General features: G+C 68.2%; 90 protein-coding genes, 1 tRNA gene and 2 pseudogenes. 64 read left to right on the top strand and 29 right to left on the bottom strand.

What is annotated here, in order from left to right; translation table 11 throughout:
• Positions 1-368: pseudogene (locus AC1DZV_RS20035) on the bottom strand (HNH endonuclease); the annotation flags it as partial.
• Between the two features lie 293 nt (positions 369-661).
• Between AC1DZV_RS20035 and AC1DZV_RS20030 the strand changes: the two are divergent.
• Together AC1DZV_RS20030 and AC1DZV_RS20025 are read left to right on the top strand one after the other, a co-directional pair.
• Entirely contained in the window at positions 662-1,846 is a 1,185-nt protein-coding gene (locus AC1DZV_RS20030) for an NAD(P)-dependent alcohol dehydrogenase (protein ID WP_476951916.1), read from the top strand.
• Complete coding sequence (locus AC1DZV_RS20025; RefSeq protein ID WP_476951915.1) at positions 1,843-2,271, top strand: HIT family protein; 429 nt, start codon at positions 1,843-1,845, stop codon at positions 2,269-2,271. The genes AC1DZV_RS20030 and AC1DZV_RS20025 overlap by 4 nt, the downstream gene beginning before the upstream one ends.
• Positions 2,272-2,329: 58 nt before the next feature.
• Here the strand turns inward: AC1DZV_RS20025 and hrpA are convergent, their stop codons facing one another.
• On the bottom strand, positions 2,330-6,361 hold the full coding sequence (gene hrpA, locus AC1DZV_RS20020) for an ATP-dependent RNA helicase HrpA (protein ID WP_476954425.1): 4,032 nt from the start codon (positions 6,359-6,361) through the stop codon (positions 2,330-2,332).
• 180 nt (positions 6,362-6,541) lie between these two features.
• Positions 6,542-6,709 carry a hypothetical protein gene (locus AC1DZV_RS20015; RefSeq protein ID WP_164468553.1) on the bottom strand — a complete coding sequence of 56 codons (168 nt, stop codon included), beginning with the start codon at positions 6,707-6,709 and terminating at the stop codon, positions 6,542-6,544.
• 92 nt (positions 6,710-6,801) lie between these two features.
• Here AC1DZV_RS20015 and AC1DZV_RS20010 point away from each other — a divergent pair, with 92 nt between their 5' ends.
• Positions 6,802-7,767: a GlxA family transcriptional regulator gene (locus tag AC1DZV_RS20010; protein ID WP_028276082.1), complete on the top strand. Its 966-nt coding sequence runs from the start codon at positions 6,802-6,804 to the stop codon at positions 7,765-7,767.
• A 48-nt stretch (positions 7,768-7,815) separates the two neighbouring features.
• On the opposite strand, the gene AC1DZV_RS20005 is transcribed toward AC1DZV_RS20010, so the two are convergent.
• From AC1DZV_RS20005 to AC1DZV_RS19980, 6 genes are all read right to left on the bottom strand, one after another.
• Positions 7,816-8,112, bottom strand: coding sequence for a protealysin inhibitor emfourin (locus AC1DZV_RS20005; protein ID WP_476954424.1), 297 nt, complete (start codon positions 8,110-8,112; stop codon positions 7,816-7,818).
• 41 nt (positions 8,113-8,153) lie between these two features.
• The gene (locus AC1DZV_RS20000) at positions 8,154-9,227 is read right to left on the bottom strand and encodes a M4 family metallopeptidase (protein ID WP_476954423.1); all 1,074 of its coding nucleotides are present in this window, start codon (positions 9,225-9,227) and stop codon (positions 8,154-8,156) included.
• Between the two features lie 171 nt (positions 9,228-9,398).
• Positions 9,399-9,471: transfer RNA gene (locus tag AC1DZV_RS19995), tRNA-Arg, on the bottom strand.
• Between the two features lie 169 nt (positions 9,472-9,640).
• A complete protein-coding gene (locus AC1DZV_RS19990; RefSeq protein ID WP_476954422.1) occupies positions 9,641-11,230 on the bottom strand; it encodes an FAD-dependent oxidoreductase in 1,590 nt (529 codons plus the stop codon).
• Positions 11,227-12,099 (bottom strand): FAD:protein FMN transferase, encoded by an 873-nt coding sequence (locus AC1DZV_RS19985; protein WP_476954421.1) that lies wholly within the window; start codon positions 12,097-12,099, stop codon positions 11,227-11,229. The genes AC1DZV_RS19990 and AC1DZV_RS19985 overlap by 4 nt, the downstream gene beginning before the upstream one ends.
• A 22-nt stretch (positions 12,100-12,121) precedes the next feature.
• The gene (locus AC1DZV_RS19980; RefSeq protein WP_476954420.1) at positions 12,122-12,559 is read right to left on the bottom strand and encodes an FMN-binding protein; all 438 of its coding nucleotides are present in this window, start codon (positions 12,557-12,559) and stop codon (positions 12,122-12,124) included.
• 195 nt (positions 12,560-12,754) lie between these two features.
• Between AC1DZV_RS19980 and argS the strand changes: the two genes are divergently transcribed.
• The 10 genes from argS (at position 12,755) to AC1DZV_RS19930 (ending at position 25,331) form a co-directional block, all read left to right on the top strand.
• Entirely contained in the window at positions 12,755-14,419 is a 1,665-nt protein-coding gene (gene argS, locus AC1DZV_RS19975; RefSeq protein ID WP_476951909.1) for an arginine--tRNA ligase, read from the top strand.
• Between the two features lie 5 nt (positions 14,420-14,424).
• Positions 14,425-15,903 carry a diaminopimelate decarboxylase gene (gene lysA / locus AC1DZV_RS19970; RefSeq protein WP_476954419.1) on the top strand — a complete coding sequence of 493 codons (1,479 nt, stop codon included), beginning with the start codon at positions 14,425-14,427 and terminating at the stop codon, positions 15,901-15,903.
• On the top strand, positions 15,904-17,220 hold the full coding sequence (locus AC1DZV_RS19965) for a homoserine dehydrogenase (RefSeq protein WP_028276076.1): 1,317 nt from the start codon (positions 15,904-15,906) through the stop codon (positions 17,218-17,220).
• Positions 17,221-18,327, top strand: a complete 1,107-nt coding sequence (thrC, locus tag AC1DZV_RS19960) for a threonine synthase (RefSeq protein WP_476951907.1) — start codon at positions 17,221-17,223, stop codon at positions 18,325-18,327.
• A gap of 2 nt (positions 18,328-18,329) precedes the next feature.
• Entirely contained in the window at positions 18,330-19,316 is a 987-nt protein-coding gene (gene thrB / locus AC1DZV_RS19955; protein ID WP_476848841.1) for a homoserine kinase, read from the top strand.
• 319 nt (positions 19,317-19,635) lie between these two features.
• On the top strand, positions 19,636-21,858 hold the full coding sequence (gene rho / locus AC1DZV_RS19950) for a transcription termination factor Rho (RefSeq protein ID WP_476954418.1): 2,223 nt from the start codon (positions 19,636-19,638) through the stop codon (positions 21,856-21,858).
• A 30-nt stretch (positions 21,859-21,888) separates the two neighbouring features.
• Positions 21,889-22,962 carry a peptide chain release factor 1 gene (gene prfA / locus AC1DZV_RS19945; RefSeq protein WP_079554478.1) on the top strand — a complete coding sequence of 358 codons (1,074 nt, stop codon included), beginning with the start codon at positions 21,889-21,891 and terminating at the stop codon, positions 22,960-22,962.
• 16 nt (positions 22,963-22,978) lie between these two features.
• Positions 22,979-23,908: a peptide chain release factor N(5)-glutamine methyltransferase gene (prmC, locus tag AC1DZV_RS19940; RefSeq protein ID WP_476954417.1), complete on the top strand. Its 930-nt coding sequence runs from the start codon at positions 22,979-22,981 to the stop codon at positions 23,906-23,908.
• The gene (locus AC1DZV_RS19935; protein ID WP_476954416.1) at positions 23,905-24,660 is read left to right on the top strand and encodes an L-threonylcarbamoyladenylate synthase; all 756 of its coding nucleotides are present in this window, start codon (positions 23,905-23,907) and stop codon (positions 24,658-24,660) included. Before prmC ends, AC1DZV_RS19935 begins: the two co-directional genes overlap by 4 nt.
• Positions 24,657-25,331: a WecB/TagA/CpsF family glycosyltransferase gene (locus tag AC1DZV_RS19930; RefSeq protein WP_476954415.1), complete on the top strand. Its 675-nt coding sequence runs from the start codon at positions 24,657-24,659 to the stop codon at positions 25,329-25,331. The genes AC1DZV_RS19935 and AC1DZV_RS19930 overlap by 4 nt, the downstream gene beginning before the upstream one ends.
• Positions 25,332-25,363: 32 nt before the next feature.
• On the opposite strand, the gene AC1DZV_RS19925 is transcribed toward AC1DZV_RS19930, so the two are convergent.
• A complete protein-coding gene (locus AC1DZV_RS19925; protein WP_459385198.1) occupies positions 25,364-26,260 on the bottom strand; it encodes a glycosyltransferase in 897 nt (298 codons plus the stop codon).
• A 314-nt stretch (positions 26,261-26,574) separates the two neighbouring features.
• Between AC1DZV_RS19925 and AC1DZV_RS19920 the strand changes: the two genes are divergently transcribed.
• The 14 genes from AC1DZV_RS19920 to AC1DZV_RS19855 all read left to right on the top strand — a co-directional run bounded on the left by AC1DZV_RS19920 (position 26,575) and on the right by AC1DZV_RS19855 (position 40,319).
• A complete protein-coding gene (locus AC1DZV_RS19920; protein WP_476951920.1) occupies positions 26,575-27,699 on the top strand; it encodes an MraY family glycosyltransferase in 1,125 nt (374 codons plus the stop codon).
• 129 nt (positions 27,700-27,828) lie between these two features.
• Complete coding sequence (locus AC1DZV_RS19915; RefSeq protein ID WP_476954414.1) at positions 27,829-28,314, top strand: hypothetical protein; 486 nt, start codon at positions 27,829-27,831, stop codon at positions 28,312-28,314.
• Positions 28,307-28,669: a hypothetical protein gene (locus tag AC1DZV_RS19910; protein WP_476951901.1), complete on the top strand. Its 363-nt coding sequence runs from the start codon at positions 28,307-28,309 to the stop codon at positions 28,667-28,669. Before AC1DZV_RS19915 ends, AC1DZV_RS19910 begins: the two co-directional genes overlap by 8 nt.
• 91 nt (positions 28,670-28,760) lie before the next feature.
• Positions 28,761-29,561, top strand: a complete 801-nt coding sequence (gene atpB / locus AC1DZV_RS19905; RefSeq protein ID WP_028276068.1) for a F0F1 ATP synthase subunit A — start codon at positions 28,761-28,763, stop codon at positions 29,559-29,561.
• Positions 29,562-29,673: 112 nt separating this feature from the next.
• Positions 29,674-29,892: an ATP synthase F0 subunit C gene (gene atpE / locus AC1DZV_RS19900; RefSeq protein WP_028276067.1), complete on the top strand. Its 219-nt coding sequence runs from the start codon at positions 29,674-29,676 to the stop codon at positions 29,890-29,892.
• A 48-nt stretch (positions 29,893-29,940) separates the two neighbouring features.
• Positions 29,941-30,492, top strand: coding sequence for a F0F1 ATP synthase subunit B (locus tag AC1DZV_RS19895; protein ID WP_028276066.1), 552 nt, complete (start codon positions 29,941-29,943; stop codon positions 30,490-30,492).
• Positions 30,492-31,319: a F0F1 ATP synthase subunit delta gene (locus tag AC1DZV_RS19890; protein ID WP_223916019.1), complete on the top strand. Its 828-nt coding sequence runs from the start codon at positions 30,492-30,494 to the stop codon at positions 31,317-31,319. The genes AC1DZV_RS19895 and AC1DZV_RS19890 overlap by 1 nt, the downstream gene beginning before the upstream one ends.
• Before the next feature lie 83 nt (positions 31,320-31,402).
• Positions 31,403-33,040 (top strand): F0F1 ATP synthase subunit alpha, encoded by a 1,638-nt coding sequence (atpA, locus tag AC1DZV_RS19885; protein ID WP_028276064.1) that lies wholly within the window; start codon positions 31,403-31,405, stop codon positions 33,038-33,040.
• A 76-nt stretch (positions 33,041-33,116) separates the two neighbouring features.
• The gene (locus AC1DZV_RS19880) at positions 33,117-34,010 is read left to right on the top strand and encodes a F0F1 ATP synthase subunit gamma (RefSeq protein WP_028276063.1); all 894 of its coding nucleotides are present in this window, start codon (positions 33,117-33,119) and stop codon (positions 34,008-34,010) included.
• A gap of 81 nt (positions 34,011-34,091) precedes the next feature.
• Entirely contained in the window at positions 34,092-35,546 is a 1,455-nt protein-coding gene (gene atpD / locus AC1DZV_RS19875) for a F0F1 ATP synthase subunit beta (RefSeq protein ID WP_018775710.1), read from the top strand.
• Position 35,547: 1 nt separating this feature from the next.
• Positions 35,548-35,832, top strand: coding sequence for a F0F1 ATP synthase subunit epsilon (locus AC1DZV_RS19870; protein ID WP_018775711.1), 285 nt, complete (start codon positions 35,548-35,550; stop codon positions 35,830-35,832).
• A 10-nt stretch (positions 35,833-35,842) separates the two neighbouring features.
• Complete coding sequence (locus AC1DZV_RS19865; protein WP_028276062.1) at positions 35,843-36,274, top strand: DUF2550 domain-containing protein; 432 nt, start codon at positions 35,843-35,845, stop codon at positions 36,272-36,274.
• A 5-nt stretch (positions 36,275-36,279) separates the two neighbouring features.
• On the top strand, positions 36,280-37,689 hold the full coding sequence (locus tag AC1DZV_RS19860) for an alpha/beta hydrolase (protein ID WP_476951899.1): 1,410 nt from the start codon (positions 36,280-36,282) through the stop codon (positions 37,687-37,689).
• Positions 37,686-40,319 carry a bifunctional lysylphosphatidylglycerol flippase/synthetase MprF gene (locus AC1DZV_RS19855; protein WP_476951898.1) on the top strand — a complete coding sequence of 878 codons (2,634 nt, stop codon included), beginning with the start codon at positions 37,686-37,688 and terminating at the stop codon, positions 40,317-40,319. The genes AC1DZV_RS19860 and AC1DZV_RS19855 overlap by 4 nt, the downstream gene beginning before the upstream one ends.
• 179 nt (positions 40,320-40,498) lie before the next feature.
• On the opposite strand, the gene AC1DZV_RS19850 is transcribed toward AC1DZV_RS19855, so the two are convergent.
• Together AC1DZV_RS19850 and nucS are read right to left on the bottom strand one after the other, a co-directional pair.
• Positions 40,499-40,702: a cold-shock protein gene (locus tag AC1DZV_RS19850; RefSeq protein WP_011692441.1), complete on the bottom strand. Its 204-nt coding sequence runs from the start codon at positions 40,700-40,702 to the stop codon at positions 40,499-40,501.
• Positions 40,703-40,990: 288 nt separating this feature from the next.
• On the bottom strand, positions 40,991-41,686 hold the full coding sequence (gene nucS, locus AC1DZV_RS19845) for an endonuclease NucS (RefSeq protein WP_026266819.1): 696 nt from the start codon (positions 41,684-41,686) through the stop codon (positions 40,991-40,993).
• A gap of 81 nt (positions 41,687-41,767) precedes the next feature.
• On the opposite strand from nucS, the gene AC1DZV_RS19840 reads away from it, so the two are divergent.
• Both AC1DZV_RS19840 and AC1DZV_RS19835 read left to right on the top strand, forming a co-directional pair.
• Complete coding sequence (locus AC1DZV_RS19840; protein ID WP_028276058.1) at positions 41,768-42,139, top strand: hypothetical protein; 372 nt, start codon at positions 41,768-41,770, stop codon at positions 42,137-42,139.
• Positions 42,140-42,149: 10 nt separating this feature from the next.
• On the top strand, positions 42,150-42,962 hold the full coding sequence (locus tag AC1DZV_RS19835; protein WP_028276057.1) for an alpha/beta hydrolase: 813 nt from the start codon (positions 42,150-42,152) through the stop codon (positions 42,960-42,962).
• 106 nt (positions 42,963-43,068) lie between these two features.
• Here the strand turns inward: AC1DZV_RS19835 and AC1DZV_RS19830 are convergent, their stop codons facing one another.
• Positions 43,069-44,391 (bottom strand): AI-2E family transporter, encoded by a 1,323-nt coding sequence (locus AC1DZV_RS19830; protein WP_476951897.1) that lies wholly within the window; start codon positions 44,389-44,391, stop codon positions 43,069-43,071.
• Positions 44,392-44,584: 193 nt separating this feature from the next.
• Here AC1DZV_RS19830 and AC1DZV_RS19825 point away from each other — a divergent pair, with 193 nt between their 5' ends.
• The 8 genes from AC1DZV_RS19825 to AC1DZV_RS19790 all read left to right on the top strand — a co-directional run bounded on the left by AC1DZV_RS19825 (position 44,585) and on the right by AC1DZV_RS19790 (position 54,400).
• On the top strand, positions 44,585-46,498 hold the full coding sequence (locus AC1DZV_RS19825; protein WP_476951896.1) for a hypothetical protein: 1,914 nt from the start codon (positions 44,585-44,587) through the stop codon (positions 46,496-46,498).
• 56 nt (positions 46,499-46,554) lie between these two features.
• Positions 46,555-47,592 (top strand): co-chaperone YbbN, encoded by a 1,038-nt coding sequence (locus AC1DZV_RS19820; protein ID WP_476951895.1) that lies wholly within the window; start codon positions 46,555-46,557, stop codon positions 47,590-47,592.
• Positions 47,592-48,692: an NADH:flavin oxidoreductase/NADH oxidase gene (locus AC1DZV_RS19815; RefSeq protein WP_476954413.1), complete on the top strand. Its 1,101-nt coding sequence runs from the start codon at positions 47,592-47,594 to the stop codon at positions 48,690-48,692. Before AC1DZV_RS19820 ends, AC1DZV_RS19815 begins: the two co-directional genes overlap by 1 nt.
• 119 nt (positions 48,693-48,811) lie before the next feature.
• On the top strand, positions 48,812-49,627 hold the full coding sequence (locus AC1DZV_RS19810) for an ABC transporter ATP-binding protein (protein WP_476951893.1): 816 nt from the start codon (positions 48,812-48,814) through the stop codon (positions 49,625-49,627).
• A complete protein-coding gene (locus tag AC1DZV_RS19805; RefSeq protein ID WP_476954412.1) occupies positions 49,609-51,180 on the top strand; it encodes a transporter in 1,572 nt (523 codons plus the stop codon). Before AC1DZV_RS19810 ends, AC1DZV_RS19805 begins: the two co-directional genes overlap by 19 nt.
• A gap of 58 nt (positions 51,181-51,238) precedes the next feature.
• Entirely contained in the window at positions 51,239-52,021 is a 783-nt protein-coding gene (nagB, locus tag AC1DZV_RS19800; protein ID WP_028276050.1) for a glucosamine-6-phosphate deaminase, read from the top strand.
• A 60-nt stretch (positions 52,022-52,081) separates the two neighbouring features.
• Positions 52,082-52,399 (top strand): DUF3039 domain-containing protein, encoded by a 318-nt coding sequence (locus AC1DZV_RS19795; RefSeq protein ID WP_370122952.1) that lies wholly within the window; start codon positions 52,082-52,084, stop codon positions 52,397-52,399.
• Between the two features lie 213 nt (positions 52,400-52,612).
• Positions 52,613-54,400, top strand: a complete 1,788-nt coding sequence (locus AC1DZV_RS19790; protein WP_079554437.1) for a DEAD/DEAH box helicase — start codon at positions 52,613-52,615, stop codon at positions 54,398-54,400.
• 140 nt (positions 54,401-54,540) lie between these two features.
• Here AC1DZV_RS19790 and AC1DZV_RS19785 read toward each other — a convergent pair whose 3' ends face one another.
• From AC1DZV_RS19785 to AC1DZV_RS19775, 3 genes are all read right to left on the bottom strand, one after another.
• Entirely contained in the window at positions 54,541-54,888 is a 348-nt protein-coding gene (locus AC1DZV_RS19785) for a hypothetical protein (protein ID WP_476951891.1), read from the bottom strand.
• A gap of 75 nt (positions 54,889-54,963) precedes the next feature.
• The gene (locus tag AC1DZV_RS19780) at positions 54,964-55,662 is read right to left on the bottom strand and encodes an isochorismatase family protein (RefSeq protein WP_476951890.1); all 699 of its coding nucleotides are present in this window, start codon (positions 55,660-55,662) and stop codon (positions 54,964-54,966) included.
• Positions 55,663-56,991 (bottom strand): nicotinate phosphoribosyltransferase, encoded by a 1,329-nt coding sequence (locus tag AC1DZV_RS19775; RefSeq protein WP_476951889.1) that lies wholly within the window; start codon positions 56,989-56,991, stop codon positions 55,663-55,665.
• Between the two features lie 37 nt (positions 56,992-57,028).
• On the opposite strand from AC1DZV_RS19775, the gene clpS reads away from it, so the two are divergent.
• The 6 genes from clpS to AC1DZV_RS19745 all read left to right on the top strand — a co-directional run bounded on the left by clpS (position 57,029) and on the right by AC1DZV_RS19745 (position 61,314).
• On the top strand, positions 57,029-57,394 hold the full coding sequence (gene clpS / locus AC1DZV_RS19770; protein WP_018775730.1) for an ATP-dependent Clp protease adapter ClpS: 366 nt from the start codon (positions 57,029-57,031) through the stop codon (positions 57,392-57,394).
• Positions 57,387-57,953 (top strand): DUF2017 domain-containing protein, encoded by a 567-nt coding sequence (locus tag AC1DZV_RS19765; protein WP_476951888.1) that lies wholly within the window; start codon positions 57,387-57,389, stop codon positions 57,951-57,953. Before clpS ends, AC1DZV_RS19765 begins: the two co-directional genes overlap by 8 nt.
• An 85-nt stretch (positions 57,954-58,038) precedes the next feature.
• Entirely contained in the window at positions 58,039-59,067 is a 1,029-nt protein-coding gene (murI, locus tag AC1DZV_RS19760) for a glutamate racemase (RefSeq protein WP_476951887.1), read from the top strand.
• Positions 59,064-59,861 (top strand): MBL fold metallo-hydrolase, encoded by a 798-nt coding sequence (locus AC1DZV_RS19755; protein WP_028276044.1) that lies wholly within the window; start codon positions 59,064-59,066, stop codon positions 59,859-59,861. The genes murI and AC1DZV_RS19755 overlap by 4 nt, the downstream gene beginning before the upstream one ends.
• 53 nt (positions 59,862-59,914) lie before the next feature.
• Positions 59,915-60,673 (top strand): ribonuclease PH, encoded by a 759-nt coding sequence (rph, locus tag AC1DZV_RS19750; RefSeq protein WP_028276043.1) that lies wholly within the window; start codon positions 59,915-59,917, stop codon positions 60,671-60,673.
• A gap of 5 nt (positions 60,674-60,678) precedes the next feature.
• On the top strand, positions 60,679-61,314 hold the full coding sequence (locus tag AC1DZV_RS19745) for a non-canonical purine NTP pyrophosphatase (RefSeq protein WP_476954428.1): 636 nt from the start codon (positions 60,679-60,681) through the stop codon (positions 61,312-61,314).
• 64 nt (positions 61,315-61,378) lie between these two features.
• Here AC1DZV_RS19745 and AC1DZV_RS19740 read toward each other — a convergent pair whose 3' ends face one another.
• The gene (locus AC1DZV_RS19740) at positions 61,379-62,146 is read right to left on the bottom strand and encodes a VTT domain-containing protein (protein WP_476954427.1); all 768 of its coding nucleotides are present in this window, start codon (positions 62,144-62,146) and stop codon (positions 61,379-61,381) included.
• Positions 62,147-62,261: 115 nt separating this feature from the next.
• On the opposite strand from AC1DZV_RS19740, the gene AC1DZV_RS19735 reads away from it, so the two are divergent.
• Both AC1DZV_RS19735 and AC1DZV_RS19730 read left to right on the top strand, forming a co-directional pair.
• Positions 62,262-63,278: a 3'-5' exonuclease gene (locus AC1DZV_RS19735; protein WP_476951886.1), complete on the top strand. Its 1,017-nt coding sequence runs from the start codon at positions 62,262-62,264 to the stop codon at positions 63,276-63,278.
• 242 nt (positions 63,279-63,520) lie between these two features.
• Complete coding sequence (locus tag AC1DZV_RS19730; protein ID WP_028276039.1) at positions 63,521-63,991, top strand: DUF4395 domain-containing protein; 471 nt, start codon at positions 63,521-63,523, stop codon at positions 63,989-63,991.
• 526 nt (positions 63,992-64,517) lie between these two features.
• On the opposite strand, the gene AC1DZV_RS19725 is transcribed toward AC1DZV_RS19730, so the two are convergent.
• Positions 64,518-65,702 carry an ADP-ribosylglycohydrolase family protein gene (locus AC1DZV_RS19725; protein WP_476954411.1) on the bottom strand — a complete coding sequence of 395 codons (1,185 nt, stop codon included), beginning with the start codon at positions 65,700-65,702 and terminating at the stop codon, positions 64,518-64,520.
• A gap of 184 nt (positions 65,703-65,886) precedes the next feature.
• On the opposite strand from AC1DZV_RS19725, the gene AC1DZV_RS19720 reads away from it, so the two are divergent.
• The 6 genes from AC1DZV_RS19720 (at position 65,887) to AC1DZV_RS19695 (ending at position 73,730) form a co-directional block, all read left to right on the top strand.
• On the top strand, positions 65,887-66,243 hold the full coding sequence (locus AC1DZV_RS19720; RefSeq protein WP_028277508.1) for a YidH family protein: 357 nt from the start codon (positions 65,887-65,889) through the stop codon (positions 66,241-66,243).
• Complete coding sequence (locus AC1DZV_RS19715; RefSeq protein WP_476951884.1) at positions 66,240-66,581, top strand: DUF202 domain-containing protein; 342 nt, start codon at positions 66,240-66,242, stop codon at positions 66,579-66,581. The genes AC1DZV_RS19720 and AC1DZV_RS19715 overlap by 4 nt, the downstream gene beginning before the upstream one ends.
• Positions 66,582-66,759: 178 nt before the next feature.
• A complete protein-coding gene (locus AC1DZV_RS19710; protein ID WP_476954410.1) occupies positions 66,760-67,740 on the top strand; it encodes an MIP/aquaporin family protein in 981 nt (326 codons plus the stop codon).
• A gap of 82 nt (positions 67,741-67,822) precedes the next feature.
• Positions 67,823-69,004: an exonuclease SbcCD subunit D gene (locus AC1DZV_RS19705; protein ID WP_476951882.1), complete on the top strand. Its 1,182-nt coding sequence runs from the start codon at positions 67,823-67,825 to the stop codon at positions 69,002-69,004.
• Positions 69,001-72,099 carry an AAA family ATPase gene (locus AC1DZV_RS19700; RefSeq protein WP_476954409.1) on the top strand — a complete coding sequence of 1,033 codons (3,099 nt, stop codon included), beginning with the start codon at positions 69,001-69,003 and terminating at the stop codon, positions 72,097-72,099. Before AC1DZV_RS19705 ends, AC1DZV_RS19700 begins: the two co-directional genes overlap by 4 nt.
• Before the next feature lie 206 nt (positions 72,100-72,305).
• Positions 72,306-73,730, top strand: a complete 1,425-nt coding sequence (locus tag AC1DZV_RS19695; protein ID WP_476951918.1) for an MFS transporter — start codon at positions 72,306-72,308, stop codon at positions 73,728-73,730.
• Between the two features lie 39 nt (positions 73,731-73,769).
• Here AC1DZV_RS19695 and AC1DZV_RS19690 read toward each other — a convergent pair whose 3' ends face one another.
• Complete coding sequence (locus tag AC1DZV_RS19690; RefSeq protein WP_476951880.1) at positions 73,770-74,486, bottom strand: IclR family transcriptional regulator; 717 nt, start codon at positions 74,484-74,486, stop codon at positions 73,770-73,772.
• A 197-nt stretch (positions 74,487-74,683) separates the two neighbouring features.
• On the opposite strand from AC1DZV_RS19690, the gene AC1DZV_RS19685 reads away from it, so the two are divergent.
• The 3 genes from AC1DZV_RS19685 (at position 74,684) to AC1DZV_RS19675 (ending at position 78,243) form a co-directional block, all read left to right on the top strand.
• Complete coding sequence (locus tag AC1DZV_RS19685) at positions 74,684-75,220, top strand: flavin reductase family protein (protein ID WP_476951879.1); 537 nt, start codon at positions 74,684-74,686, stop codon at positions 75,218-75,220.
• A gap of 51 nt (positions 75,221-75,271) precedes the next feature.
• Positions 75,272-76,726 (top strand): 4-hydroxyphenylacetate 3-monooxygenase, oxygenase component, encoded by a 1,455-nt coding sequence (hpaB, locus tag AC1DZV_RS19680; protein ID WP_476951878.1) that lies wholly within the window; start codon positions 75,272-75,274, stop codon positions 76,724-76,726.
• A gap of 161 nt (positions 76,727-76,887) precedes the next feature.
• Positions 76,888-78,243: an MFS transporter gene (locus AC1DZV_RS19675; protein ID WP_476945347.1), complete on the top strand. Its 1,356-nt coding sequence runs from the start codon at positions 76,888-76,890 to the stop codon at positions 78,241-78,243.
• A gap of 139 nt (positions 78,244-78,382) precedes the next feature.
• On the opposite strand, the gene AC1DZV_RS19670 is transcribed toward AC1DZV_RS19675, so the two are convergent.
• The 5 genes from AC1DZV_RS19670 to AC1DZV_RS19650 all read right to left on the bottom strand — a co-directional run bounded on the left by AC1DZV_RS19670 (position 78,383) and on the right by AC1DZV_RS19650 (position 83,195).
• Positions 78,383-79,210 carry an alpha/beta fold hydrolase gene (locus AC1DZV_RS19670; RefSeq protein WP_476954408.1) on the bottom strand — a complete coding sequence of 276 codons (828 nt, stop codon included), beginning with the start codon at positions 79,208-79,210 and terminating at the stop codon, positions 78,383-78,385.
• Positions 79,211-79,214: 4 nt separating this feature from the next.
• The gene (locus tag AC1DZV_RS19665; RefSeq protein ID WP_018775751.1) at positions 79,215-79,544 is read right to left on the bottom strand and encodes a biotin/lipoyl-containing protein; all 330 of its coding nucleotides are present in this window, start codon (positions 79,542-79,544) and stop codon (positions 79,215-79,217) included.
• Positions 79,537-80,631 (bottom strand): alpha-ketoacid dehydrogenase subunit beta, encoded by a 1,095-nt coding sequence (locus AC1DZV_RS19660; RefSeq protein ID WP_476954407.1) that lies wholly within the window; start codon positions 80,629-80,631, stop codon positions 79,537-79,539. Before AC1DZV_RS19660 ends, AC1DZV_RS19665 begins: the two co-directional genes overlap by 8 nt.
• Positions 80,624-81,661: a thiamine pyrophosphate-dependent enzyme gene (locus AC1DZV_RS19655; RefSeq protein ID WP_476954406.1), complete on the bottom strand. Its 1,038-nt coding sequence runs from the start codon at positions 81,659-81,661 to the stop codon at positions 80,624-80,626. The genes AC1DZV_RS19660 and AC1DZV_RS19655 overlap by 8 nt, the downstream gene beginning before the upstream one ends.
• A 106-nt stretch (positions 81,662-81,767) precedes the next feature.
• Positions 81,768-83,195, bottom strand: a complete 1,428-nt coding sequence (locus AC1DZV_RS19650; RefSeq protein ID WP_476943380.1) for an amino acid permease — start codon at positions 83,193-83,195, stop codon at positions 81,768-81,770.
• Between the two features lie 183 nt (positions 83,196-83,378).
• On the opposite strand from AC1DZV_RS19650, the gene AC1DZV_RS19645 reads away from it, so the two are divergent.
• On the top strand, positions 83,379-83,855 hold the full coding sequence (locus tag AC1DZV_RS19645) for an Lrp/AsnC family transcriptional regulator (protein WP_028277521.1): 477 nt from the start codon (positions 83,379-83,381) through the stop codon (positions 83,853-83,855).
• Here the strand turns inward: AC1DZV_RS19645 and AC1DZV_RS19640 are convergent.
• Complete coding sequence (locus AC1DZV_RS19640) at positions 83,852-84,541, bottom strand: maleylpyruvate isomerase N-terminal domain-containing protein (RefSeq protein WP_476954405.1); 690 nt, start codon at positions 84,539-84,541, stop codon at positions 83,852-83,854. The genes AC1DZV_RS19645 and AC1DZV_RS19640 overlap by 4 nt on opposite strands.
• Before the next feature lie 372 nt (positions 84,542-84,913).
• On the opposite strand from AC1DZV_RS19640, the gene AC1DZV_RS19635 reads away from it, so the two are divergent.
• The 5 genes from AC1DZV_RS19635 to AC1DZV_RS19615 are packed head-to-tail and all read left to right on the top strand — an operon-like array spanning position 84,914 to position 90,804.
• Entirely contained in the window at positions 84,914-85,498 is a 585-nt protein-coding gene (locus AC1DZV_RS19635; RefSeq protein WP_476951875.1) for an NUDIX hydrolase, read from the top strand.
• Positions 85,495-86,802 carry a quinolinate synthase NadA gene (gene nadA, locus AC1DZV_RS19630; protein ID WP_476954404.1) on the top strand — a complete coding sequence of 436 codons (1,308 nt, stop codon included), beginning with the start codon at positions 85,495-85,497 and terminating at the stop codon, positions 86,800-86,802. Before AC1DZV_RS19635 ends, nadA begins: the two co-directional genes overlap by 4 nt.
• Complete coding sequence (locus tag AC1DZV_RS19625) at positions 86,799-88,679, top strand: L-aspartate oxidase (RefSeq protein ID WP_476954403.1); 1,881 nt, start codon at positions 86,799-86,801, stop codon at positions 88,677-88,679. The genes nadA and AC1DZV_RS19625 overlap by 4 nt, the downstream gene beginning before the upstream one ends.
• A gap of 35 nt (positions 88,680-88,714) precedes the next feature.
• The gene (gene nadC, locus AC1DZV_RS19620; RefSeq protein ID WP_476954426.1) at positions 88,715-89,641 is read left to right on the top strand and encodes a carboxylating nicotinate-nucleotide diphosphorylase; all 927 of its coding nucleotides are present in this window, start codon (positions 88,715-88,717) and stop codon (positions 89,639-89,641) included.
• A gap of 8 nt (positions 89,642-89,649) precedes the next feature.
• Positions 89,650-90,804 carry a cysteine desulfurase family protein gene (locus AC1DZV_RS19615; protein WP_476954402.1) on the top strand — a complete coding sequence of 385 codons (1,155 nt, stop codon included), beginning with the start codon at positions 89,650-89,652 and terminating at the stop codon, positions 90,802-90,804.
• Positions 90,805-90,887: 83 nt separating this feature from the next.
• On the opposite strand, the gene AC1DZV_RS19610 is transcribed toward AC1DZV_RS19615, so the two are convergent.
• Both AC1DZV_RS19610 and AC1DZV_RS19605 read right to left on the bottom strand, forming a co-directional pair.
• Complete coding sequence (locus tag AC1DZV_RS19610) at positions 90,888-91,373, bottom strand: GtrA family protein (RefSeq protein WP_028277527.1); 486 nt, start codon at positions 91,371-91,373, stop codon at positions 90,888-90,890.
• A 4-nt stretch (positions 91,374-91,377) separates the two neighbouring features.
• A complete protein-coding gene (locus AC1DZV_RS19605; protein ID WP_079554377.1) occupies positions 91,378-92,052 on the bottom strand; it encodes a DUF1684 domain-containing protein in 675 nt (224 codons plus the stop codon).
• A 125-nt stretch (positions 92,053-92,177) separates the two neighbouring features.
• Here AC1DZV_RS19605 and AC1DZV_RS19600 point away from each other — a divergent pair.
• The 3 genes and pseudogenes from AC1DZV_RS19600 (at position 92,178) to AC1DZV_RS19590 (ending at position 95,369) form a co-directional block, all read left to right on the top strand.
• Positions 92,178-93,619 (top strand): annotated as a pseudogene (locus AC1DZV_RS19600) (M20/M25/M40 family metallo-hydrolase).
• Positions 93,620-93,649: 30 nt separating this feature from the next.
• Positions 93,650-94,480: a hypothetical protein gene (locus AC1DZV_RS19595; protein ID WP_476954401.1), complete on the top strand. Its 831-nt coding sequence runs from the start codon at positions 93,650-93,652 to the stop codon at positions 94,478-94,480.
• 85 nt (positions 94,481-94,565) lie between these two features.
• Positions 94,566-95,369 (top strand): transglutaminase-like domain-containing protein, encoded by an 804-nt coding sequence (locus AC1DZV_RS19590; RefSeq protein WP_476951868.1) that lies wholly within the window; start codon positions 94,566-94,568, stop codon positions 95,367-95,369.
• Positions 95,370-95,411: 42 nt separating this feature from the next.
• On the opposite strand, the gene AC1DZV_RS19585 is transcribed toward AC1DZV_RS19590, so the two are convergent.
• Positions 95,412-95,873 (bottom strand): MarR family winged helix-turn-helix transcriptional regulator, encoded by a 462-nt coding sequence (locus AC1DZV_RS19585; RefSeq protein WP_476954400.1) that lies wholly within the window; start codon positions 95,871-95,873, stop codon positions 95,412-95,414.
• A complete protein-coding gene (locus tag AC1DZV_RS19580; protein WP_476951867.1) occupies positions 95,873-96,997 on the bottom strand; it encodes an LLM class flavin-dependent oxidoreductase in 1,125 nt (374 codons plus the stop codon). Before AC1DZV_RS19580 ends, AC1DZV_RS19585 begins: the two co-directional genes overlap by 1 nt.
• Before the next feature lie 230 nt (positions 96,998-97,227).
• On the opposite strand from AC1DZV_RS19580, the gene AC1DZV_RS19575 reads away from it, so the two are divergent.
• On the top strand, positions 97,228-97,712 hold a 485-nt coding region (locus tag AC1DZV_RS19575), incomplete at its 3' end, for a M28 family peptidase (RefSeq protein ID WP_476954399.1).

Raw genomic sequence — 97,712 nt, 5'->3', positions numbered from 1 at the left:
GTGTGCGGCATCTCGGTGATCAGGGCGTTGGCCAGGCCGAGGAGCCGGCCGCCCCTGGCCGGGGATTCGCGCCGGGCCAGGGCGATCTGCGCGCCGATCCCGGCGCCGAGCTTCTCGGCCGGGACCCCGAGCCGGGCTTGTTCGCGGCGCTGGAGCAGGTCGAAGGCCACGGCGAGCCGGGCCTGTTCCGCCGACGCGGCGGACTTCCAGTCCTCCAGTTCCCGGATCCGGTCAATGATTTGGGCACTGCCGGTCGCTGAGCGGACGGCAGAACTTAGTCCCGCTGCGGCGGCGAAGGATCGGGCGCGACTCAGGCCGCCGTCGCCGTATCCTGCTTGAACCACTTCGGGCCCCTGATTGCCGTCCATGAATCCAGTGTTTCAGGGACCCCCGACAATAATGGCCGCAGGGGTCCGCTCCGGGTGCCAACTGCCCGGCGGCGGCCAATTCGTTGGCGAATGATGGCGGCTGTCGGTGCGGAAGTCTTGAATGCAGTTGAGTATCCGGCCTTACGGCCAGTTGCTCGGACGGCGTCCCCGGGTGCCCCCCGGCTCGTTGACGCACGACAAGTTGGGCAACGTGCCCGACCTGAACGACGAGGGGGTGTCAGCGAGCCACCCCAAAGTGGAATACATCCCGGGACCGGGGGTAGCGTCAACGTATGACACCTGGACGTCCCGTACCCCCGCCCCTTGCCAAGCCGCTGCCGGATTTGGGCATCACAGACACCAAATCCGCCACCGCGGACAGCACCGCGCCGACCGCCGGCCCCACACTCGCTGCTGCGTACGGTGCCACCTCACCGGACAGCGGGCTTGTTCCCTTGACAGTGTCCCGACGGGCGCCGAAGGCGGACGACGTCGAGATCGCCGTTGAGTTCTGCGGACTGTGCCACTCGGACGTGCACGCCACCCGGGGCGAATGGGGCGGCGACACCTACCCGTTGATCCCGGGCCACGAGATCGTCGGCCGGGTCACCCGGCTCGGTTCCGCCGTCGACGACTTCACGGTGGGTGAGCGCGTAGGCGTGGGCTGCATCGTGGACTCCTGCCGCGAGTGCGAGAGCTGCCTGGACGGCCTCGAGCAGTACTGCGAAAACGCCGCGGTGGGAACCTACGGGGCGAAGGATGCCCGCAACGACGGCGCCATCACCCAGGGCGGGTACGCGACGTCGATCGTGGTGGACCGTCACTATGTCCTGCGGGTGCCGGAAGCACTGGACCCCGCCGCCGCGGCGCCCCTGCTGTGCGCCGGCATCACCACATATTCGCCCCTGAACCACTTCGAGGTCGAGGAAGGCGACGTCGTCGGCGTCGTCGGACTGGGCGGCCTCGGCCATATGGCCGTCAAGATCGCCAAGGCCATGGGCGCCGAGGTCAAGGTCTTCACGACGTCGGAGAACAAGTTCGCCGCAGCGCGCGAGCTGGGCGCCGACGACGTCATCCTCTCCACCGACCCGGCCGCGATGGAAGCCGCGAACCGCAGTATCGACGTCATCATCGACACCGTCGCCGCACCGCACGACCTCAACCCCTACTTCCGCACCCTGGGCCTGGACGGCGTGCTGTTCCAGCTGGGCCTGCCCGCCGAAGCGATGCCGCCCGTCAACCCCGGGGTGCTGATCCGGCGCAGGATCGCCTATGCGGGTTCGCTGATCGGCGGCATCGCCGAGACGCAGGAGATGCTGGACTTCTGCGCCGAGCACGGCGTGGTGTCCAACGTTGAGGTGGTCGGCGCAGACCAGCTCAACGAAGCCTACGACCGCATGGTGGCAGGCGACGTCAAGTACCGTTTTGTCCTGGACGTCAGTACCCTGGGGTCCCCGGCAGAAAAGGCGGACGCATGAGCACTCTCTTCACCAAAATCATCAACGGCGAGATCCCGGGCCGCTTCGTCTGGCGCGAGCACGACGTCGTGGCGTTCCTGACCATGGGCCCGCTGGCCGACGGCCACACCCTCGTGGTGCCCACCGAAGAAGTGGACCGCTGGACGGATGCCTCGCCGGATGTCCTCGGCCGGGTCATGGAGGTTGCCCGCAAGATCGGCGCCGTCCAGGTGGAGGTGTTCGACGCCGCCAGGGCCGGGCTGATCGTGGCCGGCTACGAAATCAACCACATGCACGTCCACGTGTGGCCATCGAACTCAATGGCGGACTTTGATTTCGGTTCCGTGGACCAGCACCCGGATCCGGCCAGGCTGGACGCCAACGCGGAGAAGCTCCGCGAAGGCCTGCGCACGGCCGGCCACGCGGAGCACGTCCCGGCCGCCTAGGTCCCGCCCGGACATTCCCGGCCGCCAGTGCTGGCGCCGGCGCAGCACCCTCAGGGGTCTACGCCGGCGCCAGCACCTTGTTAAGCGCGGCCCGGATACGCTTTTCAGACACCGAATAGGCGGTCCCGAGTTCGACGGCGAAGAGGCTCACCCGCAGTTCCTCGATCATCCAGCGCACGTGGGTTAACTCCGCGCCCGCCCGCCGGCCGGGCAGCAGCGCGGACACGGCGTCGTCGTAGTCGTCCTCCAGGGCCTGGACCGCGGCCATGTGCTGGGCGTCCCGCTGGACGTTGCCCGGCAGCTTCTCGAGGCGCTTTTCGATCGCCGCGAGGTAGCGGGGCAGCTGGCTGAGCTGGGCGTAGCCCGTGCGTGCCACGAAACCCGGATACACCAGCTGCTCGAGCTGGCTCTTGACGTCGTTGAGCGCGCTGATCAGGGCCAGGCTCGTGGTGCCCTTGAGCTGCTTTTCGATCCGGCGGGTGCTGGCCAGGATGCGTTCGACGACGGCGGTGACAGTAAAGACGGTGTCGATCAGCTCCGCCCGGACGCTCTCGTAGAGCGCCTTGAACGATCCCTCGTCCCACGGCAGCGGGGCCGGCGTGAGCTTGTCGATGGCGGCCAGGGCGCAGTCAGCGATCAGCGCCGCCACGGAACCGTGCGGGTTCTGGCTGAAGGTCAGTTTCTCGGTATTGTTCAGGTGCTCCAGGACATAGCGGTCCGGCGGCGGGACCTTCAGGGCCAGGAGCCGGATGACCCCACCGCGCATGGCTTCCTGCTGTTCCGACGGCGTCTGGAACAGCCGCAGCGCCACGGACGTTCCCTCGTCCACCAGGGCCGGATAGCCGGTGACGGTGTGCCCGCCAACGGTTCCCTGGACCTGGCGCTGGACGGTTCCAAACGTCCAGTCCTTGAGCCCGGACATTTCGGTGAACCCGCCCGGCGCCGCGGCAGCGGCCAGGGCGGCCGACGGGGACGTGCCGGCCTGTGATGAACGCGCGCCATCCTTGCCGTTCGCGCCGGCTTTCGCCTTTGCTGTGGCATTTCCCTTGGATTGGGGTGCCGTGGTGCCCGGGGTGGCACCGAGGGATTCCGCGATGGCCCGGCGGGTGGCTGGGGCCAGCCGCTCCTGCAGCGCGCTCAGGTCCTTGCCCTCATCCAGCAACTTGCCGCGGAAATCCACCACGCGGAAGCTGACCCGCAAATGCGACGGCACGGCGTCCCAGTTCCAGGAGCCCGGCGGAATGACCTGTCCGCGGATCCGGCGCAGCACCAGTTCCAGCGACGGTTCAAGCTCGTCTGTGGCGGGATCGAAGTCCGCCTCCAACGCCGCGACGGCCTGGCGGGCCACGTCCGGGGCAGGAACGAAGTTCTTGCGGATCTGCTTGGGCAGCGACTTGATGAGCGCCGTGACGAGTTCCACGCGCTGCCCGGGGATCAGCCAGCGGAACGCGGCGTCGTCGAGCTGGTTCAGGAACAGCACCGGCACCTCGGCGGTGACGCCGTCGGATGGATTTGGCGGCGAACCGGGCGCCACTGGATGGAACTCGTAGCTCAGCGGCAGCTCGAAGCCCTTGTGCAACAAAGTCTTGGGATAGGCCGAATCGTCCAGGGCCGCGGCGTCCTCGCTGATCAGCAGGGACTGGTCGAAGTCGAGCAGGGCGGGATCCTGCTGCCGTGCGTCCTTCCACCACTTGTCGAAGTGCCGCTCCGAGACGACCTCCGCGCCGATCCTGGCGTCGTAGAACTCGAACAGTGTCTCGTCGTCCACCAGGATGTCGCGGCGCCGCATCCGGGCCTCGAGCTCCTCGACTTCGTGCAGCAGCGCGCGGTTCCGGTGGAAGAACTTGTGGTGGGTCTGCCAGTCGCCTTCAACCAGGGCATGGCGAATGAAGAGCTCGCGGCAGAGCTCCGGATCCACCTTGCCGTAGTTGATCCGCCGGCTTGGGATGATGGGCACGCCGTACAGCGTGACCTTTTCGTGGGCCATCACCGCGCCCATCTTCTTGGACCAGTGCGGCTCGCTGTAGCTGCGCTTGACCAGGTCGGGGGCCACCTGTTCGGCCCAGAGCGGATCGAACTTCGCCGCGACGCGGGCCCAGAGCCGGCTCGTCTCCACGAGTTCGGCGGCCATCACGAACGTGGGTGACTTCTTGAACAGTGCCGAACCCGGGAAGATCGCGAAGCGGCTGCCGCGGGCGCCGGCGTACTCGCGCTTGCGCTCGTCGAGGATGCCGACGTGGCTCAGCAGCCCCGAGAGCAGGCTGATGTGGATGCCGTCGTGGTTGCCCACCGGATCGGCAAGGCGCTTGTTGTCCAGGCTGATGCCCAGCGGCCGGGCCAGCTGGCGGAGCTGGGCGAACAGGTCCTGCCACTCCCTGACCCGCAGGTAGTTGATGAATTCGTTGCGGCAAAGCCGGCGGAACGCCGTGGAGGACAGTTCCTGCTGCTTCTCCTGCAGGTAGTTCCACAGGTTCAGGTAGCCGGTGAAATCCGAGTTCTCGTCCCGGAATCGGGCGTGCTTCTCTGCGGCGAGCTGCTGCTTGTCTGTTGGACGCTCGCGCGGGTCCTGGATGGTGAGCGCTGCGGCCAGGATCATGACCTCGCGGACGCAGCCCCGCTTTCCGGACTCCACGATCATCCGGCCGAGCCGTGGGTCCACCGGCAGCTGGGCCAGCTGCTGCCCGACGGCGGTGAGCCCGCTTCCGGGACGGCCGGAACCGCGGCGCTGCCCGCCGTCGTCCGATGGCTCCTGCCGCGCGGCGGTCAGGGCGCCGAGCTCGCGCAGGAGGCTGACGCCGTCGTTGATGGCGCGCGAATCCGGCGGCTCGACGAACGGGAAGTTCTCCACGTCCTTCGGTCCGCGGGCCACGCCCATGGCGGTCATCTGCAGGATGACGGCCGCGAGGTTGGTGCGCAGGATCTCCGGATCCGTGAACAGCGGCCGCGACTCGAAGTCCTCCTCGGAGTACAGCCGGATCGCGATACCGTCGGAAACGCGGCCGCAGCGGCCCGAGCGCTGGTTGGCCGAAGCCTGGGAGACGCGCTCAATCGGCAGGCGCTGGACCTTGGTCCGGTGCGAGTAGCGCGAGATCCGGGCCGTGCCGGTGTCGATCACGTACTTGATGCCGGGAACCGTCAGCGAGGTTTCGGCGACGTTGGTCGCAAGTACGATCCGCCGCTTGCTGCCGGGATGGAAGACCTTGTGCTGCTCCTGCAGGCTCAACCGGGCGAAGAGGGGAAGGACCTCGGTGCCCGCGAGGCGCCGGTTGGACTGGATGCGGGCGTTGAGGGCCTCCGCCGCGTCGCGGATTTCGCGCTCGCCGGAGAAGAAGATCAGGATATCGCCGTGGGCTTCCAGGGCGAGTTCGTCGACGGCGTCGCACACCGCGTCGAGCGGGTCGCGGTCCTCCTCGAGTTCGTCGTCCGCGGCGGCACCTTCTCCTGCTCCATCTTCGGCGCTGGCGCCGGTGCCGCCGGCCGGCTGGGAAAGCGGCCGGTAGCGGATTTCCACCGGGAAGGTCCGGCCCGATACCTCGATGATGGGGGAGGGGTCCTCGTCGCTGCCGAAGTGCTTGGCGAAGCGCTCCGGATCGATGGTGGCCGAGGTGATGATGATCTTCAGGTCCGGGCGCTGCGGCAGGATGCGCTTGAGGTAGCCGAGGATGAAGTCGATGTTGAGGCTGCGCTCGTGCGCCTCGTCAATGATGATGGCGTTGTACTTGCGCAGCAGCCTGTCGCGCTGGATTTCCGCCAGCAGGATRCCGTCGGTCATGAGCTTGACCTTGGTGGACCGGCTGACCTCGCCGGTGAAGCGGACCTGGAAACCGACTTCCTGGCCGATTTCGACGCCGAGTTCCTCCGCGATGCGCTCGGCCACGGTGCGGGCCGCGAGCCGGCGGGGCTGGGTGTGGCCGATCAGCCCGTTCTCGCCCAGGCCGAGCTCAAGGCACATCTTGGGGATCTGGGTGGTCTTACCCGAGCCAGTCTCGCCGGCGATGATGGTCACCTGGTTGGCCGCGATGGCGGCCATCAGATCTTCGCGGCGCTCGGAGACCGGCAGCTCGGCGGGGTAGGAAATATGCAATGTCATGGCTGGAGACAGTCTACTGGGGTGGACTGTCCGCTGGGTGGCGACGGCGGCTGTGCAGTGCTGCTATCGGGTCCGGCTGCTGCAGCCGGGCTGTTCCGTTGCTGCTTCAGCCTCGGCGCATGTTGAGGGCCCGGCTGGATGACCGGGCCCGATGGGCGTGTGGACTAAGCGTGCGCGGACTTAGATGTTCCGCATCGTGTAGTTGATGCTCGGCAGGTCCCGGGCCATCCAGTATTCTTCCGAGCGGACGGGCGGAGTGTGGCCGAGGCCATCCTTGCGGAGGGCGGAGATCGTGGCGGTGACGCCGGCAAGAACCAGGATGATGAGGGCTATTCCGAGGAGTTCCATACCTCTATGGTTCTCCGGTTCGGGCCCTTAAAAAAGTGGCAGAAATGCCCAAAAAGCTATAATTTCTGCCACTGTTCTGTCAGGATGGAATCATGATCAAATCAGTGGCAATGATCGTGGTTCCCAACTTCTCGATCTTCGAGTTCGCGACGGCTTTCGAGGTCTTCGGCATCGACCGCTCGGACCGCGGAAACGGCGTGCCCGCGTTCGATTTCCGCGTCTGCGCGCCCGAGCCGGGCGACGTCCCGCTCAAGTCCGGCCTATCCATGCACGTCGGTCTCGGGCTGGAAGCAACTGCGGACGCCGACCTGGTGGTGATGGCGCCGTACGGCCGGGACGAGGACGTTCCCGACTCCGTCCTGGAGGCGCTGCGGGCCGCCCACGCGCGCGGTGCGTGGGTGATGTCCATTTGTTCCGGTGCGTTTGCCCTGGCTCGGGCGGGCCTGCTCGATGGCCGCCGCTGCACCACGCACTGGCATTACTCCCAGGAACTGGCCACCCGGTACCCCGCTGTCCTGGTGGATGAAAACGTCCTCTACGTCGAAGACGGCCGGATCATTACCAGTGCCGGCACGGCCGCAGGGATCGATGCCTGCCTGCACCTGGTCCGCGTGGAGTTCGGCGCCAAGGTGGCCGCCGCCATCGCCCGGGACATGGTGGTCCCTCCGCACCGGGACGGCGGCCAGGCCCAATACATCGACCGGCCCATTCCGACGTGCGGCTCGGAGCCCATGGAGCAGCTGCTGCAGTGGATGGTCCGGCACCTGGACGAGGAACACGCGGTCAACGAACTGGCGGCCCGGGTCCATATGTCGCCGCGGACGTTTGCGCGGCGCTTCCGCGCGGAAACGGGAGCCACCCCCGCGGCCTGGCTTAATTCCCAGCGGGTGCTGCGCGCCCAGGAGCTGCTGGAGAGCACGGAGCTCAATATCGACGAAATCGCAAGGGAGTCCGGGTTCGGGCATTCGGTCCTGTTGCGGCACCACTTTGCCAAGGCGCTGGACACCAGCCCGCAGTCCTACCGGCGCACGTTCCGCGGGCACCTGGCCACGGCATAGCGGGCCTCGGCCCGGCAGCAGCGGCGAGCCAAAGCCCGGCAGCAACAGCTAGCCAAAGCCCGGCGGCGCCGACCCCTCAGCGGCGGCCCGGGCGCATTCGACGAGGTCGCGCCACGGCCCCGTCAGCGCACGCTCCGGCAGGACCGCCCGGCGCTGATCGGCCCGGATGCTGTACATGAACCGGTCCGGCTGGCCGGTTGTCCCATTGATTCCGGCGACGTCGTCCCACGGGCAGGCCTCGATCAGCGGCTGCCACCGGTCGGTGTCTTCCGGCGGCTCGGGCCGGACGGTCCACGTCCTCTTCATTCCGGCCACGCCGCCACTGCGCTGGACAGTTATCTTCATCGGACTCGGATCTCAATTGGACTCGATTTGCGGGGCTTGGCTTATCGCCGGGCCCCCGGGAACTTTACTTTCACAGTTTCCCACGCGGAGCGCACGGCGTCATGTTCCTTGGAATCGTCCCCGAACAGCTCCTTGGCAGAGGCGGTGGTGGCCTTGGCGAAGGCGCCGAACGTGGCGGTGGGGGACAGCGTGCCGCCCGTCAGCGTCTCGTACCAGATCTGTGCCGGCGCGTCCCAGGCATTGCCGCCCAGGGCAGTGGCCACCAGACAGAACGCACGGTTGGGGATACCGGAGTTGATGTGCACGCCACCGTTGTCCGCGCTGGTGCGCACGTAGCCGTCCATCGAGTCCGGCTGCGGGTCCTTGCCGAGCACGTCGTCGTCGTATGCCGTTCCCGGAGCCTTCATGGAACGCAAGGCGGCCCCCTGCACCTGGTCGGTGAAGAGGCCTTCGCCGATCAGCCAGCTGGCCTCCGCCGTCGACTGCTTCCGCACATACTGCTCAACGAGGGCCCCGAAGACGTCGGACATCGATTCGTTCAGGGCGCCGGCCTGGTTGCGGTAGACCAGCCCGGCCGAGTACTGGGTCACGCCGTGGGTGAGCTCGTGCCCGATGACGCTCAAGGATTTCGTGAACCGCTCGAAGACCTGGCCGTCACCGTCGCCGAAGACCATTTGCTGGCCGTCCCAGAAAGCGTTGTCGTACAGGCGGCCATAGTGGACCGTGGCATCAAGGTGCAGGCCTTTGCCGTCGATCGAATTGCGTCCGAAGGCTTCGGCGTAGAGGCGGTGGGTATGCCCCAGCCCGTCATAGGCCTCATCGGCGGCGGGGTCGCCGGTGGGCGGTTCGCCTTCTTTGCGGACCACGCTGCCGGGCAGCTTCTCGGCGGACTTGGCGTCGTAGACCGTCCGTTCCGGCGGGGACGGCTTGAGCTCCCGCAGGCCCGGACGGCTGCCGGGCCCTGGCACTGTGCGGGAGGCCTGGAAGCCCGGGACGTGTTGCAGGGCCTGCTTTGCCCCGTGGGCGGCCCTGGAGAGCTCCGGCTTTTGCTGTGCGGCCAGTCTGCGGAGCAAATAGGGCGGAACGATAGAACAGGACGGAGTTGGATAGAACATGTGAGACCCCCTTCACGCTTCGGAGCGGGCAGGGTAGCCCGCCACCGATGAAAACAGCCTACGAGGGAGCACCGACAATCGGCAGGGGCAATGCCGCTGGATTTCCGCGGTCTTTTGGCGGGATTCAGGGCACAAAAAACCCCGCCGTTTCAAACGGCGGGGTTTTGTTCGTGCCCTCGATTGGAATCGAACCAACGACCTTCTGCTCCGGAGGCAGACGCTCTATCCCCTGAGCTACGAGGGCATCCAAGGGTCCTGCCGTTACCGGCGGGACGTCCTAGAGCTTAGCAGGAAGTTGGCCTCCAACGGAAAACCATGGAAAACAGTCGTTCATTTATAGAGTCAAGCGGCAGTCAAACGTGTCCTAGGTGCGTGGCAAGTCCCGCGAATTGGCCGGCGGCTCCGTACGCGGTTCAGTAGCCGGTGAACGTATCCACATGGACCCGCCGGGCGCCCGCGCCACGTGCCGCGGCCCGCAGCGATCGCACACTGGCGGGCGAGCCGGAGACGAAGACCACCCGGCCGCTGATGTCGGGGACCAGCTCCTTGAGGGCCGCCGCATCGATCCTTCTTGAACCTGCGTCCTGCATGAACGCCGGCGGCGCCGAACCGTCCGCAATCCGCGCCAGGACGCGCGCCCCGGAGCGCTGCAGCTCCTCGGCGTAGCCCAGCTCGGCGGCATTCTTTGCCAGGTACAGGAGGACAACGTCGCGGTCCCCGGACGGGGTTCCGGCTGACGCCGCGGCCAGTTGGGCCATGTAGGGGGTGATGCCGATTCCGGCCGCGATGAGCAGCACGGGGGTGGCCGGGTTCCGCGGCAGGAGGAAGTCGCCGTTCACCGTGGTTGCGGTGAGCCCGTCGCCCGCTTCAAGGGCCAGCAGCGAGCGCTTGGCTGACGACACCGGCTCCGCCGTCCCCACCCCGATCGTCAGCAGGGAGGCGTCCGGCGCGCTGGTCAGGCTGAACACGCGCCGGATTCCCTTCCCGTCACCCTTGCCGTCACCCTTCCCGCCGGTCGTGTCCGGGGGCAGGTGCAGCTCCAGGGCCTGTCCGGGAGCGAAGCGCACCGGACGTTCCGGGCGGAAGCTGAATTCCGTCGTCGTCGGCGTCAGCGGACGGCTCGCGACGAACGCCAACCGGACCCCGCCCCGCTGTCCGACGGCGAAGGCAAGCGCGTTGCCTGCGAGCAGCGCCAGCTCGGGGGAGTTGGCCACAAACCCCAGGTTGTAGGGGACGGCAAAAAGGGCCCCGACGACGGCGGCCAGCGCCAGTTGCTGCCAGCGCCGCGGGGGCACGGTGAGCGGCTCGGTGAGCATGAACCCGACGAAGAACAGCACCGGCCGCTGCGCGAGCGTCTGCCACAGGGCCTCGGGGAGATCCATCCCGGCCTGGAGCAGATCCGCGGCCACGATGGACACGGCAACCACGGTGAAGACGGCGGCCACGGCGAACTTCCGGGTCCGGTAGAGCACCAGCAGCACCCCTGGCAGCACCAGCCAGAGCATGGCCGGCGTCGCGGCCCACCAGGTGGCAATGTTGAGCCCGGTCAGCCCGGCCAGAAACGCGCCGGCCGCGGCCGGATTGAAGATGTGCCGGCCGCGCCAGGCCAGCGCATACTTCGAGGCCGAGGCCAGGATGCAGGCGAGGGCGACGCCGGCGATCTCTGCCAGCTGGAGGCCCTGGGCCGGCTGGCTGGGCCAGAAAAGCTCGCTGGGCCAGAAAAGGAAGTACAGCAGCAGGCCGGTGATGAGTGAGGATTCCGTGTGCGGCCGCACATGGAACAGTGCGGCCAGCCCCTGGCTGGAGGCGTACGTCAGGCCAAGGCACAGGGCAAGGTGGGCCAGCATTTCCGGCAGCCCGAACGTCAGCCAGCCCAGCACATTGAGCAGCAGGCTGTAGCCGGCCAGGACGGCCAGGACCCACAGCACCAGCCGGTACATCGTGAGCCGGCCCAAGGCGGTGTCCAGCCTCGAGCCAAGGGCGGTGGTGGCGATGGCAGTCATGAGAACAGGGCCCCTTCGAAGTCGGCTGAATATTCCGCGTGCCCGTCCGCATACACCGTGAGCCAGGCGCAATCGAACTCCTGCTCCAGCCGCGGACCGTCGACAAAGAACAATGCGGTGGCCAGCGCATCGGCCACCATCGCGGTCCCGGCCATGGCCCAGCTGGCGACAACGGTACGCACCGGAGCTCCCGTGGTGCCGTCCAGGACATGATGGAACCCGTCGCCCCAGGCGCGCCGGTTGGCGGCGGAAGCGCACAGGGCGCCTGCCCCCAGCTGGACGGTGCCGATTGCCCGGGTGGGATCGTAGGGGTGCTCGAGGGCAACCACCGCCGGATCCGGCCCCGGATTCAGCAGGTCCCCGCTGGCATCGATGAAATGCCCGCCGCAGCCGCCGTCCCGGAGCTGGGCGGAGAGCAGATCGGCCAGCTGGCCCTTTCCGGCCGCGCCGACGTCGATCACCACCGGAACCGTGGTGGTCAGCGCGGTGCCCTGCCAGTCCAGCGCATCCTCCCACCGGGGCGCGGGAAGCGGCGCACCGCCCGGGCGCAGGGTGTAGGTGGCGTCGTAGCCCAGGCGCTCCAGGCTCCCGCCGATGAGCGGGGTCATCGCACCCTCGGTCAGCCGGTACAGGGTGCCGTACAGCTCGCCCAGGGCGGCCCCTTCGGCGGGCAGCTCAATGCGGCCAGGCGTCCGGGCTGCGTCGGCAATGAGAGAATCGGGGCGGAACCGGGACCACGCGGCGTCGTACTCCTCCACTGTGGCGAGCAGGCCCCGGCGGAGCTCGCCGGAGAGCCGGGACGGGGTGGAAATCTCCCAGCGGGTCCCGATCCCGTCAAAGCTGAAGTGTGTCCAGCCCGGATGCGCCACGATTCCTCTGTCCCTTGCTGCGCTATTGGGCCTGTGACTTGATCTTCGCCACGGCCTGGTTGAAGCCGCCGCTGGTCAGCGAGGATCCGGCCACTTTGGAAACCTTGATCTCGTCGAGCTTTTTGCCAACAACCTGGGACTGGATGCCGCCGGCGAACTCGCCCTGGAACTTTCGGGTGTTCGGATTCGAGGGGTGCTGCGTGATCTTCACGTCGGACACGGCACCGCCGGCCAGCGTCAGCTCCACGCCCACGGTCTCAGTGCCGTTGGGGGAGGTGTAGTTCCCGTCGGCGCTGTACGTGCCGTCCTTGTAAGAGCCGGTACCGGCAGCGGACTCGGATGCCGGGGGCGCGCCCTGTGCGGCCGGGGCCTGGGCAGACGCGGCGCAGCCAGCCGCTGTTCCGGCCACGGAGAGGCCGGCAATGCCGACGAGGACGCTTTTGCGGAAGGCGGTATTCATGCGGGACTCGATTCTTTGCGGGGATCGGACAGCGAACAGTGTGGAGCCATGACAGGGTTGCAGACGTTGAATTCAGGGTAACGGTTCACCCTGGGCGCGAGGCCTTGATGACCTTGGGTATTCCCGTAACCGGCCCCGCCGTCATGCCGGGCGCAAGATTCCGCCGCACTCCGGGCCCACCGGTAGGCTAGAAGTGTGACCCCAGAAGAACTCTCCCTCGCCATATCCGCCTGCCTGAAGGACGCCGTCGCCGCCGGTGACATAGCCCTCTCCGCGGCCGACATCCCGGATGAGGTGCGCGTGGAGCGCCCCAAGAACAGGGACCACGGGGACTGGGCCACCAACGTCGCCCTCCAGCTGGCCAAAACGGCGGGCACCAACCCGCGGGAGTTCGCGTCCGTCCTGAGCGCCCGGCTCAAAACGATCGACGGCGTGTCCGCGGTGGACATCGCCGGCCCCGGCTTCCTGAACATCACCGTGGACGCCGCTGCCGCCGGTGCCCTCGCCAAGGCGATCGTCGAGGCCGGTGCGGCCTACGGCACCAACACCGCGCTCGCCGGGCACACCGTCAACATGGAATTCGTCTCGGCCAACCCCACCGGCCCGCTGCACATCGGCCACACCCGCTGGGCCGCCCTCGGCGACGCGATCGCCCGCGTCCTCCGGGCCTCCGGTGCCGACGTCACTGCCGAGTACTACATCAACGACGCCGGTTCCCAGATGAACGTGTTCGCGAACTCAGTGTTCGCGAGGCTGCACGGCCGGGACGTGCCCCAGGGCGGCTACCCGGGCCAGTACATCGCGGACCTCGGCCACGAGGTGCTCACCGAACACCCGGACATCCGCGAACTCACCGAAGTGGCGGCCCTCCCGGTGATCCGGGGCGCCGCCTACAAGGCGCAGATGCATGACATCAAGCAGACGCTGGCCGAGTTTGGCGTCGACTTCGATGTCTACTTCTCCGAGCAGGAGCTCCACGACGCCGGCGCGATCGAGGACGCCGTCGCCCGCCTGCGCGAACAGGGCCACGTGTTCGACGACGGCGGCGCGGTCTGGCTGCGCACCACCGACTTCGGCGATGACAAGGACCGCGTGATGGTCCGCGCAAACGGTGAACCCACGTACTTCGCCGCCGACGCCGCCTACTATCTGTCCAAGAAGGACCGCGGCTACACCGAGAAGATCTACCTCCTCGGCGCCGACCACCACGGCTACATCAACCGGCTCAAGGCCATCGCGGCAGCCGCCGGGGACGACCCCGAGGTCAACATCGAGGTCCTGATCGGCCAGCTGGTCTCCGTCAACGGCGCCAAACTGTCCAAGCGAGCCGGCAACATCATCGAGCTCAAGGACCTCATCTCCTGGCTCGGCAAGGACGCCGTCCGGTACTCGCTGGCCCGGTTCCCCGCCGATTCGCCGCTGACGCTGGACCCGGAGCTGCTGAAGAAGCACAGCAACGAAAACCCGGTGTTCTACGTCCAGTACGCCCACGCCCGCTCCCGCGGCGCCGCCCGCAACGCAGTGGCCGCCGGCGTGGAGCGCCGTGTGGACGGCATAGACAGCTTCAACGCCGCCCTGCTGGACCACCCCACCGAAAACGAGCTGCTCTCGCACCTGGGCAGCTATCCCTCGATCGTGGCCAAGGCCGCCGAGCTGCGCGAGCCGCACCGCGTGGCCCGCCACCTCGAAGTGATCGCCGGCGCCTACCACCGCTGGTATGACGCCTGCCGCGTGGCGCCCCAGGGCGAGGAACCCATCACCGACACCAACCGCACCAGGCTGTGGCTCAACGACGCCACCAGCCAGGTGCTGGCCAACGGACTGGAACTGCTGGGCGTCTCGGCGCCGGAACGGATGTAACCGCCATGACCGCGAATTCAGGACAGTCCCCGCTCGCCCCGGACTGGCTCGAGGTCCCCGCCGACCTCAATGCCCTCCACGAACCGCTGTGGGCGGGCGGTGTTGCACGCAACGACGACGGCGAGCTCACCATCGAGGGGCTGACGGTCAGTGAGCTGCAGCGCCAGTACGGCACGCCGCTGTTCGTGCTGAGCGAGACCGACTTCCGGGCCCGGGCCCGGGCGTTCAGCGACGCCTTCAACGACGCCTTCGCCGATATTTGCGGGGGAGTGGACGTCTACTACGCCGGCAAGTCCTTCCTGTGCACCTCCGTGGTCCGCTGGGTCGAGGAAGAGGGGCTGCGCCTGGACACGGCGTCAGGCGGCGAACTCGCCGTGGCCTTCCGCGCCGGTATCCCCGGCGCCGACGTCGCCCTGCACGGGAACAACAAGTCCGACGGCGAAATCCACCGGGCGCTGGACATGCAGCTGGGACGGATCGTGGTGGACAGCCTCGACGAGCTCGAACGCGTCGCGGCGATCGCCGCCAACCGGGGCGACACGGCCAGGGTGATGCTGCGGCTGACCCCCGGAGTGCACGCCCACACCCACGAATTCATCGCCACGGCCCACGAGGACCAGAAATTCGGCCTGTCCATGGCCGGGGACTCCACGGACCAGGCCGGACTGTCCGCCGCAGAGGAAGCCGTGGCCGCGGCCACCGGGCACGCCAGCATCGAACTTCTGGGCCTGCACTGCCACATCGGCTCGCAGATCTTCGAACCGGACGGCTTCGCCCTCGCCGCCGAGAGGCTGCTGGACTTCCTGGCGGCGATGCAGTCGAAATACTCCATCGTGCTGCCCGAGCTTGACCTCGGCGGCGGCTACGGCATCGCCTACACGCCCGTGGACACCCCGCGCCCGGCCGCCGAAATCGCGCAGGCGATGGCCGCCGTCGTCCGTTCCAAATGCGCTGCCCTCGGCATAACCGCCCCCCGGATTTCGATCGAACCGGGCCGCGCGATCGTCGGAAGCACCACCTTTACGCTGTATGAGGTCGGCACGCTCAAGACCGTCCGGGTGGACTCCCCGGCCTCTGCTGGTGCCGCGGCCGGCCACGACGGAGCCGGGGACGTTACGCACCCCCGCCGCTATGTGTCGGTGGACGGCGGGATGAGCGACAACCCCCGGCCGGTGCTGTACGACGCGGATTATTCGGCGATTCTCGCCTCGCGGAGCTCCGACGCGGGGCCGCAGCTGTCCCGAGTGGTGGGCAAACATTGCGAGAGCGGCGACATAGTTGTTAGAGATGTATATCTGCCCGAGGACGTGGCAGCCGGTGATCTGCTTGCTGTACCGGGGACCGGCGCCTACTGCTGGGCCCTGTCAAGCAACTACAACTATCTGGCCCGGCCGGGCGTTATCGCTGTCAGCGACGGATCTGCCCGGCTCATTGTCCGCGGGGAAACCGAAGAAGATTTGCTCAACCGCGACATGGGAGTCTGAATGTCTGAATTGCGAACCCTGAAAGTGGCCCTGCTGGGCTGTGGCAACGTTGGGGCCCAGGTTGCGCGGATTCTCATTGACGACGCCGACGCCCTCGCCGCGCGCACCGGCGCCCGGCTGGAACTGCAGGGCATCGCGGTGCGCAACCTCGATGCCAAGCGCGACGTCGAGCTGCCGCAGGAGCTGTTCACCACTGACGCCGAAGTCCTCGTCAAGGACGCCGACGTCGTCATTGAACTCATGGGCGGCATTGAGCCGGCCCGGACCCTGATCCTGACCGCCATGCGGCACGGTGCCTGTGTTGTCAGCGGCAACAAGGCGCTCCTGGCCCAGGACGGGCCCACCCTGTACGAGGAAGCGGACAAGGCCGGGGTGCAGCTGTCCTACGAGGCCGCCGTGGCCGGCGCCATCCCCATCCTGCGGCCCATCCGCGACAGCCTGTCCGGCGACCGGATCACCCGGGTGCTCGGGATTGTCAACGGCACCACCAACTTCATCCTCGACCAGATGGACTCGACCGGCGCGCAGTTCGCCGACGCGCTGGCCGAGGCCCAGCGCCTGGGCTACGCGGAAGCCGACCCCACGGCCGACATCGAAGGCTACGACGCCGCCGCCAAGGCCGCGATCCTCGCTTCACTGTCCTTCCACACGCGGTTCGCCCTGGAAGACGTCTCCTGCGAGGGCATCACGTCGGTCACCGCGGCGGACATCGCCGCCGCCAAGGAAGCCGGCTTTGTGATCAAGCTGCTGGCCATTGCCGAGAAACTGGTTGACGAGGACGGCAAAACCGGTGTCTCGGTCCGTGTCCACCCCACGCTCCTGCCCCGCGAGCACCCGCTCGCCGCTGTCCGCGGTGCATTCAACGCCGTCTTCATCGAAGCCGAGAACGCCGGCGAGCTCATGTTCTACGGCCAGGGTGCCGGCGGCACCCCGACGGCGTCCGCCGTGCTGGGCGACCTCGTCTCCGCGGCCCGCCGCATTGTCCTGGGCGGCCCCGGCCGCACCGAAACCACCACGGGACACGTGCCATCGCTGCCCATCGACGCGGCCGTCACCAGCTACTACATCGGACTCGACGTCGCGGACCAGCCCGGCGTCCTGGCCAGGATCGCGCAGCTCTTCGCCGAGCACGGCGTGTCCATCGAAATCATGCGGCAGACCATTCACCGCGACGCCGACTCCAACGTGGAATCGGCCGAGCTGCGGATCGTCACACACCGTGCACGCGAAGCCGCACTTGCAGCAACCGTCGAGGCCGTCAGGCGCCTGGACGTCATCAATTCCGTCACATCCGTACTCCGGGTAGAAGGAGTCTAAGTGGCTCACCAATGGCGCGGTGTCATCCGCGAATACGCCGACCGTCTTCCTGTCACGGAAGCGACCAAGGTCATCAGCCTGGGCGAGGGCGGCACCCCGCTCGTGCATGCCCGCCACCTCTCTGAGCTGACCGGCAGCACCGTCTACCTCAAGGTCGAAGGCATGAACCCGACCGGTTCCTTCAAGGACCGCGGCATGACCATGGCCATGACGGCAGCGGTGGCCGCCGGCGCCAAGGCCGTGGTCTGCGCCTCCACCGGCAACACCTCCGCCTCCGCCGCGGCCTACGCGACGGCGGCCGGGCTGCAGTGCGCGGTGCTGGTCCCGGAGGGCAAGATCTCCATGGGCAAGCTCAGCCAGGCAGTCGCGCACGGAGCCACGCTGCTGCAGGTGGACGGCAACTTCGACGACTGCCTCGACATCGCCCGCAAGCTCGGCGAGTCCTACCCGGTGTTCCTGGTCAACTCCGTCAACCCGGCCCGGATCGAAGGCCAGAAGACCGGAGCCTTCGAAGTGGTGGATTCGCTCGGCGACGCCCCCGACTTCCACGTGCTCCCGGTGGGCAACGCCGGCAACATCAGCGCGTACTGGAAGGGCTACAAGGAATACGCTGCGGCGTTCGAGTCGCCCACCGCCGGGTCGCTGCCCGCAGTGTCCACGAAGACACCCGTCATGTGGGGCTTCCAGGCCGCAGGGGCGGCGCCCTTCGTGGCCGGCCACCCCATCACCGAGCCCGACACCATTGCCACCGCCATCCGGATCGGCAACCCGGCCTCCTGGGACACCGCCGTGGCGGCCCGGGATGAATCCGGCGGCGTGATCGAGGCAGTCACGGACGAGGAAATCCTGTCCGCGCACCGGTGGCTCTCCGCCCGGGAAGGCGTTTTCGTGGAGCCCGGCTCCGCTGCCGGCGTCGCCGGGCTGATCAAGAAGCACGCGGCCGGGGAAGTGCCGGCAGGCAAGACGATCGTAATCACGGTGACCGGTCACGGCCTCAAGGACCCGCAGTGGGCCCTGCGCACCGAGGACGGCAGCGACGTGCAGCCAGTCAAGGTCTCCAACGACGTCGTCACCGTCGCCGCAGCACTGGGACTGGAAGAAAGATAACGTTGGAAACAACCCTCACCGTCCCGGCCGAATCAGCTGCCGGCTCCCCGGCCGTTCCGGCGGGCCAGCTGGTCACCGTGCGTGTCCCGGCCACGAGCGCCAACCTGGGCCCCGGGTACGACAGCCTCGGCCTGGCCCTCTCGCTGCATGACACGCTGACCGTGGAAACCCTGGCCAGCGGTGAACTTGAATTCGAGCTCAGCGGCGAGGGTGCCGAGTCCCTGCCCCGCGATGCGACGCACCTCGTGGTCAAGGCCTTGACCGAGGCACTGCACCGCCTGGGGTTCCGGCACGAAGGCCTGCGGATCACGGCGGACAACGTCAACCCGCACGGACGGGGCCTGGGCTCCTCGGCCTCGGCCGTGGTGGCGGCCGTCAGCGCCGCCAATGCCCTGGTTCCGGAGGCCTCCCGGCGTGGCCGCGACTGGATCCTGCAGCTCACAAGCGAAATGGAAGGCCACCCGGACAACGTTGCACCCGCCATTTTCGGCGGACTGGCGCTGTCATGGCAGGACAGTGACCAGTACAGCAGCACGTGCGCGTCCGTGGCCGCCTCTGTGATCCCCGTGGTCGCCGTGCCCGACTACGAGCTCTCCACTGAGGCCGCCCGGGCCCTCTTGCCGGCCTCGGTGGGCCACCATGCCGCGGCCATGAACTCCGGCCGCGCCGCCCTGCTGATCCATGCCCTGACCACGAACCCGGAATTCCTGCTGCCCGGCACCGAGGACTACCTGCACCAGAGCTACCGCGCCGAGGCCATGCGGCCCAGCGCGGAACTGATCGGCGCGCTGCGCCGGGCAGGGCACGCCGCCGTCGTATCCGGCGCCGGACCCACCGTGCTGGTCCTGGCCAACGGCGAAGCGGAAGCCCGTGAAGTTGTGGACTTCATCGGCGCCCACACCGCGGGCAACACGCCGGAAGTGGGCTGGCGCGTGATGAAGCTGGCCGTGGACGTTGAAGGTGCTAAAGTGGAAGTGCACCGGCGGTAAATACGCAGGCGGTAAATTTATAACCGTTGTAAGACCGCGATGTTGGCCACGTAGCCTCTCTCATCTTTCACTGCGCAATATTTTCCGGTGCCACCTGCTTTCGGTCTGACGCAGGAATCAGCAGAATTGATCTGCCCCCTGAAACTCAGCCCGCCGTTCCTCATTTCTCGGATCGTGCATGGTGAAGCTATATCCGGCCCTGCTGGCCGATATCCATCCGGCAAGGCCGAAATCCCGGCTGCAGATCTGAACTGCAGCCCAGATCAAATCACCGCGTCCAGCTCTTAGCCTGGACGCCGTCGAGGGGGAAGGATCCTTCGTGACCGAAACCACTGAGCTGTCTCCGGCTGTGGATACATCTTCTGCTGCCGAATCAACGACAGCACCCGCCAAGAGCAGCGGCCTTGCAGGCCTTAAGCTCGCCCAGCTCCAGGCCCTCGCCAGCCAGCTGGGCATTTCCGGCGGTTCCCGCATGCGCAAGGGTGATCTGGTCACGGCCATTTCCGCCCACCGCGCAGGCACCCCGGTAAGCAAGGCTCCGGCCCGCGCTGCCGAAAAGGCGAGCGACAACGGCACTGTGTCCCACGCAGCGGCCCCGGCAGCTGCGCCCGCAACGGCGCCCGCCGCCGAGGACGAGTCCCTGGCAAGGGAAAACACCGCCCAGGAAAGCCCCCGCGCCCGCCGTGGCCGCAGCCGCCGTGCAGGCAGCGACGGAGTCGTCACGGCTCCCGCCGTTGAGGCACCCGCCGCCGCCCCGGCTGAAGCCCCCGCGGTTTCCACCGAGTCCGGCGCCCGGGAATCCGCCACTGCAGAATCCGGCGCCGCCGTTTCCGGAACGGAATCCGGCGACCGCACGAGGCAGCCGCGCACCCGCAACCGCCGCCGCGGCGAAGCCGCAGCCCAGACTACGGATGCCGGCCAGAACGCCGTCGAGGCCCCGGCCGAACAGCCCGCCGCTGAACAGCGCACCGAGCAGCGTGAACAGCGCGATCAGCGCACCGAACAGCGTGAACAGCGCACCGAACAGCGCGAGCCCGGCAGCGAAGACGGCCAGCGCCGTGACACCCGCACCCGTGGCGGCCGCGACGACTCGGCCGGCACCCGCGAAAACACCCGCGACAGCGATGATTCTGACGGCGGAAGCCGCCGGAACCGCCGCAACCGTCGTGACCGCAACGACCGCGGTGACCGCCAGGGCCAGCAGGACAGCCGCGACAACTCCTCGCGCAACGATCGCTTCCGCGACCGCAACGACCGCCGCCGCGGACGTCAGCAGGGACCCGACGTCGACGACGTCGAGGTCACCGAGGACGATGTCCTGCTGCCGGTCGCCGGTATCCTCGACGTGCTCGAGAACTACGCGTTCATCCGCACGTCCGGTTACCTGCCGGGCCCGAACGACGTCTACGTCTCGCTCGCCCAGGTCAAAAAGTACAACCTGCGCAAGGGCGACGCCGTCGTCGGCGCCATCCGTGCACCGCGCGAAGGCGAAGCCCAGCAGGGGAGCCAGCAGCAGTCCGCCCGCCAGAAGTTCAACGCCCTGGTCCGCGTCACCTCGGTGAACGGCAAGACGCCGGAAGAGCTCAAGGACCGCGTCGAATTCGCGAAGCTCGTCCCGCTGTACCCCTCCGAGCGCCTGCGCCTCGAGACGGACCCGAAGAAGATCGGCCCGCGCGTCATCGACCTCGTGGCCCCGATCGGCAAGGGCCAGCGCGGTCTGATCGTTTCGCCGCCGAAGGCCGGCAAGACGCTCATCCTGCAGTCCATCGCCAACGCCATCACCACCAACAATCCTGAGGTCCACCTCATGATGGTGCTCGTTGACGAACGTCCCGAAGAAGTCACGGACATGCAGCGCACCGTCAAGGGTGAGGTCATTGCCTCCACCTTCGACCGTCCCGCCGACGACCACACCACCGTGGCCGAGCTTTCCATCGAGCGTGCCAAGCGCCTCGTGGAAATGGGCATGGACGTTGTGGTGCTTCTGGACTCCATGACCCGCCTGGGCCGCGCCTACAACCTGGCAGCACCGGCCTCCGGCCGCATCCTGTCCGGTGGTGTGGACTCCGCCGCGCTGTACCCGCCGAAGCGCTTCTTCGGTGCAGCCCGCAACATCGAAAACGGCGGCTCGCTGACCATCCTGGCCACCGCGCTCGTCGAGACCGGTTCCAAGATGGACGAGGTCATCTTCGAAGAGTTCAAGGGCACCGGCAACATGGAACTGCGCCTGTCCCGCCAGCTCGCGGACAAGCGCATCTTCCCGGCCGTGGACGTCAACGCGTCCGGTACCCGCCGCGAGGAAAACCTGCTTTCCCCCGAGGAAGTCAAGATCATGTGGAAGCTGCGCCGCGTCCTGTCCGGACTCGAAACGCAGCAGAGCCTTGAGCTGCTGACCAACAAGATCCGGGAGACGGTGGCTTACGATCTACGATCGCAAGCCACCCGGCGTCGGCAGGCCCGAAGCCACTCCCGGGGCGGAAAAATCCGTGCGGCTTCGTCGTTAAGTCGCCAGCCGCGGTCCAGTTTTTGTTGTCGTAACTAGACTTGGTTTCAAGTCGAAAGAGGTTTGAAAATGTTTGAGTCCGTACAGGGCCTGTTGGATGAGCATGACTCTATCCAGGCTCAGCTGGGGGATCCTGCTGTCTACGCTGACCAGCGCCTGGCCCGGAAGCTGGGGCGGCGTTCCGCCCAGTTGAACGGCATTGTGGAGGCCTACCACCGCTGGGAAGGCATCCGCGATGACCTGGCCGCTGCCAAGGAAATGGCGGACGAGGACCCCGAGTTTGCGGCCGAGGTGCCCGAGCTGGAGGCCGCACTGGAGCTGGCGGCGGCCAAGCTGCGCCGGCTGCTGATCCCGCGCGACCCGGACGACTCCCGCAACGTGATCCTCGAGGTCAAGGGCGGCGAAGGCGGCGACGAGGCAGCCCTGTTCGCCGCGGACCTGCTGCGGATGTACAGCCGTTACGCGGAATCCCGCGGCTGGAAGACCGAGATCATCTCTGCCACCGAATCGGACCTCGGCGGGTACAAGGACGTCCAGATGGCCGTCAAGGGCAGCTCGAACGATCCGGCCGAAGGCGTGTACGCCCGGCTCAAGTTCGAAGGCGGCGTGCACCGGGTCCAGCGTGTCCCCGTCACCGAATCCCAGGGCCGCATCCACACTTCGGCCGCCGGCGTGCTGGTGCTGCCCGAAGTGGACGAGCCCGAGGAGCTCGAGATCAACCAGAACGATCTCAAGATCGACGTCTACCGCTCCTCCGGTCCCGGCGGGCAGTCGGTCAACACCACCGACTCCGCGGTGCGCATCACGCACCTTCCCACCGGAATCGTCGTCGCCATGCAGAACGAGAAGTCGCAGTTGCAGAACCGTGAGGCCGGCATGCGCGTGCTGCGTGCCCGCATCCTGGCGCACCAGCAGGAGCTGATCGACGCCGAAAACTCGGCGCAGCGCAAGTCGCAGATCCGCACCATGGACCGCTCCGAGCGCATCCGTACCTATAACTACCCGGAAAACCGGATTGCGGACCACCGCACCGGTTACAAGGCCTACAACCTGGACCAGGTCATGAACGGCGACCTGGAACCGGTGATCCAGTCGGCCATTGAATTGGACGAGCAGTCCCGGCTCGACGCCATCGGCGAATAGGCGCGGGTCACTGGTGATGACTGCAGGTGATGGTCCGAGCCTCGCGGAGGCCGTCAGCGAGGCGACGGCGGTCCTCGCGGAGGCCGGCGTGCCCAGCCCGCGCGTGGACGCCGAGCTCCTGGCCGGGCACCTGCTCGGCGTCGGACTGGGCCGGTTGCGCGCGCTGATGCTCGGGGACTCGCCGGCGCCGGAAGGCTACGCCGACCTCGTCGCCGAACGGGCGCAGCGGATCCCGCTGCAGCACATCACGGGCGTAGCGCACTTCCGCTACCTCGAACTCGCCGTCGGTCCCGGTGTGTTCATCCCGCGGCCGGAGACCGAATCCGTGGTGCAGCTGGTCCTGGACTGGCTCAGCGATAGGAAACGGCTGCACGGCCTGGCGCGCCCCAAGGTCGTTGACCTGGGCACCGGGTCCGGTGCCATTGCAGGCTCGATCGCCCATGAGGTTCCCGGCGCGGAAGTCCACGCGGTCGAGTTCAGCGAATTCGCGCACGCGTGGGCGGCGAAAAACTTGGCTCCCCTGGGCGTCCACCTCCTCCGTGGCGACCTGCGCGACGCGCTGGCCGAACACAACGGCACGTTCGACGTCGTCGTCTCCAACCCGCCCTACATCCCCGCCGAAGCGATCCCGAACGAACCCGAAGTGGCGCTGCACGACCCGCCCGAGGCGCTCTACGGCGGGGGAGCGGACGGGATGGAACTTCCGACGGCGGCGGCCGCCTCGGCTGCCCGCCTGCTGGTCCCCGGCGGCTACTTCGTGATGGAGCACGCCGAGGTCCAGTCGAAATGGATCGCCGCGATGCTCAACCGCGCCGGGGTGTTCGCCGAGGTGACAACGCACCGTGACCTCAATGGCAAGGACCGCGCCACCAGCGCCGTCCTGGCACCGTCAGGGCCGGCGCCTGCGAATAATCGTGTGACAAGTGATGAAAGAATAGGCCAGTGACGACTAGCTACGATTGCACGGCGGCCGGGCAGCGCGCTGCGGGACTTGAGCACGCCCAGCGGGCCATCCGGGAGAACAAGTGCGTGGTCTTTCCCACGGACACGGTCTACGGGATTGCCGCCGACGCCTTTTCACCCCTTGCCGTGACCCTGCTGCTCGCCTCCAAGGGCCGGAGCCGGAAGATGCCGCCGCCCGTGCTGATCCCGAGGCTGAACGCCCTCGATGGCCTGGCCACGGACGTTCCGGCCGAGGCGCGGCGGCTGGCCGAGGCGTTCTGGCCCGGCGGCCTGACCCTGATCCTGCATGCCCAGCCGTCGTTGGACTGGGATCTCGGCGAGACCAAGGGCACGGTCGCCCTGCGGATCCCGGCCGACGAGATCGCCCAGGACCTGCTGACGCTTACCGGACCCCTCGCGGTGTCCTCCGCGAACCGCACCGGGCACGCCGCGGCGCAGACCGCCGCGGACGCCGAAGCCCAGCTGGCGGAATCCGTGGAGGTCTACCTGGAGGGCGGACCCCGGCCCGCCGACGGCGCCGACGCCCTCGCCTCGACCATCGTCGACGCGACGGCGCTGCCCTTGCGCGTCGTCCGGCAGGGAGCCATCAGCCTCGACCGCCTGCGCGGCGTGGTGCCCGGCGTCCTGGACATCGACGGCAACGCCGCCGGTGCTCCGGAGCCCGCTGCGGAGCCCGCCGCTGCAGAGTCCGCCGCTGCGGCGGGCGACGCTGCGCCGGAGCCCGGTTCCGCATGACGCTGGAGCGTCAGCGCGTCCCTTTCCTCGACGTCGAAGCGACTCCCGTGACGGTGTCCGAGCTGACTGCGGTCCTCAGCGCCTTCATGGCAGAGGGCCGTACCCGGATCGTGGTGGGGCACAACCTGCACAGCGTGACGCTGCTGCACTCCGATCCTGCCTTCCGCTCGTTCTACGAGCGCAGCGACGTGGTCCTGATCGACGGCGCACCGGTGCTCTGGCTCTGGGCGAAGACCAGCGAAGAGGCCGACGGCAGGGAACCGGTGATGGATTACCGGCTGGGGTCGACCGACTGGATTCCCGCGCTCGGCAATGTCGCGGGACTGGAGCGCATTGCGGTCATCGGTGCAGGCGCCGTGGCCAACGCCGGCGCCGTGGCCAAGCTGCGGGAGATCGTCCCCGCGGCGCGGGTCGACGGCATGCCCGGCGAAGGCTGGAACAAGGAAGTTGAGGAAGCCGCGGTCGAATGGCTGAACCGGCTGCGCCCGCAACTTGTGCTGCTGGGCCTCGGGATGCCGCTGCAGGAGCAGGTCATGGCCCGCCGGCTTGCCGCGCTTCCGCCTGCGGTCTATTGCGCCGTCGGCGGCGCCATCGAACAGATTGCCGGTGTGCAGAAACTGGCGCCGCGCTGGATCGGCCGGCTCGGACTCGAATGGGCCTGGCGGCCCTAGGCTGCCGGCGGGACTGCCAGCGGGGGAGCACGTCAGAACTTCTGGTCCTCCAGCGGGCCGAAGCCCTTGCCGCGGAGACCGGCCGAAAAAGCGCGGAACCAGTCAGCGAGCCCGCGGAAGTCGCCGCTGCGCAGGAAGTAGCCGAGGTAGCCGCCCACATCCGCGATGAAGGACTTGACCCGGAAGTGGCGGCGGATCATGTACCCGCGGTTCCGGTAGTAGAAGTAGCGCTTGAAGGCGGAATCCGGAACGATCACGTGCCACCGCGCACCGAAGACGTGCTTGGTTTCAGCGAAGGCATGCGGGTGCGTGATGGCCGCGGTGGTCACCGTGCCGAAGCGGATGCCGGCCTTCCTGAGCCTGAGCGTGAAGTCCACCTCGTCGCCACGGATGAAAAGGCGCATGTCCGGCAGGCCGACTTTGAAGAAGACATCGGAACGGATCAGGGCGCCGTTGAAGAAGTGTCCGTCGTCGGGCAGGAATCCGACCTTTTCCACCTCAGCGCGCTCATGCGTGACCTTGCCGCCCAGCCGGAAGAAAAAGGACAGCTGGTCCGGGTGGCCGGGGGCCACCACGAGGGGCACGACGGCGTCCAGATCACGTTCCTGGGCCTCACGGAGCAACGTGGCAAGGCAGCCGGGATCTGCCGGTTCGGCGTCGTCGTCCATCATCCAGATCCAGTCAGCCCCGCTGGCCACGGCCTTGAGGATGGCCAACGAGAATCCGCCGGCGCCGCCAAGGTTCGCCTCGGACCGGACATAGTCCACGTTGGCGTGCTGGCCGGCAACGTCCGTCGACGGCACGGTGCCACTGTCGACGAGGCAAATGGACTGCACTGGAGCGGTCTGGTTGTTGATGGCGTCCATCAGGACCGCCAGCTCCCTGGGACGGTCAAACGTCACGGCAGCGACTGCAACCGAGGGGGTCATCGCGGGGTCCTTTCAGCACGACCGTCAGTGGTTTTCCCGCCGGCAGAGGGCCGTGTGACGCGAAGACAGGTGGCCGTTGGCATTAGTATCTTGACTAGAGTCCACTGTAATACAGCCCTGTCAGGCACTACGCACTGCCTGCCCTGCGCACGGCGACGGAGAAGTTTCATTTTTCGAAAGACAGTTCCACCGCAATCGAATCCACCCCATTTCCGCAGCTCACCGGCGCGTCCGGTGCTGCGGGACGTGCCGGCGTGCGGTGCCTGTGCTGACCGTGCTGACGGCACTAACGGCGTATGGCTGGTGGTCGTCCCGTGATCATGTACCTGCTCATGATGCTGACGGCAGCGATCGTGACCTACGCGGCGACATGGGGCGCCCGGCTCGCGGGCAACAAGCTGGAGCTGTATTCCCCGATCCGCAGCCGCGACATGCATTCCACCCCGATCTCCCGGCTCGGCGGCCTCGGCATCTTCGCGGGCGTGCTGGTTGCCCTGGTCACGGCGAGCAATTCGTTCTTCGTCAAGGACATCTTCCGGAACAACACGGCGCCATGGGGAATCCTGGCCGGGGCCGCCGTGATCGTCGTTGTCGGCGTGGCGGATGACCTGCTGGATCTGCGGTGGTGGGTCAAGCTGATCGGCCAAAGCGCCGCGGCACTGGTCGTGGCCACGTGGGGGGTCCGGATGACAATCATCCCGTTCATCCCCGAACCGATCGTGATCCAGAACGAGGCCGTGAGCATTGTGCTGACGGCCGGGCTGATCGTCACCACCATGAATGCGTTCAATTTCATCGACGGACTGGACGGGCTCGCCGCGGGCGTGGCGATCATCGGCGGAGCGGCGTTCTTCCTCACGGCCTACTGGGTCCACCGCACGGCCGTCCTGCTGGACCGTTCGGACCTAGCCACCCTGCTGACCGCCGTCGTGGTCGGCAGCTGCGTCGGCTTCCTGCCGCACAACTGGTTCCCCTCCAAAATCTTCATGGGCGATTCCGGGGCCATGCTGATTGGCCTGCTGATGGCCTCGGCCGGCGTCGTCTCGACCGGCCAGATCAGCTCGGGCCTCTACGACCGGGCCAACGGCATCCCCACGATCATCCCGATCCTGTTGCCGTTCGCGGTGCTGTTCCTGCCGCTGCTGGACCTGTGCCTGGCGGTGGTGCGGCGGACAGCGCTGGGCCGGTCGCCGTGGTCGGCGGACCGCGGACACCTGCACCACAAACTCCTGGACATCGGCTACTCGCACCGCGGCGCCGTGGTGCTGATGTACTTGTGGACCTGCATCCTTGCCTTCGGCGGCCTCGCTTTCGCGATCTTCCCCTGGCACATAGTCCTCGCCATCGATCTGGCCGCCGCGGCAATCATGGCCGTGGCGACTGCCTGGCCGTACCTGCGCCAGCGCGGGCCGCGGCAGATGGCCCGCGCTCCCGAATAGCCTGACCGGCATGCCCTGGGAACCGGCTCCGACGCGCTTTTCCGAATAATTTCTATCTAATGTAGAATTCAGGGGCGGTACTTCGCCGCCTGCCTTGACCAGCAATACGCCAGCGACGATTGGGATCTGATGACCTCCAACGCCGAACCGGAACCCGCTTCCGGCAACGGACCCGTTGGCGTCTCCGGCCCCACAAAATCCCTGTGGCTCAGGCTGCTGGCAATCAGTTCCGCGGCTTCGGCCGCAGCACTGGTCTTGACCGGCACAGCCGCCTTCATCTTTAACGGCGCCGTGGGGTTCTGGTCCGCCCTGTTCGGGGGCGCGCTGGTGATGGCCTTCTTTGCCATCAGCCTCGCGGTGGGCCACTTTGTCGGCCGCAACAACCCCTCCGGAGCGATCGGAGTGTTCGTCGCGACGTACTTCGTCAAGGTTGTCGGCTTCGCCGTGGTCCTCTTCGTCATCGGCGCCCCGGCCTGGCTGCACGACCGCTGGTTCCTGATCGGCGCCGTCGTCACCGTCGTGTTCTGGCAGGCAGCCGAAATTTACGGTTTCAGCAAGGCCAGGCTTCAGATTTACAACGATCCCGAAACGCGAAAAGGCGGCACCGATGTTTAGCCGCAAATCCGGCCGCAGGCCAGTTGGCGGACCACGTACCGGACCAGAAAACCAGCCAGCCAAATCACCCAAAACCACGCCCGGTGCCCCCGGTGTATCGACCGACGGAAGCGACGGCGGATACAACGCCGGAATCGCCGTCTTCAGCTACATTGTTGGCGGAATCATCGTCTGGAGTTTGATAGGGTGGGGACTGGATAATCTGTGGGGAACCCGCTGGATTGTGCTCGCAGGCGCTCTGCTTGGAGCTGCGGGAGGGTTCTATCTTTCTCATATGCACGGCCTCACCAGTAACAGAACTTCTGCTGGTGACGGCGATGCTGCACGTGGCCCGTCCCAGGACGAGGAACAGTAATGCCAAATAATTTTACAGGGGGAGAGGCGGGCACCAATGTCGCCGGTCCCCGCCCAACGCCCAATGATGGACACTGCAGAGAGGAAACGCGTTGATCGCGCTTGCGCTCCCGGCCCAAGATTCAGGAACCTTCACGCCTCCTGGAATTGAAGAACTTCACCTGCCGGCTATCATCCCCTGGGGTGCGGCCGAAGGATTTTCCAAGCAGATGCTGCTGGTAATCCTGTCGGTTGTCATTATCGCTACATTTTTTGTGATCGCTGCGCGGAAGCAGCAGCTGGTTCCCGGCAAGCTGCAGTTCGCAGGCGAGGCTGCCTACAGCTTCGTCCGCAACGGCATCGCCAAGGACATTATCGGCGGCCGGGACTTCATGAAGTATGTCCCGCTGCTGTTCAGCCTGTTCTTCTTCATCCTCGTGAACAACATCTACGGTGCAATCCCGCTGATCCAGCTTCCGACCTTCTCCCATGTCGGCGGAGCCTACGTGATGGCGGCGATCGTGTATGTCACCTGGATCGCCATCGGCATCAAGAGGAACGGCCTGAAGTACTTCAAGCTGGCAACAGTTCCTTCCGGTGTCCCGTTCTACATCCTCCCGATCGTCGTCCCGATCGAGATCATCTCCAACTTCCTGGTCCGCCCGGTCACGCACAGCCTCCGTCTGTTCGCCACCATGCTGGCCGGCCACTTGATCGTGATGATCTCCGGTGCGGGCATTGAATTCCTCGTGATGCAGGAAAACGTCCTGCTCAAGGGCGCGTCCGTACTCGTCCTTGGCGGTGCGATCGCCATGTACATGCTCGAAGCGCTGATCATGGTGCTGCAGGCCTACGTTTTCACGCTGCTGACCGCGATCTACATCGAAGGCGCGCTCCACGCCGACAGCCACTAGGCCCAGCGCCAGACGGCAGAAGGCCAGACGGCACAACATAGTCTTCCCCTCTAGGGGATGAAGCAAACCAAACAACCTGCCACATGGGTGGCATCTTGAAAGGAACAAAAAAATGGAAGGCTCCATCAACGGCTCCCTCAACCTCGTCGGCTACGGCCTCTCCGCCATCGGCGGTGGTATCGGTGTGGGTCTCGTGTTCGCTGCCTACATCAACGGCGTGGCACGTCAGCCGGAAGCCCAGCGCGTCCTGCAGCCGATCGCATTCCTCGGCCTCGCGCTGACTGAAGCCCTCGCCATCCTCGGCCTGGTCTTCGCGTTCGTTCTCAAGTAAACAGAACAACCGAACATCCAGAACCGAGTAGATAAGGACGGGTGAAATATGAATCAAGCGATCATCTCAGCCGCCACCGAAGGCGGTACTAACCCCCTCGTTCCCAATCCTTGGGAAATGCTTGTCGTCTTCGCCGGCTTTGCGCTCCTCATGTTCATCGTGGTCAAGTACGTTGTCCCGATGTTCGAGAAGACCTTCGCAGAGCGGGCCGAAGCCATCGAGGGTGGCATCGCCAAGGCCGAAAAGGCCCAGGCCGAGGCCTCCGCAGCACTCGAAGAGTACAAGCAGCAGCTCACGGAAGCCCGCACCGAAGCCAACCGCATCCGCGAGGAAGCACGCGCCGAAGGTGCCCAGATCCTTGCAGAGCTGAAGGAGAAGGCGGCTGCCGAGTCTGCCCGCATCACAGCGCAGGCCCACACGCAGATCGAATCCGAGCGCCAGGCGGCCGTTGTGTCGCTCCGCGCGGAGGTCGGCACGCTGGCCACGACTCTGGCGAGCCGCATCGTCGGCGAGGCACTGAGCGACGATGCACGGTCGGCCCGAGTGGTGGACCGCTTCCTGGCAGATCTGGAGAACCAGAACGCGGGTGTAGCTAAGTAATGGCAGGTGTATCGAGCGAATCGCTGGCCGCTGCGCTGGCGGCACTGGAGGCCAAGCTTCCCACCGCGTCGCTGCAGTTGGCAAAGGAACTCTTCGGAATCCTGGGAACCGTGGACAGCTCAGCCGGCTTGCGCCGTGCTTTGACTGACCCGTCCCGCAGCGGTGACGAAAAGTCGGCGCTGGTCAAGCAGCTCTTCGGCGGGAAAGTATCCGCTGACGCTGTTGAAATCGCAGCCGGACTGGCCAGCTCCCGCTGGGCATCGGCACGGGATATCGGCGATGCACTCGAGACTCTTGCCGCTTCGGTGGTCATCGCTGTTGCCGAGAACAAGTCGGCCGTCTCTGCCTCCGGGCTCAGCGGACTGGAATCGCTGGAGAACGATCTGTTCTCCTTCAACCAGGCCGTCGAGTCCAGCCACGAGGTCCAGCGTGCTCTGTCCGAGCCGCAGGCCAGCCCGGCCGCCAAGGTGTCCCTCGCCGACAAGCTCGTACCCGGTGCGAGCGAGGAAGCGAAAGTCCTGATCGGGCAGGCCGTCACGGCTCCGCGCGGGCTTAAGGTCACCAGGCTGGTCCGCCGTTTCGCCGAGCTTGCCGCCAAGCGCCAGCAGCGCTGGATTGCAACGGTCGACGTCACCCGTCCGCTGACGGAGACGCAGATCAGCCGCCTGCAGGCGGGGCTGAACGCCCTTTACGGGCGCGAGCTCAAGATCAACATGAACGTTGACCCGGCACTGATCGGTGGCATCCGGATCCAGGTAGGTGACGAAGTGGTTGACGCTTCGGTCGCCGGCCGCCTGGGCCAGCTCCAGCGTCAGCTTGCCGGCTAGCCGGACAAGCACAACCTAACGACAAGAAACCCCGGTCATCGTGAGCAACGATGATCACGAAAACAGGAGAGCAGGGACTGCAGATGGCCGAATTGACCATCAACGCCGACGACGTCCGTAATGCGTTGAACGAGTTCGCGGCGTCCTACGAACCCGGAAACGCAGAGCGCGTAGAGGTCGGCCGTGTAACAACCGCAGGTGACGGCATCGCCCGTGTTGAGGGCCTTCCCTCGGTCATGGCGAACGAGCTGCTTCGCTTCGAAGACGGCACGCTGGGCCTGGCCCAGAACCTCGACGTCCGCGAGATCGGCGTCATCATCCTCGGTGACTTCACCGGAATCGAAGAAGGCCAGGAAGTCCACCGCACCGGGCAGGTTCTGTCCGTGCCGGTTGGCGACGCCTTCCTCGGCCGCGTGGTTGACCCGCTGGGCCAGCCCATCGATGACCTCGGCGAGATCAAGGCCGAGACCACCCGTGCCCTGGAACTCCAGGCACCCGGCGTGACCCAGCGTAAGTCGGTCCACGAGCCGATGCAGACCGGGCTCAAGGCTATCGACGCCATGATCCCGATCGGCCGCGGCCAGCGCCAGCTGATCATCGGTGACCGCCAGACCGGCAAGTCCGCCATTGCCATCGACACGATCATCAACCAGAAGGCCAACTGGGCTTCCGGCGACGTGACGAAGCAGGTGCGCTGCATCTACGTGGCGATCGGCCAGAAGGCATCCACGATCGCAGCCGTCCGCCAGACCCTCGAGGACAACGGCGCCCTGGAATACACCACGATCGTGGCTTCCCCGGCGTCCGACCCCGCAGGCTTCAAGTACCTGGCACCGTACGCCGGCTCGGCCATCGGCCAGCACTGGATGTACGGCGGCAAGCACGTCCTCATCGTGTTCGATGACCTGTCGAAGCAGGCCGAGGCCTACCGTGCAGTGTCGCTGCTGCTCCGCCGCCCGCCGGGACGCGAAGCCTACCCGGGCGACGTCTTCTACTTGCACTCCCGACTGCTGGAGCGTTGTGCCAAGCTCTCCGACGAGCTCGGTGCAGGCTCGATGACCGGTCTGCCGCTGATCGAGACCAAGGCGAACGACGTTTCCGCCTACATCCCGACCAACGTGATCTCCATCACCGATGGCCAGATCTTCCTGCAGTCGGACCTCTTCAACGCCAACCAGCGCCCCGCTGTCGACGTCGGTGTGTCCGTCTCCCGTGTTGGTGGCGCCGCCCAGGTCAAGTCCATGAAGAAGGTCTCCGGTACCTTGAAGCTGGAACTGGCCCAGTACCGCGACATGCAGGCCTTCGCCATGTTTGCCTCGGACCTGGACGCCGCATCGCGCCAGCAGCTGACCCGCGGTGCACGCCTGATGGAACTGCTCAAGCAGGGCCAGTACTCGCCGTTCCCGGTCGAGAACCAGGTCGTCTCCATCTGGGCCGGCACCAACGGCCACCTGGACGAGGTTCCGGTTGAAGACATCAACCGCTTCGAGACCGAGTTCCTGGAGCACCTCAAGCACAAGTCCTCCATCCTGACGACGCTGGCCCAGACCAACGTCATGGACGATGACACCGCTGAAGCACTGAAGACCGCAATCGTGGACTTCAAGAAGGGCTTCTTCGGCGAGGGAGACAACCTCCTGGTCGGTGCGGGGCACGAGGAGCACGCCCCCATCGGCGAGGATCAGGTCGACCAGGAAAAAATCGTCAAGCAGAAGCGCTAGTTTCGCTGGCAGGGACTGCCGGGACCCGCACGGGTTCCGGCAGTCCCGGCCATCGGGATCTTAGGAAAGGATAAGTATGGGAGCCCAGATCCGGGTCTACCGCCAGAAGATCAGCTCGACGACGTCGATGCGCAAGATCTTCAAGGCGATGGAACTGATCGCTACCTCGCGCATCGGCAAGGCCCGCGCACGCGTAGCAGCTTCACTGCCTTACGCGAACGCGATCACGCGTGCCGTTTCTGCTGTCGCAAGCCAGAGCGAAATCGACCACCCCCTGGTCACCGAGCCGGCGCAGATCCGCCGGGCCGCCGTCCTGGTCATCACCTCGGACCGTGGCCTCGCGGGATCTTACTCGGCGAGTGTCCTCAAGCAGGCCGAAGGCCTCAACGAGCTGCTCCACGGGGAAGGCAAGGAAGTCAAGACGTTCCTGGTCGGCCGCAAGGCGCAGGCGTACTTCGACTTCCGGAACCGTGAATACGCCCGCGTATGGACCGGCAACACGGATGCACCGGAGTTTGCGACCGCGCGCGAAGTCAGTGAAGCACTGCTGGCCGAATTCGCCAACGCCTACGAAGAGGGCGGCGTCGACGAAATCCACGTCGTCTACACCCGCTTCAAGTCGATGGTGACCCAGGAGCCGACGGTTGTCCGTCTGCTGCCGCTCGAGGTTGTCGAAGAGAAAGCCGCGTCCGAATCGGACCTGCTGCCCCTCTACGAATTCGAGCCGGAAACGGAGCAGGTTCTCGATGCCCTGCTGCCGCGCTACATCGAATCACGTATCTTCGCCGCCATGTTGCAGGCAGCAGCTTCCGAGCTCGCAGCCCGCCAGCGTGCGATGAAGTCCGCCGGCGACAACGCGACGGATCTCATCAAGAAGTACACGCGTCTGCGCAACACTGCCCGTCAGGCTGAAATTACGCAGGAGCTTTCCGAAATCGTTGCCGGTGCCGACGCGTTGTCCGCGTCCTAGCCGGCACGAGCCCGGATCCAGCTGTACCTGCACCAAAAGATAAACTTAACCCCACGCCATCTACTGAGTGAAGTGAGAGAGATGACTGCCACTGCTACCGATCACGTAGCCGCAACGTCCGGTGCTACCGGTCGTATTGCACGTGTTATTGGCCCGGTTGTCGACGTCGAATTCCCGGCTGACGCAATCCCCTCGATTTACAACGCACTCACCACCGAGATCACTCTCAACGGTGAGACCCGAACCATCACGTTCGAGGTTGCCCTGCACCTGGGTGACAACCTGATCCGTGCCATCTCCCTCCAGGCCACCGACGGACTTGTCCGCGGTACCAACGTGGTGGACACCGGTGCCCCGATCTCCGTGCCCGTGGGCGACGGCGTCAAGGGCCACATCTTCAACGTGCTGGGCCAGCCCCTCGACGTTGCCGAGTCCGAACTCCAGATCAGCGAACGCTGGCCTATCCACCGCAAGGCTCCGGCCTTCGCGACACTGGAAGGCTCCACCGAAATGCTGGAAACCGGCATCAAGGTGATCGACCTCCTCACCCCGTACATCAAGGGTGGCAAGATCGGCCTGTTCGGTGGTGCCGGCGTCGGCAAGACCGTGCTGATCCAGGAAATGATCACCCGTGTTGCCCGCAACTTCGGCGGCACCTCGGTGTTCGCCGGTGTCGGCGAGCGTACCCGTGAAGGTAACGACCTCTGGGTCGAAATGGAAGAGGCCGGCGTCCTCAAGGACACCGCCCTTGTGTTCGGCCAGATGGACGAGCCGCCGGGAACGCGTCTGCGCGTTGCACTGTCCGCACTGACCATGGCGGAGTACTTCCGCGATGTGCAGAACCAGGACGTGCTGCTCTTCATCGACAACATCTTCCGCTTCACCCAGGCAGGCTCCGAGGTTTCCACCCTCCTCGGCCGCATGCCGTCGGCCGTGGGCTACCAGCCCAACCTGGCTGACGAGATGGGCCTCCTCCAGGAGCGCATCACGTCCACCAAGGGCCACTCCATCACCTCGATGCAGGCCATCTACGTTCCCGCAGATGACTACACCGACCCGGCTCCGGCCACGACCTTCGCACACCTCGACGCGACCACGGAACTTTCCCGTGAAATCGCTTCCCGTGGTCTGTACCCGGCCGTTGACCCGCTGACGTCGACCTCCCGCATTCTGGATCCGCAGTACATCGGCCACGACCACTACAACACGGCCGTCCGCGTCAAGCAGATCCTGCAGAAGAACAAGGAACTTCAGGACATCATCGCCATCCTGGGCGTTGACGAACTCTCTGAAGAAGACAAGATCGTCGTGTCGCGTGCACGCCGCATCCAGCAGTTCCTCTCGCAGAACACCTACACCGCCAAGCAGTTCACCGGCGTCGAGGGCTCTACCGTGTCCATCAAGGACACTGTTGAAGGCTTCACCGCTATCTGCGACGGCGACCTTGACCACGTTGCAGAGCAGGCGTTCTTCAACGTCGGCGGCCTGGACGACGTCGAGCGCCAGTGGGCCAAGATCCAGGAACAGACCAAGTAATATGGCTGAGCTTGAGGTTGAGATTGTCGCAGCGGACCACTTTGTGTGGTCCGGAGCGGCCAAGATGGTCAAGGCCCGCACCAGCGATGGTGAAATCGGAATCCTGCCCGGCCACTCGCCCCTGCTGGCGATTCTGGCCGAAGGTGAGCTGGCAATCGAGCCGGTATCCGGTGACCGCATCGCTGTAGTCGTTGACGGGGGATTCTTCTCTGTCGACAACAACAGGGTGGTCATTGTTGCTGACAACGCCCAAATGGGCGAAGCGGCTACTGCGGGGATCCGCTAGCACGACCTTGATGAACGATATTGGTTTGCCGTTCATCGTCCTGGCAACTGCGTTTGCGTTGCTGGTATTTGCACTGTGCCTTTCGGGGGTGCGCCGCTTCAATCTGCGGCGCGCCCTGGGTACGGTGGACGCCTCCATTTGCACGGCTGGAAACAGCTGGCAGATGGGGGTTTGTCGTTATCAGGACAACGACCTCGAATGGTTCCGCCTGGTCTCACTCAGCGTCCGCCCCAAGCACACCTTCCGGCGCAGCTCACTGGAGCTGCTTGGCCGGCGCAAGCCGACCGAATCCGAGCTCCTCAAGGTCCAGCCCGACGCCGTTATCGTGGAACTCCGCTACGAGGGCCAGCAGGTCCTCCTGGCCATGCGCTTCGATGCCTACACAGGGTTGTCATCCTGGCTTGAGGCCGGACCCGTCATCGGCGTCGGCACCTGGCGCTAGCCCCGGTGGACTACCTCGATGGCCTGAGCCTGGTCGACGGCCCGGTGGTGTGGCTCGTGTGGGCAGCCGCCGCGGCGGGCCTGGCCTACCTCCTGACCCACGTTGCCCTCCGGCACACGGGTTTTGCGCGCACGGGATTTGGGCGCACCGGCCGCCGCGAGCCCGGCGCGGCCGTGGCCGTCGCGGCTGCCATGACCCTGCTCGCCGCGGCGCTCGTCGCTGCCGTGCACTGGTTCCTGCTCTACGCCGTCACCGTCTTCCCTGCCGAACTGCCGGGAGAGACCCTCGCCTGGTCCGTTTCCGGCGTCCTCGCCCTGCTGCTGTGGCTCATGCGCCTGCTTGGGCTCTGGGGCCGCGGACGGACCGGCACCAATCCGACCGGCACTAATCCGAGCCGTAGCCGTCGCGGGCGTTCAAGCGCAGCAGCCACGGCGGCTTTCCTGGCCGTCGTCGCGCTGTCCGCCGTCCAGATCAACATCTACTTCGGCCTGAACCACACTGTCGGCGACCTCACCGGAGCGGCCGCAGCCCGGATCCAGCCGCTCGAGGCCGGCCTGACGCGCGCCGCCGGCGCCCCTGCCGCCACCGGGCTCGCCCACTGGCAGGCGCCCGCCCACCTTCCCCACGGCGTCATCCGCAAGGCGGTCATCCCGGGCACCGTCTCCGGCTTCCAGAGCCGGGACGCTTACGTCTATCTCCCTCCGGCCTACCTGGGGTCCCCCCGGCCTGCGCTGCCGGTGCTGGTCCTGTTTTCCGGCCAGCCGGGCGGTCCTGCCGACTGGCTGACCGGCGGCGCACTCCGGAGCCGGCTCGACCGGTTCGCCGCGGAGCACGCCGGTGTGGCGCCCGTAACGGTGGTGGTCGATCCCAACGGCTCGGCGTCGGGAAACACGCTGTGCATGGACAGCCGGATTGCCCAGGCGGACACCTTCCTGGCGCGGGACGTGCCGGACTGGATCAAACGCACGCTCGACGTCGACCCGGATCCCCGCCAGTGGGCCGCAGGCGGCTTCTCCTTCGGCGGCACGTGCGCCATGCAAATGGTCACGAGGCATCCCGACGTCTACAGCGCCGCGCTGGCCTTCTCCAGCGAGGAGGAGCCGGCCCTCGCGAAGGTGCGGGCCAAGACCATTGAGGCCTCCTTCGGCGCCGACGCCGCGGCCTTCGACCAGCTGACCCCGCTGCGCGTCATGGCAGAACACCGCTTCGACGGCCACGGCGTGTATTTCGCCGCCGGAGACCGCGACCCGCAGTTCACCGGCCACATGGACGCGCTCTCCGAGGCGGCACGCCGGGCCGGGTTCAGCGTCGAAACACACCGGATCGCCAACGCGGGGCACTCCTGGGACGTGGCATCCGGTGGCCTTCCCGGCGGCCTGGACTTCCTGGCCCGACGCTGGGGGATCACGCCATGAGCCAGTCCAAGACCGGCAGTAACCGGACTGCGGCGGGTCCGGGGCCGGAGATCCCGCCGCTGCAGGGTGTCTGGCGCCAGGGCCTGCGCCGGACGCTGGCGCACTTCCGTGCCGTGCCCTTCACGCTGGCGGTCCTCGCAGCCTTCCTCGGTGTCGGGGCCGTGACGGGCAGCTTCCTGTCGGGCCCGCCCGACGCCCTGTTGCCCGTAGCGTCCGTCAACGCTTCGGGGCTGAAGGCGGGGCATTGGTGGTCCTTGTTCACCTCGCTGTTCTTCGCCACCAACCTGCTGGCCTACCTGACCGCATCACTGATGATCCTCCTGCTGCTGGGACTCGCTGAACGGCATCTGGGGACCCGGCGGACGGCCGTATTCTTCTTTGTAGGCCAGTTCGCTGCGGTGACGGTGTTCCTGCTGGTCACCCAGCTGGCCCGGTACATCGGCGACGGCTGGCTGGGGCTCATGGTCAACGCCCGGCTGATCGGCCCCTACGCCGCCGTCCTGGCCGTGGCCCTGGCCGCCAGCGGCCTGCTTCCCACGCTGTGGCAACGCAGGCTGCGGACCGCCGGCCTGTCCGCGTCCCTGCTGCTGGTGCTCTACGTCGGGCATCCGGAGACAGTGGTTGGGCTCGCCGGTGCCCTTGCCGGCCTGGCCGCGGGCTGGTGGATCCAGGGCGACCGGGGGACCCTGCACCGGCACCGTTCAACCGGACGCGAGACACGCAACCTGCTGGCGCTCACGGTCGCGATCTTCGCGGTGGGGCCGATCCTCACTGCCGCCGTCAGCAGCCCCACCGGGCCCCTGGCCCTGTTGCGCGACGTCGTGCTGAACCCGCTGCCCACACTGGGCCAGCTGGAGGAAAACTGCGGCGGCACGGTGGACGTCAGCTGCCTGGAGGCCGGCCGCGCCGGACTCGCCGGTCCGCTGGGCCTCGCGCTGGCGGTCGTCCCGGTGGTCCTGCTGCTGATCTGTGCGGACGGCATGCGGCAGGGCCGCCGCCTGGCCCTGCGGATCGCGATCATCGTCCAGCTCGGCGTGACAGCCCTGGCCGCCGTGTACCTGGCCCTGTTCGCCCGGATTCCGCATTACGCCAGCCAGCCGCACACGGCCGTGATGGGCTCCGGCTTCGTCCGCGTCCTGCCGCTCGTGGCCGTTCCGTTGCTGCTCGTTGTGCTGCTCTGGCTTAACCGCCGGCAGTTCAGGGTGGAGACTGCTCCGCGGGCCAGGCGGATCCTGGGCATCGTAGTCGGGGGCACGTGGCTGGTGCTCGCCGGGGCCTATTCGGTGGCCTGGCTCGCCGCCGGCGGAATGGACCGCGACGGGGGAGTGCTGGGCCTCGGGGCGGAACTCGCCCGGCAGTACCTGCCGCTGCCCATTCCGGGCGCCTACAGCCGGTTGTTCCAGAACCGCAACGCCGTCGAGTCATTTCTGTTCGCCTATGCCGGCATCATATTCTGGGGCGTGGCCCTGGCGGCGGTCTGGCTGGTGCTGCGGCGGCGGCTGCACGGTACCGGACACAGTACCGACGTCGGCTTCGGGGACCGGGACACGGCCCGAGACCTGATCCGCCAAGGCGGGGACTCACTGTCCTGGATGGCGCTCTGGGAACCGAACAAATACTGGTTTACGCCGGACCGGCGCGGCGGCGTGGCCTATCAGCAGCACGGCAACGTGGCCCTGACGCTGGCGGGCCCGTTCGGATCCGCTGCCCTCCGCGAGGAGACCGCAGCGGGTTTCATGCGCTACTGCGCCGAACACGCCCTGATCCCGTGTTTCTACTCCTGCACCGCCGAACTCTGGCCGATGCTCCGGGCCCGCGGATTCCGCCGCGTGGCCGTGGCCCAGGAAACCAGGCTCGCCGTGCGCGAACTCGAGTTCAAGGGCAAGGAATGGCAAAACGTCCGCACCGCCCTGAACCGTGCGGCGAAGACCGGTGTCCAGGCCGTATGGGGGCGCTACAGCGAATTCCCTGCCCCGCTGCGGACCCAGCTCAGCGAGGTCTCCGAAGAATGGGCGGCGCAAAAGCACGTGCCGGAGATGGGCTTCACGCTCGGCAGCATCGACGAGCTCGACGACGACGGGGTGCTGTGCTGCCTGGCGGTGGACGCCTCCGGACGCGTGCAGGGCGTTACGAGCTGGCTGCCGGTGTACGAGCACGGACAGCTCGTGAGCTGGACCCTGGACTTCATGCGCCGGCGCGGCGACGCGTTCCCTGGTGTCATGGAGTTCCTCATTGCGTCCGCCGTGCTGGAACTCAAGCGCACGGTTGAGGTGATCTCCTTGTCCGGATCGCCGCTGGCGAAGGACCGTGACGGAGACATTGCCGGCGCCAGCGACTCGGGCAGCGACTCCGGGAACAGCGACGCCGGCAGCGATTCCGGCGGCAGCGACGCCGGGCCGGAGGGGCTGGCCGGGATCCTGGACGTGGTGGGCAGGGCCCTGGAACCCGTCTACGGCTTCCGCTCGCTGGCAACCTTCAAGTCGCGTTTCAAGCCGGACTACCGCACGCTGTACCTCTACTACCAGGATCCGTTGCAATTGCCGGCGATGGGCCGGGCCCTGAGCCGCGCGTACCTTCCCGGGTTGTCCGTCCGGCAAAGTGCCCGGCTGCTGCGCACTTTGGTGCGTTAGGCAGGGCCCTGCGGGTTAGTGCCCGGCGTTAGTGCGGAATTCGGCTGAAGAATGCACCGGGCCACTGCGGACGACCTGAAACACCGCGCCCAAGAATGCACAAAAAAATGATCCCCGGCACTAATGCCGGGGATCATTCCTGGTGCCGGAAATGCCCTAAAGCACTTCCCGGCGGCAGACTAGACCAGCGTTACGCCGGTGGCCTGGGGGCCCTTGGCGCCCTGGCCGATCTCGAACTGAACACGCTGGTTCTCGTCGAGGGTCTTGAAGCCACCGGTCTGGATCTCGGAGTAGTGAACGAAGACATCGCCATCGGAGTCATCCGGGGTGATGAAGCCGAAGCCCTTTTCTGCGTTGAACCACTTGACGGTTCCCTGAGCCATTTGTTTCTCCTCATTGTGGATCTTGAATAAATCCGGCGCACTTCGCACCGGACTTGGTCACTCTGCGAGAAGAACCTATGGCAACGGAACCGGATTCACGGACCGTGGCGGCAGGAGCTTCACGCTCGCAACATGTCTTGCGAGCATGAAAAACACCTACACAAAGACTCGTATAAGAATTTCATGACACTTGCGTCAGGTCAACGGGCGAACGGAAGAATTGCATAAAAATTGTGCAAAGAACGTCTTAACGCGAATCGCCGCCACGGAAAGCCTGCCGCAGGGTGCTTAAAAGAGCCGGGATTCGCTGTCGTCAACGCCGCGCATGGCGTCGTAGTCCAGGGTCACGCAGTCGATTCCGCGGTCCTTGGCGAGGACCTTGGCCTGCGGTTTGATCTGCTGGGCTGCGAAGATTCCCCGGACCGGGGCCAGCAGCGGGTCCCGGTTCAGCAGTTCCAGGTACCGGGTGAGCTGCTCGACGCCGTCGATGTCCCCCCGGCGCTTGAGCTCAATGGCCACGGTGGCGCCATCCGCGTCCCGGGCAAGGATGTCCACGGGGCCGATCGCGGTGAAGTACTCCCGGCGGATCAGCGAGAACCCGGTGCCCAGCAGTTCGATCTGGGCGGCCAGGAGCCGCTGCAGGTCCGCTTCGACGCCGTCCTTGATCAGGCCGGGGTCCTGGCCCAGTTCGTGGGAGGTATCGTGAAGCTGCTCGTGGATGTTGATGATGAGCCGGTCATCGGTCTTGGCCGACTGGACCGTCCACTGTTCGACGACGCCGACTTCGACGTCGACCTCATCGGGTGTGGAGACCCGCAGGGACGCAGGAGGGCTCATCCAGTTCAGCGGCTTGTAGGACCCGCCGTCGGAATGGACCAGGACCGAACCGTCGGCCTTGACCAGCAGCAGCCTGGTGGCCAGCGGCAGGTGGGCTTTGAGGCGGCCGACGTAATCAACGGAGCAGCGGGCTATGACTAAACGCACCCGGTCAACTCTACCGCCTGCGCGGGCGGCGGCTTGGCGGGGCGACAACGGGCGGCAGCCGGACTGGGGCAGAATGGAGGCATGCCCCGTTCCAACCGACCCCGCCGCGCCGGTTCTGCGAAGACAGGCTCCGGCAAGGGCACAGCGCCCGGAAAGAGCAAAGCCGCCGGAGCCAAGCACGGACCGGCACCGGAACTTGATCTGGAGCGCGCCCGCTCGGGTTTCGCCCGCCGGGAGAGCGCACCGGACGGCGAATGGATGGTCCGCCCCATCACCGCGGGCCGCGCCGAGAAGACCTACATCTGCCCGGGCTGCTCCACCGCCGTGCTGCCGGGAATCGCCCACCTGGTGGTCTGGTCCGAGGACCACCTCTTTGGCGCTGCCGCGGGTCTCGCCGAGCGGCGCCACTGGCACAGCAACTGCTGGACTTCGCGGAGCTACCGGTATCGCTAAGCTGGTCAGCATGAGCTTTGATCCCGCGTCGTACGTCTTCACCCAGCCCTCTGCTCCCACTGCCATCCGCGCCTCCACGGTCCTGCCGGCCCGCCGCGAGAACGTCGAACTCCGCACGTCGGACGGGCACCGGCTGGTGGGCGAGCTCGCCGTCCCGGAAACCGGCGGAATCAAGGCAACACTCATCACGCTGCACCCGCTGCCGACGCACGGCGGCTTCATGGATTCGCACGTCTACCGAAAGGCCTCCTACCGGCTGCCCGCCCTCGCGGGAATCGCCGTCCTGCGCTTCAACACACGCGGCACCTCATCGCCGCGGGGAACCAGCGGGGGAGCCTTCGAGGAAGGCGTCGGCGAGCGTCTCGACGTCGAGGCCGCGGTGCAGTTCGCCGTGGACCGCGGCCTGCCAAACCGGTGGCTGGTCGGCTGGTCCTTCGGCACCGAGCTGGCCCTGATGTACGGCGCCACCGAGCCCGTCGCCTCGGAAATCGAGGGGGCTGTGCTGCTCTCGCCCCCGCTGCACCGGGCCACGGACGTGCACCTGAAGGAATGGGCCGAAGCCGGCAAGCCGCTGAAGGTCCTGGTCCCCGAGCACGACGACTACCTGCAGCCGGCGGCTGCGGCCGCGAGGTTCGCGCTGGTGCCGCAGGCGCAGGTGCTGGGGGTCGACGGCGCCAAGCACCTGTGGGTGGGGGAGAAGTACGCCGGGCGGGTTCTCAACGAAATCGTGGACGAGGTCATCCCCGGCAGTGCCGGATCTGGCAGCGCCGGAACTGTGCTTCCGCAGGAATGGGACGGGCCGGTCGCCACGGCACACGCCTGAGCCGCCAAAGGCGCAAAAGAATAAACCGCACTGAAACAGGACAGCCGCACCGTGGACCACGGTGCGGCTGTCCTGTTTCAGTGCGAAAATCCGCCAGGGGGAACTGTCAGCGGCTGTCCTGGCGCGCGATGAGGATTTCCTTGACCAGCAGCATGATGGCCGCCGCGGTGGGAATGGCGATCAGGGCTCCGAGAACGCCCAGCAGACTGCCGCCGGCGATGACCGAGATGACGGCGACGGCGCCCGGCACCGCCACGGCTTTCTGCATGATGCGCGGTGAGATGAAGTACGCCTCGAACTGGAGGTAGGCGAAATAGCAGATGGCGAAGACAAGCGCGGTCTGCCAGCCGGCGGTCAGGGCAACGAGCGTTACCAGGAACCCGGCAATCATGCCGCCCACCAGCGGGATGAACGCCAGCAGGGCCACCACGAATGCCAGCAGCGTGGCGAACGGTACGCCGATGATCGACATCACAATGAACGCGAAAGTGGCGTTCAGCAGTGCGACGGCGGCCTGGCCGATCACGTAGTTGCCCACCGAACCGGTGATTTCCTCGGACAGGGCTTCAACCCGGGCCCGGCGCGAGCGCGGCGCGAGCCGGTAGCCCCACTTCTTCATGGCGGGCAGGGCACCGAGGAAGTACAGGCTCAGGACCAGCACGATCAGTGCGCCGAACAGTCCGTTTGCGACGGTGGAGCCGAAGCCCACAACACCGCCGAAGATGCCGCCCATGGCGTCCGGGTTGTTCACGAACTTCTCCAGCTCCTGGCTGATCCGGTCCCGGATGCCGAACTGGCTGTCGACGCTCCGGAAGAATTCCGAGTCAATGAACTCCTGGACCCACTTGGGCGCCTGCTGCACGATCTGCGTCACCTGCTGCACGATCGTGGGGATCAGGGTGGCAAAAAATGCGGCCACTCCTAGTGCCAGGGTGGATACGGACAGGAGGATGCCGGCGGCCCGGGGGACATTCCGGCGTTCGAGCCAGCGCACCACCGGGTCCAGCCCCAGGGTGATGAAGAGCGCCGTGATGATCCACAAGAGCAACTGCGTCGTATTTGACCCGATCCAATAGACCAGGAGGGCGAAGCCGACGCCGACCGTGCCCATGAAGCCCATATACAGGGGGTGCTGGGCCGACATGCGCGGACCGGGACTGCCGAAGCGGGCATCGGTCGCGGACGTCTCCTCGTCCCCGGCCCCGGCCTCATGCTCCGGGGGCATTTCGAAGCGGATTCTCGGCTGGGCTCCGGGCAGGGGCTGGCGCAGGCGCCGGGCCGCGGACAGAAGGACATTGGCCGCGGCAATCCGGGGGCGGGAGGTTGTGGGCCGGGGACTGGAAACGGGTTGTTCGGGGCCGGGTTCCTGGCTGTCGGATTCCTGCACTTCTTCTGGTCCGGCGGAGGACGAATCCGTATGTTCAGTCACTGCGTTAAATGCCCTTAGTTCCTTGCTGCGCCACACTGGCGGCACTGGTGTGATGATCACCGCAAACWCTATCAGCAGGCTTGTCACCTCAGCGGAAAAACGCCCCCGAAGGCACCTCTCCAAGGGGCCGTTCGGGTCCCCGATCTGACTCGCGGGTAACAAAATGGTTACTATTGAAGCTAACTGTCCGCTGATGATAGGTAGTATTTTGCGTTTCAAGACTGCAGTCGCCCTGGTGCTGCTCGGCCTCCTGACACTCCTGGCCGGAATTGGCCAGAAGACGTTCTGGGCTCCCCCGGAGACGATTACGGCCACCGCTCCGACCGGCACCGCCGCGCCGCTGACCGTCTTCGACGAGAAGCTGAAGACTCTGCACCCCGGGACCGTGAAGATCCAGGTCAAGGGTGAAGGGGCCTTCCTGCTGGCCGCGGGACGGCCGGACGACGTCGACGCCTGGGTGGGTAAAACGGCACACAACACCGTCTCCGGCGTCTCCGAGGACGGCAAAGCGCTGCAGCTGACGCATACCGACGGCGAAGCTACCGCGCCGTCCCCCGCCGGATCGGATCTGTGGGTCAGCACCGAGAACGCCACCGGCGAAATGGACTACTCGTGGGACGCGCCGGCCGACGGCGACTGGTCGCTGCTCCTCGCGGCGGACGGCACCAAGCCTGCCCCGGGCTCCATCACGATGACTTTCCCGAACGACACGTCCACGCCCTGGGCCATTCCGCTCATGGTGCTCGGTGGCCTGATGATCATCGCCGGCGGGGCGCTGCTGGTCCTCAAGCCGAAGTCAGGCAACCGCACCGGCGGCGGCAGCACGTTCGCCCGCCGCGCGCAGGCCAAGGCCGCGGCACGCCGCGGGGACAACGGCTCGACGGCAAGCACCCAGGATCCTGCCGCATCCGGCACCTCCGCATCCGGCGCCGGAGCACCCGAGACTGCACCGCAGCCGGCCACCCCGGAGAAAACAGGCCCCGAAAAGACCGCGCCGGAGAAAGCAGCGGCCGGCCAGAAGAAGGGTTCCGGCACGGCGCGACGTTCCGGCATCGTCGTGGCAGTGCTGGCCGCCGCCGCCGTCGCCGTCGCCGGAACGTCAGTGGCAGCCCAGGCCAGCCAGACGCCCGCGCCGTCGCCCAGCGCCGCGGCCTCCAGTGCTCCCGCCTCCGGTGCCCCGGCCTCCGACGCCGCGACCCCTGGCAGTGAGGGCCAAGCCGGCGATGCGCCGGTGCTGCTGGACGCGCAGTTCCGCCGCGTCCTGGAGCAGGTTGCCGGTGCCGTCGATGCAGGAGACGCTGCCAAGGACGCCGCGAAGCTGGCGCCGCGGGTGGCCAAGTCCGAACTCGAGGTGCGCACACAGAACTACAAGATCCGTTCGCGGGTCGGTTCCTACGAGGCCCGCATGCCTGTCCGCTCGACCAAGCTGCTGACCACGGTGGTCACCAACAAGCGTAGCTGGCCGCGCTCGGTCATGGCCGTGACGCAGGGCGAGGGTAACGTCGTCCCGCAGCTGCTGACCCTGACCCAGGCCTCCCCGCGGGAGAACTACAAGCTGGTCAGCAGCACCCCGCTGCAGCCGGGTGCCACCTTCCCGGGGATCGGGCGTGCCGGCACGGAGACGCTGGCGCCCGCGGACAAGACCGGACTCGCGTACAGCGGCGACGAAGCCCTCGCCGGGCTCGGTGACCGCCTGACCAAGGCCGACTCCACCTTCAAGGACAAGCTCGTCGAGGGCCAGTCCTCCCCATACATCGCGGACACCCTCGCCTACCAGGCTGACGTCGTCAAATCAGGCGTCAACGGCACCTTCGCCTTCAAGCACACGGCGGCCGCGGACAACACTGTCGTGTTCCGTACCGCTGACGGCGGGGCCTTGGTCCTGGGACGCCTGAACTTCTCGTTCGACGGCACTCCGAAGGCCGACGGGGACAAGCTCACCATCGGCGACGACGCGGCCGCCCTGGCCGGCGGCAAGGAGACCAGCACCGGCATGGTGCTGGACTTCGCAGAGTCCGTGGCTGTCTACGTTCCGCCGGCCGGCTCCAAGGATCCGATGAAGCTTGTGGCCGCCACCCGCGGCCTGGTCGGGGCTTCTATCAAGTAGCCTTCGCCGGCGGGCATGGTGGCGCCGGGCGGGACTTCAATGGCTAGAGTGGAGCTATGACTACGCCAGCTTCCCGCCCGGTCCCGCCAGTTGCCGCCAGCCCGCTGAACCTGCGCGGCGCCGTCGATCTCTCCGCCCTGAAACAGCGGCCGGCACCGGGTTCTCCGGGACCTGCCGGAACCAGCGCCGCAACCCCCGGCCCGGCGGGCTCCGCCGGTTCTGCCGGTGCCCCGGCGGCCCCGGCATCCGGCCCGGCCGACCACGCAGGCCGGCCGTTGCGCGTGGATGTGACCGAGGGCAACTTCCAGGAGCTCGTGGACCTCTCGGCCCAGGTGCCTGTGGTGATCGCCCTCTGGGCCTCCTATTCGCCAGGCTCCGGCCAGCTGGTGGACGTCCTTGAAGGCATCGTCGAGAGCTACGACGGCAGGCTGGTCCTCGGGGCCGCGGACATCGACGTGTTCCCGGAACTTGCCCAGGCGTTCCAGGTGCAGGCCGTGCCGACCGCCGTCGCGGTGGTCAAGGGCCAGCCCGTGCCGCTCTTCCAGGGCGGCGCGGACGAACAGCAGGTACGCAGCCTGTTCGATGAACTTCTCAAGGTCGCGGCCGCCAACGGCGTGACCGGACGGATCGGCGCCGGCGGCCCGGGTGGCGCGGAACCGGAGGCGCCGCCACTGCCGCCGCTGCACCAGGCGGCGTTCGATGCGATCGAGGCCGGCGACTACGCGGCCGCGGCCGCCGCCTACCGGCAGGCCCTGAACGAGATGCCCGCCGATGCGGAGGCCAAGGCCGGCCTGGCGCAGGTGGAACTGATGGATCGCCTGCAGGCCCTCTCCGGGCCCGAGGCAGATGCCCTGCGCCGGCTCGCGGCCGATGAGCCGGACAACCTCGAGGCCCAGCTCGGGGTTGCGGACCTGGATATCGCCGGCGGCCACATCGAGGACGGCCTTGGCCGGATCGTGACGTTCATTGGCCGCAACTTCGGCCCGGAACGGGAGAGCGCCCGGGTCCGGCTGCTTGAACTCTTCGACGTCGTCGGGACCGGCGACGAGCGCGTCGCCAAGGCCCGCCAGGGGCTGGCCCGGGTGCTGTTCTAGTGGGATCGGCACTCTTCGCGCCGCTGGATCTGAGGTCCCTGCGGCTGCAGCACCGTGGCTGGGTGTCCCCGATGTGCCAGTACAGCTGCGACCCCGAAACGGGCGAGGGCGTGCCCACAGACTGGCACCTGATGCATCTGGGCTCCTTTGCCACCGGGGGAGCGGCCCTGGTCCTCACCGAGGCCAACGCCGTGAACGCCGCGGGCAGGATCAGCCCCCGCGACGCCGGACTCTACAACGACGACCAGGCCGCGGCCTGGGAACGCATCACCGCCTTCGTGCACCGCCACGGCACCGCGGAGACCAAGATCGGCACCCAGTTGGCGCACGCCGGCCGGAAAGCGTCCTCCTACTGGCCGTTCTCCGGCAAGTTGGGCAGCGTGCCGGCGTCCGAGGGCGGCTGGGACACCGTGGGTCCTGGCACCGGCGCATTCGACGGCTACGCGCCGCCGTCGGCCATGACGGAAGCGCAGATCGACGGCGTGATCGCCGATTTCGCCGCGTCCGCCGTGCGGGCCGTCGACGCAGGGTTCGACACGATCGAAATCCATGGCGCGCACGGCTACCTGCTGCACCAGTTCCAAAGCCCGCTGGTCAACGACCGCACGGACCGCTGGGGCGGGGACGAGGCGGGCCGGAACCGATTGACGCTTGCCGTGGTGGACGCCGTCCGCGCGGTCATCCCGGACTCCATGCCCCTGCTTCTGCGGATCTCGGCCTCGGACTGGGCGCCGGGCGGGATCGAGGCCGAGGCCTCGGTCCGGATGGCCGCGGCCGCCGCCGAGCGCGGAGTGGACCTGGTGGACGTTTCCAGCGGCGGGGCCGTGGCGCACCAGCAGATTCCCGTGGGCCCCGGCTACCAGACCGGGTTCTCCGCCCGGATCCGGCGCGAAACCGGGGTCAGGACCGGCACGGTGGGACTCCTGACGTCCCCCGGGCAGGCCGAGCACGCGGTGGCCACCGGCCAGGCGGACGGCGTGTTCATCGCCCGTGCCGCCCTGCGGGATCCGCACTGGTGGCTGCGGGCCGCGTTTGAGCTCGGCCATGACCTCGCGTGGCCGCCGCAGTACGAACGTGCCCTGCCCCGGCATTCGTTCTAGAACCGGCATCCATTCCAGAACCGCATTCATTCCAGAAACAGCTGTGCCGGTTCCCGCGAGTGAAAACGTACGCCTTGCGGACTATCCTTTTAGCGCCGTCCGGCGGTTAGTCTGGCGTCATGACATTCCAGCCCCCTGGCCAGCAGGGAAAGCCAGCCCCGCCCGGCCCGTCGTCGCCGCCGGTTCCTGCCCTGTCCCTGCTTGGCCTCGCCAAGCGCTTCGGCGACAAAATCGCCGTCGATGGCATCAGCCTGGACGTTCCGGCCGGGTCCTTCTACGGGGTGGTCGGGCCCAACGGCGCCGGTAAGACCACCACCTTGTCCATGGCGACCGGCCTACTGCGCCCGGACTTCGGCACCGCGCTGGTCCACGGCGTCGACGTCTGGCAGCATCCGATGGAGGCCAAGAAGCTGATGGGGATCCTGCCCGACGGCGTCCGGCTGTTCGACCGCCTCAGCGGCGAGCAGCTGGTCACCTATGCCGGCCTGCTGCGCGGGATGGACCGGGAGATGGTGGCGTCGCGGGTGGCGGAACTGCTCGCTGCCCTGGACCTGGCCAATGACGCCGGCACGCTGGTGGTGGACTACTCCGCCGGCATGACCAAGAAGATCGCGCTGGCCTCGGCGCTGATCCACGCCCCGCGGCTGCTGGTCCTCGACGAGCCGTTCGAATCGGTGGACCCGATCTCCGCGGCGAACATCCGCGACATCCTGGACCGCTACGTTTCCTCGGGCGGAACGGTCATCGTCTCCAGCCACGTCATGGACCTGGTCCAGCGCATGTGCGACCACGTCGCAGTCGTCGCGGGCGGCAGGGTCCTCGCCGCCGGGACTGTGGAGGAAGTCCGCGCCGGCGCCAGCCTCGAGGACCGCTTCGTGCAGCTCGTAGGCGGCCGGAACCACACGGAAGGGCTGGAATGGTTGCGCACCTTCTGAGGCTCAAGCTGACCCTGCTGCGCAACAGCGTCCGGCGCAGCCCGTGGCAGCTGGTGGGCCTCGGGATCGGCGCCCTGTATGCCCTGGGAATCGTGGCTGTTTGCGTGGCCGGGCTGTTCGTCCTGCGTGGGGTGGAGATTGAACTCGCCCAGACCGTGGTGGTCCTGGGCGGTGCCACGGCGCTGCTGGGCTGGGCCGTCATTCCCGTCGCTGTCTCCGCCGCGGACATGACGCTGGACCCTGCCCGGTTCACCACCTTTGCCGTCCCCACGCCGCAGCTGCTGGCCGGGCTGGCGCTCGGCGGCCTGATCGGCATACCGGGTCTCGCCACCTCACTCGTTGCGCTCGCCACGGTGGGCACCTGGTCCCACAGCCTGCCGGCCGCAGCCGGCGCCCTCGTCGGTGCCGTGCTGGGCGTGCTGAGCTGCATCGTTCTCTCCAAGGTCGTGACCACGGCTACGGCCGGATTGGCAAGCTCCCGACGCTTCAAGGACATCAGCTCCGTCGCCTTCCTCATCCCGCTCGTGCTCACGGGGCCCATCGTGGCAGGCATCGCCAGGGGAATCGCCGGTTCCGGCGATTTCCTGACCGGCCTGGCCCGGGCCCTGTCCTGGACGCCGGCCGGGGCGGCGTTCTCGCTCGGCGGCGAGCTGGCTGCCGGCAGCTACGCGGCCGCGGCGGTGAAATTCCTCATCGCCGCGGCCACCCTGGCGGCCCTGGCCCTGGCGTGGAAGCTCCTGCTGCAGCGCGCTTTGGTGACCCCGCCCTACGCCGGGACATCCAAGCGGCGGACCGGCGGCACAGGCCTGTTCGGGCTGCTCCCGGCGACACCGGCCGCCGCCGTCGCCGCGAGGTCCCTGTACTACTGGCTGCGCGATCCCCGCTACGCCGGCGCGCTCGTGGTCGTTCCGCTCCTGCCGGTGCTGTTCCTCTTCCAGGGCAGCCAGAGCGGGTTCTACGGCCCGTTCCAGTTCGTCGGGCCGCTGACGGCCTTCCTCCTGGCGTGGTCGATCTCCACGGACGTCTCCTATGACAGCACCGCCTTCGCCCTGCACGTGGCAACGGGGGTGCGCGGCGCCGACGACCGGCTCGGCCGGGCGCTGGCATGCCTGAGCTTCGCGCTGCCGGTGGCGGTCCTCTTCAGCGTCGGGCCGTTCTTCTTCACCGGCGACTGGGAGAAGCTGCCCGCGGTACTGGGCCTCTGCCTCGGCGTCCTCTTCACCGGCTTGGGCCTGGCCTCGGTGATCTCGGCGCGCTACACCGTGAGCGTCCCGCTCCCGGGGGACAGCCCGTTCAAGAAGCCGCCGGGCAACGTGGCCCAGACCCTCGCCGTGCAGTTCGGCGGCATGGCCGTGCTTCTGGTCCTCGTGGCTCCCGAGGCGGCGCTCGTGGCCGCGCAGTTCATCACTGGGAGCTCCGTGCCGGGCTGGATCGCGCTGGCCCTCGGACCCGTGCTTGGTCTCACACTCTTCGCCGTCGGTGTCCGGACCGGCGGAGCGTGGCTGGACCGGCGGGCGCCGGAGCTGCTGGCACAACTGGCCGTCAACCGCTGACGGGTGCATGCTGGGAGTGCGCAGACTCGGACACCAGGTAGGCCAGTAAGGCAGGATCATGGAAGTTGTCATCCTTCCCGGCAGCAAACAGATCGCGTCGCTTGCCGCCGATGCGGTGGAGGCCCTTCTCCGCCGCAAGCCCGACGCCGTCCTGGGCCTGGCGACCGGTTCCACGCCCCTGCCGGTGTATGTCGAACTGGCGGCGCGGCACGAGCGCGCCGGCCTGGATTTCAGCCGGGTCCGCGCCTTCGCCCTGGACGAGTACGTGGGGCTGCCGGCCGGCCACCCGGAGTCCTACCGCGAGGTGATCGCCCGCGAATTCACCGCACGGGTGAACATCAGTCCGGCCAACGTCCACGTGCCCGACGGCGCGGCGGCGGACATCCCCGCAGCCTGCCGGGCCTACGAAGATGCCATCCGCGATGCCGGGGGAGTGGACCTTCAGCTCCTCGGCGTCGGAACGGACGGCCACATCGGGTTCAACGAACCGGGATCGTCGCTGGCGTCCCGGACGCGGATCAAGACCCTGATCGAGCAGACACGCCGGGACAACGCACGGTTTTTCGGCAGCCTGGCCGACGTGCCGCACCACGTCCTGACCCAAGGCCTGGGCACCATCCTGGATGCCCGCCACGTGATCCTGATCGCCACCGGTGCGCAAAAAGCCCAGGCCGTCCGGGACCTCGCGGAGGGCCCCGTCGCCGCCATCTGCGCGGCCTCCGTGCTGCAGTTGCACCCGCACGCCACCATCCTGCTGGACGAGGCGGCGGCGTCGTCGCTGCGGCTGGCGGATTACTACCGCCACAGCTACGACCACAAACCCGCCTGGCAGGGCCTCTAGGCCCCGCCGCCGGCACCCCGCAGGTCCGGCAGCGCCCTTCCAACGGCTAAGATGGGTGTCATGACTAGCATGACCGATCCTCTCGAAAACGATCCGATGCGCGAGCTCTCCGGAGCCGGGACGTCAACGGCCACGATCGAGCGCGAGGAACTGCGCCAGGAAGTTGAGCCCGGTGACCGGGAGCGCTTCTCGCACTACGTGCGCAAGGAAAAGATCATGGAATCCGCGCTGACCGGTGAACCGGTGATCGCGCTCTGCGGCAAGGTCTGGACTCCGGGCCGGGATCCGCAGAAGTTCCCCGTCTGCCCCGAATGCAAGGAAGTCTACGAGGGCCTGCGCCCCGGAAACGACGGCGGCAAGGGCTCCGGCGACAAGTAAGGGCAATCAACGGAACCAACAGGTTCCGTTAGCCGTCTTCGGCCGGCGCTTCCCTATGGCGGCGCGCCGTCGCGCCCCTGATTTTCTGCTTTCCTGATTGCCGGTCCATGCTGTCCGGGTACTGCCTTACGGTCCATCCAAAAAGATTGGTGTTTTTGTGCTTAATTGGGTTTCTCCGTCGGCTGCAGCCATGCGCGGATGGAGGGCGCCTTAATGACGGAGACACTTTTCGGCGGACCCACGCTTCCCCCCGCCTATCCCGAGCGGGCCGCCTGGGGCACCGCCCCCAAGCTGCGCGCCTGGCAGCAGGAGGCGCTGGACAGCTACTTCAGCACCCATCCCAAGGATTTCCTTGCGGTCGCAACCCCCGGCGCGGGTAAGACCACCTTCGCCCTGCGCGTGGCGTCCATGCTCATCGATTCCGGGGTGGTCAACCGCGTGACCATCGTGGCACCCACCGACCACCTCAAGCGCCAGTGGGCCGACGCCGCTGCCCGGGTGGGCATCGCGATCGACCCGAACTTCAAGAATGCCGACGGCCAGCACGGCCGCGGGTTCATCGGCGTCGCCGTGACCTACGCCCAGGTGGCCAGCAAGCCCATGCTGCACCGGGCCAAGACCGAAGCCGCCCGCACGCTGGTGATCCTGGACGAAATCCACCACGGCGGCGAGGCCCTGTCCTGGGGTGACGGCCTCCGTGAGGCGTTCGACCCGGCGGCCCGGCGGCTCTCCCTGACGGGCACCCCGTTCCGCTCGGACACCTCGCCCATCCCGTTCGTGGAGTACGCCGAGGACCGGGACGGGATCCGGCGCTCCAAGGCCGACTACACCTACGGCTACGGCAAGGCCCTGCGCGACCACGTGGTCCGCCCGGTGATGTTCATGGCCTACTCCGGCCAAATGCGCTGGCGCACCAGCGCGGGGGACGAGATGGCCGCCTCGCTCGGGGAGTCGGCCGTCACGAAGGACATCACGTCCCAGGCCTGGCGCACCGCGCTGAACCCGGCCGGCGAATGGATCCCCGCCGTCCTGGCCGGCGCGGATAAACGTCTCAGCGAGGTCCGGCGCAGCGTCCCGGATGCCGGCGGTCTGGTCATTGCCACCGACCACGAGGACGCCCGCGCGTATGCCGGCCAGCTGAAGAAGATCACCGGCGAATCGCCCACCGTCATCCTCTCCGACGACGCCAAGGCCTCCAGCAAGATCGAGGAATTCACCGCCAGCGAGAAGCGCTGGATGGTGGCCGTCCGGATGGTCTCCGAAGGCGTCGACGTTCCGCGGCTGTCCGTCGGCGTCTACGCCACCTCGACCTCCACCCCGCTGTTCTTCGCCCAGGCCGTGGGGCGCTTCGTGCGTGCCCGCAAGCGCGGCGAGACGGCGTCGGTCTTCCTGCCCTCGGTGCCGCAGCTGATGGCCCTGGCCAACTCGATGGAGGCCGAGCGCGACCACGCCCTGGACCGCCCGGAGAAGGAAGACAGCGACGGCCTCTTCAATCCCGAGGATTCGCTCATGGACGAGGCGAACCGCGAGGAGAAGGCCTCCGATTCCCTGATGAAGGGCAAGTTCGAGGCCCTCGACTCCCAGGCGTCCTTTGACCGGGTGCTCTTCGACGGCGGCGAATTCGGCACCGGCGGCGAGGTGGGCTCGGAGGACGAGCTCGACTTCCTCGGGATCCCGGGACTGCTGGACGCTGAACAGGTCGGCACGCTGTTGCGCCAGCGCCAGCACGAGCAGCTGAACCGGAAGAACAGGCGCTCCCCGCAGACTGAGGCAGCCGCGGCTGCGGCCCCGGCCGTGCCGGACCACCGGATGCTCATGGACCTGCGCACCGAGCTGGCCAAAAACGTCGCCGCCTGGTCGGCCCGCACCGGGACCCCGCACGGCGTCATCCACACCAAGCTCCGGACCGTCTGCGGCGGCCCGGCCGTCGCCCAGGCCAACGAGGAACAGCTGCAGACCCGCCTGCGCAAGCTCCAGGACTGGTTCATCGGCCGGAAGTAGCCCCGCGCAGGCGGTTATGGGCCGGGGTTAAGGGCACAGGGTTATGGGCTCAGGCCAATAGGCGCCGGGCAACAGCAGAGGGACCAGTTCACTGTGAACTGGTCCCTCTGCTGTTTACGCTGCCGTGAACTTTGCTTCGGCTACTGGCCGGCGCCGCAGACCTGGCCATAGGTCTGGCCTGCCGCGGTGTAGTCGGCCTTCATGTCCTCGAGCTTGGCGGTGTCCGGGGAGGGCTTGGCCGACTCGTCGAAGTATTCGATGATGGTCTGCAGCGGGGCCCGAAGGTCCTCGGACGACGCCGCCTTGATGGGCCGCAGCTGGTTGGCGACCCGGGTCATTCCGGTCTTGTCCGATGTGGCCGACTGGGCGGAGACCACGGTCTTGACCCGGGCGCAGGTTTCCTCGTTGGTCAGCTGCGGCGTGGCAGAACAGCCGGCCGCGCCGAGCAGCGCTCCGGCGGCAATCAGGACGGTCAGGGTCTTCTTCATGGTGTACTCCGGGGTTCTACGGGTCTGTCAATATGGCAAGACTGGCGATGGGGCAAGGATTTCGAGTCTACTGGCTCAGAGGACATCGACGCCGCCGAGCTCCATCTCGGCCACGGCATCGTCCAGGTCTTCGGCAATGCCGACCGTCAGGCCGCGCAGCACCGTGACGGAGTAGCCGGCCTGGACGGCATCCAGGGCGGTCGCTTTGACGCAGTAGTCCGTGGCGATGCCCACCACCACGATGTCCTCGACGTCGTGGCTCTGCAGCCAGTCGTCCAGCCCGATCGCGTCCTCGCCAGCGGCGAAATCACTGCCGGCGAAGGGACTCACTGTGTTGTCGGAGTCTTCGGAGCCTGCGGAGTTTTCGGGGCCTCCGGCGCCGGTAACGGGCATGGCGCCGGGCTGGCGGTCACCGGTGGGGACGTCGTCCTCGGGGGCCAGCAGCCCTTCGAAGCCGGAGTACGCCGCAGCGAACTGGCCCTTGCGGAAGTACGCCTGGATGTGTTCGGGATCAAGATCGGGATGCAGTTCGGCCCCGCGGGTGCCCGCCACGCAGTGCCGCGGCCAGCTGTCCACGAGATCGGGTTCCTCCGAGAAGTGCTCACCCGGATCGATGTGCCAGTCCTGGGTGGCCACGACGTGGTCAAACTGGCCGTGGTGGGCGTCAACGTACTCGCTGATTTCCCCGGCCAGGCCTGCCCCGCCGGGGACGGCCAGGGCACCTCCCTCACAGAAATCGTTTTGGACGTCAACGATGATCAGGGCGCGGGACATTCAGTCCTCCTCGTAGATGGTGGGGATGGCCGCCTCGCCGCGCTGGAGCCGGTTGACCACCGCGGGAAGCTCCCGCATGGTTTCCGCGTGGCGCCGGCGCGCGCGCTCGACCCCCTCCGGACCCGTCCACCCGGGGAGGAGCTCGCCGTTCTTGACGAACTGCTGCAGCAGCGGACGGTCGTTGCCGTCGTCCTCCGGGTGATGGCCGACGCCGACGATTTCGGCCGTGGCGGTCCCGCGCTCGTTGAGCTTGCGCAGCGCGTACTTCCGGCCGCCCTTGCTGGCCTTGTTTTTGGCGGCCTTGGCGACGGAGATGAAATCGCCGGCGTCGTCGGTGCGGCTGACGAGCTTGTAGACCATGCTCGCCGTCGGGGCCCCGGACCCGGTCACGAGCGAGGTGCCCACGCCGTAGGAGTCCACCGGCGCGGACGCCAGCGCCGCGATGGCGAATTCGTCGAGGTCTGAGGTCACCACGATCTTGGTCCGGTCGTTGCCGAGCTCGTCGAGCAGCCGGCGCACCCACTGGGCCTGGGCCACGAGGTCGCCCGAGTCCAGCCGGACAGCGCCCAGCTTGTCCCCGGCGAGATCGACGGCGGTGCGGACGGCCGTTTCGACGTCGTACGTGTCCACCAGCAGAGAGGTGTCCGGCCCAAAGGCGGCAATCTGCGCCTCGAAGGCCTCCCGCTCGGTGTCATGGAGGAGGGTGAAGGAATGGGCGGCCGTGCCCACCGTCTTCAGCCCGTAGCGCAATCCGGCCTCCAGGTTCGAGGTGCTGTCGAACCCGGCAATGACCGCGGCCCGGGCGGCGGCGGCCGCTGATTCCTCGTGCGTCCGGCGCGATCCCATCTCGATGCACGGGCGGGTTCCGGCCGCGGAGATCATCCGGGAGGCGGCGGAGGCAATGGCGCAGTCGTGGTTGAGCACGGAGAGCAGGTAGGTCTCCAGGATGCAGGCCTCGGCGAACGTGGACTCAACGATCAGCACGGGGGAGTTCGGGAAGTACGCCTCACCCTCCGGATAGCCCCAGATGTCGCCGGAAAAGCTGTAGCCGGCCAGGTAATCCAGTGTCTGGTCGTTGACCACCTTGGTCCGGCGCAGGTAGTCCAGTTCCGGCTCGCCGAAGCGGAAGTTCGCGATCCCTTCCAGGAGGCGGCCGGTGCCTGCCACGATGCCGTAGCGGCGCCCGTCCGGGAGCCGCCGGGCGAAGGCCTCGAAGACCGATTTGCGGTGCGCCGCGCCGGACTGCAGGGCACCCTGCAGCATGGTCAGCTCGTAGTGGTCTGTGTACAGGGACGTGCGGGGACGGTCCCAGCCAGCGGAGGTACTCACAAATTCACTCTAGTGTGCATCCCCATAGAATGGACAGATGACCCTCAGCGTTGCGCTCGGCCCCGACACACGGGAGAGTACCCAGACCGGAACAGTGACGTCCGGCGACGTCCTGACCGCCCCGGACGTCCCCTGGAACCTCGTGATCTGGAACGATCCCGTGAACCTGATGAGCTATGTGAGCTATGTGTTCCGCAGCTATTTCGGCTACTCGGAGGCCAAGGCGAACAAGCTGATGATGGAGGTCCACAAGAAGGGCCGCTCGATCGTGGCGCACGGCAGCAAGGAACAGGTGGAGCAGCACGCCGTCGCGATGCATGGCTACGGCCTCTGGGCGACGGTGGAAAAGGCCACCGGCGGCAACGCGGGCGGTTCCGGCAAAGGCAAGGGAAAACGTGGCTAAGGCATTCAAGTACGGGCTCAAGGGCATCAAGGGCCATCTGGAGCCGGCCGAGCGGGAGCTGCTGCGCAGCCTTTTCGATGACGTCATCTCCATGCTGGAGCCGGAGCAGCGCGCCAACGAGGACCCGCTGGCGGCCCTGGTGGGCCTGGACACCGAAGCCCGCGAACCCTCGGACCGCGCCATGCGGCGGCTGTTGCCGAACGTGATGAAGAACGACGACGACGCCTCCCTGGAGTTCCGCCGTTACACCGAGCGGTCGCTGCGCGAAAGCAAGATTGGCGCGCTGAAGGCGGCCGCACTGAGCCTGGACCGGGACAACCTCGTCCTGACCCCGGACGACGCCCGGCACTGGGCCACCGCGCTCAACGATGTCCGTCTGGTGCTGGCCGAACGCCTCGACATCCGTGACGATGCCGACGCCGACAACATCCACCTCATGCAGGACTGGGCCCAGGCCGAGGACGTCGAAAGCTACCTGGCCCTGGTGTACAACTTCACCACGTGGCTGCAGGAGTCGCTGGTCCAGGCCATGGTGCACTCGCTCGATGCCCGGCGCTGAGCGCGGGCGTGTGACCCATGAGACACGAGTTGCACACCACAATGTCATGGCCGCCCCGCAGGCGGTGTCCTATCCTCGAATAATCATGACTTCAGCATCGAATACGGATCCGGCAGCGGCTGCTGCGGACTCCCCAGCGAGCAGCACCCCCACGGGACCCGCACCGGCATCGGAGCTGGCCTCCCGCCCCATCGGCGTCTTCGACTCCGGCGTCGGCGGCCTCACGGTGGCCCGCTCGATCATTGACCAGCTGCCCAACGAATCCATCCTGTATGTCGGTGACACTGCGCACGGCCCCTACGGCCCCCTTCCCATCGCCGAAGTCCGGGCCAACGCCCTCGGCGTCATGGACGAGCTCGTGGATTCCGGCGTGAAGCTGCTGACCATCGCCTGCAACTCCGCGTCCGCCGCCGTGCTGCGTGACGCCCGCGAACGGTACACGGCCCGGTACGGGATCCCCGTGATCGAAGTGATCCAGCCGGCTGTGCGGCGTGCCGTCGCGGCGACCCGGACGGGCCGGGTGGGTGTTATCGGGACCTCGGCCACGGTGGGCTCGCGCGCCTACGAGGACACCTTCGCCGCTGCCCCGGACCTGGAGATCACGTCCGTGGCCTGCCCGGCGTTCGTGCCGTACGTGGAGGCCGGGATTACCACCGGACCGGAACTGCTCGCCGTCGCCCGCGACTACCTGGCACCGCTCATTGCCGCCGGGGTGGACACCGTGGTGCTCGGCTGCACCCACTACCCGCTGCTCACCGGCGTGATCTCCTTCGTTATGGGCGAGGACGTCACGCTGGTTTCCAGCGCCGAGGAAACCGCCAAGGACGTCTACCGGGCTTTGGCCTCCCGGGGCCTGGAGCGCACGGACACCGCGGCGCCGGAGCACAATTTCATCGCCACCGGCGACGCCGCCCAGTTTGAGCACCTCGCCCGGCGCTTCCTGGGCCCCGAGGTCCTCAGTGTCCGCCACGTGGACCACGTCGCGGCGCAGTACCCCACCGGCAGCCTCGCCCGGATCACCCCGGAGATGATCGCCGCCGCCCGGGCCGGCGCGGGCCGGCCCCGGATCTCCAACTTCGTGGGCGGATCCGCGGGCGGGGGACCACTGCTGTGAAGCTGACCATCGTGGGCTGTACCGGCTCCTTCCCGGGGCCGGGCTCGCCGGCGTCGTGCTATTTGCTGACCGCCAACGACGGCGAGCGGAACTGGAAGATCGTCCTGGACCTCGGCAGCGGGGCGCTCGGCGCCATCCAGCGCTACACGGACCTGGAGGACATTGACGCGATCTTCCTCACCCACCTGCACCCGGACCATTGCATGGACCTGTGCGGGCTCCATGTTGCCGTGCGCTGGAAGCCGGGCGGCTGGGGACGGGGCAGGATTCCGGTGTGGGGGCCCGCCGCGACGGCCGACCGGATGGCCACGGCCTACGGGCTGGACCTGGATCCGGGCATGCACGAGGAATTCGATTTCAGCACCTGGTCCGAGCGCAAGCCGGTCAGCGTCGGCCCGTTCACGGTGACGCCCTACGCGGTGAACCATCCGGTCGAGGAGGCCTACGCCCTCCGAGTGGAGGTCACCGAGCCCGCCAAGGACGGCACGCCCGTGACCCGCGTCCTGAGCTACTCCGGGGACACGGATTCCTGCGCGGGCCTGGAGGACGCCGCGCGCGACGCCGACCTTTTCCTGTGCGAGGCGGCGTTCGAGGAAGGCCGCGACGACGCGATCAAGGACGTGCACCTGACGGGCAAGCGGGCGGGGGAGGCCGCCGTCGCCGCCGGCGCGCGCCGGCTGCTGCTGACGCACATTCCCGTCTGGACGTCGCCGACCACCGTCATGGCAGAGGCCAAGGAGATCTTCGGCAAGGACGTGGCGGTCGCCGTCGCGGGCGTGCACTACACCGTCTAGCGCGCGCAGGCGGCCCGCGCGGTCGGGACCGGGTGAGTCGATAAGCTAAAGGCATGACTTCCCAAGCTCCCAGTGTCCCCGTCATCCGCGCCGACGGCCGTACCCCCGACCAGCTGCGCCCCATCAGCATCACGCGCGGCTGGTCCAAGCAGGCCGAGGGTTCGGCCCTGATCGAGTTCGGCAACACCCGGGTCCTGTGCACGGCGTCCCTGACCGAGGGCGTGCCCCGCTGGCTCAAGGGCGAGGGCCGCGGCTGGGTCACGGCCGAGTACGCCATGCTGCCCAGGGCCACGAACACCCGGTCCGACCGCGAGTCGGTCAAGGGCAAAATTGGCGGCCGCACCCACGAGATCTCCCGGCTGATCGGCCGCTCGCTGCGCTCCATCATCGACACCAAGGCCCTCGGCGAGATCACGATCGTGCTGGACTGCGATGTCCTGCAGGCCGATGGCGGCACGCGCACCGCGGCGATCACCGGCGCCTACGTGGCACTGGCCGACGCCATCCGGTTCGCCCGCGAGAAGAAGATGATCGCCCGCAACGCCCAGCCCCTGATCGACACCATCGCCGCGGTGTCCGTCGGCATCATCGACGGCGTCCCGATGCTCGACCTGCCCTACGTCGAAGACGTGCGCGCCGAGACCGACATGAACGTCGTGGTGACAGGCTCCGGCAAGTTCGTCGAAGTCCAGGGCACCGCCGAGGGCGCACCGTTCGACCGCGACGAGCTGAACAAGCTGCTGGACCTGGCGCTGCTGGGCACGGAGCAGCTCGCCGCGATCCAGCGCGACACCCTGGCGGAGGCCCCGTGACGGAGATGCCCCTCGCGGACCGGCCGGAAGCCGACGGCCCGGGCCCTCGGCTAGTCCTCGCCACCCACAACAAAGGCAAGCTCCGGGAACTCCGTGAGCTGCTCCGCGGTCAGGTTCCCGGGCTCAACGTCGACACGCAGGTGGTGGACGCCGGCGCCGTCGGTGCCCCTGACGTCGCCGAGACCGGGGTAACCTTCGCCGAAAACTCGCTGCTCAAGGCCCGGGCGGTGGCCGAGGCCACGGGGCTCGTGGCGATCGCCGACGACTCCGGACTGGCCGTGGACGTCCTCGGCGGCGCGCCCGGGATATTCTCGGCGCGCTGGTCCGGCCGGCACGGCGACGACGCCGCGAACCTGCAGCTGCTGCTCGCCCAGCTGGCCGACGTGCCGGACGAGTACCGCGGGGCCGCGTTCGTCTGCGCGGCAGCGCTGGCGGTGCCCGGGTCCTCGCCCGACGGCAGCCGGGAAGTCGTGGAATACGGGCAGCTGGAAGGGACACTCCTGCGGGAGCCGCGCGGGGAGGGCGGCTTCGGCTATGACCCCGTCCTGCAGCCGAACGGGCTGGACCGCAGCTGCGCCGAGCTCAGTTCCGAGGAGAAGAACGGTAGGGCGCCCCACACGGKGGGGCGCCTTCCTTGTTAACTGCTGAGTCTACTGCGGCAGTGCGCTTATTGAGGCACTGCGCTACATTTACTGCGGCGCTGCGCTACGGGGTCCGGCGCTCTTCTTCCGGCTCGTGCTCTTCGATGAATTCGTCCACGACGTCGGTGCCGTACTTCTCGGCCTGGCGCCTGGCGATGGCGCCACGGATGACCTCGATGGCGATCGGAATCACGGAGACCAGCACGATGGCGATGAAGATGATGTCCAGGTTGTCCTTGACCCACGGCACTTTGTCCCCGAGCAGGTAACCCAGGAGCGTGACGCCGCCGCCCCACAGCACCGCGCCGATCACGTTGTAGGTGAAGAATCTGCGTTTGCTCATCTGCGCAACGCCCACGATCACCGGGACGAAGGTGCGGATGATCGGTACGAACCGGGCCAGGATAAGGGCCTTGCCGCCGTGCTTTTCGAAGAACGCATGGGCACTATCCACGTTTTCACGCTTGAACAGCTTGGAGTTGGGCCTGTTGAATAGGGCAGGTCCCGCCTTGGACCCAATCAGGTAGCCCACCTGGTTGCCGATGATCGCGGCGACGATGATCAGCGCGGTCAGGACCCAGATGTTGACCTGGATGGTGCCGGTGGCTACGAGCAGCCCGGCAGTGAACAGCATGGAGTCCCCAGGCAGGAAGAATCCGATCAACAGCCCGGTCTCGGCAAAGATGATGCCGCAGACCAGCAGGACCACCCACGGCGCGAAGGCCGGATTCGCCAGGAAAACCTGGGGGTTGAGCCAGTCCGGCAGGAAGGAGGCCAGGTGCGGCTGGACGGGGCCGGCGCCGCCAAGGGCGGACACGGCGAGGTCGCTCATTGCTAGTACGTTCACCTGTTAAGGGTACTTGACGGCAGGCGGCAGGCCCGGGGGCCCAGCCCCGGGGACCGTTCCCGGTGCGGGAGGATCCGTCCGCGGGCGGTAAAGTTGGGCCGTGACTTTGGACTTTACGGCGATCGACTTTGAGACCGCGAACGGCTTCCGCGGTTCACCGTGCGCTGTTGGCCTGAGCAAGGTCCGCGGCGGCGTCGTCGTCGAGGAAGCCTCCTGGCTCATGCGGCCACCGGAAAACCATGACACCTTCGACCACCACAACGTCCGGATCCACGGCATCCGGCCGGACCAGGTGGCGGGACTGCCGCGGTTCGGGGAGCTGTTCCCGGAGATCGGCGCGTTCATCGGCGGCGACGTGCTGGCGGCCCACAATGCAGGGTTCGATCTCGGTGTGATCCGCTCCGGCCTGGAGGTTTCCGGGATGGCCGGACCCGCCTACGACTACGTCTGCACGGTGATATTGTCCCGGCGCTGCTACTCCCTGGTGTCCAATTCGCTGCCCTACGCCGCCGAGGAGGCCGGGGTCCCGCTGATCAACCACCACGATGCCGCCGAGGACGCCCGGGCCTGTGCCGGCATCCTGATCGACATCGCCGCCCGCAACGGGGCAGCAAGCATCGCGGAACTCTACCTGTCCCTCGGCCTGACGGTGTCCCACCAGCCGGCGTTCGACCCCCGGCGCGACCCGCTGTCCAAGGCCACCCTGGCCGCAATGGAGGCGCTCGCGGGGGGAACCACCGGCTCGCCCCCGGGCCGGCGCTTCGTGGCCGGGTGGCCGGAGGAAGGCCCCAACCCGGCCCCCAACGCCGCCGCCAGCCCCGACCACCCGCTGTTCGGCCAGACCGTCGTGTTCACCGGCGAACTGGCGATTCCCCGCCCCGAAGCCAAGGTCCGTTCCGCAGAGCTTGGCGCCAGGCCTGAAAGCCGGGTGACAGCCCGTACTACCGTTCTGGTGGTGGGCGACGGCTTTGTGGCCGCGGACCTGCGCTCCGGCCGGTTGACCGGCAAGGCGCGCCGCGTCCTGGAACTGCACGAACGCGGGCAACGGATCGAGGTCCTGTCCGAGGGCGAATTCCTCCAGATGGTCGGCGGACATCTGGCTGCCGCACCTGCCTGACCCGGTCCTGCCTGACCCGGTCCTGGCTGCCGGGTCCTACCTGACCCGGCAGTCACACGGCGCAACAATCATTCCTCCCACGGCGCGCCCGCTCGTAGCCTTGGCGGATGAGCAAACCCACGGATGCACAGGTCCCCGCAGCGCCGGCCAAGTCAGCGCCGCCGGCGTCAATGCCGGCGGACTCGGCGACGTCGGCGCACGCGAAGTCAGCACCGGCGACGCGCGGAATTGACTGGCATCGGGTGTTCGCGTTTCCGAACCCGGTGAATGAGTACGCCGCCCGCATCACCGCAGCCCTGGTGGTGGCGCTGTCCGCCGTGACCCTGCTGACCGGTTTCGGGTGGGGGCTCGCCGTCATCGCCGCCGGGTTCTGGCTGCGCGTGCTGTTCGGCCCCCGGATCTCGCCCCTGGCCCAGCTCTCGGTCAAGGTCCTGACGCCCTGGCTCGGGCGGACCCGTCTTGTTCCCGGTCCGCCCAAGCGGTTCGCCCAGGGCATCGGCGCTGCCGTGTCGACGGCGTCGGCGGTGCTGCTGGCCGCCGGCCTCGCGCCGGCGGCGTGGGTGCTGCTCGCCGTGCTGATCGCCGCCGCGTCCCTTGAGGCGTTCGCCGGGTTCTGCCTCGGCTGCACCATTTTCGGCTTCCTGCAGCGCCGCGGGCTCATCCCCGAGGACGTCTGCGAAGCCTGCAACAACATCTCGCTCCGCGGCGCCTAGGATCCGGGGCGCTTAGGTCCGGAGCGCCAGGGTTCCGCCGAAGCGGCCGCCAGGGACGGGCACGTCCTTGGGTGCGCTGCTAGGGAGGCACGAACATGTCCTCCGGTGCGCGGCCGCCAGGGACGGACACGTCCTCCGGAGGCTCTGACGGGTGGACATAGTGGCAATATGCCCAGTAATAGCCGCCGGCAATGGGCATGTCCTGAGGATGCCGCGGCCAGGGATGGACATGTCCTTCGCAGCGGCGGGGGACCGGACATGTCCTCGATACGCGGCTATGGCGCATGGACATGTCCATCGCAGCGGGGCCCGACTGGGCGTGCCCGGGGGATGCCGCCGCCGGAGATGGGCATGTCCTGAGGATGCCGCAGCCGGGGATGGACATGTCCATCGCGGCGGGGCGGTACAGGGCATGTCCCGCGGGCAAGCCGGGCCGCGGCTTCCGGTTGCAGCCGGCTGCGTTGCGCAAATGCCGGAGACTCGACACCTGGCGCGCACTGGCCCGGCCGAGTGTTGGCCGCCGAAGCTATGAGCCAGTGACGGCGGTCAGCTTCGAGGCCATGCCCCGGATGACCTCCGGCGCCTGCAGCGCCGCCAGCCAGTCTGCCGGCAGGCACCGCTCGCCGTAGAACGCGCCCAGGATGTTCCCGGCGATCGACGCCGTCGAATCGCTGTCCCCGCTGTGGTTCACCGCCACCGCGATCGCGGCACGGAAATGCGTCTGGGCGGGGTCGGCCTCGGCGGCGTCCGCAGTCCCGGTGTCCGCCGTCCCTGTTGCTGTCCCGGTTCCCGGGGCTGTGGCCAGCACGGCGTACAGCGCGACGGCGAGGGCTTCCTCGGCCACCCACCCCTCGCCGAGTTCGCCGACCAGGTCCTCGGGGCTGAGCACGTCTCGGCCGCCGGGCAGGTCTCCGGCCAGCCGCAGGGCCGCCTCCAGCCGCGCCACCACCTCCGGATCCGGATTTTCGCCCTTGCGCAGGATGCCGCCGAGCAGCTGCCCGAGGGCCGATTCCGCCGCTTCGCGCAGCCCGTGGCCGGAGGACAGGGCATGGATGAGAAGGCTGAAAACTCCGGCGCTCTGCCGTGCCGCGGGGTGGCCGTGCGTCAGGGACGCGGCATCGGCGCTGAGCTTATAGACAGTTTCCGCTTCGAGGTGGGGGATCAGGCCGAAGGGCGCCGACCGCATCACGGTGCCGCAGTCCTTCGAATCCGGATTGACAGGCCGCTTCACGGTACCCATCTCGCCCGTGGCCAGTCCGGTCAGGCACGCGTTGCCGGGTGAGCGCCGGCTCTTCAGGACATCCTGGGCATCGATCCAGCGCGGCGGCTGGAAGGGGGCCGACGCCGGCACGGCGACGCCCTGGGTGCCCAGCCAGCGCAGGTACGCGAGCCACAGGCACGCGTTGATGTCCGCCGCCACGCCGTCGTTGGCCCATTCCAGCGCCTCGAGGAGGCCATCGGCGGTGTACAGCGTCATTTGCGTGTCGTCCGAAAACGGGCTGCCGGCGTCGAGCGCGGAAAAATCCTGCAGGCCCGCGGGGCCGAACCGGGCGCGGATGGCGGAAATGCTGTCGAACTCGACGGCGTAGCCCAGCGAATCTCCGAGCGCGCCGCCCAGCAGGCAGCCGTGGATGCGCGAGCCGTGGGCAGGCGAGTGCGGCTGGCCGGGTGTTGGGGCGGGTGCGGGGCTGGTCCCGGGCTCGGTGCTCATGCCCTCAAATTTACCCGGCGCTGCACCGCACCCCGCAATGCCGCCGGCGGCCGGGGACTTAGCGCCGCCGCCTGGGGGCCGGGCGGCGGCGGATGCGGAAGGCCGGTAGGGTGCTGGTAGGACCCGTCCAGCGGTCAGACGAGGCAACCGCCGGCGCCGTACCGCCGGGCAGCGGAGGAAACGAATGCGCGAACCAGCGTGGCGGAAGACCGGGACCACCCCCGACTACAGGTTCTCCCTGGCCAACGAGCGGACGTTCCTGGCCTGGATCCGCACGTCCCTGGCCCTGATTGCCGGAGCCCTGGCGATCGACCAGCTGGCCCCGGAGATCGCGCCCGGCCCCGTGCGGATCGTGTTGTGCGTCATCCTCGCGTTCCTGGGCGCGGGCCTGGCCGCCCTGTCCTATCACCGGTGGGGTCTCATGGAGGCTGCCATGCGGAACAACAGGGAGTTGCCGTTCTCCGCAGTGATGCTGGTGATGACCATCGGCGTCGCGGCTGCGGCCCTGGTGTTCGCGGTCCTGATCCTGGTGGCGAGATGAAACCGGCTGCGGCCAGGGACCCCGGGCTGCAGCCCGAGCGGACCTCCCTGGCCTGGCGCCGGACGTTGCTGGCCCTCATCGTGGCGGACCTGCTGGTCTGGCGCAGCTGGGCGCTCGCAGGATCCCGGGGCGGCGCCGTGGGTCCTGTTGATTTCCTTGGCCTCTGCGCGCTGGCCGCTATGGCCGCGACGCTGGTCCTGGGTGTGTGCGTGCTGGTCCGCGGGCGCGAGCTCCGGCGGTCCAACGCTGCGCCGCCGGCGCCGTTGCTGCGCTGGGCCGCCGCCGCCGTCGTGGTCCTGGCCGCCAGCGCCGTGGCCGCCGTGGCCCTGGGGCACTGAGCGGCGGGCCGGAACGGGCACCCAGCCGGAATCCAGCCAACATCCAGATTGCGCTGGCAGACTGCTGGCGGACCCATTCTCCAGGCGGCCGAGGCCGCCCCGGACCACGAACCCGGCGGCGGTCCAGCGACGCCGCAACTGCAGCCCTGGGCGCGCCGCCAGCAAAGGAATCCTGACCATGACCCTGCTTGTGCCAGCCCCCGACTCCGTTGACGTCCAGCCACCGGCCGCCAGCGACGTCCCGGCCCGGCCCGGGCTCGTCGCCCGGCTCTCCGCCGAGGCCCTGGGGACCCTGATCGTCGTGGTTGCGGGCCTGGGTGTGCCGCTCTTCACCATTCCGCAGTCGAGCCCGCTGCCCGCCGCCCTGGCCGCCGGCCTGGCCCTGACGGCGGCGATGCTCGCCGTCGGCTACGTCTCCGGCGGCCACTTTAACCCCGCCGTCACCGTGGGCAACGCCATCGCCGGCCGGATCCGGTTGGCCGACGCCGCCGCCTACATCGGCGCGCAGCTGGTGGGCGCCGTGCTCGGGGCCGTCGCCCTGTACGGCGTGCTGCGCACCGTGCCGACCATCAACGACTCCCAGGGCGCATTCGCCACCGTGGCCGCCGGATTCGGCGAGCACTCGATCATCCAGGTGCCCATGGCAGGCGTCCTGCTCGTGGAGGTCCTCGGCACGGCACTGCTCGTGGCCATCTTCCTTGCCACGACCGCCCGCCGGAATCCGTCCAGGGCGGCTGCGCCCTTCGCAGTCGGCCTGACGACGGCGATGCTCCTGCAGTTGGGCCAGGCCCTCGGCAATGTGCCGTTCAACCCGGCCCGGGCAACGGCTTCGGCCATCTTCAGCGGCCCGGACGCGCTCGGGCAGCTGTGGCTCTTCTGGGTGGCACCGGTGGTCGGTGCGGCCATCGCCGGGCTGGTATTCCGCGGCTTCGTCCAGTCGGCCCGGACCAGTGACCCGGCCACCGCCGCGGTCACCGACCAGCCCACCGCCCAGTCCGACGGAAAGCCCGCCCGAAAGCTTACGGAAGCCGATGTGGATGGCGCCGGCTTCGATGACGCTGGGCTGGCCGGCGTCACCGCCACCACCGCTTCTGCCTCGGCCGCCCCCGCCGGCAACGACGAGGCGCGCAGCTTCTTCGACCGCAAGGGCGGGAAGTAGCCACAGCTGACCACTTTTAACCTCCGTCACACCTCCGGGGTGGTGGCGCAAGAGTGTCGGTGGCAGCCGATACCGTAGGAATATGCGGTTATTGCACACCTCCGACTGGCACTTGGGCCGGTCCTTCCACGGCATCGGCATGCTGGATGCCCAGCGCGCCTTCATCGACCAGCTTGTGGCCTTTGTCCGGGATGAGAGCGTCGACGTCGTCCTCATCGCCGGGGACGTCTATGACCGCGCACTGCCGGGCGTCGACGTCGTCGGCCTGCTGGATGACGCCCTGGTGCGTCTCACCGGGGCCGGCGCCGAAGTTGTGTTGACCAGCGGCAACCACGACTCCGCTATCAGGCTGGGGTTCGCGTCGCGGCTGCTCGAGCGCGGGGGAGTGCATTTGCGCACACGGCTGAATGAACTGGACGTTCCCGTTCTCTTTCCGCTCGGGGACGATGCCGGGAATGAGGCAGCGCCGGTGCTCGCCATCTACGGGATCCCCTGGCTGGAGCCCCGGCTGGTCGCCGAGCAGCTGGGCGTCGAGACCGCGAGCCACTTCGAGGTCACCCGCGCCGCCACCGAACGGATCCGTGCCGACGTGCGGCAGCGGAGTCAGACCCGGACCGTCCATTCGGTGGTGCTGGCGCACACCTTCGCCAGCGGCGGCATCAGCTCCGACAGCGAACGGGATCTGAGCATCGGCGGCGTCGGCGCGGTCCCGCTGGATCTCTTCGACGGCTTTGGCTACACCGCACTGGGCCACCTGCACGGCAGGCAGGAGCTCTCGCCGGCAGTGCGCTACTCCGGCTCGCCGCTCGCGTATTCGTTCTCGGAGGCGAAGCACAGGAAGGGCAGCTGGCTCGTGGAGGTCGACGCCGAGGGGATCGGCGGCGTGCGCGAGGTGCTGTGGGACGCGCCCCGGACCCTCGCCGTGCTCCGCGGGAAGCTGGATGAGCTCCTGGAGTCGGAGGACTTCGCGTGGGCCGAGACTGCGTATTGCCAGATCACGCTGACTGACGAGGCCCGCCCGGCCCAGGCGATGGACCGCCTGCGGGCACGGTTCCCCGACACCCTCGTGCTCGGCTTCGATCCCGATGGTCCCGGCGCGGCGCCCAAAGCCAGCTACAGCAGCCGGCTGGCTGAAGCCGAGGACGACCTCTCCGTCTGCTGCGGATTCCTCGAGCACGTCCGGGGCAGGCCGGCTTCCGACGCCGAAGCCGCAGTCCTCGCCGAGGCGCTCGACGCCGTGCGCCTGGAAGGAGCGTCCCTGTGAGGATCCACCGCCTGGAGATTTCCGCGTTCGGCCCGTTTGCGGGCACGGAGCGGATCGACTTCGACCGCCTGAGCGCACACGGGCTCTTCCTGCTGAACGGCGCCACCGGCGCGGGCAAGACCAGCGTCCTGGACGCCATCTGCTTCGCCCTCTACGGATCGGTTCCCGGGGCCCGCCAGGACGGAAAGCGGCTGCGCAGCGACCACGCGGAGGCCGCCGCCGAGCCGCGCGTCACCTGCGAATTCTCGGCCAAGGGCCGGCACTTCGAAGTCTCCCGCTCGCCCGCGTGGGACAAGCCGAGCGCCCGGGGCCGGAACGGCTTCACGGTCCAGCAGGCCAACACGCTGCTGCGCGAACGCATCGACGGTGCGTGGGTGGAGAAATCGGGCCGGAATGATGAGGCCGGCGCCGAGATCACTGACGTCCTGGGCATGAACCGGGACCAGTTCACGCGCGTGGTCATGTTGCCGCAGGGGGACTTCGCGGCGTTCCTGCGCTCCAAGGCGTCCGACCGTCTGGAGTTGCTGCAGAGCCTGTTCGGCACCCAGCGCTTTGAAGCCGTGGAACAGGAACTGTCCCGGCAGGCGCAGACCGCCAAGGCCGAGGTCGCCAACCTCAACGCGAAGCTGGACCTGCTGCTGGCACAGGCGGAGTCCGAAACAGCGGCGCTCGAACTCGACCCCGACGGCGCCCCCGGCCGGGACGAGCCCGATGCCCTGTTGGCCTGGCTCGACGCCGCCGCGGCAGCCGCCGCGGAGGGCCGGCGCAGCGCTGCCGCGGGAGCTGAGAAGCAGGCCGACGATCAGGCGTCCCTGTTGGAGGCGGCGAACGCGCGGGCCAACCGCCACGCCAAACTCGCCGCCGCGGAACAGCGGCGGATCGACGCCGACGCCGCCGCCCCCGTCCTGGCGGGCAAGGCCGTCACACTGGGCCTGCACCGCCAGGCCGAAATGCTCGGCGGCCAGTTGCAGGCGGTCGAAAGCGCCGCGGCAGCCGAGGACCGGGCAGGAACGGCCCTGCTGGAGGCGGCTCGGCAGCTCCGGTCCGCGGCCGCCACAGACCCGGAGCTCGCCGGGCAGGACGTCCTCGACGCCGGCGTCCCCACCGCCGACGACGACGATGCCGCCCCCGTCCGGGCGGGTAAATCCGTCATGTTGGACAGCGCGGCCGTCCGCGGAACCCTCGCCCGGCTGCGGTCCCTGCACGCCGTGCTCACCGAACGCCTGCCCGACGAAGCCCGGTTCCTCGGGCTGACCCAGCGCGGCAGCCGGCTGCGCCTGCAACTGCAGGAGCTGGAAAATGGACGGCTGGCCGGTGCCGCCGCACTGGACACCCTGCGCACTGAGTCGGCGGCCTTGTCCGCCGGCATCCGCCCCCTCGAGGAGCTGGCCGCGGAAGTCCAGTTGCGCACCAAGGAGGCCACGGCAGCGGACGAACTCGTGACCATCGTTGGCCGCTTCCTCGCCGCCGAGGCCGGGTGCGCGGCAACCGCCGGACAGCACGCCGCTGCCCTCAGCACGTACCAGGACCGGAGGCAGCACTGGCTGGACCTCCGTGAGCAACGGCTCACCAACGCCGCCGCCGAGCTCGCCACCCAGCTCCTGGCCGGCGTCCCATGTCCTGTCTGCGGCAGCCCTGAACACCCGGCACCTGCCCCCGCGGCAGCCTCCGCCCTGGCCGTCGCCGAGGCCGAGAAAGCCGCGCAACTGGCCAGCGACACGGCAGAAGGAGCCGTCGCCGCCCTAGTCCGTGAGCTCGCCGAGGCCCAACAGAACGTCGCCGTCCTGGCCGCCCAGGGCGGCAACACACCTGCCGGGGAAGCCCGTGAGGAGGCAGCCTTGGCCCGGGAACGGGCTGATGACGCGGTCCGCGCTGCCACGGACCTTGCTGCCAGCCGGGCCCGGATGGCAGAATTCGAAGCGGAGATCGCCGACGCAGAGCGGGCGCAGGCCGACGCCGCCTCCGGCATCGCGCAGACGCAATCGACGATCGCCGAAATCGACGAACAGGCACAGGCCCTCGAAGCCACCCTGGACAAGCTGCGTGCCGGCCACGCGACCCTCGAACAGCGGATCGCCGCCCTGACGGCAACCACGGCGGTCCTGGAGCACGCCGACGCCGCACACTCGGCCCACGAACAGGCCGCCGCCCGCACCGCGGAGGCGCGCCGGAACCTTGAAGAGGCCCTTCCCGGAGCCGGTTTCAGCACCGAAGCCGCGGCGCGGGAAGCGCTGTTGCCAGCGCCGGTGGCGACAAGCCTCGAAACGGCCATCCGGGCCGGACAGGACGAGGCCGCCAGGATCCAGGAACTGTTCGCCGGAGAGGACCTGGCCCTGGCGGCAGCCGAGCGGGCCGCCGGGGACATCGTCAGCGACGCCGCCCTCGAGGAGCTCAGGACGGAAGCGGCGGCGGCTGAACGCAAAGCCCGGGAAGCTGTGCTTGCGGCCGGGCTGGCGGAAAACTCGCTCCGGATACTCGGGCGCATTGCCGGTGACTATGCGGACCTCGCTGCCGCCGGCAGGGAACCGCGGGACCGGGCCGCAATGCTCACCGCGGTCGCCGACGCGGCCAAGGGCGGCGGAGACAACACCTACCGCATGAGCCTGAACAGCTACGTCCTCGCCGCCCGGCTCGAACAGGTGGCCGTCGCTGCCTCCGAACGCCTGATCGGTATGAGCGATGGCCGCTACACGCTGCAGCACACCGACGCCAAGGCAGCACGCGGCGCGAAGTCCGGCCTTGGCCTGGAGGTCGTGGACGAGTGGACCGGCCAGCGCCGGGACACCGCCACCCTCTCCGGCGGCGAGTCCTTCATGGCCTCACTGGCGCTGGCCCTTGGGCTGGCGGACGTCGTGCAGCATGAGTCCGGCGGCGTGGACATCGAGACCCTTTTCGTGGACGAGGGCTTCGGCAGCCTCGACGAACAGGCGCTGGAACAAGTCATGGACGCCCTCGAAAGCCTCCGCGACGGCGGCCGGGTGGTGGGGCTCGTGAGCCACGTCGCCGAAATGAAGCAGCGCATCGGCACCCAGCTGCAGGTGGTCAAGGGCCGCAGCGGCTCCACCCTGCACATCAGCGACGACACCTGGGCCTGAGCCGACACCCGGGCCTGAGCCGGTCCCCGGGCCGCCTCTGGGACCGGTCCCGGGGCCCACTCCGGGTCCCGTCCCGGGCACTGGTCCCAGGGCCGGCGCCCCGGGATCGGGTATCATTGGTCTGTTACCGGGTCGCGCGCATCGGGAGGAGGGACGATGCGCAGTATTTAGCGAACCCGGAAACCATGAACCCTTCACCGACGTCTTTGGTGTCTACTCTTGACGCCCCACTGCCGCCGACCTACGCGCAGCCGGCCCCCGCAATTTCGACCGACGCTCTGCCTGCCCCGGCGCCCGCAAAGGGCGGCCGCTACGCGCAGCTGCCGTTGCTCGCCGGCCGCAGCTTCATCCCCCTCGGGCTCTTCGCCCGCCTGCCGCTTGCCATGCTGACAGTCGGCGCCCTGACACTCGTCACCGCCGTCACAGGCTCGTACGCCGTGGGCGGCGCCGCGGCCGGCGCCGTCGGCATCGGTTCCGCACTCGGTGCCCCCGTCCTCGGCGTCCTCGCTGACCGGCTCGGCCAGCGCGGCGTCCTGCTCGTATCCGCCATCGCCAACACCGTGGCCATCGTTGCCCTGATCCTCACGGCCTACCTCATCCCCGGGGTCCACGACCTTGCCGCGGCGGTGCCCGTGCTGGCCGCGGCCTTCGTGGCCGGGGTGAGCTGCCCGCAGGTCGGTCCGCTGGCCCGCGTCCGCTGGATGGCGCTGACGTCCCGGGCGTCCGGCTCCGGAACCCGTGCGGCCGGAAACTCCGCCGACCTGGACACCGCCCTTTCCTATGAGAGCACCGCGGACGAGCTCACCTTCGTGCTCGGCCCCGCACTCGTCGGAATCCTCGCCAGCCTGCTCGCGCCGTGGCTGCCGCTGGCCCTCGCCGCGGCACTGACCGTGGTCCTCGTACCCGCCTTCGCCGTCCACCCCACGCACCTTGCGGTGGTCCGCACAACGAAGCGCCGGCCCGCCGGTCCGGCCGCAGGACACGCGGCCGGCCCGGCGCCCACAACGGCGGGGGACAACCACAGGGAAACCCGCACGGCAGCCCAGCGCGTCAAAACCTTCGCCGCCGTCGCCCTCCCCGTGCTGGCGATGGTGTGCATGGGCACGTTCTTCGGCTCCACCCAGACAGCGCTGAGCTCTTTCTCCGCCAGCTTCGCCACCTCCGAACTCGCGGGCCTGCTCTACGCCGTCATGGGACTGAGCTCCGCCGCGGCCGCCCTCTCGGTCGCGTACTGGCCCCGGCGCTTCACGGTGAACAGCCGCTGGATTGCCTGCGCGGCCCTCATGGCCGGCTTCGCATCACTGCTGTTGCTGCCCTCGACGGCGCTGCCCATGGTCCTTGTGCTGCTGGTCCTGGGCCTGCCCGTTGGTCCGCTCATGGTCACTGTCTTCGCGATCGGCGGCCTCGTGGCCCCGGCCGGAAAGCTCGGCACGGTCATGACGGCCCTGGCCAGTGGCATTGTGGCCGGCACCGCGCTCGGATCCTCCATCGCCGGACAGCTGGCGCAGAACTTGGGGTATTCGACGGCCTTCCTGGTTCCGGTGTGCGCCGCCACGGCGCTGTTCCTGCTCGGAACAGCGGCCGCCGTCGTACTGCGGCAGCGCGGGAAGATGACGGCCGCGGCCGCATAGACCCCGATGGGACAGCGCCGCTGCGGGGCGGGGACGGGCTCAGCCCAGCTGTGCCTCGATGCGACCCGCCGCCTCGGTCAGGGCCGCGGCGACCTCGTCCGGATCCTGCGCGGCGCGGATATAGACGACGGCGAGGGCGGCCGGACGCCCGCCCGGCACACGCAGCGGCACCGCAATCGAGGACACACCGGGGATCACTTCGTCATGGCTGGCGGCATAGCCGCGGTGCCGGGCCTCGGCCGCCTCGGACCGGTACGGGATGCCCGGGACCAGGGCCCGCCACTCCTGCTCCGGGAAGGCTGACTGGATCGCAATGCCCGGCGCTCCTGCGCTGATGGGGTGCCGCGACCCCGGGTGCTGCACCACCGCGGCGCCGCTGTGCCGCGGATCCACGGTCACCAGCGTCACGCACTCCTCGCGGTCCCAGACCGCCACGAAGGCGCTCATGGTCAGGGTGTTGGCCAGCAGGGTCAGTTCCGGCAGCGCCGCCGACTGCAGGTTCCGGGAGACCCCGCGGGCCAGGACCGCGAGGCCCGGACCGGGCTGGACCCGGCCGCCGTCGTCCCGCACCAGCAGCGAGTGGTCCTCGAGCGTGCGCAGGATCCGGTAGGCCACGGAGCGGTGGACGCCCAAGGCGTCGGCGAGTTCGGCAATGGTCAGCGGCTGCTGGGCCTCGGCGAGGATCTCCAGGGCCCTGATACCGCGGGACAGCGTCTGGGACGGGGAAGCCTGGGCGGTGCCGGCATTCGGGGTCATGGGGTCCATCCTAGGTGCGGGGTTACTGGACGCCGGGCTCGCCGGGCTACCCTTGTGTTCCGGCTCATGGTCAGCTAGCGTTCTATATGGGAACTGTTTGTTCGATTATAGAACACAATACAGAACCCGACTAGAGAACACGGCTGATCCAACGCACCCACACCACGGTCGGGAAACGCAACGAACGCAAGGGATCAATGATGATTGCCACGCCGCGCGGCCACGCCGGGGGCCCCCAGGGCCCCCTGTCGGCACCGCGGGCCAACCACTTCCGGGGCAGCCTCGGCAGGTTTGCCACCGGCGTCGCGATCGTGACCTTCGACGGGGCCACGAAACGCCACGGCATCACCGTGAACTCCTTCACCTCGGTCTCGATGGACCCTCCGCTGGTGCTGGTGAGCATCGCCCGCACGGCCAGGGCCCACGACGAGCTCGCCGGCCGGCCCTTCACCGTGAACATCCTTGGCGCCGAGCAGCGGTACCTGGCCATGCACTTCGCCGGCAGGCCCGGCCCCGAGCCGCTGTGGGTGGAGGGGAAGACCGCGCCGCGGCTGTCCAATGTCCTCGCCTATTTCGAATGCAAGCCCTGGGCGGCGTACGACGGCGGCGACCACACCCTGTACATCGGCGAGGTAGTGGACTTCAACTACCGCAACGGCGATGCGCTGGCGTTCGCCAACAGCACCTTCACCACCATCCCGGAAAGCCAGCTGGGCATGGAGGATTTGCTCTAGCGCCACATTCCTTCCCGGCCATTCAGCTCAACGACGACTGGAGGACGACCAATGGGTATCCGCACCGGACGGCAGTACCTGGACAAGCTCAATGCCATGACCCCGCATGTGGTGATCGACGGCGAGGTGGTCAGCGAGAAGATCGCCGAGCACCCGGCCTTCCGCAATGTGGCCCGCTCCTACGGCAGGCTCTTCGACATGCAGCACGATCCGCAGTACCAGGAGGCGCTCACTTACGCCTCACCCAGCACCGGGGACCTGGTCAGTGCCTCCTTCCTGGTGCCGAAGACCGTCGAGGACCTCCAGCGGCGGCGCCGCGCCATCTCCACCTGGGCCGAGTCCTCCAACGGCTTCCTTGGCCGCTCCGGGGACTACATGAACTCCGCGCTGACCGCGCTGGGCACGGCGGGGAAGTGGTTCGCGCAGGCGGATCCGAAGTTCGGCGAGAACATCCGCAACTACTACGAGTGGGCCCGGGAAAACGACGTGCTCGCCACCCACACCCTCATCCCGCCGCAGGTCAACCGGTCCGTTTCCGGTTCGGAGCAGCTCGGCGGCCAGCTCTCGGCCCGGATCGTGGAGGAGCGCGGGGACGGGATCGTCATCCAGGGCGCGCGCATGCTCGCCACCATCGCCCCGATCGCCGACGAACTGCTCGTGTTTCCGTCCACGGTCCTGCGGGGCACCCCGGAGGACGCCCCCTACTCGTACGCGTTCGCCATCCCCAACGACGCCCCTGGCCTGCGCTACCTCTGCCGCACCTCGCTGTACAACGGCGGCAGCACCCACGACGAGCCGCTGGCCTCCCGCTATGAGGAAATGGACGCCGTCGCGGTTTTTGACCACGTCTTCGTGCCCAACGAGCGCATCTTCATGCTGGGCCACCCGCAGCTGTGCAACAGTTTCTACACCGAGACCGGGGCCGGCGCGCTCATGACCCACCAGGTGGTCACCCGCACGATCGCCAAGAGCGAGTTCTACCTGGGCCTGGCATCGGAACTGGCCGAATCGATCGGCATCGACGGATTCCAGCACATCCAGGAGGACATCGCAGAGCTGATTATCGACGTCGAAATCGGCAAGGCTCTGGTCCGCGCGTCCGAGGCCGACGCCGGACTCAACGACGCCGGCGTCATGCTGCCGAAGTGGTCCACCTTGAACGCCGCCCGCAACTGGTACCCGAAGATCGCCCAGCGCTTCCCGCAGATCATCCGGAAGTTCTCGGCGTCGGGCCTCATGGCCCTGCCGGGGGAGGCGGACGTCAACAGCGAGGCCCGGGAGGACATCGAGCTGTACCTGCAGGGCAAGACCCTGACCGGCCCGGAGCGGGTCCGGCTGTTCAAACTGGCCTTCGATGCCTCGATCTCCGGGTTCTCCGGACGGCAGTCGCTCTACGAGTACTTCTTCTTCGGAGACCCCGTCCGCATGGCTGGCGCCCTGGTCAACACCTACGACCGCGGGCCGGTCCGGGCCAGGGTCCGCGAGCTGCTCAACCGCACCGACTGACCCGCGGAAGACACTTTCCGGGAATGTGTGTGCCTTATCACATCTTTCATAGTAGTATTCAGGATACTAACTGACCGTTCGATCAGTAATTAACGAGGCATCAGTTATCCACTTCGGCACCCACCCCGGGCAGTACCTCTGCCCCCAGCAACGGAGTTCCAATGACCGTAACTTCATCCGTAGATTCTGAGGCGGGTCCCAGCAGCAAACATGAGGAACGCAAGGTCCTCGCCGGGACCCTGGTCGGCACCACCATCGAGTGGTACGACTTCTTCATTTTTGCCCAGCTGACAGCAACGCTGCTCTCGCCGTTGTTCCTCGCCCCGCTGAACGACTCCAACCCGGGCCTGGCGCAGATCCTGTCCTTCGCCCTGATCGGCATCAGCTTCCTCTTCCGCCCGCTCGGCGCGATCGTCGCCGGCCACCTGGGCGACCGCCTCGGCCGCAAGGCCATGCTGGTCTTCACCCTGATCATGATGGGCGCCGCCACGGCCCTGATCGGCATGCTGCCCACCTACGCGCAGATCGGCGTCTGGGCCCCGATCCTCCTGATCCTGCTCCGCGTCATCCAGGGCTTCTCCGCCGGTGGTGAATGGGGCGGCGCTGCCCTGATGGCCGTGGAGCACGCTCCGAAGAGCAAGCGCGGCCTGTTCGGCGCCTACCCGCAGATCGGCGTCCCGGTCGGCATGATCCTCGCGACCGGCCTGCTGTACTTCCTCAACACCTCCATGTCCAAGGAAGACTTCGCGTCCTGGGGCTGGCGTGTGCCGTTCCTGCTCTCCATCGTGCTGATCATCGTCGGCTACCTGATCCGCCGGGCTGTCGCCGAGAGCCCCGTCTTCAAGGAGATGCAGGACCGCAAGGAAGAAAGCAAGGCGCCCCTGGGCGAGCTGCTCCGCAAGCACAAGAAGGCCGTCCTCTACTCGACGATGATCTTCATCGGCAACAACGCCGCCGGCTACCTGCTGATTGCCTTCTTCATCTCCTACGCCACCAAGACGCTGAAGATGCCCACCCCGCAGATCCTGCTCGCCACGACGCTGGCCTCCTTCGGCTGGCTGATCTTCACCCTGGTCGGCGGCTGGCTCTCGGACAAGATCGGCCGCGTCAAGACCTTCCTGATCGGCTACGGCATTGTCTTTGCCTGGATGATCCCGATGTTCGCCCTGATCGACACCAAGAACATCCTGCTCTACGGCGTCGCGCTGTTCGTCCTCACGGTCGGCCTGGGCCTGTCCTACGGCCCCATGTCCGCCATGTACGCCGAGATGTTCCCGCCGGAGGTGCGCTACTCGGGCATCTCGATCGGCTACGCCTTCGGTGCGATCCTCGGCGGCGCGTTCGCGGCCACCATCGCGGAAGTCCTCCTGCAGGGCACCCACTGGACCGGCTCCATCGGCATCTACATCATGATCCTCTGCGTCATCTCCGCCGTCGGCGTCCTGCTGACCGGTGAAACGAAGGGCCGCCCGCTCGGCGTCGCGCACCACGCGCCGGCCGAAGCCGCAAAGCACTAGCAACCAGGCAAGCACGAGGGGCGCGGACCGCAAGGTCCGTGCCCCTCTGGGTTAAAGAGCAACGCGGGTTCACTGCGCGCCCATCCAGATCATTCGGATGGGCCGTAAGTGACCCCGCGTTGCTTTTTGTACGGTGGGTTTAGACGCCCAGGAAGCTGATGGCGCCCTGCTTGAAGGCGCGGCTGGTGATGGCATTGGTGTGGTTGCGGCCCGGCAGCACGAGCTGTTCGACCAGGCCGCCGGCCTTGGCGCCCAGGGCGGCGAGCTCCGGCATGGTGGCGGCCCGGTCGTCGTTTTCCCCCGCCACGAGGAGCATCGGCATGTGGGGGACCGCTTCGGCGGGGTTGTACGGCTCGGTCTTGATTGCCTCGACCAGGGACAGCAGCGCGAAGATGTTGTTGCTGGGCAGCAGCATGGCCATCTTCAGCAGCCCGGCGGTCGACTCGTCCGCGATCGGCGTGCCGTCGGCCAGGTACCGCTGCGCGGCGATCAGGTCGAAGTCCGCCAGGGGGTCGGCGACGTTCGGGCCGCCCAGGACCAGCCGGTGCACCAGCTCGTGCTGTGTGGCCCCGAACTCCCAGGCGAGGCGGGACCCCAGCGAATAGCCGATCACGTCGAGCCCGCTGGACGGGTCCCCGTCGCGCAGCGGCCGCGCGCCGGCGTCGAACACTATCTGCAGCAGGTCCGCGCGGATCCGGCTGGGGGAGTAGGAGTCCATGTCCTCCGGGGCGCCGCTGCGGCCGTGGCCGGGCAGGTCCACGGTGATGACGCGCCGGCCGGCTTCCAGGAGCGCAGTGAGCCAGCCGCTGTCTTCCCAGTTGAGCTTGGAGGAGGAGGAGAAGCCGTGCAGCAGCAGGACGGGACGGAGCCCGGCGTCGTTCTGGGGCTCATGCACCTGCACGTACAGCTGGGGGTCGGTGCCCTCAACGGTGTGCGAATGCTGCTCGCCGGTGTGTCTGCCGCTCATGCTCTCAGTCCTCATCAAGTACGGCGCTCAGGCGGACCCGGCGCTTCGGTGCCTCTTCCTTCGGGACCGTGCCCACGATGCCGGCGGTGTTGTCCGGCACCTCAAACACAATCAGGGGCTCGCCGACATTGATCTTGTCGCCGGGCCCGCCGTAGATACGCACTACCTTACCTGCCTGCGGGCTGGGCAATTCAACGGCCGACTTGGTGGTTTCGACCTCCACGAGCGGCTGGTTGCGTTCCACCTGCTCGCCCGGGGAAACCAGCCATTCCAGCACGGTGGCCTCGATCAGGCCCTCGCCGAGATCCGGGAGCGGGAAGGAAATTTCAGCCACGTTTGTACTCCAATACTCGCTGGATGCCGAAGAGGATCCGGTCAATGTTCGGGATGTATTCATCTTCCAGGTCGCCCGAGGGGTACGGGACGTCGAAGCCGGTAATGCGCTCCACCGGCGCCCTGAGGGTGTCGAAGCAGCTTTGCGTGATCAGCTGCGCCACTTCGGCGCCGAGGCCGGAGGTCAGCGGCGCCTCGTGGACGACGACGGCGCGGCGCGTCTTGCGCACGGAGGCGGCGAGGGCCTCGGCGTCGATCGGCTTGAGCCAGCGCAGGTCCAGGACCTCGATGTCGATCCCGTCCTCGGCCGCGAGCTCCGCCACCTGCAGGCAGCGGGCCACCATGGCGCCCCAGGCGACCAGGGTGAGGTGGCGGCCTTCGCGCATCACCTTGGCGCCGGTGGGGGAGCCGCCATCTGCGTCGTGCCTGGCGGTGTCCACCTCACCCTTCTGCCAGTACCGCGACTTCGGCTCCATGAAGATCACCGGGTCCGGCCGCGTGGCGGCGTACTTGAGCAGGTGGTAGGCCTCATGCGGGTTCGACGGCGAGACCACCTTCAGGCCCGGTACGTGGGCGAAGAGCGCCTCCAGGCTTTCGCCGTGGTGTTCGGGGGCGCGGATGCCGCCGAAGCTGGGCACCCGCAGGGTGATGGGCATCGGCATGGTGCCCCGGCTGCGGTAGTTCATCCGGGCGATCTGGCAGACGATCTGGTTGATGGCCGGATACGCGAAGCCGTCGAACTGGACCTCGGGAATGGGGTGGAACCCGGCCATCGCGAGGCCCACGGACATGCCCAGGATGCCGGATTCCGCCAGCGGGGTGTCAAAGACGCGCTGCGCGCCGTGCCTGGCCTGCAGCCCGTCGGTGATGCGGAAGACGCCGCCGAGCCGGCCGCAGTCCTCGCCGAAGACGACGGCTTTGGGGTTCTCCGCGAGGACCTCGTCGAGGGCGCGGTTGAGTGCCTGCTGCATCGACATCACCGTGGTGGCGGGCTCGCTTACGGCCGGGTTGGTGACAGTGTCGTCGCCGGTGTTGTCGGCAGTGCTCTCGCCGCTGGCGCTTTCGCTTTCGAGTATCGAGTTAGACATGTTCGGACTCCTCGCGCCAGTTGGCGGCCTGGGCCTGCAGGGCAGGGGTGGTTTCCTGGAAGACCAGGTCAAACATTTCGGTGCCGGGCCGGGAGCCCAGGGCCTGGATGCCGGTACGGATCTGCTCCTCTTCGGCCTTGGCCGCGGCCAGCGCCTCGGCGAAGAACGCCTCGTCGGCGATTCCATCGGCCAGCAGCCTTTGCCGGAGCCGCTCGAGCGGGTCGGTGCCTGCGCCGTCGCGTTCCTCGTCGAGGGAGCGGTAGCGGCCCGGATCATCGGACGTGGAGTGCGGGCCGCGGCGGTAGGTCATGGCCTCGATGAGCACCGGGCCGTTGCCGGAACGGGCATGCGCGAAGGCGCGGCGGGTCGCTTCGAGGACCGCGACGACGTCGTCGCCGTCGATCTTCAGCGCCGGCATGCCGTAACCCGCGGCGCGGGCCGCGACGGAGCCGCCGGCCACCTGCCGTTCGGTGGGGACCGAGATGGCCCAGCCGTTGTTCTGGACGAAGAACACCACGGGCGCCTTCATCACGGCGGCGAAGTTCATCGCCTCGTGCACGTCGCCCTGCGATGAGGCGCCGTCGCCGAAGTAGGTCAGGGCGACGCCGTCCTTTTTGTCCAGCGTCTGGCCGTGGGCCCAGCCGACGGCGTGCAGGACGGAGCCGGCGACGACCGCCTGGATCGGGGCCAGCCGGGATTCCATCGGGTTGTACAGGCCGCCGTGCCACGTGGCCTTGTGGGTGGACATGTAGGCCACCATGTCCAGGCCCATGGTCCGGGCAACGCCCATTTCGCGGTAGGTGGGGAAGACGAAGTCCCGGGTGGTGTCCACGGCGTAGCCACTGCCCACCTGGGCCGCTTCCTGGCCGAGTTCGGGGGCGTAGCCGGGGATGATGCCCTGCCGCTGCCAGGCGATGGCCGAGGTGTCGAGGTGCCGGACGGCCACCATGAGCGAATAGAGCTCGCGGAGTTCATCGGCTGTGAGCGGCCCGGCAGCGCKGCCGGAAGCCACGGGGAGAAGTGTGTCCATGCCTGTGACCCTAGTCACCGGCGGCGGGGTGGGCAATCAGCCTAGGCTGGGGTGCCCAGACTGCACACTTATGCCGCCCCGAGCGCCGGTGAGCTTGGCAATTTGTCTAGCGGCTGGGCTGTTCCGCCTGGTCGGCTTTCGCGCCGGCGGCGGCGTTGCGGTTCCGGGTGATCCGGGCGCCGGTCCAGCACGCCACCGCGATGCCGGCCACCAGTACCAGGGTGCTGACCAGCTGCTTGCTGCTCTCCGGGCTGCTGAAGCCGACGGCGAAGATCAGAGCCAGGAGCACGAGCCCGAAGATCGTCAGCCCCGGGAAGCCCTTCATCCGCAGCGGCAGCGCAGTGCCGTCGCGGTCAGCCCGGCGGCGCAGGATCAGCTGGGACACCAGGGCCGAGCCCCACACCACGAGGCAGGTGGAACCGACCAGCTGGAACAGCGCCGGCAGGATCTGGTCCGGGAAGAGCAGTTCGAGAACGGCGGCCAGGAAGCCGAAGGCCACGGAGACGCTCACCGCCACGACCGGGACCCGGGCCGTGTTGAGCTTGGAGAGGAACTTGGGGGCTTCGCCGCGCTCAGAGAGCGAGTACACCATGCGGGACGCGCCGTAGAGGTTGGCGTTCAGGGCGGAGAGCAGCGCGATGACGGCGACCAGGGTGATCGCGGCGCCGGCGCCGGGGATCCGGGCGACGTCGAGGACGCCGGCGAAGGGGGACTTCAGGGCCGCGGAGGTCGAGGGAAGGACGGCCGCGATGACGAATACCGAGCCGATGTAGAACACGAGGATCCGCCAGACGACGGTGCGGATCGCCTGGGCGACGCTGCGCTCCGGGTTTTCCGTCTCGGCCGCGGCCACGCTGACAATCTCGGTGCCGCCGAAGGCGAAGATGACGACGAAGAGTGCGGTTGCGATGCCGCCCAGGCCGGCCGGGGCGAAGCCGGACGTGAAGTTGCTGAGGCCAGGGGACGGGACGTCCGGCAGCAAGCCCAGCAGCAGGGCCCCGCCGATGGCCAGGAATATCACGATGGCAGCCACCTTGAGGATGGCGAACCAGAATTCGAACTCGCCGAAATTCTTCACGCCCGCCAGGTTGATGGCGGTGAACAGGGCCATGAAGATCAGGGAGAGTGCCCAGACGGGGATCACCGGCCACACCGTGAACAGGAGCCCGGCCGCACCGAGGGCCTCGGCCGCGATGACCACCACGAGCTGGAGCCACCAGAGCCAGCCGACGGTGGCGCCCGCGGTCTTGCCCATGGCCTTTTGCGTGTACACGGAGAAGGCGCCGCTGTTGGGATTGGCCGCGGCCATCTCCCCGAGCGCCCACATCACCAGGATGATCAGGGTTCCTGCGACGAGGTAGGAGATCAGCACGGCCGGTCCCGCCGCCTGGATTCCTGCCCCCGAGCCGAGGAACAGGCCGGCGCCGATCGCGCTGCCCAGTCCCATCATTGTCAGCTGGCGTGGTTTCATGCTGTGCCCCAGGCTCGGGGCGGGAACCGCGGTGGGTAGCGTCGCGGTGGACTTCATCGTCATGGCGAACCTTCGTGTGGTTTGGATCTTTTCGTCCTTATGGGACCTATTGAATTTACCGGATTTGGGACCTGCCCCCGGCCGCCGGGGCGCCTCCGCCGTGAGAGCATGGTGGCAGTTTGCTAACTGAATTGGGGCATCGGTGGCTGTTTGTCCGGCCCGGTCCCGCTTGGGAAGGAAGAATCAGTGGACGTTGATCCGCTTGATGCAAAGATTGTCCGATTTTTCACGGATTCCCCCCGGGCCTCGGTCCTGGAGGCCTCCCGTGTACTGAAGGTTGCCCGCGCCACGGTGCAGTCGCGCCTGGACCGGATGCAGGACGCCGGCGTGATTGGCTCATGGGTGCCCCAGCCCGATCCGGCGCACTTCGGCTACCCCGTCGTGGCTTTCTGCTCCCTCACGATCAACCAGGACCTCGGGCACGACGCCGTCGTGGAGGCCCTGGCGCGGATCCCCGAGCTGATCGAGATCCATACCGTCTCCGGGAGCTCGGACCTCATGGCCCGGATAGCCGCCCGCTCCAATTCGGACCTCCAGCGCGTCCTCGATGCCATGATCGCCACCAGATCGGTCCTGCGCTCGTCCTCCGTGATCGTGCTCAATACGCACTTCCAGGGCCGCACCCTGCCGCTGCTGGAAGCCGCGGCCGCCGGCACGGGCTAGAGGACACTCAGGTTTTCGGGCAGGCCGGTCCGGCCGGTGAGCAAGAGCAGCAAATCACCGGCGGACGGCAGCCGGGAGCCGATGGCTCCGGCGAGCTCCAGGGAGGCCGCGACCGCCGGGGCCAAGGCGGCGGGCGGCGGCAGGCCCAGGGCGCGCGCCAGATCCAGGGTGTGCACGGCCAGCTCGAAGGTCCGGGTCGGCAGGTAGTCGATGAGCGTCATTACTCCGGCAGGGGTGGCCACCAGGGCATCGTCCGGCGTGTTCCTGACGAGGGCCGTGACGCGTTGGACAAGCTCCCGCACGGCAGCTGCAGGGTCCTCGCCCAGCGCCTCCCCGGTTTCCCTGCCTCGCTGCGCAATCGCGGCGGGCGAGGTGGCGCCCCGGACGGCCAGGAAGTATTCCACTGGACCCGGCACCCGCGCCCCGGCGGCCGGGGTGGCGAGGTAGGTTTCCACGGTTGTCAGGGCGCGGCTCGTGTGGCCGGTCAGCGCCCGGACATCCCATTCGCCCAGTGCCGGCCGCGCCCACGCCTGGTGCGGTACCTGCCCGGCGAGCTCCATGAATGCCTGGGCCGCTCCCGCGTATCGGGCCCTGACCGCCTCTGAGTCCCTACCCTTTGAGTCCCTACCCTCCGGGTCCATAACTTCTCCGTCCATAGCCTCCGGGCCCATGTCTTCTCCGTCCATAGCCCCGATTGTTACCGTTGCCGGCTCCCGCGGACAAGCCCGGACCGAACCCCGGCAGCGCCGGCGCCGCGGCCGTTTCCGCAAATGTGCCCGCCCATGTGACCTGAAACATTTTGCGCCCTGCCGTCTCGGCCGTATCATTAGTTCTAGTCAATTTGACTATAACTAATCCGGCGGTCGGGCCGGATCCGGCCGGGCAGTCCACCGCTGGACCCGCCCGGGACCTCAGAGGGCGGGTGAACCACCGTTTACACCACAGCAGCCAACGTCTCGGAGCGCCAGACCGCGCCGCCGTCGCTGGCCATCTCCACGGTGATCTTTGCGCTGCGCCCCAGCGAGAGGTCCGGACGGCCCACACTGTGGATTCCGCTGGTGCGCCGGATCCGCGAGCCGTTCAAGGGCCTGTGGGCCCTGCCGGGCGGCCCGCTCACGCACTCCGAGTCACTCCAGGACGCCGCCTCGCGGAACCTGCGCGAGACCACCGGCCTGGCCCCGAACTACCTCGAACAGCTCTACGCCTTTGGCGGGCTGCACCGCTCGCCCACCCAGCGCGTCGTCTCGATCGTGTACTGGGCACTCGTCCAGCCCACGGAGGCCGCGCTGGCCGACGAATCGGAGAACGTGCGCTGGTTCCGCGCCGACAGGCTGGACGAGCTGGCCTTCGACCACAACTCGATCGTCGACTACGCGCTGTGGCGTCTGCGCAACAAGATGGCCTACGGATCCATCGCCTACCACCTGCTGGGCGAGTACTTCACCCTCGCCCAGGTCCGGGAGGTCTACGAGGCCGTCCTGGACCGCGAACTCGATCCCGCCAACTTCCGCCGGCAGGTCAAGGCCACACCGGAAATCGAAGAAACCGACCATTATCTGCAGGGCGGCAAGCACCGCCCGCCCCGCCTCTACCGCTTCACCGGCCGCCCAGGCCTCGACCCAGACAACAGGAGCACACCATGAGCAGCGTCAACACGGCAATCCAGCTGATCACGCGCGAGCAGGCCACCACCATGGCACAGGGCGCGGCCGCCTCCACCTGCAGCCCCGCGCTGGCCCGCGGGCCCTGGGACTACGACCTCGCCGAGGCCCTCGCCGGAGTGCCCGCCTACGGGCCGGGAGCCTCCTCCGCCGACGTCGCACCGGCCTCCACTCCCCGGCAGGGCCAGCTCCCGGAAGAATACAAGCTCGCTTCCGACGCCGAACTCGACGCCCGGATCCGCGCCGCCAAAGCGGCACTGGGGGACCGCGCCGTCGTGCTGGGGCACTTCTACCAGCGCGACGAAGTGATCGAATACGCCGACTTCGTGGGCGATTCGTTCCAGCTCGCCAACGCCGCCCTTACCCGGCCCGACGCGGAGGCCATCGTCTTCTGCGGCGTGCACTTCATGGCCGAGACGGCGGACATCCTGTCCCGCCCCGACCAGGCCGTGATCCTGCCCAACCTGGCCGCGGGCTGCTCCATGGCCGACATGGCGGACATCGACTCGGTCACCGAGTGCTGGGAACAGCTTGAGGAGGTCTTCGGCACCGAGCCCGACGCCGAGGGCCGGGTCCCGGTCATTCCCGTCACCTACATGAACTCCTCCGCCGCCCTCAAGGGCTTCTGCGGCGAGCGCGGCGGGATCGTCTGCACCTCCTCGAACGCCGCGACGGTGCTGGAATGGGCCTTCGAACGCGGCCAGCGCGTGCTGTTCTTCCCCGACCAGCACCTGGGCCGCAACACCGCCAAGGCCATGGGGGTGCCGCTGGAGCAGATGCCGATGTGGAACCCGCGCAGGGACCTCGGCGGCAACGACGAACAGGCCCTGCTCGATTCCCGGGTAATCCTCTGGCACGGCTTCTGCTCGGTCCACAAGCGCTTCAACGTGGGCCAGATCGAAAAGGCCCGCGCCGAGTTCCCCGGCGTGCAGGTGATCGTGCACCCGGAATGCCCCATGGAGGTGGTGGATGCCGCCGATTCCGCCGGGTCAACCGACTTCATCAAGAAGGCCATCGCCGCGGCCACGGAACCCACCACGTTCGCGATCGGCACCGAAATCAACATGGTGAACCGGCTCGCCGCGGAATACCCGCAGCACACCATCTTCTGCCTGGACCCGGTGATCTGCCCCTGCTCCACGATGTACCGCATCCACCCCGGCTACCTCGCCTGGGTCCTGGAAGCGCTGGTCCGCGGCGAGGTGCTGAACCGCATCACCGTGGACGAAGACGTGGCCGCCCCGGCCAAGGTGGCCCTGGAGCGCATGCTGGCGGCGCGGCCGTGACCAGGCGGCTCGTGATCGTCGGCAGCGGGATTGCGGGGCTCTACGCCGCGCTGCTCGCCACCGACGACGCCGCCACCGGCGGCCGTGACATCGAGGTGGTCCTCCTGAGCAAGGGGACGCTGGAGCAAAGCAACACGTTCTACGCCCAGGGCGGCATCTCGGCCGTGCTGGCCCCGGAGGATGCCGCCCCCGGGGACTCCGTGGCAGCGCACATCGCGGACACGCTCGCCGCCGGTGCCGGGCTCAACGACCCCGAGGCAGTCCGGGTCCTGTGTACAGAGGCCGTCCGGGACATCGCTGGCCTGGGCCGCTACGGCGTGCATTTCGACGCAGCTCCCGGCGGCGGACCGGCCCTGGGCCTGGAAGCGGCACACTCGGCGCCGCGCATCCTGCACGCCGGCGGGGACGCGACGGGCGCCTGCATCGCCCGCGGGCTCGTCGCCGCCGTCCTCGAACGCGCCGTCCTGGACCGCGCCGGCCACGGCCGGCTCCGGGTGGAGACCAGCGCGTTCGTTACCGGGCTCCTGACCGGACCGGACGACCTGGCTGAAGCGCTGCCGGACGAACTGTCACAGCCCGGCAGCACGCCCCCGACGCCGGCCCGGGTCACCGGAGTGGCCTACCTGGCCGCCGGACGGCCCCAGTCGCTGGCCGCCGACGCCGTCCTGCTCACCACCGGCGGGGCGGGTCGGCTCTTTGCCCGCACCAGCAACCCCGCCGTCGCCACCGCCGACGGCCTGGCCCTGGCCTGGCGTGCCGGCGCCGCGGTGCGGGACCTCGAGTTCTTCCAGTTCCACCCCACCACCCTTGCCGCCGAGGAGATTCCAGGCGGGCCGCCGGCCCTGCTCATCTCCGAAGCGGTCCGTGGCGAGGGCGCGGTGCTGCTGGACTCCGCGGGATACCGCTTCATGCCCGACTACCACCCCGACGCCGAACTGGCCCCCCGCGACGTCGTCTCCCGCAGCATCGCCCTGCACCTGGCCGCCACCGGGGCCGCGCCGGACAGCCCGGTCTACCTGGACGCCCGCGGCATCGAGGCAGAGCGGGGCGCGGGCTTCCTGGCCCGGCGGTTCCCAACCATCACGGCGGCCACCCTCGCCGCCGGCTACGACTGGACCACAGAAACGGTCCCCGTCTCCCCGGCAGCGCACTACTGGATGGGCGGCGTGTGCACCGACCTGCGGGGCCGCACGTCCGTTCCCGGCCTGTACGCCGCCGGCGAGGTCGCCCGCACCGGGGCGCAGGGGGCAAACCGGCTGGCGAGCAACTCGCTGCTGGAGGGCCTCGTGTTTGGCCGCCGTGCGGTCGAGGACTTCCTGCACGCACCCGTACCGGACACGGCCTGGCTCTCGCCGGCACGCGAGGATGTCCATCCCGGCAGCCATGTCCGGCCCGCGGCAGCCGTTACCCCAAAGACAGGCGCCACCGGTGCCGCCGAAGGTCCATTCAGCCGCGCCGCCCTGGGAAAGCTCATGACAGCGGCTGCGGGAGTCACCCGCACGGGCGCCGACCTCGACGCCGCAGCGACCCAGCTGGCGCAGTGGTCCGCCGACTTTGAAGCCGTCGATCTTGAAGCGGCTGACGTCGAAGCCGGCGACTTTGAATCAGGAGTCCGCGCCGGGCACAGTGTCTGGCACAGTGTCTGGCGCAGCCAGAGTGCCCACGAGGACCGGAACCTGCTGCTGGCTGCGGAACTCCTCGTGGCCGCGGCAAGGAAGCGTACCCACTCGGTCGGCGCCCACTACCGGGCAGACAGCACGGCCGGCGCCGTGCACTCCGCGGTGCTGGTTGGCCCCGCACGCTCCACATCGACGGCCGGTATGTCCGGCCCCCGGCATGCCTCCGCATCTCGTCCCAAGCAAAGGATTTCCTCGTGACCACCACTGCCCACGCAACCGCCGCCCCGGAAACCCTGCCCTCCCGCGCCGCGGCGCTCGCCGGGAGCCTGCCCGGGGCCGCCGTCCTGGCAGTCCTTCGCACGGCGCTGCAGGAGGACGCCCCGTCCGGGGACATCACCTCGCAGGTGCTCATCCCCGCGCAGGCGCGGGCGACGGCGGTGCTCAATGCGCGCGTTCCCGGCGTGCTGAGCGGAGGGGAGGTCTTCGCTGCGGCGATGAAGCTGACCGACCCGGGCGCCGTCGTCGAACTGCTGGTCAACGACGGCGAGGCCTTCGCCGCCGGAACCGCCCTGGCCCGCGTGACCGGGAACGCCCGCGCCGTGCTGCTGGCCGAACGCGTCGCCCTGAACCTGGTCCAGCGGATGTGCGCCATCGCCACCAAAACGGCCGAGTTCGTGGCGCTCGTGGCCGGCACCGGGGCCCGGATCACCGATACCCGCAAGACGACGCCGGGGCTGCGGGTGCTCGAACGCTACGCCGTGCGGTGCGGCGGCGGCGCCAACCACCGCTTCAGCCTCTCCGACGCAGTCCTGGCCAAGGACAACCACTTGGCCGTTCTCACCGGCGGCGATCCGGCGAAGCTGACCGCAGTGTTGCGCGGCGCCAAGGCCCAGCTCGGCCACACGACACACTTCGAGGTGGAGGTGGACACCATGGAGCAGATCGAGCCCGTCCTTGCCGCCGGGGTGGACACCATCATGCTGGACAACTTCTCCCTGGCCGAGCTCGCGGCCGGCGTCGGGCTGGTGGGCGGCCGGGCCCGCGTCGAGGCCAGCGGCAACGTCAACCTCGCCACCGTGGCGGACATCGCGGCCACCGGGGTGGACGTCATCTCGATCGGCGCCCTGACACACAGTGTCACGGCCCTGGACCTCGGCCTGGACATCGAGCTTGACGTCGAGCCGGCCGTCGACTCCGGCGACGGTCCGGCGGCCGGCTGAGGCGCACCATGATCTTCCTCGACGCCGCAGCCACCACCCCGGTCCGCCGCGAGGTGCTGGAGGCCATGTGGCCGTACCTCACGGGCGAATTCGGCAACCCGTCAAGCCATCACTCCCTGGGTGAGGCGGCTGCCGCGGCGCTCGCGGGGGCCCGCGCCGCAACCGCCAAGGCCCTCGGCTGCCGCCCCGGGGAAGTCGTCTTCACCTCCGGCGGCACGGAAGCGGACAACCTCGCCGTCAAGGGCATCGCCCTTGCCCGGCGCGCCGCCGATCCGCGGCTGGACCGGGTGGCGATCAGCGCCGTCGAGCATCCTGCGGTGGAAGAATCCGCCCGGTACCTCGAACGGGTCCACGGCTTCGCCGTCGACGTGATCCCCGTGGACCGCTTCGGGCAGGTGAGCGAAGAGGCCCTCGCCGCCGTGCTGCAGCCCGGCACGGCCCTGGTCAGCATCATGTACGCCAACAACGAGGTCGGCACGGTCCAGCCCATCGCCCGGCTCGCGGCGCTGGCCCGGGCGCACGGAGTCCCGTTCCACACCGACGCCGTCCAGGCCGCCGGCTGGCTGCCGCTGGACACCGGCGCACTGGGCGTGGACGCGCTGAGTATTTCCGGCCACAAGCTGGGCGCGCCCAAGGGCAGCGGTGCGCTGTTTGTGCGCGGCCGGGTCCGGCTTGAACCGCTGGTCCACGGCGGCGGGCAGGAGCGGGGCCGCCGGTCGGGCACGGAAAACGTCGCCGGCGCCGTGGCGCTGGCGACGGCCCTGGCACTGCCGCGGGAACCGGCCGGGCGCGTCGCTGCCCTCCGCGACGGGTTCATTGACGCCGTGCTGGCCGGTGTTCCCGGCGCGCTGCTCACCGGCCACCCCACCGAGCGGCTGCCCTCGGTGGCCTCCTTCTGCTTCCCGGGCACGAGCGGCGAGTCCGTGCTGCTGGAGCTCGAACGCCAGGGCATCATCTGCTCCAGCGGTTCCGCGTGTGCCGCCGGCTCGGATGCGCCCTCAACCGTGCTGCTGGCCCTGGGCATCGGGCCCGAGATCGCCCAGACGGCGGTGCGGTTCAGCTTCGACTCGACCGTGACGGCAGCGCAGTTGCAGGAGGCGGCGGCCGCGGTCCGCACCGCCGTCGCCGGCGTCCGCTCCCTCGGCACCCCCTCCACCGGTTGAGCTGTGACTACATGTCCCTATCGGGCCGCCTCCATGGCGGCTTGAACTGCTAGCTCAACCCGGGGTGGGGGCCGTGGGCGACGTCAGCGGTGGCGGGCGCGGCGGAAGATCCAGTGCCGCAGCATCGTGAACCGCACGGCGGTGGCGGCGAAACCGGAGAGGGTGGTGGTCCACAGCTCCTCGGCCACGGTGGCGTCCGGGTTGACCCAGTGCAGGACGGCGAGGCTGCCGCCGGTGATCAGCAGCGCGACGAGGATTACGATCAGGCCGTTGAGGTGGTCGCGCTTCATCCGGCGGCGTTCGGTGATCTTGAACGTCAGGCGCCGGTTGAGGGCGGTATTCATGAACGACGTCAGGATCAGGGCCGCCGCGTTGGCCGGCTGTGCCCCAAGCCAGGGCCGGGAGAGGGCGTACAGGGCCAGGGAGGTCAGGGTGCAGACAATGCCGACGCCGGTGAACCGGATGAGCTGCCGGACCACGGGGTAACGGAGGACTCCACGGTACCGGCGGGTCTTCGGCCCGAGGACGACGGCGGGGGCAGGGTCAAGCTGTTCGAGCTGGGACTCCATCCGCTCAGTACAGCTCGCCCACGGGGATGTCCACGGCCAGCCGGTTTGCCGGGCCAGCCAGCGGACATGCCCACGCCTCGTTGTAGGCGCACGAGGGGTTGTAGGCGAAATTGAAGTCCAGGATGAATTCGGCGTCGGGCCCGGAGCCCCGCACGCCGTGGAAAGCTCCCTTGATGGTGTCCAGGAGGTAGCGTCCGGCGCCGTAGCTGCCGCCGGGCTGGCCGGCGGTGGCGTCACGGAACGGCACGAAGATGCCCCCGCCGTAGCCCCTGAGCTTCCAGACCGCGAGCTGTCCCATCTCGGGCAGGTCGAAGGTGCCCAGCCGCACAAACCGGACCAGGCCGTCGGTCCCGGTCTCTACGTTCATCTCCCGCCCGGCGCCCTCGGGGGTCAGCGGGACGTGGAAACGATAGATCGGATCGTAGTCTGCCGTCTTCAGGCCGCCGAAGGTGGCCTTGGCCTCGGCCGTCAGCGCGGACGCCGGGTGGGTGCCGAACATGCGGTCCCGCTCCTGGCGCCAGTAGGAATGCGCCTCGGCCGGGCTGTCCGCGGCAATCTTCCGCGTGGTGGCGTAAAGGGCAAAGGTCCGCAGCCGCCAGTCCGCGATATCGAGGGCCGACATGCCTGCCACGTCGCCCAGATCCCCAAAGTGCGTTCCGTCAATGCTCTGTTCGGCCATGCCCCCAGCGTATCCGCTTTCCCGAGGCCGAAATTTGTGCGTCGAATTGTGCCCCGGATTCCGGGGCCGGACCCGCGCGCCGAATAGCCCGTTCCGGCGGACTCTCCGGCCGTAGACTTTCGCGCATGCGCAACCCCCTGCAGAACGCTGCCGCCGGCAATACCCTCAAGAGCCCCGGCGGAACACCGGGCGGCCCCGGACACCCGCCGGGCGCCGGGCGCGCGGCGGCGTCGCTGGCGGAGCTCGTGACGTACCGGACCGTGTCCAGCCGGGCCGAGGGGTCCTCCGCGGCCGGGGCCGGGGTGGAAACAGCCGAGTTCGAGGCCTTCATCGCGGCGCTGCCCCGGTTGTATCCGGCGGTCCATGCTGCCCTGGAACTGGAGCGGGTCAACGGCCACGCCCTCCTGTACCGCTGGCCCGGCGCCGCACCAGCGGAGGACCCGGCGGCCGCGCACCGGGCATCGGTGCTGATGGCACACTACGACGTCGTCCCGGCAGACGACCCGGGGGAGTGGACACACCCGCCGTTCTCCGGCCACAACGACGGCACGTTCCTCTGGGGCCGCGGGACGCTCGATGACAAGGGCCAGCTCGTGGCCATCCTGGAAGCGGCCGAGAGCCTGCTGCTGGCGGGTATGCGCCCGCGCACGACCTCTACTTCTCGTTCGGCAACAACGAGGAGACGGCCGGCAACAGCGCGGCGGCCGCCGCCGACCTGCTGGCCGGCCGCGGCGTGGCGCCCTGGCTCGTCCTGGACGAGGGCGGTGCCGTCGCGGGCGGCGCCTTCCCGGGGGTGAGCCGGCCGGCCGCCGTCGTCGGCGTGGCCGAAAAGGGAATCCTGGATGTGGAGCTGCTGACCCGGGACCCGGGCGGACACGCCTCCACGCCGCCGCGGATGGGGGCGACAGCGCGGCTGGCCCGCGCCATCACCCGGATCGAGCGCAGCCCGTTCCCGCAGTCGCTGCCGGAGGTGACCGCCGAGATGCTGCGCCGCTTCGGCCCGCACACCCCGCCACCGCTGCGGGCCGTGTTCGCGAACGTGGCACTGCTCCGGCCGCCGATCACCTGGCTCTTCGGCCGGCTCGGCAGCGAGACCAACGCCATGACCCGAACCACCGTCGCCATCACCACGCTCGAAGGCAGCTCCGGGGCCAACGTCCTCGCCGCCAGGGCGAAGGCCAACGCCAACATCAGGGTGGCGGTGGGGGAGAGGGTCGATGGCACCATGGCACTGCTGCGGAAAATCATCCGCGACCCGAAAGTCGGGCTGCGCGTCGTGGAGGGCAACGACCCGTCTCCGGTGTCGCCGTCCTCGGGGGCCCAGTGGGACCTGCTGGCGGACTGCATCGGGCAGGTCTTCCCCGAGGCGATCATCACCCCCTACATCATGATGGGCGGCACCGACTCGCGCCGTTTCACCGGGATCTGCGGTGCCGTGTACCGCTTCGCGCCCTTCTTCATGGACGTCCGGGCCCGCGGCTCGATCCACGCCGTTGACGAAAAGGTCGGGCTGGAGACGCTGGAGCAGGGGGTCCGGTTCTACGAAACACTGATGCGGGAGCTCTGAGTCATGCGGCGCCCCGGCTACGCTGGCACCATGACTGGGACGGCCCCTTCTTCAGCAGGCACCGCAGGAATCCGGGGCGCTGTGCTGCGCACCGGCGCGGCGCTCGCGGTCGCGGTGGCAGCCCTTTCGGGCTGCAGCAGCGACGGCAAGGGGACGCCGGTCTGGACCGCGGGCAGCAGCGCGGCGGACAGTGCGAGTGCCGGTGCGAGTGAGAGTGCGACGCCGTCAGCCACCACTAGTGCCGCCGCCTCGGCCAGCGCTTCCCCCACCCCGGGCTCGAGCGCAGCGGCCTGGAAGGTCTTTACCGACCCGGCAAAGTCCGTCAGTTTTGAGGTGCCGCAGGACTGGATTGTCCAGTCCGTAGCTCCCGACGCCGGTGCTCTGCCCGGGGCGCTGAAGATCACCGTCAAGGACGCCGGCGGCGCCTACCTGGCCACCTTGCAGACCGGCCTGCCCCCGCAGCCGGCCGCTGCCTGCCCGGACGACGCCGCCCGCAACTACGTCGTGGTCAGCAGCGTGCCGGTTGACCTGCCGCACGCCGGCGGCGGGGGAACCATTGACCCGCACGTGGTGTTCCGGGTGATCCAGGGCTACAAGTACTTCGGCTCCTACGGCATCACCAACGTGGTGGGCGGCGCCGGCGGCAAGAGCTGCGCGTTGCAGAACCTGGTCCGTGGCCCGGCCGGCAAGGGGGACTATTCGTTTGGGGACCTGACAGTGCTCAAGGCGTTGGCGCCGGACCAGAAGGTTGCCCCCGCCAAGGCGTTCGACACTCTCGACCAGGCGGCCAAGTACGTCAACGAGGGGTCCGAATTCGCGAACGTCCAGCGGATGCTAATGTCTCTGAAGATCAAAAACTAGTCCCGCCCGCCCCGCACATCCCCGGGCCGTTGACGGCGGCTTCTCCTGCACCCACCTCAATCCCACATCCCGGAGACAGAGATACATGGAACGCGCCGTAGCCGCCCGCCTGGCCTTCAAGACCGTTGCCGAAACCAAGGTGGCTCTCGCCGTGGCCGTGGCCCGGAACGCCGGCTACGACTCGATTGACGAATCGCTCAGGGTGACCGCGGGAGGCGGGGACGTGCCGCTGACCGAGCTCTCGGACCATCACGGCGGCCGCTTCCACTACATGGAATTCGCCGAACCCACCGACGTCCTGGTTGAGTATTCGGCCACCGTCACCGGCTTCGCGCTGCCCGAGGAACCCGGGCTCATGGAACTGATCCGCTATGTCCGGCCCAGCCGCTACGCGGAATCGGACCGGCTGTTGCCCACCGCCTACGCCGAATTCGGCGGGCTCCAGGGCGAGGAGCTGCTCCACGCCGTCCGGGACTGGGTTTTCAACGAGCTGCGCTACGTCAGCGGATCCTCGCGGGGGACCGACGGCGCGGTCGAAACACTGCTGCACCGCCGCGGCGTCTGCCGGGACTTTGCCCACCTCGCCATTGCCCTGCTGCGTTCCAAGAACGTCCCGGCCCGGCTGGCCGCCGTCTACGCCCCGGGACTGACCCCGATGGACTTCCACGCCGTGGCCGAGGCGCACATCAACGGCGCCTGGCACGTCATCGACCCCACGGGGCTGGCGCCACGGGAGAGCATGCTGCGGATCACGGCAGGACGCGATTCCTCGGACACCGCCTTCCTGTCCACCGTGGGCGGCAGCCTGTCCCTGAAGGAACTCAGCGTCACCGCCGTCGTCGATAACCTGCCGCAGGAAGACCCGGCGCAGCTCGTCTTGATCCACTAGGCAGCGCACGGCCGGGCGGCCTCAGGTCACGGCCGCACGGTCTTAGCGCACGGTGACAGCGGCGCGGAGCTTCTCGGTCAGCCGCAGCAGCTCCTGCTGTTCGGCGGCGGAGAGGGCCGGGCCCACGAGGGCGGCGATGTCGCGCACGTGTTCCCGGCCGATCTGCTTCTGCAGGTCCCGTCCGGCATCGGTGAGCCGGATGAGGATCCCGCGGCCGTCCTCCGGGGCCGGAGTCCGTTCAACGAGCCCACGCTTTTCGAGCCGCTCCACCAGTCGGCTCAGGCTGGACTGGCTCAGCAGCACGTTGTCGTTGAGCTCGTTCAGGCGCAGCCACCCGGAGGGGCAGCGGGAGAGCGTAAACAGGACGTCGTACTCATTGAGCGCCAGGGCTTTGAATGCCGGCGCCGCCTGCAGCTTGCGCATCACCGCCACCTGGGCCCGGAACAGGGATTCCCAGGTTTCCGCGGCCAGGCGTACCGGCGATTCGGTAGTCTTGGCGGGCATCAGGAGCCCTGAATGGTGGTCTCCGCCGCGGCGGCGTCGACGGTGCCCGCTGCCAGCGCGGCGGCAACCCGGCCGGCGTGCGTCGGCGGTTCGGGAACGTGTGCCGGCTTGAGCGCGGCATATTCCTTGCGCAGCACCGGCAGTACCTCCTCGCCGAACAGGTCCAGCTGTTCCAGGACGGTCTTCAGCGGCAGGCCGGCGTGGTCGATCAGGAAGAGCTGGCGCTGGTAGTCGCCGAAGTACTCCCTGAACGTCAGGGTCTTTTCGATCACTTCCTGCGGGCTGCCGACGGTCAACGGGGTCTGGGACGTGAAGTCTTCCAGCGAGGGGCCGTGGCCGTAGACCGGGGCGTTGTCGAAGTAGGGACGGAACTCCTTGACGGCGTCCTGGGAGTTCTTCCGCATGAAGAACTGGCCGCCGAGGCCCACGATCGCCTGGTCTGCCTTGCCGTGGCCGTAGTGCTCGTAGCGTTCGCGGTAGAGGCCGATCAGCTGCTGGTAGTGCTCCTTGGGCCAGAAGATGTTGTTGGCGAAGAAGCCGTCACCGTAGTACGCCGCCACTTCGGCGATCTGTGGCGTGCGGATCGAGCCGTGCCACACGAAGGGGGCGACGCCGTCCAGCGGGCGGGGGGTGGAGGTGAAGTTCTGCAACGGGGTGCGGTGCTTGCCGGACCAGTTGACGGTGTCCTCGTCCCAGAGGCGGCGCAGCAGGGAGTAGTTCTCGATCGCGAGTTCGATCCCGTCCTGGATGTTCTTGCCGAACCAGGGGTAGACCGGGGCGGTGTTGCCGCGGCCCAGGACCAGGTCCACGCGTCCGTCCGCGAGGTGCTGGAGCATGGCGAAATCCTCGGCGATCTTCACCGGGTCATTCGTGGTGATCAGCGTGGTGGCCGTGGACAGGATGATGCGCTCCGTCTGGGCGGCGATGTAGGCCAGGGTGGTGGTGGGGGAGGAGGAGAAGAAGGGCCGGTTGTGGTGCTCGCCGATGGCGTAGACATCCATACCGATTTCCTCTACCTTTTTGGCGATCGCCACGGACGCCTTGATGCGTTCGTGCTCCGTCGGGGTGCGGCCCGTGGTGGGGTCGGTGGTGATATCGCTGACGCTGAATACGCCGATCTGCATGATGTGCCTTTCCGTGGCCGGAGACTTCCGGGAGCTGTTCCTACTATAACCGATTTACATGCATTTGCATCTATCGACCGGTACAACGCCCTCCACGGCCAAATATTCCCCCGGCTGTGCGGGGGCGGGCCGGAGGCCACCACAATGAGGGACGGGAGCCGTTGCCACCCGGGCAAAGTCTTCCTCTGGAACGGTCTGGGCGTTATCTTCGGGGGATGGAGGATGTCCACATGATGAAAAGGCCCGGAACGGCTGCGGCCGCAGCCATCTTGCTCGCAATCAGTCTTGTGCTCTCTGGCTGCACTGCCTCGCGGCTGAATCCTGCCGGTGGTGTGGATCCGAGGGCGTTGCTGGCGGAGTTCAGCGGCCGGGGCATGGTGGGCCATCTGGAGGCGTTGCAGCGGATTGCTGATGACAATGGTGGCAACCGGGCCTCGGGGACCTCCGGGTATGAGGCGTCCGCGCGCTATGTCGAGGAGCAGCTGCGTGCCGCGGGGTACACCCCGGTCCGGCAGACCTTCAGCTTCCGCGGCGAGGGCAGGAACCGCAAGCAGGTGGAGAGCTTCAACATCCTGGCCGACACCGCAGGGGACGCCGGGAACACGGTGGTGGTGGGCGGGCACCTGGACTCCGTGCGGGAGGGGCCCGGGATCAACGACAACGGCAGCGGGGTCGCGGCGGTCCTGGAGACCGCGCGGTGGATGAAGGACGCCGG

This window comes from Arthrobacter sp. P1_D12 (assembly GCF_056406175.1).
The sequence above is the reverse complement of the archived record's forward strand: the minus strand, read 5'-3'. Positions and strand labels throughout refer to the sequence as shown.

What these genes read in the sequence shown, in the direction of transcription:
- AC1DZV_RS19910 (WP_476951901.1), top strand. Translation starts at nt 28,307, where the DNA reads ATGTTTAGCCGCAAATCCGGCCGCAGGCCAGTTGGCGGACCACGTACC.
- atpD (WP_018775710.1), top strand. Translation starts at nt 34,092, where the DNA reads ATGACTGCCACTGCTACCGATCACGTAGCCGCAACGTCCGGTGCTACC.
- atpE (WP_028276067.1), top strand. Translation starts at nt 29,674, where the DNA reads ATGGAAGGCTCCATCAACGGCTCCCTCAACCTCGTCGGCTACGGCCTC.
- lysA (WP_476954419.1), top strand. Translation starts at nt 14,425, where the DNA reads ATGACCGCGAATTCAGGACAGTCCCCGCTCGCCCCGGACTGGCTCGAG.
- AC1DZV_RS19590 (WP_476951868.1), top strand. Translation starts at nt 94,566, where the DNA reads ATGGAACGCGCCGTAGCCGCCCGCCTGGCCTTCAAGACCGTTGCCGAA.
- AC1DZV_RS19720 (WP_028277508.1), top strand. Translation starts at nt 65,887, where the DNA reads ATGCGCGAACCAGCGTGGCGGAAGACCGGGACCACCCCCGACTACAGG.
- AC1DZV_RS19650 (WP_476943380.1), bottom strand. Translation starts at nt 83,195, where the DNA reads ATGACGATGAAGTCCACCGCGACGCTACCCACCGCGGTTCCCGCCCCG.
- AC1DZV_RS20010 (WP_028276082.1), top strand. Translation starts at nt 6,802, where the DNA reads ATGATCAAATCAGTGGCAATGATCGTGGTTCCCAACTTCTCGATCTTC.
- prfA (WP_079554478.1), top strand. Translation starts at nt 21,889, where the DNA reads ATGTTTGAGTCCGTACAGGGCCTGTTGGATGAGCATGACTCTATCCAG.
- AC1DZV_RS19965 (WP_028276076.1), top strand. Translation starts at nt 15,904, where the DNA reads ATGTCTGAATTGCGAACCCTGAAAGTGGCCCTGCTGGGCTGTGGCAAC.
- AC1DZV_RS19660 (WP_476954407.1), bottom strand. Translation starts at nt 80,631, where the DNA reads ATGTCTAACTCGATACTCGAAAGCGAAAGCGCCAGCGGCGAGAGCACT.
- AC1DZV_RS19840 (WP_028276058.1), top strand. Translation starts at nt 41,768, where the DNA reads ATGCCCCGTTCCAACCGACCCCGCCGCGCCGGTTCTGCGAAGACAGGC.
- AC1DZV_RS19930 (WP_476954415.1), top strand. Translation starts at nt 24,657, where the DNA reads ATGACGCTGGAGCGTCAGCGCGTCCCTTTCCTCGACGTCGAAGCGACT.
- hpaB (WP_476951878.1), top strand. Translation starts at nt 75,272, where the DNA reads ATGGGTATCCGCACCGGACGGCAGTACCTGGACAAGCTCAATGCCATG.
- AC1DZV_RS19670 (WP_476954408.1), bottom strand. Translation starts at nt 79,210, where the DNA reads ATGAGCGGCAGACACACCGGCGAGCAGCATTCGCACACCGTTGAGGGC.
- AC1DZV_RS19870 (WP_018775711.1), top strand. Translation starts at nt 35,548, where the DNA reads ATGGCTGAGCTTGAGGTTGAGATTGTCGCAGCGGACCACTTTGTGTGG.
- AC1DZV_RS19850 (WP_011692441.1), bottom strand. Translation starts at nt 40,702, where the DNA reads ATGGCTCAGGGAACCGTCAAGTGGTTCAACGCAGAAAAGGGCTTCGGC.
- AC1DZV_RS19595 (WP_476954401.1), top strand. Translation starts at nt 93,650, where the DNA reads ATGACTGGGACGGCCCCTTCTTCAGCAGGCACCGCAGGAATCCGGGGC.
- atpA (WP_028276064.1), top strand. Translation starts at nt 31,403, where the DNA reads ATGGCCGAATTGACCATCAACGCCGACGACGTCCGTAATGCGTTGAAC.
- AC1DZV_RS19705 (WP_476951882.1), top strand. Translation starts at nt 67,823, where the DNA reads ATGCGGTTATTGCACACCTCCGACTGGCACTTGGGCCGGTCCTTCCAC.
- AC1DZV_RS19780 (WP_476951890.1), bottom strand. Translation starts at nt 55,662, where the DNA reads ATGTCCCGCGCCCTGATCATCGTTGACGTCCAAAACGATTTCTGTGAG.
- AC1DZV_RS19810 (WP_476951893.1), top strand. Translation starts at nt 48,812, where the DNA reads ATGACATTCCAGCCCCCTGGCCAGCAGGGAAAGCCAGCCCCGCCCGGC.
- clpS (WP_018775730.1), top strand. Translation starts at nt 57,029, where the DNA reads ATGACCCTCAGCGTTGCGCTCGGCCCCGACACACGGGAGAGTACCCAG.
- AC1DZV_RS19640 (WP_476954405.1), bottom strand. Translation starts at nt 84,541, where the DNA reads ATGGACGGAGAAGACATGGGCCCGGAGGCTATGGACGGAGAAGTTATG.
- AC1DZV_RS19790 (WP_079554437.1), top strand. Translation starts at nt 52,613, where the DNA reads ATGACGGAGACACTTTTCGGCGGACCCACGCTTCCCCCCGCCTATCCC.
- AC1DZV_RS19835 (WP_028276057.1), top strand. Translation starts at nt 42,150, where the DNA reads ATGAGCTTTGATCCCGCGTCGTACGTCTTCACCCAGCCCTCTGCTCCC.
- prmC (WP_476954417.1), top strand. Translation starts at nt 22,979, where the DNA reads ATGACTGCAGGTGATGGTCCGAGCCTCGCGGAGGCCGTCAGCGAGGCG.
- AC1DZV_RS20005 (WP_476954424.1), bottom strand. Translation starts at nt 8,112, where the DNA reads ATGAAGATAACTGTCCAGCGCAGTGGCGGCGTGGCCGGAATGAAGAGG.
- AC1DZV_RS19675 (WP_476945347.1), top strand. Translation starts at nt 76,888, where the DNA reads ATGACCGTAACTTCATCCGTAGATTCTGAGGCGGGTCCCAGCAGCAAA.
- AC1DZV_RS20030 (WP_476951916.1), top strand. Translation starts at nt 662, where the DNA reads ATGACACCTGGACGTCCCGTACCCCCGCCCCTTGCCAAGCCGCTGCCG.
- AC1DZV_RS19865 (WP_028276062.1), top strand. Translation starts at nt 35,843, where the DNA reads ATGAACGATATTGGTTTGCCGTTCATCGTCCTGGCAACTGCGTTTGCG.
- AC1DZV_RS19990 (WP_476954422.1), bottom strand. Translation starts at nt 11,230, where the DNA reads ATGACTGCCATCGCCACCACCGCCCTTGGCTCGAGGCTGGACACCGCC.
- nadA (WP_476954404.1), top strand. Translation starts at nt 85,495, where the DNA reads ATGAGCAGCGTCAACACGGCAATCCAGCTGATCACGCGCGAGCAGGCC.
- AC1DZV_RS20015 (WP_164468553.1), bottom strand. Translation starts at nt 6,709, where the DNA reads ATGGAACTCCTCGGAATAGCCCTCATCATCCTGGTTCTTGCCGGCGTC.
- AC1DZV_RS19725 (WP_476954411.1), bottom strand. Translation starts at nt 65,702, where the DNA reads ATGAGCACCGAGCCCGGGACCAGCCCCGCACCCGCCCCAACACCCGGC.
- AC1DZV_RS19880 (WP_028276063.1), top strand. Translation starts at nt 33,117, where the DNA reads ATGGGAGCCCAGATCCGGGTCTACCGCCAGAAGATCAGCTCGACGACG.
- AC1DZV_RS19980 (WP_476954420.1), bottom strand. Translation starts at nt 12,559, where the DNA reads ATGAATACCGCCTTCCGCAAAAGCGTCCTCGTCGGCATTGCCGGCCTC.
- AC1DZV_RS19805 (WP_476954412.1), top strand. Translation starts at nt 49,609, where the DNA reads ATGGTTGCGCACCTTCTGAGGCTCAAGCTGACCCTGCTGCGCAACAGC.
- AC1DZV_RS19610 (WP_028277527.1), bottom strand. Translation starts at nt 91,373, where the DNA reads ATGGAGTCCCAGCTCGAACAGCTTGACCCTGCCCCCGCCGTCGTCCTC.
- AC1DZV_RS19895 (WP_028276066.1), top strand. Translation starts at nt 29,941, where the DNA reads ATGAATCAAGCGATCATCTCAGCCGCCACCGAAGGCGGTACTAACCCC.
- AC1DZV_RS19740 (WP_476954427.1), bottom strand. Translation starts at nt 62,146, where the DNA reads ATGAGCGACCTCGCCGTGTCCGCCCTTGGCGGCGCCGGCCCCGTCCAG.
- AC1DZV_RS19585 (WP_476954400.1), bottom strand. Translation starts at nt 95,873, where the DNA reads ATGCCCGCCAAGACTACCGAATCGCCGGTACGCCTGGCCGCGGAAACC.
- AC1DZV_RS19925 (WP_459385198.1), bottom strand. Translation starts at nt 26,260, where the DNA reads ATGACCCCCTCGGTTGCAGTCGCTGCCGTGACGTTTGACCGTCCCAGG.
- AC1DZV_RS19605 (WP_079554377.1), bottom strand. Translation starts at nt 92,052, where the DNA reads ATGGCCGAACAGAGCATTGACGGAACGCACTTTGGGGATCTGGGCGAC.
- AC1DZV_RS19710 (WP_476954410.1), top strand. Translation starts at nt 66,760, where the DNA reads ATGACCCTGCTTGTGCCAGCCCCCGACTCCGTTGACGTCCAGCCACCG.
- AC1DZV_RS19615 (WP_476954402.1), top strand. Translation starts at nt 89,650, where the DNA reads ATGATCTTCCTCGACGCCGCAGCCACCACCCCGGTCCGCCGCGAGGTG.
- AC1DZV_RS19890 (WP_223916019.1), top strand. Translation starts at nt 30,492, where the DNA reads ATGGCAGGTGTATCGAGCGAATCGCTGGCCGCTGCGCTGGCGGCACTG.
- AC1DZV_RS19580 (WP_476951867.1), bottom strand. Translation starts at nt 96,997, where the DNA reads ATGCAGATCGGCGTATTCAGCGTCAGCGATATCACCACCGACCCCACC.
- AC1DZV_RS19825 (WP_476951896.1), top strand. Translation starts at nt 44,585, where the DNA reads ATGATAGGTAGTATTTTGCGTTTCAAGACTGCAGTCGCCCTGGTGCTG.
- murI (WP_476951887.1), top strand. Translation starts at nt 58,039, where the DNA reads ATGACTTCAGCATCGAATACGGATCCGGCAGCGGCTGCTGCGGACTCC.
- AC1DZV_RS19785 (WP_476951891.1), bottom strand. Translation starts at nt 54,888, where the DNA reads ATGAAGAAGACCCTGACCGTCCTGATTGCCGCCGGAGCGCTGCTCGGC.
- rph (WP_028276043.1), top strand. Translation starts at nt 59,915, where the DNA reads ATGACTTCCCAAGCTCCCAGTGTCCCCGTCATCCGCGCCGACGGCCGT.
- AC1DZV_RS19855 (WP_476951898.1), top strand. Translation starts at nt 37,686, where the DNA reads ATGAGCCAGTCCAAGACCGGCAGTAACCGGACTGCGGCGGGTCCGGGG.
- AC1DZV_RS20025 (WP_476951915.1), top strand. Translation starts at nt 1,843, where the DNA reads ATGAGCACTCTCTTCACCAAAATCATCAACGGCGAGATCCCGGGCCGC.
- AC1DZV_RS19685 (WP_476951879.1), top strand. Translation starts at nt 74,684, where the DNA reads ATGATGATTGCCACGCCGCGCGGCCACGCCGGGGGCCCCCAGGGCCCC.
- AC1DZV_RS19715 (WP_476951884.1), top strand. Translation starts at nt 66,240, where the DNA reads ATGAAACCGGCTGCGGCCAGGGACCCCGGGCTGCAGCCCGAGCGGACC.
- AC1DZV_RS19690 (WP_476951880.1), bottom strand. Translation starts at nt 74,486, where the DNA reads ATGACCCCGAATGCCGGCACCGCCCAGGCTTCCCCGTCCCAGACGCTG.
- AC1DZV_RS19915 (WP_476954414.1), top strand. Translation starts at nt 27,829, where the DNA reads ATGACCTCCAACGCCGAACCGGAACCCGCTTCCGGCAACGGACCCGTT.
- nagB (WP_028276050.1), top strand. Translation starts at nt 51,239, where the DNA reads ATGGAAGTTGTCATCCTTCCCGGCAGCAAACAGATCGCGTCGCTTGCC.
- AC1DZV_RS20000 (WP_476954423.1), bottom strand. Translation starts at nt 9,227, where the DNA reads ATGTTCTATCCAACTCCGTCCTGTTCTATCGTTCCGCCCTATTTGCTC.
- AC1DZV_RS19820 (WP_476951895.1), top strand. Translation starts at nt 46,555, where the DNA reads ATGACTACGCCAGCTTCCCGCCCGGTCCCGCCAGTTGCCGCCAGCCCG.
- AC1DZV_RS19795 (WP_370122952.1), top strand. Translation starts at nt 52,082, where the DNA reads ATGACTAGCATGACCGATCCTCTCGAAAACGATCCGATGCGCGAGCTC.